Below are 115,343 nucleotides of genomic sequence, written 5' to 3'. Positions count from 1 at the left end.
CGAGTATCACTCTTTTGCGCATCGCTTTGTAGCCAAACGTCGCCGGTCGTCATAGGCAGCAGCCCTGCTAGTATGCGCAATAAGACAGACTTGCCACTGCCAGAAGCGCCAGTCAAAACCGTCACTTGCCCAGCCAGTAATATACCACTGGCACCACTTATCAATGCACGGTTATTAATGGATAAAGCATCGTCGGAAGCTGAACTCTTCTGTCTTTTTGTGAACCATCGGCGGTAAGTAGGGAGCGGAGTCGCGCGCTTGCTATGGACCCAAATATCTTCAAATGCTAGCATAAAAGCCTTATTATCCGTCTTATTGGCGCTCATAGCCTAGTCGTTCAATCGTTTTACTTGCCAGCGTGTTGTATGAGCGCTTGCTCAATGGTCTCGCGTAATTTTTGCGGTACGCGAATAGGACGCATAGGTGCACTATGGTTGGCAGTCGCATCAGAACCAGAATCAGATATAGAAGCTGGCGTGATTTGATTTTGCACGCAAGCGATAACGATTTTAGTGCTGCTTAACAAGGTATTGTTGGAATAATTGCTGTTTAAAAAAGCAGTGTTTGCTTGAGTATCATCATTTGCATCTACAGTTGGCATTAGGCGATGAATGCTTTGATAAAATACAATACTGGCAGGTTTTAATTCGACCTTATCGATACGTACATTAATGACTTCATCTAATAGAATGGCTTTTTTGTATTGCAGGTCTGCTTGGCTGACGACAAAATGCTGAATCTCACCATCATCGGTCTGCAAAAAATAGCCATTTAAACCAAGCTTGGTAAACCAGTCACGGCGACAGTTTTCAAAGAATACTAAATGATTGGCATGGTAAACTATGCCGCCCGCATCAGTATGGTTAATATATACATTATAATCAGTGGCAAATAGCGGTGTGCTTGCGCTAATAGGTGTTGTATGAGTGTTTTTATTCATAATTGTCATAATGTTGCTCAGTAAATTTACTTAATAATTTATTTTTAGGGTTTAAACATTCATAGATATGGTTATAAAAATAAGAAAAAATCGGTAACGCATCTGTGGCTGCTTTTAACAGCTACTCTATCGTAAGAGATAAGGGCGCGCAACAGATAGCCTTGCCGATGTCTGTTATCATAAACCTTTATATAGTCAGTTCAGAATAAAATCGATATATTAATCTTTAGGTGCGACTGGGATAAATTTTCCTTGCTTGCAGCTATCACAGAGGCTACGAAAAATTCATTCCAGTCGCACTGTCTCTGTTTTAAAGTGAATCCACTATATATTGCCGCTCTGCTTTATTTTATAGCCGCACTATTTAATGGTCGCACTTTTAAAGTGTGGATCGTTTAAATAGCAATACTCGTTTATAGCAGTATTTTGTTTTAATTCATTAGTATAGGACAGTTTATGACCCGTTTTGTCAGTTTTAATATCAATGGTATCCGCGCTCGTCAACATCAGTTAGAGGCGGTGCGAGAGGTAATCGACCCTGATGTGATGGGTCTACAAGAGACCAAGGTGCATGATGAGCAGTTTCCGCTCGAAAATGTCGAGAGCTTGGGTTATCACGTCGAGTACTTTGGTCAAAAAGCGCATTATGGCGTGGCGTTATTATCGAAAGTTGCGCCTATTTTTGTACAAAAAGGCTTCCCTGGTGAAGATGCAGAAGCGCAAAAACGCTTTATCCATGCGCGCTATGTGTTCGATGGCCGTGAAGTGGATGTGCTTAACGGTTATTTCCCGCAAGGTGAGAGTCAAGACCATCCGACCAAATTCCCTATGAAGCGTGCCTATTATGCAGATTTGATGACCTATATCGATACGCTAAAAGCAGAAGGGCGCTCGCTAATTATCATGGGTGATATGAATATTGCCCCAGAAGATGTCGATATTGGTATCGGCGAGGTCAATGCCAAGCGTTGGCTGAAAAATAGAAAAACCTCTTTTTTACCTGAAGAGCGTGAATGGTATAGTGACTTGATGTCACGCGAGCTGACCGATACTTATCGTCTGCATTATCCAGAGAGTACCGAATTATATAGCTGGTTTGATTATCGCAGTCGCGGTTTTAATGATGAGCCGAAACGTGGTCTGCGTATCGACCACATTTTATGTACAGCGGATTTAATAGAGCACTGCGTTGATGCGGGTATTAGCTATGAGCTACGCGGCATGGAAAAACCCTCTGATCATGCGCCAATTTGGGCAGCGTTTGACTTAAATAAAGTATAATAGCTTGATTAAAAACAGCAGGTTTTAATCACCAAGTTTTATATCTAAGACTGTAAAACTAAGAGCGTATAACTAAGATTTTATAAAGATAACTTATAACCAATAAATAATGCATCAGCATTGATGAATAAGGATTGAATGATGGCTGTCGGCAACGTTGCAATACCGAATACGATTTATCCTATTGATGGGATTAAACTAAGCGCCACCGCTGCAGGCGTACGCTACAAAGACCGCGATGATTTGGTGGTGATAGAGATTGCTGATAGCGCCAACACTGCGGTTGTGACCACAAAAAATACCTTTTGTGCCGCACCGGTACGTGTTTTACGTGAACACTTTGCTAAAGCCAGCCCGCGTTATTTAATCACCAATACCGGCAACGCCAATGCCGGTACGGGCGCTGATGGTAAACGCCGCGCGGTTGATATCTGTAGCGCTCTAGCTGCTAAAGCTGGCGTGGATGTCAGTACTGTTTTGCCATTTTCGACAGGCGTGATAGGCGAGCCACTAAATAGTGATGCTGTCATCGCAGGCTTAGACAATGCCTTAGCCAATCTGGCCGCCGATAATTGGCTGGCCGCGGCCAATGGTATTCGTACGACGGATACGATTCCAAAGCTTGCCAGTGAAAAGGTTGACGTCGATGCTATCAGCTATCATATTACAGGTATGTCAAAAGGCTCGGGAATGATACGCCCCAATATGGCGACTATGCTTGGCTATGTGGCCACTGATGCTAATATCGCCGCTGATTTATTGCAAGAAATGCTGAGCAAAATTAATGAGCAATCCTTTAACCGCATTACTGTCGATGGTGATACCTCAACCAATGATTGCTGCGTTTTGATTGCAACCGGAACAGCGAGCTCGGAGATTATTGATAGCCCAGAGCATCCGCATTATCAGCCGATATTTGACGCCTTAACGGCAGTGTTTGTGCGCTTGGCACAATTGATTGTACGAGATGGGGAAGGTGCCACCAAGTTTATGACGGTAAAAGTCACGGGTGGCAATACCACGCAAGAATGCTGCGATGTGGCGTATGCGGTCGCCCATTCACCACTGGTCAAAACGGCGTTTTTTGCCAGTGATGCCAACTGGGGTCGTATCTTAGCAGCGGTTGGTTATGCTGGTATCGACGACCTTGATACCGAGCAAGTCGATGTTTATCTAGATGAAGTGATGATTTGTCAAAATGGTGGTGTGGCTCCGACTTATACGGAAGCGGCTGGCAAAGAGGTTATGAGTCGTCCTGAGATTACCATTCATATTGATTTGGCACGTGGCGATGCTCACGATACCGTTTATACCTGCGATTTATCTTACGATTACGTCAAAATAAACGCGGATTATCGTAGCTAAAAATCATTTATATTTTTATACAAACGCTCAAAGCTGAAATGGTTTTGAGCGTTTTTTTATGTCTAATACTAAATAATTCAATACTAAATAATCCAATGCCGAATTATTCAATACTGTGATTTCTCTCATTAATAAATCACTGTTAATAAAAGACCGGTAATAAAAAACCATGAATAAAAACCGTTTATTAACATCAGTTGCAAAAGCTGACGTTACGTTACAAAGCAGTTATAGAGGCTAAGGGGTTCGACGACCTATACTAGCTGCAGTAAACAATAGACGGTACAGATGGAGGTTGGGTAATTTGACCTAAATTGACTCTATCTCGATTTTATAGCTTTGACTTTATAGTTATAGTAGATTCAAAACCGAACCTTTCATTCACAGTATCTTCATAAATGCCTACTACCTTTTGAATAATGACAATTGATTAAAATGGGTTCAAAAGGTAATGATTAATACTAATAAACTGAGGATTTAATAATGAAAAAATTAGCAATTGCTGCATTGATGACGACTTTTGTTTTATCAGGCTGTTCTACCATGGGTATGAATGATGAGCGTACTATGGTGGTTGAAGGCGAAGCGATGAATGTCAAAGTGGTTAACATTCCAAGCTTTAAAATAGAAATAGCACCTCTAAAAGCAGTTTGTGAGCTGCCAGATGCTAATGGCAATAAAATTGAGTCAGAATGCCTACAATATCGTCAGACTTATCAGAAAAACTACACCCCTTTAAACGGTAATATTCAAGGCTTCACTTATGAGCCAAATTATCGCTATATTTTAGATGTGCGCCAAGAAGCGGTTATGAATGAAGCGACTCAGGTGGTTAAGCCAGTTTGGATTCTAAACGAAGTGGTTTCAAAAACAGCTGAATAATTTTAGTTGTAGATTATTATAGAAAAAGCCTCTAATCATTAGAGGCTTTTTTTGGTTTTAATTTTAAAAAATGACAGTCATTATTTGCATTAACATTGACTGTAATTCACACTAACGCCGCGGGTAGCCGTGGGGATGCGGTTATCAGCATAAATGGCAAGACCGCCGCGTGCGGTTTCTTTATATTTATCAGACATATCCGCGCCTGTCTGCTTCATGGTTTCAATGGCTTTATCCAATGAGACAAAGTGCTGACCATTGCCGCGGCAGGCAAGACGAGCGGCGTTAATGGCTTTTACCGCGCCCATCGCATTACGCTCGATACAGGGAACTTGCACCAAGCCGCCAATCGGGTCACAAGTCAGACCTAAATTATGCTCGATACCAATCTCAGCAGCATTCAAACATTGCGCTGGCGAGCCGCCCATAATCTCTGCCAATGCCGAACCTGCCATGGCACAGGCTGAACCGACTTCGCCTTGACAGCCCACTTCAGCCCCAGAGATAGAAGCGTTTTGTTTAATTAAGCTGCCAATGGCGGTGGCATTTAATAAAAACTTACGGACGCCATCTTGGTTATAATTGGGTAAAAAATCACGATAATAGTGCAAGACCGCAGGAATAATACCCGCCGCACCATTGGTCGGTGCTGTGACAACTTTACCGCCATTGGCATTTTCTTCATTGACGGCAAGTGCATACAAATCAACCCAATCCATCGCTGCGAGCTTATCGGTTTTGGCAATAGGCAAGTCTTTTTCAGCGCATAGTTGATTATGTAAATCGTGAGCGCGGCGTTTAACATCAAGTCCGCCCGGTAAAATACCACTGTTTTTACAACCTTGGGTCACACAGTCCTGCATCACCTCCCAAATCGTATCTAAATAGCTAAAGATATCCGCTTGATTGCGATAGTGACACTCGTTAGCGAGTACCAGCTCACTGATACTTAACCCATGCTCACGGCATTGTTCAAGCAACTCTGCGGCAGTATTAAACGGGTAGGGAACGATATCAATCGTTGGACTGGCATGGTCCTCATCGGGATTGTTTGCATCATCTTCGTTGATAACGAAACCGCCACCAACCGAATAATAGGTTTGCTGGTACTTGCTACCATCGGCCAATAACGCGCGGATGGTTAAGGCATTAGGATGATAAGGCAATACCGTATCATCGTACCAATACATATCGCGCTCGCTATCGAAGTCGATAATATGTTTACCTGATAAATTAAGCTGTTTATCAGCAAAAATAGGCGCTAGATATTCGCCAGTCAAGCGGGTATCAATGGTACTCGGCGTATGTCCCAGTAAACCCAAATATATCGCCGTATCGGTTGCATGCCCTTTACCAGTAGCGGCCAACGAGCCATAAAGCTCGATTTCAATATTTTTAATCGTCGTTAATGGGCTTTGCTTAAGTAATGACGTCAAAAATAAGTTGGCCGCCACCATGGGCCCGACCGTATGAGAGCTCGACGGTCCAATACCAATTTTAAATAAGTCGAAAACACTAATCATATAAATACCAATAAATTGTCAGTGCATCAGCGTATGTGATAAATAGGCTTAAGTACTGGTGTGAAAAAAGATAATAGATAACGGCTCCAAAAGCCTTGATAAATACAGCACAATGACAAGGGCAGGCATTTATTTAAATGCACACTTTAATAAATGTGAGTATTTAAAAAACATGGGATATTATCTATAAATGTCTCTCAGTATAGGCGTACAGAGACCTGCTGAATAATAACTTTTATTTATCATAGAACTCCGTTATCATGCTCGCAGCCATTACCTGTGTAACATCCTGTAATCTTGCTAACACTATATAGTGAACAACGTCGCAGAAATCCTTAAACTACTTTTAATAGAACCTATTTGACGGTCTATATTTGGTCAAAGTAAATGACTTTCCTGCTGTTATCGTTTTTTAATTCCTCTATAGTTGTTGATGATTGGCATGACTTAGCTGTTATCGTTTTGACTGAATTCATATCTGTATTCTCATAGTTGTATTTTTCATAGTTGTATTTCCCACAGTTTTTTAGCTGACTCGTATTCTCTCAGCTCAAATAGGACAGCGCATGACAACTCCCGAACCTCATTCTCCAAACCCCGAAAATAGCACCCAAGAATCTGCTTCGCACAATGCATTAGAAGCGGCTGGTATTGATGCAGCTGCGATGAGTTATCCGCACAATCCAGACTTTGATAATGGTCGTTGGTTTCCAACGTGGCGTCCGTATGGCGGTGATTTGGATCGTGATCCGGTCGGTATCAATGAGTATTTGCCGCCCGCAAAGAGCGTTTTATTAGGTGTGCAGCATACTTTTGCGATGTTTGGGGCAACGGTGCTGGCGCCATTATTAATGGGCTTTGACCCCAATTTGGCCATTTTGATGTCTGGTATTTGTACGGTGATGTTTTTTATGATTACCGGTGGGCGCATGCCTAGTTATTTGGGCTCAAGCTTTGCCTTTATTGGCCCGGTTATTGCGGTGACGGCTTATGCAGGCGTGGGATTTAATGACAATTTGAATGTCGCCTTGGGCGGTATCATGGCATGCGGCATCATTTATGCGTTGATAGGTCTATTGGTCATGAAGACGGGTACAGGCTGGATTGAGCGTTTGATGCCGCCTATTGTTACCGGTGCAATTGTGATGATTATTGGTTTGAATTTAGCACCAGTGACCATTCAAGGGGTGTCTGCCAACCAGTTTGATGCATGGATGGCCACGCTGACGGTATTGCTTATCAGTGGGGTGGCGGTATTTACCCGCGGTATGCTGCGCCGTTTGCTGCTGTTGGTTGGCTTGATATTGTCTTATATCGCTTATTTCTTTATGACCAATGTGCTTGGCTATGGCGTTCCGATTGACTTTACTAGTGTATCAGCAGCGTCATGGTTTGGTCTGCCAAGTATTCATTCACCGCGTTTTGAGATGAGTGCGATTATATTAATTGCGCCTGTTGCCTTTATTTTAGTGGCCGAAAACTTAGGGCACTTTAAAGCAGTCGAAGGTATGACTAAAGCGCGAGTAACGCCTTATATGGGTCGGGCATTTTTTGCTGATGGCTTGGCGACAACGTTTTCGGCAGGTTTTGGTGGTACAGGTGTGACCACTTATGCAGAAAACATCGGTGTCATGGCTGTGACCAAAGTATATAGCACGACGATTTTTGTGGTAGCAGGTCTGGTGGCTATCTTGCTTGGATTATCACCAAAGTTTGGCGCAATTATTCAAACGATACCGGCGGCTTTATTGGGCGGCGCATCTATTGTGGTATTTGGTTTGATTGCGATTGCAGGGGCAAAAATTTGGATAGACAATCATATCGACTTTAGCAAAAACAGCAATTTAATCATTGCTGCGGTCACCGTTATTATGGGTACGGGTAATTTTAGCTTGCATCTAGGCGGCTTTGATTTGGGTGGTATTGGTACGGCTACCTTAGCCGCGATTGTGCTTAATGCCTTATTTAATAGACAAAAAGATTAATCGTCAAAAAGGCTCACTGTTAAAAAGAGTGATGTTTTACTCATAAAATTAAAGAGTTTAATATATTGATAAGCAAAAGCCACAATAATTATTGTGGCTTTTATTTATTATGACGCTTATTTATAAACATTGTTATTTGCTGCGTTCTTTATTTATAGTCACGTTTATAAAATCGTGAAAAAAACCGATAACGTCGTAGCGCGCGTGGTTTAGGTTTTAATGAACCTAAATAAATGGCAAACATGGTCAGCAATGCGCCGCTCCATTGTAAAGTATTAATCGGTTTATCAAGCCAGCTATAATCAATCACCAAGGCGGCAATGGGCTCGGTCAATAACAGCAGCCCTGTCAATGCCAAGGACAACTTAGGAATAGAGTAGGCGATAAGCCCCCAAGCCAAGCATTGCATCACGGTGCCATAAATCAATACCCAACCAATCTCAGACCACGTATTGGGCAAGATATTGCCCATATCGAACACAAACATCGGGACAATCATTGCCACTACGCCGCCGATGCTAATCAGTTGCATGAGCATAAATATCGGCGTTGGCTCAGTATCGTGGGTCTTACGGATAAAGGTCATCGACGCGGCAAGCATAGCGCCTGAAACGATACCCGTGACAAACCCCCAAGTCGCCGCGGTGTTTTGCGCAAATTCAGGACTACCTATCATTGCCACGCCTAGCATGGCTAAAAATAAACTGATAAGCTGCACGATAGATTGGCGCTCATTAAAATATAAAAAACCAATGGCCGCTAAAAAGAAAATCTGTAAGCTGTTTAATAAGGTTGAGATACCGGGACCGACCGCATAAATACTCTCATGCCATAGCGCTAAATCGAGTCCTAAAAACGCGCCTGATAATAGACCGTAAAAAACAGCCCGCTTTGAGCGTGGAAGTCGTTGTCCTGTCATTTTAGCCAATATAGCAAAGACCACGCCTGAAATAGCCAGTCGCCAAAATGACATTGCCCAGCCGCCGATATCGACATGAGCGACAATTAAGCTGCCCAAACCAAAAATGACGCAACCAATGACCAAGCCAGTAGCGGCGGAGCGTGAAGAGGCGATAGCCATGCAATATCCTTATCTCATTACTATGATACTTTTTTAAAATACTTTCTAAGTGTTGTTTGCTAAAGAGCTGGTTTATCAAGAGCTGGTTTATCAAGAGCTGGTTTATCAAGAGCTGGTTTATATAGACAGGCCATATTGTCAGTGTTTTACTCTTAAATTGGAATGCTTTGGCGCGATTTATTTTATAATGACGTATCATCCACCTTAGATAAATAAAGCGGTCACCTTCTCACAGCAATAATATTGGCGCACGTGCTGCCATTTGTTACTCTAACATTCATTTGTAGTTTAAAGTGCGTCATGTTTAAAATAGCGATACTCTTCAAATACTTAACTTAATATAGTCAATTCTATATAAAATAGAGACATGATATTTTTACGCGAAACTGTCGTAAGTTTTCCTCGCTTGCTGTGCGCTTTGCACTCCAGAGGCTTCAAAAAATCTATGACAGTCCCGCTATATGGTTTTTATAATGAACTCACTCTATATTTACAGAGCTTCTATTATTTTTAGTCTAGGTTTGCTTATGCTGCAACGTTCTATATCGAAACGAAAAATAGATTTCTTATTGACACTGCCGCGACAACTATCGCGTGCAATCTTTGTCGGGCGCCTGTCTGTCATAAGCATCATAGCTGCTACGTTTTTTTTGACGTTAAATGCGCAAGCCGCTAGCTGCAAAATACCCAAAAGCTATTATAAAAATGTCTCTTGTACCTCTAGTAGCGGCTATTTTTTAGCCATAAAAGATTACGGTGCACCAGTTGCCTTGATTGATAAGCAAGGCAAAAGCGTGCTTGATTTAACCCGCTATCAAAGAGTAGATGCTGACAAAATATCGGGCGGCTTGCTACCAGTGCTGCGTAATGGTCGGGTGGGCTACGTCAATATGCAAGGTCGCGAGGTTATTCCTGCGATGTACGATATGCTCAAAGAAGGACAAAGTTGGGCGCGTCCCGTCTCTGAAGGTCGCATTGTGGTCAAGCAAAACGGTCATTATGGGGTTGTAGATACTGCCAACAAGACAGTCATACCATTTTCCGCTGCAATTAATGATATTGACGATTATCGTAGCGGCATGACGCGCGTACGTAAAAATCAAGCTATCAGCTGGTTGGATAAAAACGGCAAACCTACCTCTGACCTAAATAGCAAGGCTGCTAGTCAAAATTCGAAAAGTACACTTGTTAGTAGCAATGAAGCTGCGCAAAAGTTGCCACCGTCCCGTAGTTTTACCACCTTGCAGCCACGGCAACAAGACGGCAAATGGGGCTTTGTTGACGATAATAATGTGTCTATGATTACCTATTCTTTCGATGACGTGCGACCATTTTCTGAAGGTTTGGCGGGCGTGCGTATCGATAATGAATGGGGCTTTGTCAATTTAGGCGGTGAGTTAGTGATTCCTTTTCGCTTTGATAATAACGGTGTGAATGCGAGCGATCATTATAAAGACCAACCTGCATTTGTATTTACGAATGGCAAAGCTTGGATTGGCAATTTAGAAAATGGCAATAAAATGTGTATTGATAAAGAGGGTGATAGTATTGGATGTGATTGATACTTAAGACTTATCATTTAATATCACGCTTAAATTTGCCGGCAAAAAAAGAGTGTCAGAGCGATAGGTTATTCATCGCTCTGACACTCTTTTTTTGCTTGAGGCGGACTAGCCTTAGACGTAAACGGTCATTTTTCTAGCAAGTGCTTGCTAATTAAATCGACCATATAGGGCTGATAGTATTCGGGAATATCGTGTGCCATACCTTCGATTAAATGAAAGCTTGCATTAGGAATGGTCTTTGCAACCACTCGACCTTGTGAGGCGGGTAACAGACCATCAGCGCTACCATGCAGCACAATCGTCGGTGCTTTAACTTGTTTGCTATATTTGCTAATCGAGCCAGAAGCTAAGATAGCATTGAGCTGTTGTACCGTACCAAGCGGATGAAAATTACGCTGATAACGTATCTTGGCGATGTCACGTACCATGCGCACATTGACGTGCCCTGGTGTGCCAACGGTTTTCATAAACCAGACGCTATGCCGCACGATATCGCGCTCAGAGTGGCTCTCAGGGCGGTTGATCAGGGTATATAACTGCTTGGGTTTGGGCGGCTTTAAAAAAGCACGATTGGTGGTGGTAAACATCAAGGCCATGCGCTGTACCAAACTTGGATAACGCGCGGCAACGATTTGAGCAATCATCCCGCCCATAGAAGCGCCAAGCAGATGCGTTTTACCAAGCTTTAAGGCTTTGATTAAACGCGCCGTATCTTCTGCCATGTCGGTTAAATTATAAGCAACCGGCGCGCCTTTATTCGACAGTCCCGTTTGCAGACGCATCATCATTTTTAATTGGCTGATACGCGGCAAACCATCAATCTGTACTTTGGACGACAAGCCGATATCACGATTGTCAAAACGAATTACAAAAAAACCGGCATCGATAAAGCGCTTGATGAAACTATTGGGCCAAAACACCATTTGTGAGCCAAGCCCCATAATCATAAGTAACGGCGGATTCTTGGGATCACCACCTGCCTCAACACACAGCTCAATGCCATCGCCGATATCGATCATCGATTGATAAAGATGCTCGCTTAAGTCGGATGCACGCCAATTATGGTCGCCAAATTGCTGCCATTCAGGGGTTGGATAATTGCCATTTTCCTCTGAAATCTCAGGCGCTTCTAAAATCCTAGGCGCACTATTGATGGGGTTTGATTGTGTCATGAAGTATCCTATTTAAACGGTCATTGGCTTAAAGTTCGAGCATCTCAAAATCAAGCTTGCCAACGCCGCATTCTGGGCAAATCCAATCATCAGGGATATCTTCCCATTTAGTGCCAGGCGCGATGCCTTCTTCAGGACAGCCGAGCTCTTCGTCATATATCCAGCCGCAGACAATACATTCATAACGTTTCATAAATAGTCCTATCGATTATTGTCACTGTTATTAAAACCAGTGTTACTAGGTGTTTTTTTAAGGCTTATATTCACTACTATAGTCAATATTTAGACCGTAAAAACGCACGTAGTTTATCATATAACCGTAATTTTCATAGTTAAGTTTACACTTGTATATTGAGATTAACCAGCTTTTATCAAGTCGTAGAGTACCCACTTAATGGTTTTAGTAGTGCTAACTTCGCCAGTTTTATCTCCGCCATAAAGTCGATTATGCTATAATTCTCACTACCAATTTTACCAATTGAGATATCGACCATCACTGTCATATCCTCTTCCAGTGCTATACGCAAAGGGTTATCATGAGCGCTACTGCCGACGTTTCATCAGCTAATACCACAACCAAATCCTCGCCGACACTCAATACCGATCATCCATTTTGGCAAATCATTCGCACAGTACCAGACTTCCCAAAAGTTGGCATTGATTTTTATGATATTACCCCGTTACTGCGCAGTCATATTAATGCTGTGATTGATGAGATGCTAGCTGTACTGCCTGTGGGTCTGCTTGATGACGTCGATTGCTTGGGTGCAGTGGAAGCGCGCGGATTTGTATTTGCCAGTTTGCTCGCAGGTCGCTTGGGTAAAGGTATGATTTTGCTGCGTAAACCTGGCAAATTGCCACCACCGGTTGCCAATAAAGCTTATGCCTTAGAATATGGTAAAGACATGCTTGAGATGCAAAATAATTTGCCACCTGAGCGCGTGCTGTTGGTCGATGATATTTTGGCTACTGGCGGCACGCTGATGACTGCTTATGAGCTGTGCAAGTCTGCTAAGCACACGGTAGTTGGTGCCTTGGTATTGTTAGACCTTGTTGATTTACACGGCGAATTCCCTGTGCCGGTTTATACGGTTTTAAAAGCTTAGAGAAGAGTTTTTTAGCATAATAAAAAGCGCGCTGAATAGTTCAGCGCGCTTTTTAATGGCATGTACTTTGTTGATTCGTCTTGACCTGCGTTACTTATCTTGCTGGTAACTTTTACAGGCCTGCTCTACTAGCATGCGACTAATTGTTTTTGGCTTGGTCACCTTAAAGTCTTTGGTCGTCAATATCGGCTTTTCTGATTGCCAAGATTTTAACACTTTATCGTCAGCAGCGTAGTTGACGTAAGCGCGCCGATAGTAGCTAGAATCCTTACAAGAGATGAGTAATTGCTGGTCGCTATGATGGATGTCGGTTTCTTTAGTCTGTTTGTCCTTACCTTCCTTGCTGTCTTTTTCTTTACTATCCTTTGTCACCACGGTTTTTGGCGCGGGATAGGTTCTACGAATCGAGACGGTAATATTTTCGACTGCTTTTTCGTCAATAATATGAATGTCTGAGCGTTCGATAGAATCCAAATCTAAGCTAAAAATAGAGCCAGTCTGACTTTTTGATACCTCTAACCAGTTTGCCGCATAGCCACTCATTGCAAGCGTACTACCTGCTAATATCACTGCTAGCCGTTTCATAATCGAGCCTTGCTTTTTGTTATATAAAGTCGCTCATCATAGCCAACTTAATAGGGGCAGGCAAATTTCTTTTATGACAAGCGGTTCACGCTGTGGCAATCTTAGCACTCGTGATTAGCAGGCAGAGATCTCGGACATATAGTAAGTTTGGTTGTTAATCACGCATGTCTGCTAGCATTTTCGCAAGCTCATCACGCGCACCGATAAAGCCATCGATACCCTTAGGTAATAAGTCTTGTGTGACCGTATCTTGCTGATAAGCGGCACTGAATTCGTCGTGCGTTAAGCTGACTTTGGTCATGTCGGCCAAATCCATTGACATGCTTGGTGATAGCTGGCGTATCACTTCAACATCCATCGCTGCCAGCTCATCGATAAGATTGGGCGCGATGGTTAACAGGTCACAACCCGCCAATGCCAATATTTGCTCAGTCGAGCGGAAACTGGCTCCCATCACTTGCGTTTTATAGCCATGCTGCTTGTAGTATTGATAAATAAGCTTGACCGATTGCACGCCCATATCGTCTGAAGCGGGGACGTTTTGGCGGTTTTGCTGGCGTTTTTGCCAATCTAAAATACGCCCTACAAATGGGGATATCAGCGTCACACCAGCATCGGCACAGGCAATCGCTTGATGCTGACCGAATAATAAGGTTAAGTTACAGTGAATACCCTGAGTTTCAAGATAACGTGCGGCCTCAATCCCTTGCCACGTTGCTGCCATCTTAATCAAGACGCGCTCTGAGTCGATACCTGCTTTTTGATAGGCTTCCATAAAGCTTAAGGCTTTATCAATGGTCGCTTGGGTATCATAAGACAAGCGTGCATCGACTTCGGTTGAAACGCGACCTTCAATCAATGCCAGAATATTACAGCCAATTTGAATGGTCAGCTCATCAATCACCGCATCGATATCACCGCGATGGCGACTCATGGTTTCTGACAGCATGGCTTCATTATCCGGATGAATGAGCACTTTGGTAATGAGGCTGGGATTGGTAGTGGCATCGATGGGTTTTAGGCGCGCAATGGCGGCAAGGTCGCCCGTATCAGCGACAATAGTGGTCATGGTGCGAAGCTGTTGTAATGCGCTCATCAGATATCCTTGGTATGGTCAATTAACGTTGTTATGTTCTTATTTAGCGGTGTTATTTAAATTTGTTGTCCATGATGTTTTTTTATTCATACAGCGGTTTATCATGGTGGTCTTGCTTGGGATTTTGCTTAGCAATAGCGTCTTAGCGGTTTTTTGAACTTAAACCTATTAAGCTTATACGCTGTTAAAACTATGCGCCTTTAATAAGAGCCTTTAAACTGTATCATAGATTTAAGCGTCTGTAGCCTGATAGTTTCACAGAGCTTAGTCGTTATAGGGTATAACTGTGCTAAGATTTATAGAAAATTGACCGTTTACGCGCATTTACGAATGGGCACTGTCGATAGTTTTTGCTATAGTAGAGCCGATCAGCTGTTTGGCGCGCGCGAAACATCAAAAGTAAGTAAGCATTTATTATTAAAACAAGCATATTGCACAGACAGTCATAGCTAACAGTTATAAACTTTAGTAACAACATTAGAAAAAGGATGGGCGGTAATGAGTGAGCAGTCACCAGAGCAAAATGTAGACAAGATAAACCAAACCCCTGCAAGCGTCAGCGAGGCTGCAACTGATAAAGAGTTTTTAAACACATTGCGCCAAAGTATTGATGCGGTAGACTGCGAAATTCAGACGCTGATTAACAATCGTGCCAAACTGGCTCAGCAAGTGGCAACCGTGAAGAAAAACCACGTTGCCAATAGTCCTGATGCTGAAAAGACCAATCCTATTTTTTATCGTCCTGAGCGTGAAGCGCAAGTCTTAAAAGCGGTAATGGAGCGTAATACTGGACCTATTGCCGATGAAAAAATGGCACGCTTATTCCGTGAAATCATGTCGGTCTGCCTCGACTTAGAAGCGCCGCAACGTATTGCTTTCTTAGGTCCTGTTGGTACTTTTACCCATGCTGCAGCGTTAAAGCACTTTGGTAAAGCTGCTGATACTGTGCCACTAAATACCATTACTGACGTCTTTCGCGAAGTCGAAGCGGGCACGGCGATGTATGGTGTGGTACCAGTTGAAAACTCATCAGAGGGCGTGGTTAACCATACCTTAGATGGTTTCTTATCTTCTACGTTAAAGATAATCGGTGAAGTTGAGTTGCCTATTCACCAGAATTTCTTGGTTGCTGAACATACCAAGATAGATGGCTTAAGCCGTATCTACTCGCATCAGCAATCATTGGCGCAGTGCCGTCATTGGCTTGATGTTAATTATCCAAATGTCGAGCGCGTGGCAGTATCAAGTAATGGCGAAGCAGCCCGTCGCCTCAAAAACGAGTGGCATTCAGCGGCGATTGCCGGTGATGTGGCTGCTGCAGAGTACGATTTACATAAGCTTTACTCAAACATCGAAGACAATCCAAGCAATACCACGCGTTTCCTAATTATCGGTCATGAAGCCATTGCGCCATCAGGACACGATAAAACCTCAATTATGGTTTCAGCGCATGATAAAGCGGGCGCCCTGATCGAAATCTTAAAGCCTTTGTCTTATCATGGCGTGTCGATGACCAGTATCGAGACCCGCCCTGAACGTCCGAATAAATGGGCTTACGTGTTCTTTATCGATATGGATGGACACATTGAAGACGCAAATGTGAGTGCAGCGATTGCTGATATCCGACCATTGGTCAAAGATTTGCGTATTCTAGGTTCTTATCCAAAAGCCGTGCTATAAAGCTGGCTTAGTTAAAGTATTTATCAAACCGCTAGCAATGCTTAATAAGCAGATATTAACAAGTAGATATTACTAAACAGGTATTAACCAGCAGTAAATGCGTTATCACCTTTAAGGATAAATCATGCAGTCATCTCATTCGACAGAGTCAAATTTATCACCGCTAATGCCTGCTTATGACAGTATTTTAGAGCTGGCGCCTTATCAAACGGGAAAGCCGGTTGAGGAGTTGACGCGTGAATATGGCGTCTCAGACGTGGTAAAGCTTGCCAGCAATGAGAATCCACTGGGCTGCTCACCGCACGTTACGCTCGCGATTACCGAGCAATTGGGTGAGTTGGCACGTTATCCTGATGGCGATGGTTATTATCTCAAGCAAGCGCTTGCTGATGTCAATGATGTCAGTGTCGAGCAAATTACCTTGGGTAATGGTTCTAGCGATTTATTATATATTCTAGCGAGTAGTTTTGCCGGTAGTGATGATGCCATCATTTATAGCCAATACGCCTTTATCATTTATCCGATGCTGGCCAAAATGCAAGGAGCGACAGGCATAGAAGTACCTGCCAGTCGCTTTGGTCATGATTTAAAGGCGATGAGTCAGGCGGTAGCGGACAATCCTAATACCAAGATGGTGTTTATCGCCAATCCTAATAATCCAACCGGCACCCAGCTTGCGCATGAAGAGCTACGTGCGTTTGTCGCTAGTGTGCCAAGCTCGGTATTGGTCGTGTTAGATGAAGCTTATATCGAATATAGCCCTGAGAGTAACAATAGGGCGCTGCTCGATGAATTTGATAACGTGATTATTGTACGTACTTTTTCAAAAGCCTACGGATTGGCGGGTTTACGTGTTGGTTATGCGCTTAGCTCAGTGCCGGTCGCAGATTTACTCAATCGCATTCGTCAGCCATTTAATGTCAGTAGGGTGGCACTCGCCGCTGCCGCCGCGGCGCTTGCTGACCAAGATTTTATTGAAAAATCGAGGCTCAATAACCAAGAGCAAATGCGCTGGTTAGAAAAACAGTTTGACGCACTAGGGTTAGGGTTTATCAAGTCGCATGCCAACTTTATTATGGTTGAAATAGAAGTTGAGATGGAGGACATAACCGCTGCTTCTATTCATCAAGCATTGCTAGAGCAGGGCGTGATAGTCCGTCCACTAGAGAGTTATGGCTTGCCTAACTGGCTACGTATCACGGTAGGGGTTGCAGAAGATAATATGCGCCTGATTGATACCCTACGTTCAATCTTGACTGATGACTGATAAAAACTCAGCTATCTTTCGTTTAATAAGCAACTGATTCAATTAATTATTCAATTTTATGACGCTAATATCAGCTTGCTTTACGCTTACTGATGTTGGTTTGTTGAAAGAGAAACGCCGTGAGTCGCCAGAAAAATAATATTAGCAATATCCATAGTCAGCCGCCGTTATTTAAGCAAGTTTGTGTCATTGGTCTCGGGCTTATTGGTGCAAGTCTTGCCCAAGCCATCAAAGACAATGGTTTAAGTGAGCGCTTGGTGGCGGTTGATAGACATGCACCGAGCATCGACGAAGCCATTCAGCAAGGTTTGCTAGATGCGGGTAGTGCCGTCTTAAGTGAAGTGGTATCAGGCAGTGACCTAATTGTCATCGCCGTGCCAGTGCAAGCGGTAGAGGCCGTGTTTGTTGATATCAAAACCGCGATGGATAACGGACAGCTTGCTACTGATTGCATGATAACCGACGTCTGTAGTACCAAGGTTAATATCATTGAGGCGGCAAAAGCGGTCTTTACCTCATTACCAACGGGCTTTGTACCCGCGCATCCGATTGCTGGTGCTGAAAATTCAGGGTATCATGCCAGGCGCGCCACTCTATTCGTCAATCATAGCGTTATTATCTGCGAGCTACCAACGACCAATGATAGCGCCATTGCTAAGCTACGGCAGTTATGGGAAGCGGTAGGTGCGACTGTCATGCCGATGGCGGCTGATCATCATGATGCGATATTGGCGCATACCAGTCATTTACCGCATTTGCTGGCGTTTAATTTGGTTGAGCAGCTGGCAAGTCACGATGATAATTTAGATATGTTTCGCTATGCCGCAGGTGGTTTTCGAGATTTCAGCCGTATTGCTGCCAGCGACCCTAAAATGTGGCATGATATATTTTTTGCCAATCAAAGCGCCATTGTGAGCGCCCTTGATGAGTATGGCGTTTATCTACAGACCATGCGCCAGCTTATTATTGATAAAGATTCAACCGCCCTGATGGGACTTTTGGGCCGCGCGCAAGCCGCACGGCGACATTTTGGCCATATGTTAGCCAGCACCCCTTATACGGATACTTCTGCCATGTCAGCTTCTTATAATATTACCCCTAGCAACACCGTTTCTGGCACCATTACCATTCCTGGTGATAAGTCGATCTCGCATCGCAGTATCATGCTTGGTAGCCTTGCGACAGGTGTCACCAACGTCACTGGATTTTTGGAAGGTGAAGATGCGCTTGCCACTTTGCAAGCGTTTCGTGATATGGGTGTGAGCATTGAAGGCCCTGATAAAGGAAAATTGACCATCCATGGCGTTGGTATGAATGGTTTAAAGCCAAGCAAGACACCGCTGTATATGGGTAACTCAGGCACCAGTATGCGTCTGCTAGCCGGTATCTTAGCGGCGCAGTCATTTGATAGTGTATTGACCGGTGATACCAGTCTAAACAAGCGCCCGATGGAACGTGTGGCCGCGCCGTTACGTGAGATGGGTGCAGTAATTCAAAGTACCGGTCATAATGGTACTGCGCCACTGAGTATTACGGGTCGTGCGAATGTTGGTGAGCCTCTCCAAGGTATGGAATATGATATGCCGGTCGCGTCTGCACAGGTCAAGTCTTGCTTATTGCTGGCTGGGCTTTGGGCAAAAGGCACCACGACTGTCATTCAACCGGAAGTTAGCCGTGACCATACCGAGCGTATGCTATCAGCCTTTGGTTATCCTGTGACGGTTGACGGCAATCGCGTCAGCGTCGAAGGTGGCGGCACGCTCACAGGTGGTGATATTGCTGTGCCTGCTGATATCTCTTCAGCGGCATTCTTTATGGTCGCTGCGGCTATCAGTCAGGGTAGCGAGTTGACGCTAACGCAAGTCGGTATCAATCCGACGCGTACCGGTATCATCGATATCTTAAAACTGATGCAAGCTGATATCAGCTTAAGTAATGAGACCCATGTCGGCGGCGAACCAGTCGCTGATATCACTATTCGTAGTTCAAACTTAGTCGGTATTGATATCCCAGAATATTTAGTACCTTTAGCGATTGATGAATTCCCAGTGTTATTTATTGCTGCTAGCTGTGCCCAAGGTCGCACGGTGTTAACCGGTGCGAAAGAATTGCGCGTGAAAGAGTCGGATCGTATTGCTGTCATGGCAGATGGTCTACAAACGCTAGGCATTGATTGTATGGTGACTGAAGACGGGCTGATTATTGAAGGTAAGGGCATCGAAGGTAATGGCAGTAATGCTGATGTTAATGAAGTGAATAACAGCCAGCCAGTCTTTGGCGGCGGACATATCATCTCGCATCATGATCATCGTATTGCCATGAGCTTTGCGGTTGCCAGCTTACGTGCTTCTAAGCAAATTACCATCGAAGGTGTTGAAACCGTCAATACCAGTTTCCCAGGATTTGCTGAGCTTGCCAATCAAATTGGTATGTCTATTAAAGTGGATAATGGTGCAGCTTAATGCCATGTTAATATGATAAGCCTTATTATTTGCTTTTAAAGTATAGGTTTTTGAATTTTGGTTTTTGAAGTATTGAATCTTAAAGTGCTGTCTTTCAGGATTCAATAAAATCTAAAAGGTTAGTTGTAAACCTTAATGTAAAAGTCGTTTTAAAGATATTTTTTAACGTTGTTGTCGTGAGCAATGTGTTGATACTTAAATAGTATTAACGCATTGCTTTTTACTTTCTACCCTATATGTAGTAACCCTGCGCTCTTACCGCTAAGTTTTCATTGTTGATAAACATTAGGTGAGGTCGCGCTTTGCTCTAATTTAAGTTGTCTTGCCTTATGACTACTCAAAATGTTGTCAAAAAACCAGTCGTTCCCATTAAAACCACACGAAGTGGTATCGTCACTGCGCTGATTGCTTTTTGTATATGGGGCGCATTTCCTTTATATTTTAAACAATTAGCCGCTTATAACGCGACAGAAATCATCGGTCATCGTATTGTTTGGACGTTTGCCTGTTTGCTCATCGTCGTGGTCGTGACCAAGCGCTGGCAGTGGATAGATACTTTAAAGCAAAATCCAAAGTGGATAGCGTTGACATTTTTGTCAGGTATTATTATCGCCACCAACTGGCTCACTTACGTATGGGCGGTCAACCACGATCAAATCCTTGAGGCGAGCTTAGGATATTTTATCGGGCCATTAGTTGGGGTGGCGCTATCGATGATTTTATTCAAAGAGCGTCTGCGTACCCTGCAATGGGTCGCGATTGGGTTTGCGCTATTGTCTGTGGTCATTCAAGTGGTCATGCTGGGTAGTCTGCCATGGTTATCGCTCATTCTTGCCTTTAGCTTCAGTACTTATGGCACCATTCAGCGCCAAACGCCATTGACTGCGGTCGATGCGATGTTTGTTGAAACTACCATGCTGGTACCCATCTTCATTTGGTGGTTTTGGCAAGCGGATGTGGTTAGTAGCCAGCTGAGCTTTTGGTTTACGCCAAACATCTGGTTATTGATGCTGGCAGGTCCGATTACGCTCATACCGTTACTGTTATTTAATAGATCGACTAAACTGGTTGCTTATAGTATTTTAAGCTTTATGAATTATCTGACGCCGACCTTTATTTTCTTCTTGGCGGTATTTTATTATAAAGAGCCTTTTGACTTAAACCGTTTAGCCGTCTTTGGTTTGATTTGGCTCGGGCTGTTATTATTCAGCATTGACTTGTGGCGTCATCGCCCTAGTAAAGCGTTAAAAGCCGAGCGCTTGCGCGAAGAAGCGTTGCAGCAAAGTAAGTAAAAAAACAAAGTAAATAAAATTTTGGGCTAAAGACTTAAATTAAAAAGCTCAGTTAAAAAATTAATAAATAAGGATGAGCGCATGTTTCATACCGAATCTGATGTGGTGTTTGTCAAAGGCTTAACAGTAGAAGCAGTCATTGGTGTTTACGCGTGGGAGCGCGCTATTACGCAGCCGCTCCTAATTGATATAGCGCTTGAAACAGATATTAGTAAAGCTGCTGTTTCAGACGATGTCCATGATGCGCTCAATTACAAAGCGGTCTGTGATGATGTGAGCGAATGGTGCCAAGCAATTAAGGCACAGTTGCTAGAGCATTTGGCTGGGCAAATTGCTGATAAGCTGCTCGAAAAATACACCTGCCATAAAATTACGTTAAGCGTTGCCAAGCCGACTGCTATTCAGCAGGCTGATGCGGTTGGGGTGCAAATCACCCGTTATGCCAAAGCTGGTGCTGACAAGCCAACTGCAAGTAAAGGCGATGATGCGTAAGATGCATAAAAATCTGGCCGATTTAAATCTTGAGGACTTAAAAAAGTGTGCGCCTGAACAGCTGCAAACGCATTCTGTGACGGCGGTGGTATTGGCTTTGGGTAGTAACTATCAAGCAGAAAAATACTTATCGCTCATTCGAGAGAAATTAGCCGATTTAGGCGAGATACAGCTATCAACAGCGTTTCAAAACCCTGATTTTACGGCGACACCTGAGCTGCCAAAACCTGATTATACCAATCAGTGTGTTTATCTAACCCTTACATCTGCCATGACCTTGCAGCAGTTGCAGCAGACCTTTAAGCAGTTTGAAAGTGATTGCGGTAGACAGCGTTCCTCTGAGTCAATAAAAAATCCTATAAAAATAGTCACCATGGATATCGATATTTTACTAATAAAATTAGATGATAAACAAAATAGCCTAAGCAAAGAATGGATAATAATGGCGGATAGATATCCATTTAAGGCCCATGAAAGAGCAGGGATTGAAGAGTTAGTTTTAAATAGTTATTCAAAAGGTTAAGAAGGGTTTATTAAAGGATAATGTCTTTCTTCAAGTGCCTCAAAATAAAAGCTGGGCATTTTGCCCAGCTTTTATCAAATTTACATGGTTCAGCGCAAAGAGTCTTATTGCGCCGTTAAACCACCATCAACGATAAACTCTGAACCGGTTGAGTAGCTTGAATCATCTGACGCTAAGAATAGCACCATGCCGCTGACTTCTTCGGGCTGCGCCACACGTCTCATTGGAATGGTTTTGGCAAAAGCTTCAACCGCATCTTTGGTATCGCCTTGCATAATCATTGGAGTAGCGATGACGCCTGGATGAATGGAGTTCACGCGAATGCCATGAGGGGCGCACTCCAATGCTGCGGCTTTGGTCATACCGCGTACCGCAAATTTAGAATCGGTATAACCGATAGCGCCGCCAACTAAGCCATTAATAGATGAGATATTGATGATAGAGCCTTGTTTGGCTGCTTTCATCGTTGGAATAACCGCTTTCATGCCTAAAAATACCGACACTTGGTTAATCTCTAGAATCTTGCGGTAGTCTGCTACCAAGGTGTCTAAGATAGATTTGTGCGTCGTGATACCTGCATTATTGACTAAGACATCGATTTGACCAAATTTTTCTTGGGTTGCTTTAACGACTTGTGCCCAATCGTCTTCATTGGTGACATCATGCTTGATAAAGAGGGCGTTATCACCAAGCTCTTTTGCCAATGCATCGCCTTTTTCACTATTGATGTCGGTGAATACCACTTTAGCACCTTCTTCCATACATAAACGCGCATGAGTTTCGCCCATCCCTTGAGCCGCGCCTGTGATAATGATAACTTTGTCTTGTAAACGAGCCATGATATTTCCTATTTTTATTTATGGATAATGAAAAGTATAAGTCATGATGGCTGAATATTCATTAGTGGATATGAAACCATAAGCGGATATGCGATATTTTTAGACAATAATTTTAAATTTAGCCTGTAAATAATACTTTCAGATAATGAGTTTGAGAAAATGATGTATAAAGTGATATTAGATTTTTGTTTTAAAGAGGTCGGTAGCCAACAGTTTTTTGAAAAAGACGCAGATTTTGATAAGTTATTAATCGAGCGATACAGTGAATTGCTCGAGCAAGCAGCGGCGTCAGAGTTATATGAATGGCGATGTAGTATTGAGGGTAGGTTGGCTGAAATTATTGTATTAGACCAGTTCTCGCGAAATATTTATCGTGATACGCCAGCGGCCTTTGCTCAAGATAGTATGGCATTGGCGCTCGCTCAAGAAGCGGTTACTGCTGGCACATTAGAAATACTTGAAACTGTAGAGGCGCGTAAGTTTGTACTTATGCCGTATATGCACAGTGAGTCAAAACTGATTCATCAACGAGCAGTCACCCTGTTTGAGCAATATACCAATGCCGATACCGTAGAGGCTGAGATGAAACATAAAGTCATTATCGATCGATTTGGTCGTTATCCGCATCGCAATGATATTTTAGGACGGGTTTCGAGTGGCGAAGAAATAGAGTTTTTGACGCAGCCTGACTCGTCATTCTTATAGATATTATCTATTTAATAGCTAATAGATAAAACACTATTTATCAATTGGTTAACATAAAAAAAGAGGCTGTTTGGCCTCTTTTTATTTAGTATCTAATTATTTAGTATCTAAGATAGCTAGCAGCTTACTTCTGCTCAGCGCCTGCTGCATCCATATCAACACGACCAATTACATCTAAATCCTCTAAGCACAGCTTGTCGTATTCCTTTCGGCAAAAGTCAGGATCGATTTTGCACATCGCGCTTTGCAACTGATCTAATCGATTTTCTGATTGCTGGATATGTTCAAGCATTTTAGCAAAGGCTTCTGCGACAGGGTCTTGAGAGAAAGGGTCAATACCGTAAGCCTGAAAGGTTGTGGTTCGTTTGGTATTCGATACTTTGTCTTTGTCAGTACTGCCAGCTTGCGCGACTTTTTCTTGCTGTTTGGCATCTTGGACTTTGGTCGCGATGGGATTGCCTTTTTCATCGTGATTGTCTGAGATCATACGTGCCGCGCTACCGACCATCGTCGCACCTGCTGGTACAGGTTTTACCACCACCGCATTTGAGCCGATTTTAGCGTTTTTACCGACGGTAAATGGTCCTAATACTTTGGCGCCCGCACCAACTGTCACGCCATCTTCTAGCGTTGGATGGCGTTTGCCATTATTCCACGAAACACCGCCAAGGGTAACGCCGTGATATAGAGTGACATCATTACCAATCTCTGCCGTTTCGCCAATCACAACCCCGACACCGTGGTCAATAAAGAAGCGCCTACCGATTTTGGCAGCAGGATGAATCTCGATACCAGTGACGATGCGTGAGCCATAGGAGATCGCGCGCGCCGCCAGTTTTTGTTCATGATTCCAAAGGTAATGGGCGCCACGATGTAAGACAAGCGCATGGATGCCAGGATAGGTCAGGATGACTTCCAGACTATTCCGTGCCGCTGGGTCACGGTTGAATACCGCATCGATATCTTCTTTTAGGTCTTTTTTGATGCTGGCAAGCGATTTGAACAATTTGGCTGGCAATGACATAAGGCGTCCTATCGTATTTTTGATAACAATCTTTTTAGTTATAGCAGTTTAACAGTACAAAATATAGGGATGAGTGATAAATTAAAACAGAATATGCATAGATAAAACGCCAGTCAGTGGTGATTTGTCTACAAACAATCCTATGTGACTATATATGCTAATTAATTATCACTCGTCACATATTTTAACAGCTCGACAACCTGTTCAGGCGTTTGCGCCCATGCCATGGCTGCCGCATCAACTTCTTTTAGCGGATGAATAATATCTTCAGCATGCAAGGTAATATAAGGCTTGCCCAAAGCGGCGCAGTAGCCGGCATCAAATGCGGCGTTCCATTGTTTGTATTTATCGCCAAAGCGAATGATAGCGATATCACATTTTTGCATCATATTTTTGGTACGAATTGCATTCACCTTTGATGACTGATGGTCACGCCAGAATCCATTGTCATTTTCACCCAACACATCACCAGCCGCGTCGCTGGCTTCATGGTCAGTAACAGCTGAGGTAAAGGTAATAGCAAGACCATGCTCTTTCGCGCCTTGCATAATTTTTTGTCGCCAGTCGCTGTGTATTTCTCCAGATAAATAAACCGTCCAATTCACTGTTCACTCCTTTTTATTATTAAATTCACTATTAAATCATAGCACTTACAAAACAGCAGTACTTACAAAACAGTAGAACTTGCAAAACAGTAGAACTTGCAAAACAGTAGAACTTGCAAAACAGTAAGCCTACTGTTGGCAATGCCAAAAGATCAACGCCCTAAAAACTGTGGATAAGACGCTTTAATCTTTTGCAAGCTTAGCAATTAAAGCGCTTAATAGCTGATATTCTTTTTGATCAAGCTGTAAGCGTGAGCCCAGTCGTGATAGGCGCGACGGTAAAGACTTTAGGTTTTCACTATCGGCCAGTCCGCGTTGAACCATCAATTCAGTCGTGCGCTGAGTCAGCTGCTGTAATTGCTGCTGGCTAATGGCGGGTTCATCCCATTGTTGCCGTAGATGAACATCTAATGTTGGCTGAACCGCTGCATTTTTATCATTATCTAGGCTGTTGGTAGTCGCTTGATTATGGGTCTGCGCATAAGCAAAGATAAAGCTGGCAATCACTTGCACGGCTGAAGCTACGTTAAGCACTGGATATGCAGGATTGGCATCAATTTGAATATGATAATCAGCGTAAGCCAATTCTTCATTGGTCAATCCGCGGTCTTCACGCCCAAATAAGATAGCAATATTTGGCTTATTTGTAGATTGAGCATTTTCACTCAATTTAGTATTTTTATTATTATCGGCTACATCGAGAGCGGTTTGCTTATCGATAAAGTCAAACATGATTTTGGCAGCTTGCGTTGGCGTCACCACAGGGCGCGGTAAATGACGGCTACGACTGCTGGCCGCAAATACCAACTGGCAATCCGCTATTGCTGATTCTAACGTCGGCGCTATAGTCGCTGATGATAACAAATCGCTACCACCCGCCGCATGAGAGACACTGGTCTCATCAATGGGCAGCTTAGGGTCAATGACAGTCAAACGCGATAAACCCATAGTGTGCATGGCGCGTGCTGCTGAGCCTATATTGGCAGGCAACGTGGTATTGACCATGACGATTTGCACACAAGACAAATAGTCGCTTACCGTATGATTGACGGTTGCGGCTGCTAAGATTGAGGAAGAATCGTGATTCATTACAACCCCAGTCTTTGGTTTATTTCTTGCTCAACACGTTGCAACGCTACTGCAACCGCTTCAATAAGTTCCGCTTTGTCGCTGATAAGACGCTCGCGGCAAGCCTCTTGTAACTGCCCACTAAGATGCATCAATTGGGTTGCGCCCAAATTGGCACTGGCGCCTTTTAGCGCATGAGCAATTTCATAGCCATTGGCGTTGTCATCTTTTTGCTGCGCGCTTCTTAAGTCGGCAATGCGCTGCTGACTGTCGGTAAAATACACTTGTATCAAGTCAACAAATTCTTCTTCCAACAAGTCACGCATGTCATCAAACTGCTCGTCATTGATAATTTCATTAAGTTGAGCATTCATATTATTATTAGGGTTTTCAGTCATGATCATGTGTCCAATAAAGTAAAAGTTACAGCAATTAAGTTAACTAACAATCAGGTTAACTATAATGAAAGTGCAAATTGTCTTCGCTAACCATGCTCTTTAATTGCTGTAAGTTATCATCGTTAGGATAGACGCGCCAATGCTCAGATAGTCCTACATTGGCAATGCCGTATTCTTCATAAATGCTCAACCCAAGCGGTAGGCAATTATCATTAATAGAGGCATCGGTATTGCTAAGGGCATTATTGGCATAGCCATTGCCATTTTGATGTAGTGCATCTTGATGCATGTCATTTTCTAGCGCTAATAAATCATTGCCATCTTCATCATATAGGCTGCCACCCATCGATGGGTCATAAGCACCGTTACCGCCACCATTATTACCTTGCTCGTCCTGCTCATCGTTATAAGACAAGCGCGGCGCTGGTATGATGTCTGCTTGGGCGGATTTGAGCAGCGGCTGCATACGTGTCAGCAGATTAATATCACTGCCATGGACTTTGATGCTGATTTTTTTCAGCCAACGCAAGCGTGCATCAACCATGCTCATGGCATTATCAAGACGAGCAAACAGGCGTCCGTCACGCTCACGAATACTGCCTTTAATGATGACCACTTCATCAATTTTTAATTGCTCTTTGACACGGTTAAAGCGCTCGGCATAACAGCTGACCTCTAAGCGTGACGTGCCATCGTCTAAGGTAATGACGTTACGCGTACCAAAATTGGCAATATCAATAATCAAACCGGCAAAGTAGCAGCTGCCGTTATAGCCGGTATCTGTCAGCTTATCAAGACGGGCGCCTGAGGTATAACGTTTCAGCTCCTCACGATATTCATCGATAGGATGTCCCGTTAAATAGAGACCTAAGGTGTTTTTTTCCGCTTTTAGGCGGTGCTTATCACCCCAAATCAGCTCCTGCGTCATAACGAGTGGCGGCGCAGCAACGACACCATCCATTTCACCAAATAAGTCCATCATACCGATTTCACGGTTTTGACGATCTTGTTCCGCCGCTTGTACGGCGCTTGGCAACTGACTCATTAGCGCGCCGCGAATCTCGTATGCTTCATCGGCTGGCAAGTCTGGACGTAAGGTTGCCGCAAAGTCATCAAAACAGCCAGCACTGACCAAGGCTTCAAGCGTGCGTTTGTTAACCTTTTTAATATCAACGCGGCGGCAAAAGTCGTATAAGTCTTTAAACGGGCCATCCGTGCGGCGTGCAGCGACGATAGACTCGACGGCACCTTCACCAACGCCTTTAATTGCACCCAAGCCATAAATAATATTGGTCGGCGTATCAGCAACGAAATGCCATTCACTACGATTTACCGATGGATTGACGACGGTTAACTCAAAGTTTTCACGGCAGTCATTGATAAAGAACACCACGTTATCGGTGTTGTTCATATCGGACGTTAGGACGGCTGCCATAAATTCGGCAGGGTAGTATTGCTTTAAATAAGCGGTCTGATAAGCAAGCACGCCATAAGCGGCAGAATGCGAGCGGTTAAAACCGTAACCGGCAAACTTTTCCATCAAGTCAAACACGCCGCCTGACGTCGCTTCATCAATACCTTGCGCCGTAGCACCTGTGACAAAAATATCGCGCTGCTTAGCCATTTCTTCAGGTTTCTTTTTACCCATGGCGCGGCGTAGCATATCAGCGCCGCCCAAGCTATAACCTGCCATAACCTGCGAGATTTGCATCACCTGTTCTTGATAGACAATAACGCCGTTGGTATTTTCTAAAATCGGCTCAAGGTTTGGATGGTCATAAATGACTTCCTCGCGACCATGTTTACGGTCGATATACATCTCTACCATGCCTGCATCGAGCGGACCCGGACGATATAGCGCGCACATGGCGATGACGTCTTCAATATTGGTCGGTTGTAATTTTGCCAGATACTTTTTCATACCCATACTTTCTAGCTGAAAGACGGCAGTGGTCTTAGCATCTTGCAAGAGCTTATAGGCTTTTTTATCATCTAACGGCAAATCTTCTAATACAAGCGGGTCTTTGCCTTCTTTGGCGCGGCGTAGGTTGATGTTTTCAACAGCAGCGTTAATGACCGTTAAGTTACGCAGACCCAAAAAGTCAAACTTTACCAGCCCAACGGCTTCGACATCATCTTTATCAAACTGGCTGACACGGTGGCCATCGTCATCACAATAGATGGCGCTAAAATCGGTGATTTTATGCGGGGCGATTAGTACGCCACCGGCATGTTTACCGACGTTTCGACACACACCTTCCAGCTTAATCGCCATCTCCCAAATCTCAATGGCATCTTCATAATCCATATTGTCAGGATTGGAGATTAAGTCTTTAAGCTGCGGCTCTTGCTCAAGCGCCTGACTGAGCGTGATACCAGGTGTTTTTGGAATCAATTTGGATAATTTGCTGGCAAGGAAGTACGATTTACTTTGTACCCGCGCCACATCTCGTACCACCGCTTTTGCTGCCATGGTACCAAAGGTAATAATCTGCGACACCGCTTCACGGCCATAAGTTTGCGCCACATAATCAATGACGCGGTCGCGACCTTCAATACAAAAGTCAATATCGAAATCGGGCATTGAGACACGCTCAGGGTTTAAGAAGCGCTCAAAGAGTAAGTCGTAATGAATGGGGTCGAGGTCGGTAATATTTAGCGCATAAGCGACGAGCGAGCCAGCACCAGAACCACGACCCGGGCCAACCGGCACGCCATTGGCTTTTGCCCAGCGGATAAAGTCCATCACGATTAAGAAGTAACCGGGGAAGCCCATGGATAAGATAACTTCGAGCTCGTATTCTAAGCGCTCATCGTATTTTTGGCGAAAGTCGCTCCAGTTGTCAGTACGCGATTCAATCGGAAATAGCTTGTCCAGTCGATGATTAAGACCGCGTATTGATTCGGCGCGGAAAAATGATTCAATCGTCTCGCCTTCAGGTACGGGGAATTCAGGTAGGACGTTAATGCCGAGTGTCAAAGTCACGTTACAGCGGGTTGCTAAGCGCAAAGTATTGTCAATTACCTGCGGAATATCGGCAAATAGTTGTGCCATTTGTGCTTGGGTTTTAAGATATTGCTCATCTGAATACAGTCGTGGACGATTGGGGTCAGCAAGTACATACGAGCCTGCAATACAGACGCGCGCCTCATGAGCATCAAAATCATCTTGTTCTAAAAAGCGCACATCATTATGGGCAATAATAGGAATACGATGCTTGGCACCTGAGTGAATAGCCGCTTTAATAAAAGCGTCTTCACCTGAGCGGTTGGTGCGCTTGATAGCAAAATATAAGCGATCATCGAACTGCGCTTGCCATTCGGTCAGCAGCTCGTCAGCTTTTTCTGGCATGGAGCTGACCAGTGCTTGCCCGACATCAGATTTTTCAGTAAATAAAACAATGACACCAGCCGCGTGCTCTAAAACATGGCGACGCTCAACGACGGGCACCCCATGATTGGCAGCATCGGCGCGCCCTTCGGTAAAGCCAAGCGATACGATGCGGGTGATGTTTTGATAGCCCTCATTGTCCATCGCCAGCAAAACCAAGCGCGTGTCTTCATTATCCATAATGATTTCACTGCCGATGATTGGCTTAATACCTGCACCTAAGCAGGCACGATAAAACTTCACCGTGGCATAAAGGTTGGATAAATCGGTCAATGCCAGCGCACGTTGGTCGTCTGCCGCCGCTGCTTTGATAAGCGGCTTTATGCGCACGATAGAATCGGTGATTGAATATTCGCTGTGGATGCCAAGGTGTACAAATGCCATAGAGGACTCTTACGGATGCGATCAAAAAGGGTGTGGTGCTAAGAGAAAAGGTTAGAAGACATGGCACATTGCAAGCTCATTTACAAAGCTTTAGCAGTATTGATGCGGCGACAAGCGATTAATCGCTTGGTTTAAGTCTTCTAATCTTAACGGATAATAATAGCATTCTTTACCCATAACAGCCACTGATTCAACGCCTAACAGCCAGGTGACCGACATTGAGAATAGGTCTGCTTAGCAATAAACTATTGTGCTCAAAACTATTATGCTTAAAGATATGTCGGTAGGTTTTTCTTAATCGATAAGCCTTTCATAAGCTGTCTATGTAAAGCGGGCAAGTTGATAGGGTTTTGGGTCGATAGCGTGCGCTTCATCAAAATAGTATGCTGCGATTATTTGTGCGCTAACGACCGCTTGCGTCAAGCCTAAATGCTGATGACCAAAGTTTAAAAACACCCGCTCAATATTATCGATAACTGGTAAGGAATCTGATGTCGATGGTCGAAAGCCCATCCATGGCACACTATCAGCCGAATTTAATGGCGTTTTTAACATGGGCTGTGCGTGTTGTAAGAGTATGTGCGCCCGCTGCATATTAGCAGGGGCATCAAGTCCCGCATATTCCACTGTACCCGCCAAGCGCAAGCCTTCTTGCATCGGTGTCATCACAAAGCGCCGATCTAGACTGGTTACGGGCATCTGTAAGCGTGCGCTTTCATGAGGTAACATTAAGTGATAACCGCGCTCAGTATCTAGCGGAACCGTGACGCCTGTTAACTGTTTGGCCAAGGTTTTAGAATGCGCGCCTGCTGCTAACATCACTTTGGAAGCTACGATATCACCTTGATTGGTCGTTAAATGAATACCATCGATATTGGTCTTCGTTTCAAGGACGCGGCAATGCTCGATAATGTGACCGCCTAATTTTCTAAAGGTGCTACTAAGCTGGTCGATGACCGCTGTTAAGTTGGTGATATGGCCTGTATTGGGGAAAAATAACGCCGCTAATTGGTTATCTTGTAAAGCGGGTTCATATTCTAAAAGGCGCTCTTTTGTCAATAACTCATTAGCTACGCCGACATCATTAAGGCGTTTACCATGGGTCTTTAGAGAGTCTAAGCTACTGACTTTTTCGACTGTTAATAACGCGCCTTTCACTTGTATCCAATCATCTAACTGCCACTGATGGGCAAAGTCTAACCATGCTGGTAGGCAATTATTATTTAAGCTTAATAGCGCTTGATGAATACGGGCAAATGGCTCAGGGCGCATATTCATCAGCAGCTGAATGGCCCAAGGCGTCAAGCGTGGCAGATAGCGCCAATCTATGCGCAGTGGACCTGTTGGATTCAATAACATGGCTGGAATATGACGCAGCATACTGGCATCGGCAATCGGAAACACATGCTCTGGGGCGATATGTCCTGCGTTACCAAATGACGCGCCTTGTCCAACTTCATTGGCCTCTAGTAGGGCGACCTTTGCCCCTCGTGCTTGCAAGGTCACAGCCGTTACCAGTCCAATAATACCGCCGCCAATAATATGTAAGTCGAAATTTGGGGTGCTCATAAAGGTTCTCGATGAATCTCTCGACTGAGATGACTGTTATTGAAACAGCGCCGAACGGCGGCTATGGCTAGCATAGTGCCGTCAGCTAACAGTTCAAGTAATTTATAAAGATGGTACTCATTTTATAAAGATGATACTTATTCAGTTTCGCCAAACGCATTTAGCCTTTTTGCCAAATAGCATTTAGTATTGCAAAGCTAAATCAATACCCCACCACTGCAGCATCGACGATACGTGGGTCGGATGAGCCGTAAACACCGTTTGGCGTAATCATAATCGACTGGGTTGAGCCCATGGCTGCTTGTGGATTGACCTTATGTCCCATTGACTCGAGCTTTTTAATCGTATCGATATTTAGCGCTTTTTCGATACGAATCTCATCGGGTAGCCATTGGTCATGAATGCGCGGCGCGTGTGTGGCTTCAGCGATATTCATATCGTGGTCAATGACGTTTGAGATGACTTGCGTGACGGTAGTGATAATGCGGCTACCACCCGGGCTGCCGGTAACGATATAAGGTTTGCTGTCTTTAAATACCAGCGTTGGGCTCATCGAAGACAACGGACGTTTATTGGCCTCGACCGCATTGGCATCGCCGCCGATTAAACCATAACCATTGGGCACGCCGGGTTTGGCAGAAAAATCATCCATCTCATTATTTAACAAAATCCCTGTCCCTTCAGCGACAAGCCCTGTGCCATAAGAAAAATTCAGCGTATAAGTATTGGCTACAGCATTGCCGTCTTTATCAACGATAGAAAAATGCGTGGTTTGATCGCTCTCGTATGGTAAGGGATTATTCGCTTTAATCGTTGCTGCGGGTGTGGCTTTATTAGGATTAATTAAGCTACGTAGTTTGTCGGCATAAGCTTGTGAGGTTAAACCGCTGGCAGGCACGTCAATAAAGTCAGTATCTCCTAAATATTCTGCGCGATCGGCGTAAGCTAATTGCATCGCCTCGCTCATTAAATGAATGGTTTGTGCGCTGTTTTGACCGTAGTCTTTTAATGGATAGCCTTCTAAGATATTTAAAATCTGCACGATATGGATACCACCAGAGGACGGCGGCGGCATGGATACAATCTCATAGCCACGATAATCGCCTTTAACGGGCACGCGAGCAATCGCCCTGTAATTGGCTAAGTCTTGCAAGCTCATGTTGCCGCCTGCTTCATTGACGGCTTTGACCAATTTACGCGCGGTTTCGCCTTTATAAAAACCATCAGACCCTTTTGCGGCAATCAGTTTAAGTGACTTTGCCAGCTCAGGTTGACGTAGTAGCTCACCCGGCTGATAGGCGCTGCCATCTGGTTTAAAAAATATTTTTTTGGTACTTGGCCATTTTTGTAGACGCTCACTCAACGCTTCTAATGATTCGGATAAGCCAGCGGTGACTTCAATACCGTTTTCTGCTAATGCAATCGCTGAAGCCATGACTTGTCCGCGACTCATGGTGCCGTGATCTTCCAATGCTTTAAGTAAGCCTGCTACGGTGCCCGGCACGCCAACGGCTAAACCATGATAGCGGGATAAATCACTGACCGCATTGCCGTCTTTATCGAGATACATATCACGCGAGGCGCTACTCGGCGCTTTTTCGCGATAGTCGAGTGCAACCGTTTTGCCTTGCTTAGCGTCATAAATCATCATAAATCCACCACCGCCGATGTTGCCCGCACGCGGCAACGTAACCGCTAACGCAAAGCCAACGGCGACAGCGGCATCAACAGCATTACCGCCATCTTTTAAAATCTTTAAGCCGATATCAGAGGCAAGCGCTTCTTGGGTGGCGACCATGCCGTTTTTTGCCCAAACAGGGTGATGAATGGCGTCAGCTGAGTAGATAGCTTGGTCGGTTTTGGCTGTCTTGCCACTAACGACGGCTGTGCCTGTGGCGGTAGTGGGCGCTAGAGTAGAGGATTTCGATTTTGTAATGCGCTGAGTCTCGGACAATACAGTCGGATTATCAGACATAATCGCTAAATTAATCGCACTGGTATTAATCGAGGTTGGATTAATAGTGGTTTTTGCGGTCGTAGGTTTGGTTTCTGCGGCATAAGCAGAGACAGAAATTAATAGAGTGCTGCTTATCAATAAGATAGCAGTTTTGATTTTTGTTTTATAACGAGAAGTATCACCGTGAACGTTTTGATGGATTTTTGAGAGTGATTGGCGCATCGTAAATTCCTTTTTACGTAGATAAGAAGATAAGGTCTTATTGTGCTTGCTATTCATGAAATACACAAATTGCTTCAACTAAAAATAATGCAAATATTCATCATTGTATGACAACGAAAATTTGTTATGAGCTTTACTTTAGCAAAATCTCTAGAGGTTATTATGAGTAAACCAATCGTCAAATTTTAGATTGTACCAAAGGCTTAGACATTATTAATGAAAACTATAAAGCGCATATTTGCTTGTGGTAAAGACCCTTTTATACAGAAAGAGCATATTTGATGGCGATTTTTTAATTTTTACAATAACAACAATGCATTAGCTTTTAGAGAATTGAGAGCGCTTCAATATTTATCTAAGCAGCTTATCATTTTTGCTGAAAATAATTCCTTTGCGTTACTAATCTGTAATATATTGTGTTATAAATAGCAGCCTTAATACTGCCTTCACAATTGTTTATCAGCTTGGATAAAGGGATTTTTATGTCACCGCTTAGCTCTTCTAAACGCACCTTGCCGCCTCATTTTCAAAGCTTGGTAGCTCAATCATTCACAAATTATAAAAGGTCTTCTACTAAGTTTGCTGTCTGTGTGCTTTATACGCTTACTGCTGCAAGTGCCACCGTGACGTTAATGGGTTGTCAAACGACGACAGGCTTATCATCACAGTCCAATTTATCCATGACAGGCATAGATTTTAGTATTGCTGATACTCAGCAAAACCAAACTCAGGGCAAAATGTTTAATAACAAATTGGATAAGAATGCTGAACGTTATCAGCGTTTATTTGACCAAACTAAAAGCCCAAACCCAGAAGTGCAAGCTAAGGCACGTCTACTGAGCGCTATTCGTCAGCATTTAGCGACGGAGCACGTGTCAGTATCACAGGCTAATTATCATTCAACTCCCTATATTAAAGCCGATAGTATTGACGCTGGCTCAAGCAGTTTTTTTAGAACATTGCTCGAGCTGTATCTTTATAACAGTGCTACTGATGAAGATATTAATGAGTATGAAAATCTAGCAGAAGCAGATGAGGCGGCGGTCGAAGAAGACATTGACGGCTATAATGATATTGAGGATAACGATCAGGTTTATAGTGGCGATTCTGCCTTTGAAGCGGTGGCTGCCGCCGTCGCTGCGCGCACTGCCGAAGAAGAGCGTCATTACGATGAGTATGGCTATGATCAAAATGGCTATGATGAGGAAGGTTATGATCAAAACGGCTACGACGAATATGGCTATGATAGTGAAGGTTATGATGAATATGGTCACGATAAGTATGGTTACGATACAGAGGGCTATGACGAGAATGGCTACAATGAATACGGCAATCAGAGAGATGATAGTCCATACGAAAGCGACGCTGGTGGTTTGTTATCTAATTTAAGTCGCGTCAAATCAAAAGATTGGTTACGTAACTATGAAGACATGCAAGCCAGTAAAACGGCAAAGGGTATTCAAGATGAAAACGCTGTTCGTGCTTATCCGAGTTTGATGACCAATCTTATCAATATGTTTATCCGTACCCCTGAACAAGTTCAGGCAATGAATGCCTACCATTATCAATACCTGACTCTCAATAGCGTGAGTCATTATAAGCCCAAACAAAAGCAGCTACAGAGTGTCTACAGCTACGACTATGTTGCGCCGACCATCCATTCATCGATTCAACTACCGCTTGCTCTTGATTTTAACAAAGCGGCAGCGACGATCGATCCATCGGCATTGATGCCTATCTTGGCGCTAGCCAATCCTGAGCATACGCCGTTACCCGAGCAAATGACTACCCATACGGTGAATTTTGGTTTACCTGAAGCGGTTACTTCTATTGCTCAAATACCGCCAAGCGTTATTTATGATGCGGTCATTAACGCCGTACAAAACAGTATGGCGGAATTAGAGCCAGAATATTTCAGTGCTGTAGATATACGGGATGATGAGTTTGCTAAAGAGGTAGGCGCTGATAGGGCGGTTAAAGTCTATTTTGGCAGTCGTCAAAGCGGCGAGATGATAGGCAAAATATTTAAAAACATCTCACGCTCGCTGCAAAAGCATATTGACCAAAACCCACAAAACTATCCTGATGATCATGTGTTGAAAGCTGCGATTGCTAAGATGGAATTATATAACAAAGGCTATCAAAGTGCAGATGTTGGCGGATTGCTACAGCTGATAGAAGCGGTGAGTCCTATTTCTTTTAATCATATTAATTACTATTATTTAGATGGCTCAGACCATTTATTGGCAAAACAGCAACGAACCAATATCGGCAGTGACTTTTTTGGTTCACAAAACACGGTCTTGAATCAGACGCGCTATGATAATGCCAGCTTTAATAAACACCCATTAGCGACATTGTTGGCACAGTCTTTTGGCGCAGAGGCACCGGTCGCTATCGATGGCAATGCTTGGCTTGCAGCACAGCGTCAGCAAAAAGAGAGGTTAGAGAAAGCACGTTATGCGCGTTATGATTATGTGGAAGCAACTGAGGCAGGAGTAACTGAGGAAAGTGTGGATTATGCTGATGATGATGCCACAGACACAGCAGAAGACACCTTGTTTTAAGCCCCTCGTTTGATGATAGGCGCTGATACGCTGATATATTTTCAGTATCCATCATCGTCGCCCAACGCTTAGCAACATATAACGGTTAGCAAAATATAACGCCTTTCAAGGATAGAGAAAATGAAAAAATTAAATGTGGCCTTATCCATTAATACAGCAAAGCAGATAAATCCCTTGTGCTCTAAATCAATGATGACGATAAGCTCTTTATTTTCTAGTGCATTGGTTTCTAGTACATTAGTTGCCAGTACATTATTGATAACGGCTTGCCAGTCTACCAATGTATCTAACAATCTTGGTCAATCAAAAAATTTACAGGCAGATAATGCGCCAAGCGTTGCAAAAAACGCATTGGCCAGCGCATTACAACAGCAGCGCCGCCAGTCTTTTGCTTATCATAGTAATATTGAGATTAGTAATGAGCATCAATTTACAGCTATCGATAGCACAAAACTGGTGGCATCAGACGATGTTGATAGCTATTGCGAAGATAATCACGATCAAGCTTATGCAGCCTTATTAACAAAGGCAGAAGCACAGAAAAAAGAGGTTGCGTCGATCGATTACGCGCCCCAGCGTGAGGCACTTAAGCAATCGTACCTAGCCTGCTCAGCAGCCTATGAAGCATGGGCTGAGGTCCACTATGATAGTACGGCTTATAGCGTTGAGGAAGCAGCGGAGGACGTGGTAGACGCGGCGGCCGAGGTCGCGGTGTCAGCATCATCTGCTATAGATTCTGCTAGCGCCGCTACCATCTCACCTTATTACCAAAAGCTATTTAATGAATATGACAGCAAAAAATCTACACTAGATATCAAAAAATCGCAATTACTGGATGCTTATCTGCTAAAGCCATTATCTATGAATGCGCAGGGTGTTTATCAGCCGCTGGCAGGCAAGTTTACCATGCTGGGTAGTGCGCAGTATTCGGCGCGTAACCATCATAGTAGTATCAATCAACCTATTTATATCGATTTTAAAACTGGTAGCCTCTATCTGTGGGCGGACAATTTTGCTTTGCTGACATCAAAGCTGGCCGATGATAAGTTGGGCACCAAATGGCAAAATAAATGGCTAAAAATAGCCCTTGATGATGGTACGTTACCGAAAGATTTTGGTCGTGCCGTAATAAAAAGCCACATTCAAGCAGAAGACAGCATCTATGCCAAAGCTGATGTGAGCCAGTTTGATTTTATTGCCCCAAATATTTTGACGTCGCTATCACCCAAATTACCTGAAAAGCAGCTAGCACCCATGCTCAATAGTGCCAAAATCATTCGCCGTGTCCAAAGTAGTGCGAGCGATGAACAGGCATATGATGAACAGGCATATAAAGACTATATGGGCACCTTCTATAAACTCGTCACTCAGCAATATCCTGAGCTGATAACCCAAAATGTTTCTGATACGCAAGATGACCTTTATCCTACGGACAGTAAAATCACCAGTAAATCGATGGTCAAACAAGTTTTAGTAAAAATGAAAGATTTTGCTGATGATAAAATGCTGAGAACACAAGAAGCAGGTTTACTCGAAACACACTCACCGACTTTATCTGCAGCTGCAAATCTGCCTGTGCAAAAATTATACGGTTTTAGTAAAGGCGGTCAATTGCAATGGCAGCACAGTCGCCATTACCTATCAACCGATGCCAGTGATGAAACAAGTGGTGAGTCAAATGGTGAGTTGAGTATGGAAACCACAAAAAAGAGCAGTCTCATTGTCGATGCCCTTACGCAATATATGCCTATCCGTGCTCAAGATAAGGCGTTTCCCAACTTACCGAGTAACAGTCAGATACCAACCGCCAATAACAGCATTGATTTAAAAGAATATAGCGCTGAGCTTGGCGAGTATTATCGTCAAGGTAATGGTACCGCAATGGGCAAAATGCTCTTTAACATGCTACCAATGTATCAACAGCGTTTTGGTTCGGTAGAATAAGTGTCGGGCGCTAAATTTTAGGTTTATAGTCCATTTAAATGAGTGAAGTACTTATAGAAACAATAAAAAAAGAAACAATAAAAAAGCGCACCGGCTAACCGATGCGCTTTTTTATAATCTACTTTTTTAAATACTCATATTCTCATTAAAGAGTAGTGGTCAATTACATGCCTTGTTGATGCTGCTTACCATGCATCTGACGGTTTTTTGAACCATGATGACCTTTTGCTTTTCTTTCTGATTTTAATTGCGCCATTTTTTGACGTTGTTCAGACGTTAGTACTTGCGAGATAGCATGCTCGGTTTGCACGCGCTCAATAAAGCGCTGCTTGGTCTTTGCTGCTTGTTGATCGGCTAGGCGGTTGACAGCTGCCGTGTCTAAGGTTTTGGCATTGGTCAACGCTTGCATTTGTTGTTGCATTTGTGCGCGTTCTGCTTGATATTTGCTACGGTCGTTTTTGTTGCCACTATATTTTTCTTGCATAATAGCTTTGATTTGCGCCTGCTGCGTCGCTGTCAAATCCAACTGCGACATAGGGCCTCTCATGCCACCTTTATGCATGCCGTCTTTCATGCCAGCTCTATGCTGCTTTTGCATGCTAGTCGTTGTTGGTGTTGCTGACGTCGTATCGGTGGTTGCGTTGACACTGGTACAGCCCGTAACCGTTAAGACGCTAGATATCGCGAGTACTGAGCCTATCAATAATTTTTTCATTATCATTACCTTAAATTATGGTGCAAACGTTAATTATTACGAAAAGAGTTTTTTTATCTGATAAGTAATGAGTATCAAGTGTCCCGGATAGCCACTATGAATCATTATTTGCCATCAGTGTTTGTTGCTGATAGCGACTATCATACGACAGCTAGAAGTTGCGAACATTTATGAAATATTAAGAAAGGTAACGTTTGTGGCGCATTGATGGGCGCTTGCCTGATAATATCAGCCATACTATGGCATGCTTAGAATCATTTGACTGAGCGGCGAGAAGGTAGATAAGAGTGGAGGATAACGATGCCAAACATTTTATTGGGTGACGATGATGAAGAGTTGACCCAACTGCTGCAAGAGTATTTGCATAATCATGGTATTCGCTGTGACTGTGTTCATGATGGCGAGGCGGTCATCGAACGCTTAAAATCAGCCATGCATGATAGTGCGCCTTATGATTTATTGGTGCTCGATATTATGATGCCAAAGATAGATGGGCTCAGTGTCCTGCGTCAGCTGCCAGCGATTAGCGATATTCCCGTCATTATGTTGACGGCAAAAGGTGAGGAGATTGATCGTATTATTGGGCTGGAGCTTGGCGCGGATGACTATATTACTAAGCCTTGTAACCCACGTGAGCTGCTGGCACGTATTAATGCGGTGATTAAACGTAGCCGTATTACCGCATCGGGTGCAGCCACCTCAGAACATACCCCTTTGCCAGAGAGTCGTTTACATTTGGACCAAAATCAGCGTATCTGTCAAATAGATGGCATTGAGCTACAAGTCACTGGTACAGAGTTTGATTTATTATTGGCGCTCCTTAAACAAAAAGGCGAAGTGGTGAGCAAAGCATGGTTATCACAAAATGTCTTACAGCGTGAACTGCAGCCGTTTGATCGCAGCCTTGATGTGCATGTATCACGCCTGCGTAAAAAACTTCAACCTTTTCACGATGAGTCTATCAAGGCAATTCGTGGTAAAGGTTATCAGCTGGTGCTGTAATGACGGACTCATCGATGCCTACCTCTACTTTTAAGCCGCGAATTACGCTATTTTGGCGACTATTTCTCAGCCTGTTATTGACAGTGCTTATCACCTCTATCATCTCTGTCATGGTAGAACGCTGGCTCAATGGTAAAGAGCTCAGCGCTCGGATGGATGTGCAAATTGACAGTCTTTTACTCAAGCGGCAAGAAGTGGTTGCGGCGCTACAAGCGGGTGATTTATTGGCCGTCAGGCAGCTGTACCGGCAAGACCGACGGCTGATGAGTCAAATCAGAATCTATGATGAGCAGGGCGCTATTATTTTTCCGCGTTATCGTTATAGAGAAGAGCGTCAAACAAACGGGCAGGAAGTAGAGCGTGACTTGCCATCGCATGCTATGGCTGACAATCGTAGAGCGCATAATGATAAAAATGACAGCACCTATGAAAAGCCTTCTTTCATTAATGAAATCCTGCATCCAGCGATGCCCAATAGAGAAGTGATTTTTGACCCTAATAATCGCCCAGAACTGGCAGATTTAACCGTAGATTTGCCGGACGGGCAAACGGCCATTATACAATTGCGCCCGCATTTGCGTTTTGCTGATGTCTTGGCGCTGCAACGCGGTAATTTTACCGTGCGTTTACTGCTGATTATCCTCTTTAGTACTTTGGTCTGCTTTTGGCTCAGTCGTACGCTGACTCGGCGCATCGGTCAGGTGCAACATACCGTGCACCGTATGATTGATGGTGATTATCAAGTCAATCCCCATTTATCAGAATTAGGCTCTGATGAGCTAGGACTATTGGCAAAAGATGTGGCCCAATTATCAACCCGATTGGCGGAGAGTGAGCTTGCGCGCAAGCAGATGTTAAGTGATATCTCGCATGAGCTGCGTTCGCCACTGGCGCGCCTTGATGTGGCTACTGAGCTGACGCGTGACTTTGCGCCCGCTGCCAGCCGTTACCTTGACCGTATAGATAAGGAATCGGCACGCATGAATGAGCTGATTGAGCAAATCATTCATATTCAATCCCTGCAAATGCAGCAATATACCATCGATAATTTGGAAAATGATGCCGTAGATATAGTTGAAATCATCACTGAAATTGGCAAAGACGTTTGTTTTGAGTTTCAGCATAAAAACGTGCGCTGGCAATGGACGCCGCCCGATGTTTTATTATCGTCATCATCTGATGCGTTTTTGACCGTGCTTGGCAATCAAGAACAGTTGCATAGCGCCCTTGAAAACATCATTCGTAATGCTTTTATGCACACTCCTGCAGGTTCAACTGTCACGGCTGAAGTCGCAAAAACACCGTTAGATAATAAAAGAGATGCTATTCAAATTAGCATCACAGATGAGGGTGGCGGGGTAGCGGAAAAAGATGTAGAACGTATTTTTCAGCCTTTTGTACGCCTTGATAGTGCGCGCCACAGGGAAACGGGCGGCTACGGATTGGGCTTGGCCATCGTTCATGCGGTCGTCATCGCCCATAAAGGTCAAATCACGGCTTATAATCGTCAAGACGGCAAAATGGGGTTAGTAATAAAAATAACGCTGCCTGCGAAATAAAAAAACTAAATAATAACGTATTTACTTAACATATATTCACTTTTACGAATATAAAGGATAAGCGGTATTAAATCCCCGATGAGCGGCATTGTTACTCTCTGTATATTCGTTAATAATAATATACAGAGAGTAATAATGATTTTACAAAACAAGACGTACTGTTTGTTAAGTGTTGACACGAGTAACAATCCCCCAAATATAGCTTTCATCCTATGAATATATAACCCGTTTTATTTTGTCATATCAACTCTCTAAAAATGGATTTTAACTTTGATTTCTCAAATCTAATAAGTCTGTAAGGGAGTACATACCATGAATCGGAATTATAAAGTGATATGGAATGCGTCTTTAAACTGCTTTATGGCAGTTTCTGAGTACGCCAAAGCGCGTGGTAAGTCGTCAAAATCTAGCGTGAGCGCAAACGCTACTATCAATACCACATCCAATCTTTCATCTACAAATGCTTTTCGACTCACCGCTATAGGGCTGGGGTTAATGGCGGCTGGATTTAGTATGCAGGCGATTGCTGTACCTTGCGACGCTAGTACAGAGATAAAATGCGGAATTAATGCTACAACAGGAGGTCTTCATGGCATCGCTATAGGTAAGAATGCCACAGTTTTAGGTAGTCAGGCCATAGCCATTGGTGGCGGTTCAAGTGGTCAAAACACCACTGCTAGTGGAGAGCAGTCTATTGCCATTGGTGCAAACGTTGTCTCATCAGGAGCATCTTCTATCGCCATTGGCGGTGATGACTTAGATGCCGCCTCTAAAACCAACTACGATGGCAGCATATCTACAGGTGCTTTAAATAGTGGTCAAATCAATACGACTTTTCATGAATATGCTGGTCGTGACTTGTTAGAGTCATGGGATGCATATGGCGGACATACTGAAGCGAGTGGAGCTGCCTCTATTGCTATGGGTGCCAAAGCCCGGTCTGCTGGTAATCTAGCAACAGCGATTGGCATACATTCGAGCGCATCCGGTATAGCTTCATCAGCGTTTGGTGTGGGTTCATCCGCAGCAGCAAAAGGCGCACTCGCATTGGGTGCTGGTGCTCAGTCCATCATAGATGATGGCGTGGCTCTAGGTTCAAGGTCAGTGGCTAACGTTGGAGGGGGTGCACTAGGCTTTGCGCCGACAAGTGCCAGTGCCACAGACAAAGATGCTATCACAGCGACTAACAGCACAAGCCTTGGTGCTGTCTCTCTTGGCAATGCTAAAGACGGCACCCGTCAGATCGTCAATCTAGCAGCTGGTACCAATGACAGTGATGCGGTGAACGTGGCGCAACTGAAAAGTGTATCAAATACAGTTACCGCTAACAAAACCAAATACTACAGTGTGAATTCAGGTGCGGTTGGTAATGCTGATAACTTGGGTGCAACCAAACCAAACGCCATGGCTATGGGTGGCAATGCATCAGCGACTGGTGGACAAGCCATCGCCATTGGTAGCGGAGAGAGTGGTCAGAACACCACAGCAAGTGGTGAGCAATCTATCGCCATTGGTGCAAACGTTCAATCAAGTGGTCACTCATCTATCGCCATTGGCGGTGATGATTTAGATGACGCCTCAAAAGTTGGTGGAGTGAATGCATTATTCGACACTTATACAGGCGGCACAGGTGGTCTTGTGACAGTCGGTGATTATAGTGGACACACCAAATCAGATGGTGCTGCCTCTGTTGCCATTGGTGTCAAAGCGCATTCTGAAGGCAATCTCTCTACCGCTGTCGGCGTCCGTTCAAGCTCATTAGGTGATGCTTCTTCTGCCTTTGGTATGGGTTCTTCAGCAAGTAAGAAGGGCTCAGTGGCACTAGGTGCAGGGTCAACTACACTCACTGATGCGACTTACCAAGACAAGCTTACTATTGGCAATAAGGACTATTTCTACGCTGGTGCAACGAATGATAAAGGGGCACAGGTCTCTGTTGGTTCATCGGGACGTGAGCGTCAAATTAAGCATGTCGCTAGTGGTGAGGTGAGTGCCGCCAGTACCGATGCGATTAATGGTAGCCAGTTGCATGCAACCAATGAGTCTGTTAAGGATTTAAGCACTACGGTTGTGGCTAACAAGACACATTACTACAGCGTCAATGATGGCAGCGTGCAACAAGATAACTACAATAACGATGGTGCTACGGGCAATAGCTCACTAGCAGCTGGTGTTAAAGCGACTGCTACGAATAATCGTGCAGTTGCCATGGGTGCCGAAGCTTCAGCCACAGGTTCTGAGTCAACTGCTTTAGGCTCAGCTGCACAAGCGTTTGCTGGTTCAGCTACCGCAGTTGGTTTTGGTGCACGAGCAGATCAGTACGGTGCAACTGCAATGGGTACAAACTCTCGTGCTCAAGGCATGTACAGCACGGCTGTTGGCCAAACGGCTAAAGCTACGGGTGAGAACTCCATTGCTATGGGTAAGGGTACAGAAGCAGATGGTGTAAACAGTATCGCCATCGGTACAGGTAACCAAGTAACTGGCGATAACTCAGGCGCATTTGGTGACCCTAACATTATTAGCGGTACGGATAGCTATGCAATTGGTAATAACAACACCATCGCAGCTAACAAGGCTTTTGTGCTTGGTAATAATGTTACGATTAATGCTGGTGATAATCATTCCATCGCTCTTGGCGAAAGTGCGAAGATCAACGGTGAAGACAGTATTGCAATTGGTCGAGATGCTTCAGCTGCAGCCGGTACCAGAAACGGATTATCAATTGGATTGAAATCGAAGTCTGGCAACCATGCCGTATCCTTGGGTGACCGAGCCTCGTCAGGCAACTACGCGGTAGCGCTTGGCTCTAATTCTACAGCGTCTATTGGCGGTACTGCTATTGGTCAGGCTTCCCATGCCGTCAGTAACGCTACGGCTTTAGGTCGCGGTGCTATTGCAGGGCAGTCAGGTAATGTGGCTCTAGGGAATAGTTCCATTACTGGAGCTCAGCACACTGGAAGTTTTTCTATCAACAATCTACCAGTTGCGGGTTTGAACAGTGGTGCCAAGACAGTATCGGTAGGCGCTGTCGGTGCTGAACGACAAATTCAAAACGTCGCACCTGGTGTCGTGGATGCAACCAGTACGGATGCGATTAATGGTAGCCAGTTGCATGCCACGAACACTCAGGTTAACAAAGGCTTTGGCTTAAAAGCTGCCGATGGTCAAATTGTAATGAAACAACTAGGAGAACAGGTTGAGGTAGTTGGTTCTAATAGTAATATCGATACACGAGTTAACACCGTTAACGGCAAAGTCGAAATTGAGCTCAACAACAATCTAGATTTAGGGAATAACGGTAGTGTTACCACAGGTAACTTATTAAGTGGCACTAATGTTAATCGCCTTGGCATGGTAACAGGTGGATTGCTAACGGGTGGCGTCACTACGGTCAGTGGTGCAGGTGTCACAGTAACAGGTTTAAATCCATTAAACCCCTCTAGTGTAGCTTTGACTAGTAATGGTTTGACCATCCTCAACGGTCCAAGCATCACTAAGAGTGGTGGTGTAGATGCTGGTAGCCGGCAAATCACTAACGTGGCTAGTGGTGGCACAACGCTCACTAACGCGGCCAACATCGGTGATATTCAAAGTACCGTCGCCGCTAACAAGACCAAGTACTACAGTGTCAACTCGACAGGTGGCACCAACGATGACAATCTAGGCGCAACGGGTCAAAACGCCATGGCCATGGGTCGAAACTCAGTCGCCTCAGGCAGTCAAGCCATCTCAATTGGTAGTGGCGCAAGTGGTCAGAAAACCACTGCTAGTGGTGAGCAGTCTATTGCCATTGGTGCAAACGTTGTCTCATCAGGTGCATCCTCTATCGCCATTGGTGGCGATGATCTAGATGCAGCCTCTCAAGCCAATCTCACAGGAGCTGCTAGTGGTACCATCAACGGTGGTAGCGTTAACACCACCTTCAAAGCTTATACTGGTCGTGATTTGGTTGAAACACCGCCGTATCAAGTAAATACTGAATCGGGTGGCGCCGCCTCCATCGCCATGGGTGCAAAAGCACTGTCTCAAGGGGCATTGTCTACCGCCATTGGCGTACAATCTTCCTCAGCCGGTGTTGCATCCTCCGCCTTTGGCATGGGCTCTTCAGCGAGTGCAAAAGGTTCAGTGGCGCTAGGTGCAGGATCGGTGGCTAATGTTGCTGGTGGCGCAGTTGCCTATGTTCCAACAGGCGCAAGTGCAGCAGATGCTACTGCCATCACAAACACTCAAAGCGGTGCAGATTACGGTGCTGTTTCAGTAGGAACCGGCGCTAAAGGTGGCAATCGTCAGATCGTCAATCTAGCCGCTGGTACCAATGACAGTGATGCGGTGAACGTGGCACAACTAAAAGGTGGCGTCTCAAGTGTCGTTGATCTAGGTCTTAACTTTACCGGTGACAACGCAGCGACAACGGTTAATCGCAAACTTGGTGAAAAGCTTACCGTGAAAGGGGGGGCAACCACCCCATTATCGGACAACAACATCGGTGTGGAAGCGACCAGTTCTGGTACCTTAACTGTCAAACTGGCGAAAAATATAGATCTAGGCAAGACTGGTAGTGTGAAAATGGGTACAAGTAGTCCATATGGTCTCGGCCCTGTAACTACGGTTGACCGTTTAGGTATTAGTACCGGTAATTCATTAGCTAGCACTGACGTAAATGGTTTAGGAGTGTTCGTAAATGGTCCATTAGGTATTCCTAGTACTGCTTTGACTATGGATGGTCTTAATATTATTGGTGGTCCAAGTGTTACTAGAAGTGGTGGTGTAGATGCTGGTAGCCGGCAAATCACTAACGTGGCTAGTGGTGGTACAACGCTCACCAATGCGGCCAATATCGGTGATGTTAAGAGTGCAGCTGCCGGGTCTAGAACTGAGGTTGTTAAAGGCACCAACGTAACTAGTGTTGATAAAACAACCGGTTCTAATGGACAAGATATCTACACTGTTAATGCCAATGGCACGACCGCATCAGCAGGTTCAGCTGCGGTAACGGTTACCACTGGTATTAAAGATGCCAACAACGTCACTGACTACAAAGTTGACCTAAGTGACTCTACTAAAACAAGCTTGAGTAGTGCAGATAGCGCCTTACAATCTGTTGTTACTCAGATTGATGGCACTGCTGTTAAAACTATTATTAAGAGCAACAATACTGCCAACTTCCTCAAAGGCGATAACATCATTCTAACGGCACAAGACGGAGGTATCAAAGTTGCGACTGCTCAAGATATGGTACTAAATAGTGTGAAAATGGGTAATACCACAGTTAGTCAGGATGGTATGACCATAGTGGCCCCAACTCTAGCTCGGACAGTCGTACTTAATAGTGCTGGACTTAACAACGGCGGTAATAAGATCACGAATGTTAAAGCGGGTGAGGCAGATACTGATGCTGTTAACGTTGGACAGCTGAATTTGGCCAATACTACCATTGATAAAGGCTTAAACTTTGGTGGTGACAGTGGGACAGATGTCAATCGTAAGCTTGGTCAAAAGCTCACGGTTAAAGGCGGCGATACTATCAATGCTGACCCAGCAACGAAAAATATCAGTGTCACTGCTAATGGTGCTGATACCTTAACTGTCAGATTGGCTAAAGATATTAATCTTGGTAATACAGGCAGCGTTACCACTGGAAATACTCAGGTTAATAATGCAGGTATTACTTTATATAATGGTGATAATGGTCAAGTAGTACTTACTAATAATGGGCTTAACAATGGCAACAACAAAATCACTAATGTTGCTGATGGATTGTTGAGCACTACTAGTAAGGATGCAGTTAACGGTAGTCAGTTGTTTAAGACTAACGAAGACGTTGCCAAAGGTATTAAAATTGGCGATGGCAATAGCGCCAATGATCAACAGTTTGCCTTAGGAGATACCATCAACGTGACGGGTGATAATAATATCACTACCACTGCTTCGGCAACTGGTGTCCAAGTTAAACTGAATAACCAGTTGAACTTAGGCGACGAGGGTCGTATGCAAATGGGTAATAGCATCATGAATAACACCGGCTTCACCTTTGTAGGTAACGAGCCAGGTAGAACCGTTATTCTAGGTGCTGGTGGTCTAAACAACGGTTTCAACAGAATCACAAACGTCGCGGCAGGTATTGAGTTTACTGACGCTGCTACTGTTGGACAGTTAGAGGCTACCACCTTTGCGTTAAGTAAAGGCTGGAATGTCAGCGCTCAAGCTACTAACGCTAGCAAAGTGCTAGCTGGTGATAGCGTTGATCTAAACAACACTGACGGCAATATTACAGTGTCCAAAACAGCAGACAATAATGATGTCAGCTTTAATTTAAACAAAAACCTTGTGGTAGATAGTGTGCAAACAGGTGATAGCACCCTAAACAACGAGGGTTTAACTATCGCAGGAGGACCTAGTATCACTAAAGCTGGCATTGATGCTGCTGATACTAAGATTACAAACGTTGTGAGTGGTGACGTTGCTGCAGATAGTAAAGATGCTATCAATGGTGGTCAGCTCTACGCCCAAGGTATGGGTATCAGCAGTATTATAGGGGGTAACACGACTTATGATCCTGCAACTGGCACCTTTACCAATAACAACATCGGTGGTACTGGCGAAGGTAGTATTGATGGTGCGATTGCTTCTATCAAGCGTGGCGAGGTTGTCATGACTGAAAACATTCAAACCAACACTACAAACATTGCGACGAATACGACAAACATCGCAACCAATACCACCAACATCACCAAAAACACAGCTGATATCGTAACGAATACGACAAACATCGCAACCAATACCACCAACATCAAAGCCAACAAGGATAAAATCGATGCTGGTCTCAACTTTGGAGCCGATAGCGGTGCCGTCATCAATAAACCAATCGGTGATGGTAGTGTACTCAGCTTCAAAGGCGGTAATAACATTAAGACCACCGCTGAAGGCAGTAGCATCAAGTTTGACTTGAACGGTAATATCAATGTTGAAAGCGTGACGACTGGTAATACGACGGTTAATAATAGTGGTGTTACTATTAAAAACGGCCCAAGTATGACAGCCGCTGGCATCTATGCAGGTAATGCCGAAACGGCCCCTAGTATGACGGCTGCCGGTATCAATGCCGCTGGTACTAAGGTGACAAATGTTGCAGATGGCATGGCACCTAGAGACGCTGTGAACTTCGGGCAATTAGACGCTGTTAGCAGAGGTTTGGGTAACATCATCAATGAGCTTGGCTACAAAATTGGCGAAGTCGAAGATGACGCCAATGCGGGTATCTCAGCAGCCATGGCCATGTCTTCATTGCCACAAGCGTTCATCAGCGGTAAACCCATGATAGGTGGTGGTATCGCAACCTATAATGGTGAAAGTGCCGTTGCGATTGGCTTCTCGAAAATGTCTAATGATGGACGTTGGGTGATGAAGCTAAATGGTACAGCGGACACCCAAGGGAACGTAGGTGCTGCAATCGGCGCAGGCTTCCACTTTGACTAATTGGTTAGCCCGATAGTTTAGCTAAATTAAGTTGCCAAGCTAAATAGTCATTGAATCACTAGGTAAAGTAAAATAAGTAAAACAAAAAAAGCAAGGCATCAGATGCCTTGCTTTTTTATGGATGGAAATTATCCTATAAAGTATAGGACACTAATAAAATATAGGATGTTGACTTAAATCAATAAAAACTAACGTTGTGAACTATAGTCAAAATACCCTAAAAACGCTACGGTATTGCTGATATCAATTTTTTGTAGCCTCTGTCTGCGCAGGCACAGCAAGCAAGAAAAATTGATATCAGCAGCGCGAGATGTATCGATATTACTTTTCACTGACTATAAAGGTTGATGACATTAAAGTCTGTATTATCAAATGTCTAACGCACTAAAATAACAGGCGATAGGGTACTAGCGATAATCTCTGTTGTAGTACTACCCAAAAATAAATGCTGGAGCTTAGAGCGTCCATAAGCCCCAACCACAATGATATCAATATTATTTTCAAGCTGAAAACTAAGTAAACCGTTGACCGCGTCAAGCTGTGGCAAATGATGGGATTCTACGCTAAAGCCTGCGGTTCTTAGTTGGATTACAGCCTCTTCAAGGCTTTTTTTAGATGCCTCATTATCATGTCCGATCATCACGATATGACCTTGTAAGCCTTGTAAAAGGTTGCTCTCTGCAAGCATTCGTATGGCTTTAATCGCGGTTTTACTGCCGTCAAACGCCACCATATATGATTGAGGCTCTTGAAATTTCTCTGAACAAATCAACACCGGTACGTTTGAGGCACGGGCAACCGTTTCGATTTGGCTACCGATATTGATGCGGCTGTTTTTATGGTCCTCACCGCGGCGACCCATGACGATAGCACGGTTTTTTTCTTGAAAATGCTCAATCGCTGGCAGCAGCTTACCGCGGCGTTGATAGATACAGACGGTCACGCCTGCAAAGTTACTTTGGATATGGCTTTTTGCATCTTGTACCAACGCATTACTATAGCTGTTTACGACCTTTGCCCTTTGTTTATCGAGCTTTGATAACTCATCGAGCAAAGACTGGCGGCTGTTAATGCCGATGGCTCCTGATAAGTCGCGTCTGACCGATGCTGCCACATCGCTGACGTGCAATAATCCCACCGCTAAATTCAGCTTTTTTGCATACCACGCCGCATAATCGCATACTGACCCAGTCACTGCTGAGCCATCAATACAAGCCAAAACGTGCTCTTCCGTTATCATAATCTGTCCTTAGATTTGCATTTATACTTTGAGAAACAGGTTTATTGATAGAATGCTTTTTTAAGACAGGGTAAGCATCTACTTTTCAATTAAATCGCCAATCATTCATCTTTGACTACCATCTTACCTCAAATCGTATCATTGCAAAATCACAGAGCAATATCTTAAATGGTGCTTTGCTGACATAGATTTGCAGTTTACCGTGCATTTTGTACTTTAAGCGTTTTGAAAAGCTGATCTCAGTGGCAACGTGCATGCTTAGAGCACAGTGTCTATATCGTCGCAACTTCTTATCAACGTTCTGGCAAAGGTATGGCTTGTAAACGATAAAAAATTTAAAGTTAAATAAAATCATTTTAAAGATAGAACAATATTCCATTATGTATCAATTTTTAAACTGCTATAAATGTTAGTGTCTAATCAATAAAATGCTGTCTTAGTATTATTAAACCTTCACTTAATATGAATAATAAACACAATATTTATAATTCTTTCAATCACTTTTTATTTGAAAGTAGCATGTTATTGTCTTGTGTTTTTTATTCATTGATAATGAATAGTTATATGGTTATGTAGAAATCAATCGATTTTTACGCTTACTGTCATTGTTTTTTAAAGATATTATTATGTGAAAAAGCTTTTTTATTCGCTAACTGTTTCAGTTTACTAGCAAAATTAGGTTTATGCGTCAGGTTGAGATTGTATAGCTTGCCGTACTGAGTTGTTAATAGAGACAAACGTCACACTGAATTTTGTATGACTAAACTTGTTTGTATGGCAATTTTAACGATAAATTAATAGGGCGATTTAATCTACAACAGTTATATGAATTCATTATAAATAATAAAAAACGAAAAATAAGCAGCTTCTATTATATAAACAATAAACACTTTATTCAAAAGTCGTTAGAAAAACGAACTTAAATATTTATTTTAATAGTGAACGATTGTCAATAATTAAGTATGAATTTTTAAGTGCTAATATTAAAACATGAGACAATCAACTTGTTTTTTATCGTAAAGTTGTTAATATGCTCTATTGTATTTTATCGTTGGTTCGGTATCAAACGTCTCATTATTTTATTAATCTGAGGGTTTGGTGTTAATAGGGAAGTTACTAGGAAAAAAGGTATGAGTGCAATTAATCACGAAGAGCGCGTCCGTCATGAAGGTTTACGTGAAAAAATCATGTCTGCGGAGCAAGCAGCGACATTTATCTTACATGATATGAATGTTGGAATGAGTGGTTTTACTGGAGCAGGCTATCCAAAAGCCGTCCCATCCGCATTAGCAGAGCGTATCAAAGCTGCCCAAGCGCGTGGCGAAGAGTTCAAAATCGGTTTGTTAACCGGCGCCTCAACTGCCGCAGAATGTGATGGCGTATTGGCTGACGCCAACGGTATCAAGATGCGCACGCCTTATCAGTCAGAACCTGCCCTTCGTAAACAAATCAATACTGGCGAAACGCATTATTTCGATATGCACTTATCGCATGTCGCGCAGCAAAGCACCTTTGGTTTTTATGGTGACATGCATATAGCGGTGGTTGAAGTCGCTGGAATTTTACCAGACGGTCGCCTGATTCCTTCTACCTCTATCGGTAACAATAATGCTTGGTTAGATAATGCTGACCAGATTATCCTTGAAGTAAACAGCCGCCAAAATATTCTGTTAGAAGGCATGCACGATGTTTTTGATGACATCGGTGTACCGCCGTATCGCAAACCGATTCCAATCACCACGCCAGGTGAGCGTGTTGGCTCGCCTTACCTGACCTGTGATTTAGATAAAGTAGTTGCCGTGGTCTTAACAGATTCACCAGACCGCAATAGCAAATTTGCTGATCCTGATGAATGCTCAACCAAAATTGCCGGTTATATCATTGACTTCTTTCATGAAGAAGTAAAAAAAGGTCGCATGCCAGCCAGTTTATTGCCTATCCAGTCGGGTGTCGGTAACGTTGCCAATGCGGTATTGTCAGGATTGCAAGCCAGTCCATTTGAAAATCTAACCGGCTATACCGAAGTATTACAAGACGGTATGTTAGATTTGATTCTGTCAGGCAAAATGACCCAAGCTTCTGCGACTGCCATGTCGTTAAGCCCAGATGCATTAGACCGTTTTAACGCCAATATTGAAGAATTGCGCAAACGCATTATCCTGCGTCCACAAGAAATCACCAACCATCCTGAAGTCTCACGTCGCTTAGGCGTTTTAGCTATCAACGCGATGATTGAGTGTGACCTTTATGGCAACGTCAACTCAACCCACGTCATGGGTACCAACATGATGAATGGTTTGGGCGGCTCTGGTGACTTTGCTCGTAACGCCTTTACCTCAATGTTTGTAAGCCCATCGGTTGCCAAAGGTGGCGCTATCTCGTGCATCACGCCTATGGTGTCACACGTTGACCATACTGAGCATGACGTGATGATTATTGTCACTGAGCAAGGTTTGGCTGACTTGCGTGGTTTATCACCGCGTCAACGCGCACAAAAAATCATTGATAACTGCGCCCATCCTGATTATCGTCCTATGCTGCAAGATTACTATGATCGCGCGGCACAGACTGCTGGTATGCAAACGCCTCATATCTTGAGTGAAGCATTGTCTTGGCATCAACGTTATGTTGAAACCGGTGATATGCGCGTCAAAAAAGGTTTGGCTTTGGCAGTTTAAATGCTTAATTAAATACCTAATTAAAGGTTTAACGCCAGAATCAGCGACATAGCTGATTGCACCATTAAAAACACCGCTTATCTGCTAGCAGACAAGCGGTGTTTTTAATGGTGCTTTTATGATATTTAAAGAGAGATTTAAAAGTAAGGTTTTGTCTTAACGCTCATTACTATTACTACTACTGTTTTTATCATTCGTACTTTCTTGACTGGATAAACGGCGTTTAATAAGTAAACCAATCACAGCGACCACTATCAGTATGCCGATTGCTTTGGAGTAAGGTGCTAACATGCCGGCGACGGCGTCATAGTTTTGACCTAAGTAATAGCCTGCTAAAGCCAATATCGCTGTCCAAATACTAGCCCCTAAAGCCGTCAATGCCAAAAAGGGCAATAGCGCCATTCTATTCATGCCAGCTGGGATAGAAATCAGCGAGCGTACCCCCGGCACCATACGCCCAAAAAACACCGCCATTTTGCCATGTTTATCAAACCATGCATTTGCCGCGGTGATATCAGCAGGCTTTACAAACAGATATTTACCATACTTTTCGGTGAATGCGACCAAACGCCGCTCATCAAATACGCGACCCACATAGTATAAAGGCAGCGCACCCAGCACCGCCCCAAGCGTACCGGCTAATATCACCAGAATAATGCTTAAATCGCCTTTGGCAGCGGCAAAGCCAGCGGCTGGCATAATGACCTCAGAAGGGATCGGCGGAAAGATATTTTCAGCAAACATGGCAAAGATAATGCCAAAGTAACCGAATTTTGCCATGATACCGAGTACCCATGCACTCATTTGATCCATTGTAAAGACTCGCTCAAGGTTGGAATAAAGAAACAATAAATCATACGGGCATTTATCAAAATTATTTGTACTAAATTACGGGCTTAGTATGTATTAAATATTGCTAAAAGTCCGTCATTTAATGCGTTTATCTGAGAGCGGTCTGAGGATAGAGAGTAATCTGTACAGGCTTAGTGTTTTATTTATCTTAATAAATAGTTAATAAAAACACACAAGAAGCTTCTATTTACTACCAAGTTTATGGCATAAGGTCATCTTAATCGTGCTTATTTTAGACTATTCATATTTCATAAAGGTTTTTTAGTACAAAAACCTCATTAGGCGTTTAGTATTTAGAGAGCTATCAAGGAGATTAAGATGAATAAAATAACAGCAAATGTAGGCTTAACCAAAGCGCGGCAGGCGTTATGGATCGTATTGTTTGCCAGTATTGTCGGCGTTACGGCTTGTAGTAATGAGAGAGAGGATGTGGCGGCAGATTCGACCGAAGTGACAGATGAAGTGGCCGTCGACGAGGCGAGTGAAGAAGGCACTGAAGTTGTCGAAACCGGTATGACCGCAGATGGAATGTCGGGTAATGATGGTGAGCAGAAAGCCGATGACACTGTAACCGTCAACGAGAGTAATGCAAATTTAGATCAAACCCCAGCAGATGGCGTGCAGTAAATACTTAAATTACTCAAGCTTTAGACGAACAAGTTTTTAATGTTCAGGTTTTTGATGAGAGTAAATTGTCCAAAAAAAAGAGCTGCAAATTGTTTGCAGCTCTTTTTATTTCAGTTTTAGTAAAATTATAGCCCTTTACAGATAGTATGGTAACTACCGGCTACTAAAGGTAATCGTTTTAGCGCCATTAGTAGATGGCTGGCTGATGGTTACTTTACTGTCTAAGATATCGCCGCGCGCATTGATTTTATAGCATTCTGACGAGCTGCCATTAGGATCGTTATTGAGCAGCAGATTGCCGGAGGTGTCTATACAAAACCATGCGGTATTATTGCTGTCTCTGGTCAAAGACCAATCTTGATTATAAGTGCCTATTTTTTTACGCATACTTCTATCAGCGTAAACGTCTTCAGTAATCAATTTGCTTGATGAGCCAACCGTTGCCATTTTGGGAATGGTTGTGGTCTGATTCGACAGCGAATACTTACCTGAGCTGTCAGTGAAACCATGGAATACCAATGGATTGAGGGTAAAGTAATTAATGGCGACCGATTGATCAGTGACTTGATTATTTACTTTGTTGATGGTATTTACTTCAGCGCCTTGTACTTGTTTATTATTAAATACCATGCTGCCTTTGGGCGTAACTTTGATATCCGCAGAGGCCGTTTGATTGCCGACGGTCGCCACTAGGCTTTGACTGCGAGCTTTAGTATAAATATTGAGCATGGCCGCTTCAACGGGATATTGTGTGACAATGTTGTTTGAATTGCCCGGTGTGGTGCCACCGTTCATACCGCCTGCACAGGCGCTTAATCCTACCGATACCGCGACAAGTAATCCTAATTTTTTCATGATTTATTCCCTCGATTTATTTAACTTCAATTTATGTAATAAGTGATAGACCTATCTACTATAATCGAATTTTTAAGCGATGACATCTGCTGTGTATCCCTGCGCCTGCTATCCTTACATCATTATAACAACCGATGATTTTGCAGAAATTTATTGAATAAATGGGCGATAAAAACCGCTGGGCAATTAAAACAGGATTAATAGGTGTTTTTGCTGTTCATACCTACTTAGTCTGTTATCATTTCGTCCTGCAAAAAATCACAGTTATTTTCTATAAGTACCATTCGTTAGGACGTTAAAATGATCGTCAAGCAAAAGCCCAGCGCCATCAAACTGCTTTTTACCTTGCGTGGCTCCATCCTGCCAAAGGTCTATCCGCAGATTTTGCTCATTAGCCTGATTAGTGCCTTTATCACCAATATTCAGCATGGGTTTCCCAGCTCGTTTTCTTCTTATAGTGTCGCGCCGTTTACCTTACTTGGGATTGCCTTATCGCTATTTTTAGGTTTTCGTAACAATGCCAGTTATCAGCGCTGGTGGGAAGCTCGTGGGCTATGGGGGCAATTGGTTTATGATACGCGCAGCTTTACCCGTCAAGTGCTGTCTTATATAGATGATGAAAGTAAGAATGGGCAAGAAAATGAAGAAGGAAGAGAAAGTGAGAAAGGGTGCGATAGCCAGCGCCGATTGGTGTATTTAAGCATCGCTTTTACTCATGCCTTACGTCATCGACTGCGTGACAGCGCGCCTTGGCAAGATGTTGAGCGTTTTGTAGAACCTATTCATCATACCAGTATGAAGCAAGCGCAAAATTTGCCAGATTATCTACTGCGTCTGCTAGGTAAGGAGCTTGGCTATTGTCGGCGGCAGCGCTTGACCTCAGAGCATATGCTACAAAATATGGATGAGCGCCTAAATTCGATGACGGTGGTTTTGTCCGCTTGTGAGCGTATTCATAGCACGCCATTGCCGTTTGCTTATACGCTACTGGTGCATCGCACAACATATCTGTACTGCTTTATGCTGCCTTTTGGTCTGGTTTCTTCTTTAGGCTGGGTAACGCCCTTGATTTGCGGGGTCATTGCTTATACTTTTTTTGGTTTGGATGCGCTAAGTGAAGAGTTGGAAGAGCCCTTTGGATTGGCTGCCAATCAATTACCGCTGACGGCTTTATCTCGTACTATCGAGATTAATTTGCTAGAAGCTTTGGGAGAAACCGAGTTGCCGCCGAATATCACCGCTAAAAATGGCTATTTACAATAAGTGATTTATAATAGGCAATTTGCAAAAATCTCTCTGTTATAAATAGCGTCTGCGGCAGTAGAATATCGGTTGCCAAAAAATATACTGCATAAAAAAGACCACTCAATTGAGCGGTCTTTTTTATTTTAATTGACAGTCATCTAAGCGACAGTCATCTAAATGGCGCAAATAAGCTATTTACTCTGATTGCTCATGCCAGCATCAGTCGTTTGCTGGACGATTTGTTCGACTTGCATAAAATCCGTATGCCGCACATCTTTGCCGCTGGTGCAAAAAATAACCAGCTCAGCAATGTTGCGAGCATGATCGCCCACCCGTTCTAGGGCGCGCAATACCCACAGTATATTAATCACCTTAGACACATGGCGGCTGTCCTCCATAATATAGGTCATCAAGGCACGCGTGGCCGATTGGTACTCTTCATTGACCGCGGTATCACTTTGCAATACCGAAAATGCCTGCTGCGGATTCATATTTGAGAAGGCGTCAATCGCATCAAGCAGCATCAAGCGTACCTGATTGGATAAATGCTGAACCTCTGAATAACCTCTGGGTGACGCGCCATCTTCAATCAACTGGCAGGCCATACGGGCGATTTTTTCTGCTTCGTCACCGACACGTTCAAAGTCGACAATGCCTTTGCTCAGCGCCATTACTAAACGCAAATCATTGGCGGCTGGCTGGCGCTTGGCGACTAATAAAATGATTTGCTCATCGATTTTAATCTCTAGCTGATTGATCAGATGGTCATCTTCAATCACTTTTTTTGCGGTCGCCTCATCTGCGGCTATCAAGGCGCGTGTCGCAACCATGACTTGCTCTGCTGCCATATGACCCATTTGCATAAACAGCTCAATCACGTCATGTAAGTCATTATCAAAACTCTTTGATAAATGCTTTGCCGTTATCGCCATGCTTGCTTCCTTAATCGTATTGGTATTGCTCATAAAAATATTGCCAAAATGAGTAGCGTGATAAATGACCACTAAAAATGATTGCTTTAAGCGAACAGCGACTTAGCCATAACGACCGGTAATATAATCTTCAGTCGCTTTTTGTGCTGGGTTGGTGAATATCTGATCTGTTTCACCCATTTCTACCATGTCTCCCAAATACATATAAGCGGTGTAGTCAGAGACGCGCGCGGCCTGCTGCATATTGTGGGTGACGATAGCAATGGTATAGTCGTTTTTTAAATCGGTAATCAAATCTTCAATCGCGCCAGTAGAGATGGGGTCGAGCGCTGACGTTGGCTCATCTAATAGCAAGACTTCAGGTTTCGTTGCTACTCCGCGGGCAATACAAAGTCGCTGCTGTTGACCGCCAGATAATGACAATCCTGACGCTTTAAGTTTATCTTTGACTTCCAGCCATAACGCTGCTTTTTTGAGTGCCCACTCGACACGTTCATCCATCTCTGCTTTGCTCAGCTTTTCATAGAGACGGACGCCAAATGCGACGTTGTCATAAATGGACATCGGGAAGGGTGTGGGTTTTTGAAAGACCATACCGACACGCGCACGCAGCAAATTGACATCCATGTCTTTGGCCAAAATATTTTGGCCATCAAGGGTAATTTGACCTTCAGCATGCATACTCGGATACAAGTCATACATACGGTTAAAGGTACGTAGCAGCGTTGATTTACCGCAGCCTGAGGGACCAATAAAAGCGGTGACCTTTTTTTCTGGAATATCGATATTGATGTTTTTTAACGCTTGAAAATCACCATAATAAAAGTCCAAATCACGAATGGTAATCTTGGCAGGTGGCATGTTGTCGGGCATGTCTGCCATGGTTTGCTTGATAAGATGGTCGATATCTGGCTGTTTATGCTGACCATGATTAAACATAGCGTCATCCAGTAAACGGCGTTTGCTGCTGGTATCTGTCATCGGCTTAGTCGCTTTTCTCTCTAATACATCAGTCATAATGGTATCCATCTGTTTTAAAGTTTTGTTAAATGGGGGTGTTTTTTTTGCTATTAGCTGTGCGTTTGTTAGCCTTAAATTATCTGCTATGGTCTTTGCCACCGATAAAGCGTGCGGCGATATTTAAGAATAATACTGTCGCAGTAATGAGCAGCGCCGCCGCCCAAGCTAGTGCATGCCAGTTGTCATAAGGGCTCATGGCAAACTGATAAATCGTATTGGGTAAGTTGGCCATCGGTTGGCTCATATCGGTACTAAAGTATTGGTTGTTTAGCGCGGTAAATAGCAAGGGCGCGGTCTCACCGGTAATACGTGCAAAAGCGAGCAGCACACCGGTAGTCAGACCGGCTTTGGCAGCTTTCAGTGTCACGGTACTGACTAGCTTCCATTTTGGTGTGCCGAGTGCGTAAGCAGCTTCGCGCAGGGTATTAGGCACTAGGTTTAGCATATTTTCCGTCGTACGCACGACAATAGGAATCACAATCAGCGCCAATGCCAAAGCACCAGCCCAACCCGAAAAGCTCTGTCCTTTGACCATCAAGGCATAAATAAACAGACCAATCACGATGGAGGGGGCCGACAATAAAATATCATTTAAAAATCGGGTGACTTTACCCAGCATACTGCCATGTGAAAACTCTGCTAAATAAATGCCAGCCATCATGCCGATTGGCGCACCAATCGCCAAGCCCGAAAAAGCCAACATCACTGAGCCAACAATGGCATTGCGTAGACCGCCTTCGCCCATCGGTGGCGGGGTATCTGCCATAAAGACAGGCATCTCGATTAGACCTTGAAAGCCTTCAACAAACAGCGTAATCAAAATCCAAATCAGCCAAAACAAACCAAATACAATCGCTGATAAGGCAAACCCAAGTCCCAATCTATTGATAAAACGGCGCTTGTTATAAAGACGCTTGTTGTAGCGGTCTTCAAAGCGTACAGAAGGCTGGCTTGGCTGCGTAGTTTGAGTAGTGACTGGTGCTAAAGTCATGAAGTGTTTGTCCTTCTTGAGTCAAATAATGGCTGCAAATAGCATGTTTTAGTTTGTTTAGGCTTGTTTTTATTTGCTTTGTTGGCTATTTAAAATAGGGTGTTTAATTACCTGCTTTTTGGTCAATACGCATGAGCATCAGCTTAGATATTGATAGAACGATAAAGGTAATCACAAACAATATTAACCCTAAATGTAGTAATGACGCTAAGTGCAGCTCACTTGACGCTTCGGCAAACTCGTTGGCCAGCGCTGAGGTAATAGTCACCCCAGAGGTAAATAGGCTTGGGCTGATATTGAAAGCATTACCAATTAAAAAGGTAACAGCCATCGTCTCGCCAAGCGCTCGACCAAGTCCCAAAATCACGCCACCAACCACACCTGCTTTGGTATAAGGTAAGATGATTTTAAACATCACCTCCCACGTAGTGGCGCCCATACCGTATGCGGATTCTTTTAGCAGGTCTGGCACCACAGAGAAAACATCGCGCATGGTAGCGGCGATAAAGGGAATAATCATAATTGCCAGTATTAATGAGGCGGTAAACATCCCCAATCCCATCGGCGCACCGGTAAAAACCTTGCCAATGATAGGTAGGGGACCAATATTTTCAATAAACCAAGGCTGAATGTGATCACCAAAAAACGGCGCAAAGACAAACAAGCCCCACATGCCGTAGATGATAGAAGGGATACCTGCCAGCAGCTCGATAGCAATACCCAATGGCTTTTTCAAAAAATTGGGACAAAGTTCCGTTAAAAAGATAGCAATCCCAAAGCTGACTGGTACGGCGATACAGATAGCGATGAGCGAGGTGACCACCGTCCCGTAAATGGGGGCAAGTGCACCGTATTGATCGTTTACCGTATCCCAGTTATTGCTGGTATAAAACCCCAAGCCAAACTCAGTGATACTTGGCCACGCACCGACAATCAATGACAGCATGATGCCGCCAAGCGACAAGAGCACCAAGATTGCAAATGCTTTAGTGGCATTAACAAAAACCGCGTCAAAGCGTTTTTGTTTTGCCAGTTGGGATTTTAGGTCTGCCATAAAAGCCTCTGTTGTTTATCGCTCTAACTTTTCATTATGTTAATGATTAACTGTGTTAACGCTTGCTAGTGTGAAAGCTTGATTGTAAAAAACCTTAGGGGTTTTAGCTTTAGCGTCTTACCGTAATAAACTGTATCATCTAACGACCGAATCTTAAGTTCACTACGGCTAAGACGTCACCAAGCAAACACGCTTTTCAGTATTTGCTTGATGGCATTAGTTAGCTTATTCTCGACTGGCTTCTTCTCGAATTAATAAGCTTCGAATTAAAAAGCTTCGAGCTACTGTGCTGAGGTATAGACAGGCTTACCTTCGCTGTCTACCACCTCGTTCCATTTCGCCTTAAATAAAGCCACGGCCGTATCTGAAAAAGGCACATAATCAAGACTCATCGCGTCATCATCGCCTTGAGCATAAGCCCAGTCAAAGAAGTTAAGGACACCTGCCACTTGTTTGGCATCTTGCGGTTGTTTATGGACTAAGATAAAGGTCGCAGCAGCGATAGGCCATGCTTGATCGGTCTCAGAGTTGGTGATGACTTTATAAAAGCCTTCTTGCTTTGACCAATCGATGTCACCAGCGGCGGCGAATGTCTGCGCAGATGGTTGCACGACGTTGCCAGCGGCATTTTTTAGAGCAACGTGTGCCATGCTGTTTTGCTTAGCATAAGCGTATTCAACGTAGCCGATAGAGTTTTTCATACGCGTCACATAGCTTGACACGCCTTCGTTACCTTTACCGCCAGCACCGGTTGCCGAGGTTGGCCATTTCACGGTTTTATCGACGCCAACGCTGTCTTTCCAATCGTTTGACACTTTGGCTAAATAATCGGTAAAGTTAAAGGTTGTGCCCGAACCGTCTGAGCGGAACACTGTGGTAATGGCGGCGTCAGGAAGGCTTAAGTCAGGATTCATAGCTTTGATGGCAGGGTCATCCCATTTGCTGATTTTACCAAGATAGATGTCAGCGAGCATTTTTCCATCGAGCTTCAATTGACCAGGCGCAACGCCATCGATATTGACGATAGGTACCACGCCGCCGATAACGGTCGGGAATTGAATCAGACCGGCTTCCTCTAATTCCGCTGGCGTCATCGGCGCATCGGACGCGCCAAAATCCACCGTTTTTGCGACGATTTGTTTGATACCGCCCGATGAACCAATCGACTGATAGTTCACTTGACCGCCAGTTGCTTTATGATAGGCATCTGACCATTTAGCATAGATAGGCTGCGGGAAAGAAGCGCCTGCGCCGGTGATATTCATTGATACATTGTCAGCTGATTTAGCGGTTGACGACGTAACGTTTGCGGTGTCGGTAGTAGCGGTAGTTGATTGCGCCGAAGTAGCGGGCTCGTTGCTTTCATTGCTATTGGAGTTTTTATTACAAGCAGCTAAGGTTAAGGTACTCGCGACGGCTAAAGCTATTAATGAATAACGCATTATTTCTCCTAAAAAGTAATGATATTAAGTAAACATAGTTGAGTATTGGATATTTATAAATAACAGAGCTGATTTCGATGTTTTATAAATGGTGCTTTATTCATACTGCTTTGTTCATAACGCTTTATTAAAAATGATTTATTGCAAAGACGCTTGGTGGTCGATGAGCCCATTGTGCCGCGCAAATATGACAGTTTGATGAAATAAGACATTTTTATGAAAAAAGTCATTTAATTAGAATAGACGTGTGATAAAGGGCAAAGTTAGTGCTAATGGCGGCTGATATCTTGTGCAAAAATCGTTATGATGTGGGCAGGCGTTTTCGTAAAAGCGGATTTCAAACTCAATGTCATTAAACTGTCATAATTAAGCCGTTTAATGGGCAGGCATTGGCAGCTAATGCTGGCGCCTAATATTGTTTTATTTATTTCTAGGTTTTTGTCTTTTAACTTTGACTTTCAACTTTGTCATTTAATAATAAGGCTATGGTATGCGCAGTGAGCAGATTTTGATTGTAGAAGATGAACCTGCAATTCGTGAGATGGTGGTAATGACGCTAGAGATGGCGGGCTTTGAGAGTTTAGAAGCGGCTGACGTGGCAGAGGCGCATCAGCAAGTGGTCGATCACAGACCCGCGCTGATTTTGCTCGATTGGATGTTACCGGGTGATAAAAGCGGTATTGATTTTTGCCGCATGCTCAAAAGCGATGAGATGTTGGGCGAGATACCAGTAATTATGCTGACGGCCAAAAGTGAAGAGGATAGCAAGGTTCATGGGCTTGACGCGGGCGCTGATGACTATATGACCAAGCCATTTTCAACGCGTGAATTGATTTCAAGAATCAAAGCGGTATTACGCCGTGGTCGTGCGCTTAGTAGTGATAAGCCGATCGAAATAGGCAAGCTTAGTCTCGATCCCAAAAGCCAACGCATTACCGCTGACAATCAAGTCATCGATATCGGGCCGACAGAATATCGATTACTGGCGTTTTTTATGAGTCATCCAGAGCGTGCTTATACGCGCACTCAGCTGCTCGATCAGGTCTGGGGCGGTAATGTCTATATCGAAGATCGCACGATTGATGTGCATATCAGGCGTTTACGTAAACTGCTCCAGCCTTACGATTGTAGTACCTTGATTCAAACGGTTCGTGGAACAGGTTATCGATTTTCGAGTCTGGTTGAATAACGCTATCGATTTTAAAAAATAGCCCATTATTTACAAGGCAGCTTACAAGGTATTTTATAAGGCAAGGAAACAGTGATAAGAACATTCAGTGCTAAGAGGCATAAATATTTAGAATAATAAGAACTAAGAAGCATAAGTACTGAGAATATTTGGTGCTAAGAATAGTCAGTGCTAAGAATAAGTGCTAAGCACCATACTGGTAATAAAGAAGAGAGAAAAACATGATAACGCCAAGGGATATTGAGCAACAGGACATCGAGCAATACTCCACCGATCAGCTTAAAAAAATCAGAAGTGCCTTACGCGCATTGCGAGATGCGGTTATCTTGCTAAACGACGATGATGGTTTGGAGTGGTGGAATCAGGCCGCCGAAGATTTATTATTGTTGCAGACAGCGGATCATGGCAAAAGTATTTTTGACTTTATTAACGTCCCTGAGTTTCGGCAATACTATCAGAGCATGGTGACACCCAATGATGGTGTACATATGAAGTCATGGCAAGACCCTAACCGTTATCTTAAATGTGAGCTCACGCCTTTTGGCGATGAAAAGCTGCTGATTATTTATGATGTGACCCGCTTACAACACTTAGAGCAAATGCGCCGCGACTTTGTGGCAAATGTCTCGCATGAGCTACGAACGCCATTGACTGTACTGATGGGCTATCTGGAGAATTTTTCAGATCAGGAAGATATGCCGCGGCAATGGCGACGCGGGTTTGAATTAATGACGCAGCAGACCGCGCGCATGAATAGAGTGGTCAATGACTTGCTGCTGCTGTCTCGGATTGAAATCGAAGAGACGCATGAGCTGCATTATATTGATATGACCAAGCTGCTTACCCATGTCTATGACGACGCGCAGGCTTACAACCAAGAATATGGCCATACGCTGCATTTACAGATAGATACCTATGATGGTCTTTACGGCTCGGAGATGTATTTGAACAGTGCGTTATCCAATTTGGTGATTAATGCGATTAAATACACGCCAAAAGCAGGTAATATTGTCATCAGCTGGGCGAGGACCGCAGAAGGTTGTCGGTTTGCCGTCACCGATGATGGTATTGGGATTGCGCCGGAGCATGTTGCAAGATTGACCGAGCGTTTTTACCGAGTGGATAGCGGGCGCAGTCGTGCGACAGGTGGTACGGGGTTAGGGCTGGCCATTGTAAAGCATGTGTTATATCAATATGATACGACTTTGCAAATTGAATCGTCAGAAGGTAAAGGCTCGACATTTAGCGCCGTTTTCCCCGCCACTCATATTCGCTCTGCTCTATAGGCTAACTGCTAAACTCGTAGCCGTTAGCAGGATTTTTAAACATTACTGTCAATTATTAGTTTCTAAATTGGCTAAAAACGCGGCAAAACCTTCTGTTGCTCGAGCTTGTAAGCGGCTGCTAGTAATAACTCGAACGCGATTGCTCCAAGTGATGGCATAGCCTTTACTCTCAAACCTTTTTACCAAATCGACATCTTCGTGGCAGCGTAATGGCGCAAAACCACCAACTGCAAGATAAGACTCAGCGCTAAAATTTAAATTTGCCCCATGAATATGACGATGTCCCATCTTATCTTGATAATGAGCCATATAATCCTCGCGCGTCTGCGGCGTTAAATGTGCCCAGCTATCAACGCTTACTACGCCGCAAATCATATCAGTAGGCTGAGCTTTGATATGGGCGATTTGCTGTATCAGCCAATCTGGGGTGACGACTGAATCAGCGTCTGTACAGGCAAGCCATGTCGCGCCAGAGGCGATAGCATGACGAATGCCTAAATCCCGTACTTGTCCCACGCATTGGTAATCACAGCATAGATAGCCACAGTATAGATAATCCACGCCAGCGCTCTTGACCCGCATACTTTCAACCAATGTAAGCGTATCATCGCGACAGCTATCAAGCACGACAATCACAGTCGCGGTAATGGTAGAGGGCAGCTGCTCAATGGCTGCTTGTACCGACGCTAAGCATTTAGTAATAGTCATTGCTTCGTTATGAGCAGGAATGACAATGCCAATTTTTATATCATCCATATATCCGCTCCTCTTATACCAAGTTCTCTTGCATGGCGACTGATTCGGACGAATATTGCCAAACGTCTAATAAAAAATCACTATCGATAATTTTGCTTTGATGGGTAAAGGCTGAATTTTTAGTATCGATGTGCTGTCCCTGCTTAGGTTCTACCTCATTATTTACTTTATTAAACGCTTGGTTGAGACGCTGATGTACGGTTTCACCCGTCATCACAAAGCCTTCAATGGCATAACGCCAATGACAGCATAGCAAGGTGCCACCCACAGTAAGGTTTTGTGTAATCCAAGTAATAACGGTCTCAATATCATTAGATGATAAATAATATAAAATTTCACTAATAATAATTAAATCAAAATGAGATTTCGCAGTCGGTAATGCGTCAGGAATGACTCCTTGTATCACGCTGACATGAGATGAGTCTGCCAAATTTTGCTTAGCAAGCTGCACCGCCTGTTTGTTACCATCAATACTTAACAAAGCATGGCAGCGAGGTGCAAGTAACGCACTAAACACGCCGTTTCCGCAGCCTAATTCAATGGCATTGTGATATTGTGCTTTTGGTAATACAGCAAGACACATATCGCGTTTACGCTTTTCGTACCAGCGGGTCTGATACTGCCAAGGGTCACTATTATCGCTATATAAAGCATCAAAATAGGTTTCTGCATAGTTGGCAGCTTGCATTTGCGTATCAGTATGGGAGCAGTCAGCCGTCTCATTTTTAGAAACCTTTGATAAGTTTACAAAATCTATTTCCGGCGTAGATTTATGGTATTGGCTCATATAAATAAACCTCCCAAGGTTGGCTAATTCTGGCAATGGTTTGAGCCGATAAAATGGGCGGATTGCCCGTGCTTTCATCAACGCTAATTTGGCTGGTAAAGCAATGAATGGCTTGTATTTTGCGCTGCAATTGCTCGGGCGTTAAATCTACTTTGAAAGCACAGCTCCAAGAAATACGGCTGTCAGCAGGTGTTGCCCAATGCCACGCCCAAATTAATACTTGATAACAGGCTAAACGGTGCTGCTTAGCAAATGCAGCGACCACTTGCCCTGTCGCCTCATGATCAGGATGCCCATCATGTACAAACGGCGTTACCAAAATATCATCAGGTTGGATAGTTGCTGCTAATTTTTGGTGAAACTGTGCCTGCTCAGCAAACACGTCGCCATCGGTTAAATGCATAGAAATAACTTTTACTTGATGAGATATACCTAATGCCTCTAACGCTGCAACACTTTCTTGCGGACGGATAATATCAAGCGCTTTTGGAGGATAAATCTGCGAGTCAGGATGGCTTTGCGTGCCATTGGTTACATGGACCAGTAGGATTGGATTACCATTATTGGCTAAATGTTGTAGCAACCCACCGCAGCCCAAAACCTCATCATCAGGATGCGGCGCGAAAATACAAACCCGCTGATGCGCCGGAAAGCTTGTCGCTACATTTAAGCGCGGCATATTTTGCAGCCCTGACCAATTTTGCCAAGCGTCGCAACTGGTGCCATCACCCTCAATAACGCGGTCGCCAACTATCGGATGGTTATTTTTTATAGGTGCTGGCTTACTAGGAATTACAGTTGCCATATATTTCTCTGCCTATTTATAAAGTCACTGGTGTCGTCGTTAGTCAGTGTGCTAGCGGATTCACTCGCTAACATACTAGACAGCTCGCCGATTTTCTGTAAATCAAAAGCGCCATGACTTTGGCGAATAAATACGGTTAAATCGGCAGATAATCTGGCGAAATGAGGGTTATTGCAAAAGGGCGCGGCTCCTAATGCCTGCCCGACAACCTCTATAACCTCGCGAGCTAATTGTTCAACTTTTGACCTTAATTGGCGGATGGCAAGCTCATGACTTTGTGTTGGCTCAGTATCTATTAACTCAGCAAGATGATGAAAATATTGCTGAGTGACAGCCAGTGCCGTGCCAATTCGTCCCAAATACATGGCTTTATAATCGTTTGGCTTTTGCTGATAAGCGCTGATTAAATAACTGGCGAGACAAGTCGCCGCGCCATACCAGCAAGCAGCGACGCCAGCCGCACCATGCCAAAATCCCACGCGTTCTAGATACGCATTTGCCGCGCCAACGTTACTGGCTACTACCTGATCGAAATGTATGGTTGCCGTATCAGTAGCCTGCATGCCGACTGCTTGCCAGGCACTATTATCAATCTTAATACCATTTTGCTGCATATCCACCATAAGCAATTGCGCCTGACCATCCTTATCGCGATAGGTCATTAGCCCATGGTCAACAATATTTGCGCCTGAACACCATGCTTTTGTACCGCTGACTTTGCCTTGCTGATAGCTCAGAGGATGACCTTCTGCTGCCCAAGCTGCCCATAAACCTTGTGTTGCTTGCTCATAGCTCAGTTCATGTAAAATACTTAAAGCATCTAAATGCGATTCGAACCATTTTGCAATCGTTAAATCTATACTTGCCACATAAGCTAAAATTTGCCAACGAATCAAAGTACGTGAATTGGTTCGGGATTTATCTCCTTTGATACTTTCAGTGCCGCTGGCAGGATGAGGAATTTTATCGCTATAGCTCACTAAGATTTTTAATATCTCATGGCGCAGCTTATCGGTTATAGAAATAATGTTTGTGCTAATAACAATGCCATTGGCTTGATTACCAGTAAATATGATATTTCCTATGGCAGATTTTATGTCTGATAATAAAGGGTTTTTTGCCTCGAGCGCGAGCATAAGGGTCTCCTAGTTATTTTTATGAGCCAGACATTTGGACGGCTGCTGGGGAATCGCTGTCTGTTTGATGTCCTTTATTATCATATAAGTTATCTAAATATAGGTCGTCTAAAAAGCTTTGCTGCCAAGCATGTAAATTATCTTGCTGCAATCCTTGTAATAATGCCTGATAGCGGGATTTTCGCTCTCCTAATGTCATCGTTAAGGCAGTATTCAAACCCTCTATGATACTTTTTGGCTGGTGCGGATCGATAATGAGGGCGGCTTGCATTTGCTCGGCTGCTCCTGCATAACGTGATAGCATCAGCACCCCAGGATTATCAGGATTTTGGGCAGCAATATATTCTTTGGCGACCAGATTCATACCGTCTTGCAGCGAATTTACCCAACCGATATCACTTTGGCAAAATGCCGTCATCACGGTCTCATGGCTTAACACTTCTTCGCTATAATCAATTGCTTGCCAAGTATTTGCATTGGGCGAAAATTGCTGATTAACGTTATAAACTGCTTGTTTAACTTCCTTATAAAGTCGTTGATAAGTCGGTAAATCTAAACGGCTAGGGCAGGCGATTTGTAATAATTGCAGCTGATTTTGATAGGCTGGATATTGCTGTAAAAAGTCGCGATAGCCCGAAAAACGCTCTAATAAACCTTTGGAATAATCAATTCTATCGACTGCAATAATGCGCTGTGAGATGGGCTTTACGGTATCGTTATTCTGAATATGCTTGATAGATGATAAGGATAAAGGTGAGAATACATGGCTAACCTGCTGCTGAATCTTTGCGACATTGACGCCGATAGGATAGGCATTAGTTATTAAAGTATGCTGGGGTTTTAACTCTAAATGAAGTTTCAATTGCGTACCAGATGCAGTATGCGCTCTAGTAACAGACTGTTTGGAATATAAAACGTTGATGGGTAAAAAATCTAAAAGACTGTTTTTTGCCAGACTATCTTCTAAAACGTTGTCTTCTAAAACGCTATCTTTTAAATAATGTTGCAAAACCGCAAGACAATGGGCTTTATCTTGCTGAGTTTGGGTGCCAAGCACATCATAATGCGCAAGCTGTTTAATCAGCTCACAGCTTTGAGCAAGCTGTCGCCAAAAGGCTAATGGCGCAAACGGAATATGTAAAAAAAAGCCAATACGATTTTTTATTCCAAGTTTCTTACAATGATAAGCCACACTTAAAAAATGATAATCATGCACCCAAATCACATCGTCAGGCTGAATAATGCTCTTTAATTGTTGAGCAAACAGGCGATTTACATCTTGATAGCCGGCATAGTCCTCTGGTGCTTGGCTAATTAACTTAGGTTGCTCATGCAGCATTGGCCACAGCACGTTATTGGCAAATCCGCAGTAAAAATGCTGATATTGTCGGGTGGTGAGGGCGGTGGTCATATAAGTAGTTTCGGTATGCGTTCCTTGCATACAAGAACTTGCTAAAGCAGCTTGTTTATAATTGCTAAAGCTATTGATTTCACCGGCATCAGAGCTATCAATAATGTCACCATTCCAACCCATCCAAATGACTGAATTGCCCGTTAATATATCTTGCAACGCTACTGCCAGCCCGCCTGCCATAGGATTATTATCGGGCATCTTTACTCGGTTAGATAAGACGATTAAACGGCTCATATCAGTTGCCTCGAATGTTTGCTGACTATCTGAACATTGGAATTAGTTAGGTCAGACAATAGCGTGCTGCGTTTTTGACAAAAAGTTAAAAAGCGCTCAAGTAAAACTGTTACGTCATGAATGTTATTGACATAATAATGGGCGCACGTTGGCTGCTGGTACTCGTTACCTACCCTGATACCCATGCCTTTGATTAAATGGCTTTTTTCTATGAATCGCTTGCTGCCTTGTACGGCAATAAACCCTGCTTCATCGGTTATATCATCCCCGATAAAAATAGGGCAAAGAGTATCATTGGTCTGCATTGTTTTTAACAAGGTTAAAATCGCAGTACCTTTATCGGCCTCTTTGGGCGCTATCTCCCACACGTATTTGCCCTGTTTTAATAGCCAATCAGCATGATTTTTTGACGCCGTTGACATAATGCTATAAGCCACATCAGCTAACGCAGGATTTTGCCGATAATGTAGGGCAACAGAATAAGGTTTATCTTCTATCGACAAATCATCGTAAGGCGTACAAGATTGACGAATAGCCTGCTTAATGGCATTCAGTTCAGTGAGGTCAATTTGCGAAAGGCTGGCGCTGATACCATCAAATGCCATTTCTAATCCATGGGTTGCGGCAATCGGCAGCTTTATAGGAGATAGCATTTGCTTTGCTTCATCCAAACTGCGTCCGGTGACAATTGCGATGTTGACGCCATGACTTTGTATTTTTTCTAAAAGTGTTAGGGTGGTAGTAGGAATGAAGCTGTCTTTTGGATTCAAGGTAAAATCTGCAAGCGTGCCATCTATATCTAAAAACAGGCAATAGCCTTGCTGAGGCGATAAGTAATCGGCAAAGTGCTTGGCTGGGATGTATATAGGTGCTTTATGCACGCTGGCGCTTCTTCCTGAAGTCACATATATTCCTTTATTTATCTTTGGTAATAGAGCAGCAGATATTGCTCTAAGACGCACGAATTATTGAAATAAACTGTCTACTAAAAGCTAATATGTGTTTGATGTTCGAGAATGTACGAATTTACGGTGTTCTCTTAGTTTCTAGTTATACGCAATCCAAGAATCAAACCAAGAATCAAGCTAATAATAAAGAAACAAGCGCTATAATAAGCAACCAAACTTGATCACGAGTGTGCCATAAACTCCGTTACACTATGATGGACAACCTATTGAGTTTAGTATAAGTTTTTTTAACATAAGTCTTTAAATTTACAAAAAACCATTAAGGAAAGATTATGCATATCACTGCAAATTTTGACGCAGGTAATATTGACGTTATTAGTCTAGAAGATAAAAAAGATATCCAATTAGCGATTCGTCCAGACGTTGGTGAAGAGTTTTTCCAGTGGTTTAACTTTCGTCTATCAGGTGAGATTGGCGAACAATATGTGCTCAATATTGTCAATGCAGGGGAGGCGTCATACCTTGAGGGCTGGGAGAATTACCAAGCGGTTGCTTCCTATGATCGGGAGTACTGGTTCCGTCTGCCAACCTCTTATAAAGACGGCAAATTAACCATAGTGGCAGAGCTTGAGTGCGAGACCATTCAAATTGCGTATTTTGCTCCTTACAGTTATGAGCGTCATCAAGACTTATTGGCAGCCGTACAAACGCACCCATCAGTGAGTGTAGAGCATTTAGGCGAAACGCTTGATAAGCGCGACTTAACCTTGGTGAAAATTGCTGATGGCGATAGCAGTAGTGATAAGAGCAAACGCAATATTTGGATTACCGCGCGTCAGCATCCGGGTGAGACGATGGCTGAGTGGTTGGTCGAGGGGTTGTTATATAGCTTACTAGATAGTGATAACGCCACTGCTAAGCTGTTATTAGAAAAGGCGAACGTCTATATTGTGCCAAATATGAACCCTGATGGCAGTGTGCGCGGACATCTACGTACTAATGCTGTCGGAACGAATTTAAACCGTGAATGGTTGAATCCAAGCTTAGAGAAAAGCCCTGAGGTATTCCATGTCATTAATAAAATGGAAGCAACGGGTGTGGACTTATTTTATGATGTGCACGGTGACGAAGCGCTGCCTTATGTGTTCTTAGCCGGCTCGCAAGGGACGCCAAGTTATAACGACCGTCTTGCGCGTTTACGTGATAAGTTTTCAGACGTATTAAAGCTTGCCAGTGCTGATTTTCAGTCTGAGTTTGGCTATGACATCGATGCGCCGGGCACCGCGAACATGACCATCGCCACCCACTGGGTAGCGGAACGTTTTGATTGCCTAGCTAATACTTTAGAGATGCCGTTTAAAGATAATGATAATGTACCTGATGCAGACACAGGCTGGTCACCAGAGCGTTCAATTAAGCTAGGTGAAGCCTCGTTGGTTGCAATGCTGGCGGTCGTGGATGAGTTGCGTTAATTATTGATGTGTCATATTTAAATCATATATTTTATTAGACTTCTTGCATAAGTCGTCGCCAGTCTTTGAAACTCTGTTATTAGAAATCAATAGAATGGGGCTTTTGCAAGAGGTCTATTATCTATGAATTTTAATAAAAAAAGGTGCTATTAAAGATGATTGTGACTACTTTAACTTATAAAAAACCTCTATCCGAAGTCCAAAAGTATTTAAATGAGCACATTGTATTCTTAGAAAAATTTTACGCTAAGAATATTTTTTTAGCATCTGGTCGTAGAGACAATCGTATCGGTGGCGTTATTATCGTATTCTCTAACGATCTGCAAGAAGTTAAAGAAATCATGGCACTAGACCCGTTTTATAAGCATGAAATAGCGGATTATAGTTTTATGAGATTTGAGCCTACAAAATATTTGGATGAAATTAAAAAATTCGTTTAACAGAGTTTATATTAAATGATTTTTACGCCAAAAATCACCGGCATAGGTGCTCGAAAATAGACTTTTCGTACACGTCAGAACTTGACAAAACATGACATAAAATCAGAGGATAAAAACGACAGCTCGATGCCTTTACAGCGTACCAATCACGATTTAATACTCACAAAGGAATAATATGAAAAACATAATCACCTTGTCACTAGCACTATGGCTCACAGCTTGTAGCTCAGACAAAGTTGAACAAGTAGCAGCTGATAGCGAGCAAGCGGTTGCTAATGAGTTTACAGACATTCAAAGACAAGAAATAACTGATTACTTTTTGAGTGGTGAAGAGCCGACCGTGCTAGATGCCACATGGACAGATGACAGGATACTCAAGATTGGTGTGAAAGATGATGGTAGCCGTCGTGATGGGTTTGCAGAATATGCTTGTGGTGAGATAAATAATCAATTTGACGCTAAAGAACAAGGCATCTGGGTTCAGATAATCGACTACAACAAACTTATGAAGACTAAAGAGTGGGTTAAACTTGGCGAGGCTCATTGCTAAATAAAGAGCGATTGTTGGAAATAAATTCAAGAAATCCCGTAAACACTGGGTATACAGCCCACAGTCTGTGTTCTAGTATAGGAGTCGAACTGCAATTTCAGGACAAGTCACCTTGTCATTTTGCGGTATATTTCAAAGACAGAAATTGAGCAGCCTTATCCATCAAAGGTTACGGCTGCCAGTTTGGTTCACTGCGTAGGAGTCACACTGCAAAATCGGTCAGCATCCAGATCACTACAGCATCCTGAAAAATCTAATCGCAAGCACCGCCGTTAATATAAGAATCAGACCGCATACCGATAATGACTGCAAGATAAATTTCTTATCATCCATGATTAATCACCATATATTCTTTTGTATGAATATACAGGTTAATTATCTTTTTGTGTGAAAAAACACTCGTGCTAAGTACCTCATCAAGTACGCTGGTAGCGAGCATCAATAAATAAGCATTTTAATATCAATAGCTTACTTTTCAGGTTCAAGTCCTCACTAGAGAACCTCTCTTTGCTTCTATAAGAGAGGTTATAGTAAAGAAGACAGAAGTTAAACCGCGACACCAAACAACCCGCCGATAAACGAAGTTGCCAGCATAGCTAGTACACCCCATATTACTACCCGAGCAGTAGCAGGAATGATAGGGGCACCGCCCAAGCGTGCAGATACCACACCAAGTAAAATTAAACCTACGACAGTCAACGAGGCCAACGACCATACCAATGTCTCTGCTGGCAATAGCAGAATACCCATAACAGGGACGATAGCGCCTACTATGAATGATAGGGCAGAGGCAATGGAGGCTTGAAGTGGCTTGGCGGTACTTATGTCAGTTAAGCCAATCTCATCACGCGCATGGGCTTCTAGGGCATCGTGCTCAGTCAAAGCCACGGCAACTTGATGGGCTAAGTCTTGCTCAAGTCCACGCTGCTCATAAATTCTTGTCAGCTCAAGAAGCTCGCGCTCAGAGTTATGCGTTAACTCATGATGCTCTTTTGCCAAGTCCGCTTTTTCAGTATCTGCCTGTGATGACACGGAAATATACTCACCCGCCGCCATTGATAAAGCACCCGCAGTCAATGACGCAAGCCCCGTCAGTAGTAAAGTCTGGCTATTGGCGTTTGCCGCAGCAATACCAACCAATAAACTGGCGGTAGAAATCAATCCATCATTTGCACCGAGAACGGCTGCTCTGAGCCACTGGCTACGGTTGCTTAAATGCACTTCATCATGAATAGAAAGGGACATAAATAACCTCAAAAATAACTAAGCAAGAATAATAAACCAAAAATAATGAACCAAAAATAATAAACCAAAAATAATAAACCAAGGATATAGTATTACAGTTTACCCTGTAAATTGCTCAGAGATTAGCTAACTTGCCTTAACGCATATAAACGGTAGGCAATCAGTACAAAGACCACTGTCTGACTACCGGCATAAAACAATAATAGCGCTAGCAGTCGGCTATCAGAGCCCACCATAAACACATGGATACTAATGCCCATATAAGCTAAAAAGGTTAAAAAATGCAACCATCGCCATGCTGATTGACCCATGTATTTTTTAAGGTAGAAGCTAAACGCGCTGATGAATAAAAACCAAAATCCCAATTGTCCTAATGCGACACCGATACGGTCAGTCTGAAACCCAAGCGGTAATAATACCTGCCAAATATTCAGATTCATATAGTTATCAGCCAATAGAATAACCGCATGAAAAGTAGCAAAGCCTACGGCGAGCAAGCTTAAATATTGATGTAATGCAAATACTTTTGCCGCATTAAAATACCGACATAGGCGCGTACTGAGCAACAAACCAAAAACAATTGCCAACCAAAATAAAGCATACGCAATCACACCACTTGCGCGCGACAAATACCAAAAGTGCTTGTCTGTGGTCATAAGGATTTGCGATAGGCTTTCTCCCCACAACGAAAAGACATAAACGCCACCGACTATGCCAGCACTTAAAATAAATACTGTCCATAGCGCCTGAAAGACTGTCTTAGTTAGTTTAATTATCAAGTGATTGCTAGAATCAGGGTGAGAGTCAGTATGCATGGCTATTCTCCAATCAAGGTAACAACTTAAGATAGTAAAACCTTAAATATGTTTTATGGATTAAATGGCAATTAAGTTTGGATGAATGGCAGGTGAAGCCATGACCTTATAATCAGTATCGACTAATACGGCGGCAATATGCTGTTCGGACAGCCATTGCAGCGCTTTTTTCGCGCCTAGGATGACACAATATTTGGCATATACCTCTGCGGTCAGCGTATCATCAGCAAGTATGGTGGCACTTAAAACGTCACTTTTTGCAGGGCAAGCATAATAAGGGTGTATCAAGTGATGTTGCCAATGGCCTTTATGCCACCAACGGCGATAGTCTTGACCTGAGGTTGCAACAGCGCCCGCACTGATATGAATAATGGCAATATCTTCTTCATCTTGAACCTGCTGGCTATCAGCAATATAGGGTTTGGCGATAGCAATGGCCCATGTAATAGGTTTGGCAAATTTTTGCTCATTTGGCACACCAATCGCTATGTCGCCTCCCATATCAATTAAACAAGGCAATTGCCAGTCAGAGCGTTGACTGATGTATTCGGCCAATTGCATCGCGCACCAACCTTTGACATAACCATTTAAATCGAGAGCTGTGCCAGTCGGGAGAAATACTTTGTGTTGTCCATGAGCTGACGTGCGAAGCTTGATATTTTTTATGGATTGATTGGCAGCGTCGTTTTTAGAAGCATCAGAAGTATCTTGCAAAGTCGGCTGAGCAGTTTGCACAGACGGCGTCGGTTGTTTTGCTAAGGTCTCAAATGAGTGTTTATAGCCAATATCCCACAGGGTGTTTAGTAATGTTGGGGTGACTAAGCCTTGGGTTTTTGGCACAAAAGCAATGGCGCTTTCTAAAACTGCAAACAATTCTGGGCTGATATCTGTCCATTGATTGGTATGACTATTGAGTCTCATCAGCTCGCTGGTGTTATCAAAACGACTGAATATATGCTCCCACTGCAGCAGTTTTTCTTCCACATAGGCTTTAACCAAAGCGATTTTTTGGTCTATCTCTTGGTCTGTGTTACCTTGCGTTTGCTGCAAGCTTAATTGCGTAATATTTAGACTGATTTGGACGTGACAACCCATCGCCGGCAACATAAAGGTCGATAGTTGTGGCGTGCTGCTGTTGGTGTTTGCTTGCATAAGAAGTCCTTAGTTGCACGATTGGTCATCATTTTAAGCCCATCATTTTTTATTTATCGAGAAGAGCGGGTACGAGCGACAACCACTATCGCTTCAACCGCTGGGCGTTCTACTTCATTCACTTGTCTTAATTGCGTGATATCAACGCCATTTGGGGTTTGAGCCACTATGACGTTAGGGTTTGAGATGCTAGTGCTGACAGGAATAGCGGTGCTGGCAGGTAAACTATCGGCTTCTTGATCAAGTAATATGAGCCAACCTGCCATGGTTCCAACGACCGAGGCGATGAGAATGCTATTTTTAAACGTCGCAATAGGATCGGCTTTTTTCAGGTTTTTATGAGTGGCTTTAGTAGCAGGTACTTTAGAATTAATCATCATAGTCATCCTCATCGTTATCATGCTTATAGCTCGTAGCAATCAGACGCTCGCTTTCTTTATCGTATTTATCCTTATGCTTTTTCTTATGGGGTTTCGCCTCATCATTGTCGTGGTCTTCGTATTTATCTTCGTCATCGTCATAATCAGAATAGTCGCTATCAATAAGAGCGCCACTGGTGTTAACAGGGTTCAAGATAGAGCCGAGATTGGCATCAATATAAGTGGTGTTGGTATCTAAGCGCACCTCATAGGCGACGGCACCGTTGTAGTTAACCAGCTCTGGAGTCGCTTGTAGGGTTGCATTAGGAAGGTTCTGCTTGGCTAAGGCGATTGCTTGGTCGCTTGTGAGCATCGCAGCCGATAGCGGCTCAATAGCAGTGTTCTGTTTAACAGCAGCAGTCAGCTGATTGGTAATATTTGCTGCTGATAAGACATCAGTAGAATCTGATGATGCTGTCGTTAATGCGATAACACCGCCAAAGAAGACCAGTGAAGAGGCACCGATAGTCAATAGCAAGGGTTTTAATAATGGCAGGCTCATAAGTTGTACTCCGTATGAAATCATGAGGGAATACAAGTAGCATACGCGGTGAAGATTAACTCAAACTTAAGACAAGGCGGCTTTATTTACTGATAGTGACCATAAAGCCGGTTTCTGGAGAAGGGCGGTTGGCAAATGCTAAGTTCAGGTTATGTAGCTCGACAATCCGATTGGCAATAGATAGACCTAAGCCGCTGCCCATTTGGCTCTGACCGGCTGGTCGATAAAAGCGTTCGCTGAGCCGTGCTAACTGCTCAGGTGCGACGCCATTGCCATTATCGAGCACTCGGATAGCATTTATATCTAGCTGTAATTCCACCAAAGCGCCTTCTGGGCAATAATGAATGGCATTCTCTAAGAGGTTGCGAATTAATAATTTGAATAAGGTGGGGTTTACTAGAATAGGTAAAATATCGGCAGGATGGTCACACAGCACCGTGCGTTTGAGTTGGATATGCTTTTCCCGTGCCAGCCGATTAACCTCACTAAGTACTTCGTCGGTTAAAGCCAGCCAATCAGGTTTTTCTAATTGTTCAGCAGGCAGGTGCTGCTGCGGCTCTATTTTTGCTAACGTCAAAAGTTGCTCAACCAAGTGATTGGCGCGCTCAATACCCTCACTGATTTTTTGAGTATGATAGAACAGTTGGCTATCGTCCTCTATCTCTGACAGTTGCAGTAATTGCTGTTGTAATAAATCCGCTTGTAACTTTAAGGCGGCAAGCGGACTTCGTAGCTCATGTGATGCATCAGCCGTAAAGCGTTGCTCACGCGCTAAAGTGTCAGCTACTTTTACAAATAACACGTTTAAGGCGCTGACCAAAGGCTGAATCTCTTTAGGGACATCTGCGGTGATAGGGCTGTCATCTTGTGGCTGACGTTGTTCAAGCTCGGCGCTGACCTCTGTTAAAGGTTTAAAGCCACGGCGAATGAGTAGAACGACAAGACCCATGAACGCCAGCAACCCAATCAGCATAGGCAGTAGCTGCACCGACATAGTCTCGACAATCATTTTCTGGCGAGAATCAAGGTTTTGACCAACCGCAATCACGCGGCTTTCGTGCTTATCAGAATGTTCACCGTGAATATAAAACAAGCGCCATTGATGGTTAAAAGGGTTCAAGCGCTGATAGGCATGATGATGGTCTTCTAAAAAGCCATGTTGATCGGGGAGAAATTTAAATGACTGCCCATTTTCGTCCGCCATGAGCAGCCGACCGTCTTTATTCCAGATGGCGAACCCCATGTAATCATCTTCAGCCTCGCCAAGATCACCGGATAGCTGCTTACTTTTTAAGTGATATATTTTGGCAGCGCGTGACTGTTTCTTATGGTCATCGTTACCATTGTCATCGTCGTCATCATGTTCCTCGTCAGCAGATACCCCGATTAAGTAACGGGCGACTTGCGTGATTTGGGTGTCATTCATCTCATTGATTTCATGCCACAGCCGCCAAGCGATAAAGCTGGAGGTGAGTAACCAAAGCAAAGGCAGTCCAATCAATAAGGACGTCAGTAGTCGTTGTTGGATACTTTTCATAGGCTCACAGGGCAAAAGGTGATGAAGGATTTTATGATTTTAAGTTTAAGTTTAAGCTTTTAAATCACTATAGATGATTGTAAGTGGGATTTAAATAATAACCCACCCCACGTTTGGTTAAAATAAAATCATTGCCAAGCTTTTTGCGTAAATGATGAATATGTACTTCAATGGCATTACTTTCGATATCTTGTTGCCATCCATAGAGCTTGTCCTCTAAGCTTGCCCGACTGTGAATCTGCTTAGGATGCGTCAGCATTTGCTCTAGTATTGCCACCTCTTTAATCGTAAGCTCAATAAGATTGCCTTGATGGTAGAGTTGTTGGCTATGCGGCTGATAAGTCACGTTACCGTAGCGAATTTCAGGTTGGCTACGTCCTTGGCTGCGCCGCATCAGTGCTTGCAGACGAGCGATAACTTCATCCAAGGCAAAGGGTTTAATCAAATAGTCATCAGCCCCTGCATTGAGTCCGGCCACGCGATTGGCGATGGCATCGCGAGCAGTGATGATTAATACAGGGGTGTCTATCTGTTTGCCGCGCCAGTTTTTTAATACCGTCATACCGTCGCCTTGCGGCAAGCTTAAATCTAACAAAACCGCATCAAACATATTATCTTGTAATGCCAGCTCACCTTGCTTTGCATTATCGAACCAATCGACCATCATGCCATGACTTTTTAAACCCAGAATAATACCGTCGGCGATAGTGCTATCGTCTTCTATGAGTAATATACGTGCCATATGCCATGCTCCATCATTTTTCTTATTCTGATTTAGAGGGTTCATCTACTATGGTTTTATTACCAGTAATCATGGCTTTAATCAGATTCTGTCGTTGCCAGTAACTCATGACAAGCGCCGCGATAACGTGTAGAGGAACCAATAGATACAAGCTATTTGCTAATAATTCATGCACCTCTTCAAGAAAATCTTCGTTACCCATCATTCCTGATTCCATCAGATAGCCTGTAATTCCAAGCCCTATAATCGCCGCCCATAATGATAGCATCATAATAGCGGCTAATGGATTATGACCAAGATGCTGTTTATCGGTACGACGGACGCTGAGTGCTGATAAATGGCGCTTGATACGTAAAGGAGTAGGAAAGAAACTGCTAAATCGAGCGTAGCGTGTCCCTACAAAGCCCCATAATAAACGTATGACAACTAACCCACGACAGTATAGCCAACGTATGCGTGCAGATCGCTACCGTCCTCTGTAAACAATAGGTTTGCAATAACACCAATAGCGACTGCCCAATGGGTGATTCTGACAAGGATATCCCAAACTCTTACTTGCTTCGTTTTAGACGGTTGTGAAAAGGGTTTACTTGCGTCGTTGGTTATACCGCTATGATTGTTCTGGCCCATCATTATACCCCGCTTAGTAGTCAGTTTATTTACTGGCGATAACACGCTATTAAAATAAACGTGTCTATCACGATGAGGCTAGATTTATTGCAAATAGCCTGTGTTAGCACTATTAAAACAAACCAACCTTAAGCTGAGCTTAGAGGGCAATAAAAGTTTGAGTAATAAAAGGGAGTATTTGATGGAGGGTATAAAGAGTAAGGGTTTGCGTTGCCAGAATTTATTGATTTTAACATCTTAGCGCAGAATTCTCCCACCTCTAAGGTGGTGAGATGAATGCGTTGTTGGTGATAACAACCTCTACCTGTAGTATAATTAATAATAAATACAACCCCAACTAACAATAAGTATTTCATGCCAAAGCAAATCCTAAAAGCCCATAAAGTTAGACTATATCCGAACGAGGATCAGCAAATATTCTTCGCTAAATCATTCGGCTGCACACGCTTTATTTGGAATAGGATGCTTAGTGACAAGATTGATCATTACAACGAACATAAGACCGAGCTTAAAAACACCCCTGCTCAGTATAAGAAAGAATTTGAATGGCTAAAAGAAGTGGATAGCTTAGCATTAGCGAATGTGCAGCAAAACCTAAGAGCTGCCTATAGTAAATTTTTCAAGCAAGGCGCCCGATTCCCTAAGTTCAAGAAAAAAGGGTTTAAAGACAGTTACACCACCAACAATCAAAAAGGAACGGTAGCCGTCACTAAAAATACCGTTAAACTACCTAAAATAGGTCACATCAAGGCTAGATTCCCAAGTGAAATAAACGGCTTAATAAAGAGCGCCACCATCAGCCATACTCCATCAGGTAAATATTTTGTCAGCTTACTGGTTGAAACCATCGTTAATGAATTACCAAAAACCCACTCTAACATCGGCATTGACTTAGGATTGACAGACTTTATCGTCTTATCGGACAGCACGAAAGTTGCTAATCCTAAGTTTCTATCGAAGCTGCAAGACAAGCTTGCGCGTGAACAGAAAATACTAGCCAAACGCAGAGCCGTTGCTAAAGCGGATCAACGCAAGTTGTCAGAGAGCCGCAACTATCAAAAGCAAAAAACAAAAGTCGCCAAGGTCTATGAGAAAATAACCAATACTCGCAAAGACTTTCTACATAAACTCTCATTCAATCTCATTAAAAACCACGATGTTATTGCTATTGAGGACTTGAACGTCAAGGGTATGGTTAAGAATCACAAACTTGCAAAAGCAATCAGTGACAGCTCATGGTCGTCATTTACCACCATGCTTGCCTATAAAGCAGACTGGTATGGCAAAGCGCTTGTCAAAATAGACCGATGGTTTCCATCGTCTAAGACTTGCTCAAACTGCAATCATCTACTGACTAAAGCTGAATTACCTCTGTCGGTTAGAATGTGGAATTGTCCAAGTTGCTTGCAGAAAAATGATCGCGATATCAATGCCAGTATCAATATCTTACATCAAGGGTTGTTACTGGCTAAACAATCAAAAACTGTCGGTGCGACAGGGTTAGCTTAGTTGATTCGCTTAACCGCTGATACAGAATATCGTGTCAAGTAAGAGCGTTACCTAAGAAACCCCTACCTCTAAGGTAGCGGGTAGTTCATTTGAATGCGTTTTAAGAAACTATCTTAGTCTGGGAATTAATGCATAGTAGACCTTTTAAAAAATACACTTGCAAGCGCGCAGGCTATCGTCAATGACAATAGCATCGACACTAAGGTATGACTGAAAAAATGGTCGCCGAAGAGCATTTTGTAAAGTCCCATTGTCCAGCCTAAAACAGTGACCGCTGCAAATATTTTATAGCGATACTTATGCAGAGTAGGTAAAAATGCTAATCCATATAAAGAAAACCCTGCACTTGCATGGGCGGCTGGAAAGCACTTGGCTGGCGTGTTCGCAACCATATTTTGCCAAAGGTTAAGATAGGGCAGCTCACCACCAAACAGCGTCAAATGATTGGGGCAGCTAACATGGGTAACACCTTTTAATAAGGCAATGCTAGTGGGTACTAAGATAATAATAGTTAGTAGATAACAGATTTCCCGAGCTGGTAGGGGAATCATCAATCTATGAGGTTTTACGGTATTTAGTGACAGGTTTACATCGACAGGTTGTTTATATCTAATGATTAACACAATCAGTAAATAAATCGCCAATATAATTAACAAAGCTTTGGGTCCATCATAAAAAATAAAGGCATAAGGCTGAGCGCCTTTTTCTAAAAGCCAATGTCCATTTACGTAAAAGAGCTCATTAATACGCACATCTAACGCGCTATGCTCAAATGTTAGCGTTGCAATAATGGTTAAACACAGTAGCTTTAACCAGACCCAATTAGCTGAATAGGCTTTCAAAGTACCACACTCATTAACGCCATTGACCATAAGACAAATAACAGCAGTAATGCCAAAAATTGTGCCGCCGAACCGACATCTTTGGCTATTTTAGCCAATGGATGCTTTGCCGTTGACGTATGGTCAACACTGGCTTCAAGACCGGTATTAATAAGCTCGACAATCAAAGATAAAAACGAGGCGATGACTAGCATCATCTTGATACTGGTGCCAAAAGGCATAAATATAATGACCATGAATAAGATTAGATTGAGCCATAGCACTTGTCTAAACGCTGCTTCAAATTTATAAGCCGCTTTAAATCCATCTAAAGAATACCCTGCGGCGTTAACGATACGAGAAAGTCCTTTTTTACCTTTTGCATGACTGGCAAAGCTATCAGCTACAATGAAAGTATCAGGCATTTCTGAGTTTTTAGAATGGGAGTTTGTTTGATTGTTACTGATATGAATGGGGTTGACTTGGTTCATATTGGATTCTTAATAGTCTATTAAAATCAGTGCATACGGTAGATTTCGAACCATTTAAAAAGAGTAAATGGAACCAGTAAGCACTGAGTATAAAATAGGGCGTATTAAGAAAACGTTAAGTTTCTCCTAAAACTATTGATAATAAATACTAAAGGTACTGCCGCCTGTAGTATTGGCTTGGTGGGTTAGCTTCCAGCCCATATGCGTCATAATGCGTTGCACGATGCTAAGACCTAAACCTGTACCTTCAATCTTATCCGACTGCTTATCATTATGTGGTAACTCTAAACGCTCAAATCTCTCATATAGCAATGGCATCATGGCTTCAGGAATGCCAAGACCTGTATCGGTGACGGTGATTTTCTCAGCGTCAATACTGATAATAACTTCACCATCATCAGTGTATTGAAAGGCATTTTTTATTAGATTCCCTAATGCCATTTTTAGCAGTTCAGGTCGTACATAGGCGAAATATTCTTGTTCAGCGACGACGGTGCACGTGACTGACTTGTAGCGTAATAAATACTTTAAACGCTCAGCTTCATTAACCGCAATGTTATTGATAGATGTGTGCGGCGTGTCCAGTTTTTCAGGTGCACGAGAGAGTAAGAGTAAAGCGGTGATAATCTCAGAGGTCTCTTTGGCGGTATTGCTAATGCGATTGGTAAATTCGCTCAAGTGACTGTCGTCGGCCAATTGTGATGCCAGTACTTCTGATGCGCCCATAATAATGGTCAAGGGCGTGCGCAATTCGTGGCTGACATCACCGGTAAATAATTGCTCACGCTTTAAGTACTGCTCAAGCTTTTGGTTTTTCTCATCAATGGCGCGAGCCAAAACGCCAACCTCGGATGGCAAATGAGTCAATTCGGTTAAATTTTGATGGTCAGTCTCTACGGCTTTTTTTAAGTCTAATAAAGGCTTGGTGATTTGCCTTGAGGACAGCTGAGAGAATATCGCAGCAATGAGTAAGCTTAAAATGACGGCAACTATTAATGCATTGACAAATATATCTTCTAATTGCTCAAATATCGCTAAAACAGGATAGCTTTTCATCACCATTGCACTGTCTTCTAAGTAGGTTAGAATATAGCTTTGGTTATTTTGTTGATAGAGAAAAAAATGCAAGTTAGTGTTGATACTGCCTGATTCGGTATCTACAGTGACCGGCGTTTCTTGCACCGTATCGGTTGCCATGGCTTTTAGATTAGCAGGTGCACTATCATAGTCATAGATTTTGATACCGGGATTGGCAATATAAACTTGCTGCTCACCTTCTTTTTCTTGACTGAGTGCCAATTGTTGAATCAAGCGCGCTTTGACCAACTCTTGCTCGAGCTTCATTTCAGCATACATAAAAATACTGACGAAAGTGGCGCAAAGCAACAAGGCAAACAGAAAGTAGGAGATGCGAAATTTATTGGCGATGGAGTCGATGCTAAACATTGTCTTTACTAACATGGTATGTACTTCTTAATGACAAGCAGTAGGTAAAACGAGATGAAAGAGTAGCAAGAGCACTCAGAATAGCGTTGAGTCGCTTAATCTTATCAATATTACGATCGTCTTTTATTCTTTGTCCGGATCAATTATTTGATAACCAATCCCAGGCACAGTCACTATCATCGTTTTATTAAACGGTTTATCGACTTGTGCGCGTACGCTATGCACATGGGTTCGCAGCGCATCGCTACTTGGAATATCCTCACCCCATACTTTTTCTTCTAACTCGTTTTTGCTGACCACTCGCGGCGCCGCGCTCATCAGTATCTGTAATATCTTAAACCCAGTTGGCGTCAGTTTTATAGGTTTGCCCTCACGAACAATCGTGTGTACCTCCGTATTTAAAGACAGTTTGCCGACTGTGATACTGTGCTCAAAGTGACTGTCTTGATGGCGGCGTATCAGGGCTTTTATGCGCGATTCCAATTCAACCAATGAGAAGGGTTTGACCAGATAATCATCCGCGCCACTATCGAAACCTGCTACTTTGTCCGAAATAGTATCGCGAGCAGTCAGCATCAATACGGGGGTTTTATCATGTAGCTCCTCTCTGAGCTTTTTACACAGTTTGGTGCCATCCATACCCGGTAGCATGACGTCCAATAAGATAACGTCATAACGGTTATTCGAGGCGAGCGTCAAACCACTAATCCCGTTATGAGCATTGTCCAGCTCAAAGCCCTTGGGCTCAAAAAAAGCGTAAATATTGGCGACAATATCAGGATTGTCTTCAATAACGAGTATCTTGTACATACATGTCTCGTGCATAAATGCCAACAGGGCGCTAATAAAATAGGTTTAAAAGTCTTAAAAAACCCTAAAAAGGTCTAATTGGCAGCCTTAAAAAAAGTCGGTGCGGCAGCTACCTCATCGGTCGTGATACCAAAAAAGCCAAGTAGGGTGGGGGTAATAAAATCATGAGATACGGGCTGCTTAATCATGTTAGCAAGGCTGGTTTTATTGCTGCTAATGCTATCGATGCCATTACTCGCAGGTGACCAGACAATCACAGGCACTTGCTTTTGAGCATTTGGCGCCATACTGTACGGCAAGCCATGCAAGTAGATATTGTTTTCACCCAAACTTTCTCCATGATCGCTGATGTATACCATCACCACGTCATAATCCTGCTCATAAGCTTTTAGCGTATTGATAACGTTATTCAAAAAATAATCAGTATAACGAATCGCATTATCATAGCTATTAATAATCGACTGACCATCACATTTAGACAGCTCATTGGTCATACAAACGGGTTTAAAAACTTCAAAGGTTTTAGGATAGCGTTTGTAATACTCAGGACCGTGATTACCCATTTGATGCAACACGATAAGCGTATCTTTTGGCAGTGCATTCGAATTTACTATATTTGATTTTACCAGTTTATCAAAGCCATTAAGCATGCCAATATCACGGCATTCGCCATCACAGTCAGGATTAAGTTTAGGCGTTTTATAATCCTCAAAAGTCACTCTATCAGCAACCCCTTTAGAGCTAGAATTATTATCGCGCCAAGTTACGTTGATACCTTGTTTATGCAAGGTATCAAGCACATTTTCATTATAGTCTGCACTACTGGCATCATAATCCTTTCTATCAGCATAGCTAAACATGCAAGGGACCGAATAAGCGGTAGATGTGCCACAAGAGGTCGCATTTTGAAAGCTGTAAATATCTGGATTGCTGGCAAGTAGTGGCATAGTCTCGCGCTCATAATCGTTTAAGCTAACATGATCAGCACGAACCGTTTCACCCACGACAAATACCATCAATTTAGGTTTTACCTTAGCTGTACTATTGCTAGCGACGGGCATGGTGCGTTTGGCATCTGTTGCATGTGGGATTAAGGTGTCAGGACGACGCAGTTCATCGACGTAATCGGTGCCTAGTTTGATGACAGAATAAATAGGGGTAATAGGATTGGTATAACTACGCACCACTTTATGTTGGCGAAAAAAAGTGGCGTATTGGTCGCCAAATGGCAGTAGGCAGACTGCTATTAATACGATAGAAAGTATCAAAGTAAGCGCTCGTTGCCATAATGCGCGGCGTAATGGCGTACGCTTGATACGAATGTTAGCAATGATAACAGCAGGCAATATACCCAATAAAAAGAGGCGAATAAAAAAACTCGGAGCTATCAAGCCCATCGCTTCTGCTTGGTCAGTTTGCATGCTATTGACCAGCATATTATGGTCAAATATCGTCCCATAGCTATCGGTAAAATAACCACATACTGCCGCTATTAATACCATCACAATCAGCACTAACTTTGCGATTGGTCGATAACACAATAGCTGTAGCACTAGCCATATCAATCCAAACAGTAAGCAGGTGATAGAAATTATAAATCCAATATTACTGCTAAAAGGATAAATACTTAATACTTGCTGAAAAAAGCTCATATTGGCAGTAGCCACCAAATATAGCGCAACGATAATAATCAGATAATTAAGATGAATCTCACGATTAAAGTATCTGCTTATGATGCTTTTTTTGGCATCAGCTTTAGTGGTATTGGTGCTAAGTGCTTGAAGTGTCAACATACATAGACTTCTCAACAGAGTTATAGGGAATATATATTCCTTACATTAACAACTAGCTTGTTAAGAAGACGTTAAGGTGACGGGGTCAAATAATGGGTTGTTGATATTAAGAAAACAAAAAATGCAAAAACCTTTTACGCGATTTTTTATCATTTTTTTCATCGAAGTGTCATATCTGCTAGATACACTGCTGACCTATCCAAGATGAATAGTTAAATTTTAATCATAAGCGATTAGGTGAGTGGATATGTTAGAGCTAAGACACGTTACAAAGAGATATGATGATAAGGTGATATTCGAGGATCTTTCACTCAAAATTAACACGGGTGAGATAGTTTCAATCTTAGGGCCATCCGGCTGTGGCAAGACCACTTTACTGCATATGATTTTGGGTTTAACTGACATTAGCGGCGGCCGCATTGCCTATAACGGCGAAGATATTACCCGCGTCTCTATGAGACAAAGAGGGTTTAATATTGTCTTTCAGGATTATGCGTTATTTCCCAATCTTAATGTCAAACAAAATATCGAATACGGTCTGCGTAATAATCCTAGTGTCAGTACACAACAAGAAGTCGATGAGTTGATCGATTTACTCGATATTAAGGCACACCTAAATAAGCGCATTCATCAGCTATCAGGTGGTCAAAAGCAACGTGTCGCGCTGGCGCGTACGCTGGTCATGAAACCCAAAATACTACTGTTAGATGAGCCTTTGTCGGCATTAGATGGGGTAATTAAGGAAACCGTCAAAGAGCGCATTCGTGAAATTGCCGTGCGCTATCAGCTGACTACTTTAATTGTCACCCATGACCCAGAAGAGGCGATGACGTTATCTGATCGCATCCTACTGCTATCAGATGGCAAAGTGGCGCAATTCACTGAGCCCGCTGAAATCATACACAATCCCGCCAATGATTTCGTCACCAACTTCATTCTAAATCAGCTCAATATCAAACGTCGCAATATCTTAAGCTTATTTGCCAACGGTATATCTCAAGCTGATCCATTGAATTGACTATAGATAAAAGCCATTATGCTTGTTGATCTAAGGCGATGACTGCCTTTTTTAACCAAGTCCCAGCCTTACCTAAAGGCTTTTCTTTATGCCAAATGAGCTCAACCGCAACGGGCCAACTGTGCTTATCAAAATCCAGTTTTGGTGATACCAAAGAGCCATCTTTTAACGCATCAACAAGAATATGCTCAGGCACCAATGCCCAGCCGAAGTTACGTTGAACAAGCTCAATAATCACCCACTGACTCTCAACCCACCACACATCAGCGGCAACCCGACGCTAGCCATTTTATTTGGCAGCTATAAATTGTCTGTCGGTATCAATTTATTGTATTAATAATGAATACTGAGAGGTTATATATTGAACAAAAGATAAGTATTAAAAATGTCATAACTGGTTACGATTCTTTTAAAGAATTTTTAGGGGATGGTAAAAAAAAGGCGTATAAGTATTATCGTTACTCCTTTCATGGAATTAGGCTATGCATCCAGCCCTACCGTATCGGCTGTTGAATAAGTTCACGATTGTTATTGGCGCCATTGGCGTTGGAATTGCCTTAGTCGATAGTGGTTTTACTTTACGCTCACGACATGGCTACAGCATATTTTTCATATTTTTTATTTAACGATTATTTTATTGGGTTTTGTGGCTACGGTAGGGCGCTATATGCGCTCAAAGTCGCGCTTGTCGGTCAATAAAGTTGCAGTTTTCGATTTACTAACCAGTATCGCTATTGTTGTGCTATTGGCGGTGCATTTCTTTGAGCTGGCGCGCTCCGGATTATCGATGCCGGTAGATGGTTTTATTGCGATTAAGATTGCTGTTTTTGTCACCTTTATCCGTGAGATATCGGACAATAATTTCAGCCTTAATCGGGCTTTTTTAAACCCGGGTCAGTTTTTTATCTTAAGTTTTTTGTCCGTGGTATTGGTCGGAGCTTTATTGCTGATGATGCCTAATGCCACCACTGAGCCGATATCCTTTGTCGATGCGCTATTTACGGCTACCAGTGCAGTCTGTGTGACAGGGCTGATTGTGGTGGATACGGCGACCCGTTTTACGACGTTTGGGCAACTGATTATCATCGGGCTGATTCAAATTGGCGGTTTGGGTATTCTGACCTTTGTGACCTACTTTAGTTACTTTTTTAAGGGCGGCGTCAGTTATGAGACGCAGCTTAGTATCAGTGAAATGAACGTCTCACGGCGGATGGGCGATATGGTCACCACCCTAAAGTCCATTTTATATGTGACTTTTGGGGTTGAGGCACTGGCTGCGATTTTGATTTATATTAGTATCTATGATTTACCAGGGATGAGCTTTGCAGAAAGGCTGTTTTTTGCGATATTTCATGCCATCTCTGCCTTTTGTAATGCAGGATTCTCAACCTTTAGCGCCGGCTTATACGATGAGTCACTGCGCTTTAACTATCCTTTACAGCTTATCATTAGTACCACTTTCTTATTTGGCGGCATGGGTTTTATCATTGTCGTCAATCTATTGCGCTATCTGCGTCACCGTGCCCAAAGGGCGATTTTCCAAAATGACCCACGTTACGGCTATCAGCCGTGGCTACTGAGTATCAATAGCCGTATTACGTTAATTACCTCTGGCGCTTTATTATTAATTGGTGTGGTCGGGGTCATGCTGTTTGAATACAACGGCATCCTTGCTGAGCATCAGAGTTTTTACGCTAAGCTAATCACAGGGCTGTTTACGGCGGCAACTCCACGTACCGCAGGTTTTAATATTGCCGATATGGATGCGCTTGCGTTTCCGACTATTATGCTGACGATTTTTTTGATGTGGATTGGTGCTTCACCAAATTCTACTGGCGGTGGTATAAAAACCAGCACCTTTGCCATTGCGGTGCTAAATACCTTGAGCTTAGCCCGTGGTCAGACCAAGGTTGAAGTGTTTCAGCGCGAGATTGCTGACATCTCTATCCGCCGGGCGTTTTCCATTATGTGGCTGTCTTTATTTGTGATTGGCATGGGGGTCACCCTTATCAGTTACGATCAGCCCGAGCTTGATTTGATTAAAGTCATTTTCGAATGCTTTTCTGCCTATAGCACGGTTGGTTTGAGCTTGAATTTGACCACCGAGCTATCGACCTTTAATAAGCTGGTTGTCTCGGTGATTATGTTTGTCGGGCGGGTGGGAATGTTGACGATATTTATTGCGCTACTGAAGAATAGATATCAGCGTAACTATCGTTATCCGACTGAAGAGATTACTATCAATTAACTTAATGTTAATTAAAAAATGTTACTTAAAAAAATAATTTATAACTTATTAGGCATTAACTAAACACGTCGCAATTGCTGCTTTTACGGTGGCATGAGTGACAAGGAATATTATGAAATATATCATTGCAGGTTTGGGCAGTTTTGGGTCTTCGTTAGGCATGGCGTTGACGAGCCAAGGTCATGAAGTCGTCGCCATTGATAACAGCATGCAAAAGGTTGAAGGGTATAAAGAAGTCATCACTCATACTATCTGCATGGATGCCACCGACGAATATACGGTCAATGGCTTGCCTATTATGGATACCGATATAGTGGTGGTGGCGATTGGGGAAAACGAAGGGGCCAACATTATGGCAACGGCGTTGTTTAAAACTTTAAAAGCAAAGCGCTTAATCAGTCGTAGTATCAACCCCTTACATGAAAAAGTACTGCAAGCGATTGGGGTTGACGATATTTTTCATCCTGAAAAAGAATCGGCGATGCGCTGGGCAAAACGGCTGTCATTGCGCTATTTCGTTGATTCTTTTGAATTGACTGACAACTTTAGTATTGTCGAGATTGCTATTCCTACTCCTTTGATTGGCAAACAAATAGCGACATTACAGCTAGAAAATAAGTTTAATATCAAGCTATTGAGTACCATGCGCTATGAGCATTATGAAGACAGCTTTGGCCGTCAGCAGAGCAAACCTAGCATTCAGGGATTGGCCACACCAGAGCAAGTGCTACAAGAAAATGATGTGCTAGTGGTATATGGCGCTAACAAACATATCAATACTTTTTTACGTAGTGTAGGGGTTAAAGTACACTAATCGCTAGGGATAACGTTATGAATAAGTGCTGCATATCCGTGCTGTGTCTTGCCAGTCTCATGCTGTTCAGCGGCTGTGATGAGTCGAAACAAAACCCAAATGTCATGTTTTCAGAGAAGCACCAAGACCCGATTCAAGAACTTGAGAAGCACTCTAAAAAAGTCGATCACAGCCAGTTTGGCTATAAACAAACCTTTTATGTACCAATTTACTCAGATATTTATACCGATAGGGATAATCGTAAGGTTTTACTATCAGCGACCTTAAGCGTGCGCAATACCACCTTAAAAAAATCACTCTATATTAATAAGATAGATTATTACAGTACCGATGGCGACCTTGTAAAGTCGTATTTAACAGAGCCTATCGAGCTGCCCGCCATGGCGACGTTAAATTATATCGTCGAAAAAGAAGAGGATAAAGGGGGCTCTGGGGCAAAGTTTATCATTGAAATTGAAGGCATGGATGAAACCGTCAAGCCCGTCATCGAGGCGGTAATGATTGGTAATTTTAGCAATAAAGGCTTTGCTTTTAGTACGCAGGGTACGCCGGTTTTGTAGTGAAGGTTGTTTATGCTTTATTAATATGGATAATCCAAATTTAGGAGAGTTGCCATGTTAGATTTTACCCACGGCTCATCTTTAGCAACGATTAAAACAGTACTGTTTACCACTGTATTGCTCGGTACGGCGCAACTGCTGGCAGGCTGTGACTCGCAGCCTGCAAATTCAAATGAAAATGATAATGCCACGGCGCAAGCGGATAATATAGATAAAAATACGGCTGAGAAAGATAATGCGTCTATCAATTCTAGTTCTATAAATCCTGCGCCTATAAGTCCTGCTAATGCGGATAAAGCACAGAATAACGAAGCAGAAAAGTTATCCAATGATAAAACCGTCAATCCATCAGGCTACCAAAAGCTAAGCTTTGGGCAGATTGTTACCTCTGCATTACTAAATGAGCTAGGACTGACCAAAGAAAAAACTGACAACGAGCAATGCTATTACGTCAGTAATCCAGCACTGAACTATGTGGATAAAGAGTACGGTAAACGTGCCTCTGTGCTCTATCAAATCATCGATAACAAAGTTGCTCTTATTACTATTCAGGATCCAAACATACCCTTTTATACAGACATCCATGTTGGTGATTCAGTGACAGAGGCGATAAAAGCGCATAATAACGAGCTGGCTTATGAAGTCGATAAGTATGCGGTTGATGGTGACTACTATAGCCTGATTGCTAACGTTAACTTCGAGGTGCTAAAAGAGCCCCAACTCGGAGAGTTGTTAAAAGCCGAAAACATCAAGCTGAATAATGAAGAAGACAAGTTGCCCATACAGATTGAATATCATATCAAGGGCGGTCAAAAGCTTAATGATTATAGAATTAACTCAACAGAGTGGACGGCAGGCAAGCAAAGTTTGTTAAAGGGAGAGGTCGAAAGTATTGATATTGGGTTACCAGATGCTATCTATTTGGTCGAAGGTTGCTCTTAAGGCGTAAATATAAGCAACGTAGCACTTTATATGCTTAGATTAACATATCAAAAACAGCATGGTTTGTTAAAGATTATTATCTAAAAATTTGTCATCAAGTTGTCATGGAGTTTCAGTAGACTCAAACATAAATCATATATTGGTCGTTACAACGATAACGCCGCGATATTTTTTATGCCAACTCAGCCTACTAAATCCAGCCTAACAAGGTGACTGAACATGACCACATTGAATAACAAGCAAACGCTTGCGCACGAAGTTGTTGAAGACTCTAACCCGACTGATAATATTGACTTTCAAACCATTATCAATCGCCGTATGAATCGCCGCAGTATCCTCAAAGGTGGCACGGGGTTGACGGCGGCGGCGTTTTTTGGGGCACTTCCTTTGGTCGGCTGTAGCGACGATGATGATAGCAATTTACCTGTTAAACCCAGCGACGATAACAGTGCCGCTATTCCTGCGCAAGGTGACTTAAAACGTCCTGAAACTTTGAAGTTTACAGCCGTACCGCATTCAAAAGCTGACACCATGAGCGTGGCAGCAGGTTATAAAGCCGAGATGATATTACCACTAGGCATGCCGCTGATATCTGGTATCGATGATTGGAAAGACAATCGTGAGCAGTCCGCTGAGTCGTTTGAGTGGCGTATGGGTGACAACCATGATGGCATGTGGTTTTTTGGCAAAAACGGCAATGCGTACGATGCCAAAGCGTCAGAGAATGGTCTACTGGTGATGAATCATGAGTATGTAAACAGTAGTGAGCTGAGTCCGTTTGGCTATCATGTCATCCAAGATAATAATGCTGCGGCAATTTTTCAAAACCGTCGCCTTGCAAGTGATGTGCGCCGTGAGGTCAACTGTCATGGGGTCGCGGTGGTTGAGATGCGCCGCCGCACTGATGGTATGGGTTATGAGATGGTGCCTAATTCGAAATACAATCGCCGCATTACCAGCAGTACGACTGCCCAATTAACAGGTCCTGTTGCAGGATCTGATTTGGTTAAGACCAAGTTTGATCCGACAGGGTTTCAAACTCGCGGCATTAATAATAACTGCGGTGCTGGATTATCACCTTGGGGCACTTATCTGACCACAGAAGAGAACTTTTTAGGGGTTTTTGCCCGTGGACAAGATGCCAATCAATTGAGCACTGGACACAACTACGGTCGTGAACGCTACGGGGCGACAGAGGATTTCCCCGGTTGGGAATATCTGTGGCATACGCCTGATGCCAAAGATGCTGCAATCCCTGACGAGTTTTCACGTTGGGATATGACCGCCGTCGGTGCCAGCGCTGCTGATGACTACCGTCATGCATTCAATACCTTTGGTTATATCACCGAGATTGACCCTTTTGACCAACATTCTATACCGCAAAAACGCACGGCATTGGGTCGTTTTGCTCATGAAAACTGTGCCTATGCGCCTGTTGAGCAAGGTAAACCCGTGGTCTTATATATGGGTGACGATGCCCGCGGCGAATATATTTATAAGTTCGTCTCCAAGTCAATGTGGTCAAATGCTGATATCGGTGGCGGCTTAAAAGCGGGCAATAAATATTTGGACGATGGCACGCTATATGTTGCTATTTTTAATGAAGATGGCAGCGGGGCGTGGAAAGCACTTGTCCATGGTCAAAATGGACTGGATGCCTCTAATACTGTCTTGCCGTTTCATGGACAAGATGAGGTGTTGGTCTTTGCCCGTGCCGCTGCTGATGTAGTCGGGGCAACCAAGATGGATCGACCTGAATGGGTATCGGTCAGCCCCATAACTGGTGATGTATATGTGACCTTGACCAATAATAAATATCGCGGCATAAGTGATGATCAACCGCTCTCAGCGTCGAATCCACGCAGCTATCAAGTTGGCGGCAAAGCGCGTGGTAACGACAATGGTCATATCATTCGCTGGGCAGAAACAGGTGGCGATCATGCAGCTACAAGTTTTGAGTGGGATATCTACCTGTTTGCCTCGCCAAGTGATTTGTCAGCGGAGAACTTATCACAGCTAAATGACAACAACGATTTATCATCGCCAGACGGACTGTATTTTGATCCACGCGGGGTGTTATGGATTCAGACAGATGATGGCGCTTATACGGATACCAGCAGTTGTATGTTGCTCGCGGCACTACCGGGCAAAGTCAGCGATGGTTCGCTTAAGACCACTTCAGCAGGGCAGCAAACCCGAGTCGGCATGCCTGCCAGCAATGACAATATCAAACGCTTTTTCGTCGGTCCTGAGGGCTGCGAGGTGACTGGTATCACCATGACGCCAGACTTTAAAACCCTCTTTATTAATATTCAACATCCAGGCAATAGCTGGGGCGCCGTCGCGGGTGGCAGTACCCCGCGCTCAGCGACGGTCATGATTACGCGTGAAGATGGCGATGTGATATTGGCTGAGTCATTTGATACCGCAACTACTAGCACTTAAAAATAGTAGCACTTAACAGTAGTAGCACTTAAGAACCCTCTTAATCTTCAACAAAAAAACCAATATGCTTGATGTCCTTTTCTCTGTTTATGGAGGATAAAGAGGCAAGTATATTGGTTGTTGTGTTTTTAAACGACGGTTTTAAGAATATGTTATGCGTTCAGTTATTACTTCGCTTAGGTATGCCACTGACCTTGAATCATAATACCTGCAATAGGATTTAGCCCCATTTGATAAGCTAGGTCAGCAGGGCGCGAGATGTCCCATAATGCCAAATCAGCATCGTAACCCACTTCTATTTTACCTTTGTTAGCGAGACCTAACGCTTGTGCCGCATGAACGGTTGTCCCTGCCAACACTTCTTCAGGGGTTAAGTAAAATAGGGTACAGCCCATATTCATCGCTAATAACAGCGATGTGAGTGGCGAAGTGCCGGGGTTGCAATCGGTTGAAACGGCAATCGGAACTTGGTGTTTACGCAATGCTTCTATCGGTGGCAACTTAGTATCACGCAGCGTATAAAAAGCGCCCGGTAATAGCACCGCTACCGTGTTGCTTGCGGCCATTTTTTTAATATCGTTTTCTACTAAGTGCTCAAGATGGTCGCTTGATAGCCCTTCGTATGCTGCTACCAAAGCACTGGCGCCTATATTTGATAACTGCTCAGAATGCAACTTCACTGGCAAGTCTAATGAACGAGCGACTTCAAAGACGCGCTTAATTTGCTCAGCAGTAAAGGCGATGTTTTCGCAGAAGCCATCGACCGCATCGACCAAACCCTCGCTATGCAAGATTGGCAACCACTGGCAAACTTGCTCGATATATGCATCGGCATTGTCTTTATATTCAGGCGGTAGGGCATGGGCGGCTAAATACGTGGTGCTAACATGAATGTTGTGTTTGTCGCCGAGCGCTCGGGCGACTTTTAGCATTTTGCGTTCAGTTTCTAAGTCCAGTCCATAGCCAGATTTGATTTCGATACTGGTTACGCCTTCTTTAATGAGCGCGAGCAGACGTTTTTCACTTTGCGCAAACAATTCTTCCTCATTCGCTGCGCGGGTGGCGCTAACGGTTGAGACAATGCCGCCACCTTGTGCCGCGATATCTTGATAGCTGGCACCTTGCAATCGCGCTTCGAACTCATTGCTACGGTTACCACCATAAACGATATGGGTGTGGCAGTCGATAAGCCCGGGCGTTATCCAGTTGCCATCAACGTCTTTGATTTGATCGCTTTTATAGTGGGTTAGGTGCGGCTTTATTTGCTCATGCGTACCAACCCATGCAATTTTGCCATCTTTGATACCGATAGCGGCGTTCATTAATTGACCATAAGGGGTGCTTTTTTCTTGGTTGTCACTATAAATATCAAACCCGTATAGCGCTGAAAAGGTGGCGAGATTGGCATTGATGATGATGTAGTCAAACGATGTCAGGGTAGAATTGTTTATAGGCGTTTGGTCTGTAGGATTTGTAGTATTAGTCATGATGTGCTCCTGCTTATTTTGAAGCTAGTGCGTTTCTGTGATGAGTAAATGCTGCTCGATAATAGTCGCCAAGAGGCGAGCCGCGACTTTACAGCTGCGTCCATCAACATCAAAGGTCGGGTTAATCTCGGCAATATCAGCCATCTTTACTTTGCCTGACGCCATGATACGTTTGACCGCGCGCTCAACAAATGCCAAGTTAATACCATAGGCCGCTGGCGCGCTGACACCGGGTACGATACTTGATGGCAAGCAATCCATATCAATGGTTAAATAGACCACATCAACGTTGTTGATAAATTCTTCTATTTGAGCAGCAATTTTTTTCCATTTCTTATTGGTGCAATCTTCGTCACTGATAATGTGTACGCCTAACTGCTCAGCACGGTCAAAGAGTGCGGCAGTGTTAGAAAACCGACTGACGCCGATACAGCAATAGTTAAATGGCTGACCTTGTTTATCAAGGTGTTCGGCAATCTGACGAAATGGCGTACCAGACGTGGCGACATCAGATTGACGAATATCTAGATGCGCATCAAAGTTAATCATCCCGATGGTAGGCATTGCGCTTGCCTTATTTTCAACATTGCTTTCGACATCATTTTCAAAATAGTTTTTGACATTGCTAACGTCATTAGTAGGCTGATCGGTTTTTGATGACAGCGCCTGCCATAATCCTAAAAAGCTGCCATAAGCGATGGCATGACCACCACCAAGCCCGATAGGTAGACCGCCTTGCTGGATAATATGGTTAATCTTATCGGCATACTTTACTTGGGCTTGCTCCAGAGTACGCTCGGCAAAATCATCATTATCATGACAATGGATATCACCAGCATCACCCAGCAGGGTTGGCAGTTGACCCTCATAGCGTTGTTGTAACTCAGCGATGACCGGCAGCGCCGCAAATGCCTGACGAATCAAGGGCGGCGCAGCTCGTGCACCCACGCGTCCTTGATTACGTCTAACGCCTTGGTCACAAGCGAACCCAACCAACCCAATACGCTGGCCGTTTTGCTGACTGGTGCTATCAAAGGCATAAGGCTTCACTATTTGATACCAGTAGCGGGCGCGCACAGACTCAAACGGCTCTGCACGTCCTGTCCACCGACTCATATCAGCTGCAGTGTGGCTAACGGCTATTGTCATTGTTGACCTCCTTTCATAATATAAAACCTGACTCTCAATTTAGTATGGTCTACACCAATAAAATTAGATAATTGAGAGTGGGTTTTAAATATATAAAACTTTCCTATTTAGACTCGTACCAATCGCTGCGCAATGACTGCCAATATTCGGTGAGCGAACCATCTAATACCAGTTGCTTTGCTGCTTCAATATCAGGCGCTAGGTAGCGATCTTTATCATAAAAAGTCACTTGCTCGCGTAGTTTCTGATGCGCTGTCTGTAACGGCTCTGAGGTATTTAGTCCGCGATGGAAGTCGATACCTTGACCAGCAGCCAAGAGCTCAATGCCGATAATGGTGGCGGTATTTTGCGCCATCTCATATAGGCGTCGTGCACAATAAGTGGCCATCGATACATGATCTTCTTGGTTGGCAGAGGTTGGAATGCTATCGACACTGCCAGGATGGGCGATAGACTTGTTCTCTGAAGCCAGAGCCGCTGCCGTCACATGAGCAATCATAAAGCCTGAGTTTACCCCCGCATTATCAACTAAGAATGGCGGTAGGCCTCCTGACAAGGTTGCATCAATCAATAAAGCCACACGGCGCTCAGACATAGAGCCAATCTCAGCAATCGCCAAGGCTAAGATATCTGCGGCAAAGGCAACTGGCTCAGCATGGAAGTTACCACCTGAGATAGCAACAGGGCCATCATCGTTGTTAAAAATAAGTGGGTTATCAGTTACTGCATTAGATTCAATTAATAAAGTCTTGCCTGCTTGGTTGATGATATCAAGGCAAGCGCCCATGACTTGTGGCTGGCAACGTAAGCAATAAGGGTCTTGTACTCTATCGTCTTGCTCGCCATCATGGGAGGCGCGGATAGCACTGCCTTTAATCAGCTGACGATGCGCTTTGGCAATTTCTATTTGACCATGATGACCACGCACTTCATGAATACGTGCGTCAAATGGGGCATCCGAGCCTTTGGCGGCATCAATAGACATGGAGCCGACGATGGTGGCTGTTTCGAGTAAATCTCGTGCTAAGAAATAACCACGCAATGCCAGTGCCGTTGAGACCTGCGTACCGTTAATAAGAGCAAGACCTTCTTTGGCCGCTAGGGTAATGGGCTCAAGACCATGCTGCGCTAACGCATCGGCAGCGGGTACTTTTTTGCCGTCAACATAGACATCGCCTTCGCCCATCATCGCCAGCGTCATATGCGATAAAGGTGCTAAGTCACCAGAGGCCCCAACGGAGCCTTTGGCAGGAATGTTTGGGGTAATTTGATTATTAATTAAGCCAAGTAAGCTATCGACCACGACGCGGCGGACGCCAGAGACGCCCTGCGCTAAACTGGCAACCTTCATCACCATAATCAGTCGAACTACATTGTCTGGCAGCGCCTCACCCGTACCCACCGAGTGAGAAACGATAAGGTTACGCTGGAGTAGCTCAAGCTGATCATCACTGATACGGGTTTTTGCTAATAGGCCAAAACCGGTATTGATACCATAAGCGCTCTTATCACGCGCAATGATGGTGCGTACATCTTCGTGTGAGGCATCTATCGCTTCATAAGCGCTGTCAGGTAGCGTCAATACAACAGGTCGCTCGTAAATATCGCGCAGCATTTCAAAGCTTAATTGACGTGGCTGTAGTATTATTTTTTTGATATCAGTCATAAGGGTAATCCTAACTTTAGGTGCTATATTAATTATATTATTGGTTGTCTATACACTATATATAGTGATGTTATTTGAGTTTTCTTAACTTATCCAGCCAAGAGACATCGCCAAATGTCCAAAAGCTGCTGCTAACAAGATACTAAGTGCCACACGCTGAAACCAAACGATGACCATTTTGCCAACAGAGATGGGAATTTCGGTCGCCAGTACACAAGGAATCATGGCAGAAAAGAACAGCACGCTACTAATAGAGATGACGCCGGCGACATAACGGGTCAACATATCCGCTTCACTGAGCAATAAGGCGGGCAAGAACATCTCAGCCAGTCCTGCTGACATACCTTTGGCAGCGACGAGTGGCTCTGGCAAACCGCCTAACCATGTAAATGGGTATAGTAGCAACCCTAGAGCGTCAAATACCGGCGTGTACTTGGCTAATAATAGTCCAGTGAGTCCAACGGCTATGATAGAAGGCACAATAGCCGCTGCCATGGTCAAACCATCACGAAAATTAGACCATAGAATTTGTTTAAAATCCGATGCACGGCGTGAGGTGGATAAACCCAGCTCATACGCCGCTTTTAGACGCGTGCCTCTTTTGTAGTCTAAATTTGGACGGTCCAGCTCATTATCAAAACGGCTAATCGGTGGAATACGGGCAGTAATAGCGGTGACAATAAAAGTAATCACCAACGTTGACCAAAAAAACAGATTCCAAAATTCCATCAGCCCCAGTGTTTTAGCAACAATCACCATAAATGCTGCCGATACTGTAGAGAAGCCAGTAGCGATAATGATAGCTTCACGCGCAGAATACTGCTTTTGTAGATAAACGCGATTGGTAATTAACAGTCCAATCGAATAACTACCAACGAAAGAAGCAACCGCATCAATGGCTGATGCGCCAGGTGTTCTCCAGATAGGCTTCATAATCGGTTGCATCAGCACACCAACCATCTCAAGCAAGCCAAAGCCTACTAAAAATGCCAGAATCAACGCCCCAAGCGGGACAATCATGCCAACCGGTAGCGCCAGTTTTTCAAACAGAAACGGCAGCATATCCTTTTCCATCATAAAGGCGGGCGCGTTACCGCTGATATACATCACGGCTAATACCAGTCCCAGCACTTTAAAAACGGTTAGGATTTTATGGGTGATATTTTTGCGCCATGAGCCATCGATAAATGGCTTACTTACACCAAATATCATCAGCATAAACAGTAAGATAACAGATAAAGTATGTTGCTGATTGACCAGATAAGTTGCGCCGTGATCGAACAAAATTGTGCTCTTCTCACCAATGGTAAAAGGAACAAAAAACATCACCAGACCAATGGCACTAAATACAATAAGCTGTATCAGCGCCATAGGCTTTGATAGCAACTTCTCAGGCGGCGTCATATCAGGTGTTGGAATACCTAGTAGTAGGTCAGGTACTGGACTAGCTGGTGGCATAAGATCTTGGTTAGACATATTATCATCCTTGATAAAGTATTGATGATGTCCTTATGTCGATTGATATCGTGTAAGGACAAGGGCAAGTTATTTAATCATCGGTAGCTTTAAGCCATAATCTTTGGCAGTTTTAATCGCTAGCTCGTAGCCTGCATCTGCATGACGCATAACGCCAGAACCACAATCATTGACTAATACTCGTGCCAAGCGTTTGGCTGCCGCATCAGTACCATCAGCGACGATGACCATGCCTGAGTGCTGTGAGTACCCCATACCTACGCCACCGCCATGATGCAATGATACCCAAGTGGCACCGCCTGCGACATTGAGCATGCCGTTCAATAGTGCCCAATCTGACACCGCATCTGAGCCATCTTTCATACTTTCTGTTTCGCGGTTTGGGCTGGCAACAGAGCCAGTATCCAAATGGTCACGACCGATAACGATAGGACCTTTTAATTCACCGCTTTTGACCATCTCGTTAAAAGCAAGACCTGCTTTATCACGTTCACCAAGACCTAACCAGCAGATACGCGCTGGCAAGCCTTGAAACTGAATGCGCTCTTTTGCCATATCAAGCCAGCGATGAATGTGCTGGTTTTCAGGGAACAGCTCTTTAATCTTTTGATCGGTTTTGTAGATATCTTCTGGATCGCCTGATAATGCTACCCAGCGGAATGGCCCTTTACCCTGACAAAACAGCGGACGAATATAGGCAGGGACAAAACCTGGGAAATTAAAGGCATTTTTTATGCCTTCATCAAAGGCAACTTGACGAATGTTGTTACCATAATCAGTCGTTGGAATCCCCATTGCTTGCAAGTCTAGCATCGCCTGTACGTGTACGGCACAAGACGCAGCGGCATCTTTGGTTAAAGTGGCGTGTTGGTCTGGATTTTCTTGTGCCGCTTTCCACTCTTCAACTGTCCAGCCACTTGGCAGATAGCCATTGATTAAATCATGAGCTGAGGTTTGGTCAGTGACCAAGTCAGGTTTTATCTCGCCTGCATTGGCACGCTTGACCATCTCAGGCAAGATGTCTGCCGCATTACCAAGTAGGGCGATTGAGACCGCTTCACCCGCGTCCGTATGTTGTTTAATAAGCTCATAAGCATGGTCAAGATTGTCGGCTTGCTTATCGACGTAACCCGTACGCAAACGGAAATCAATACTAGACTGCTGGCACTCGATGTTTAGAGAAGTCGCGCCAGCAAAGGTCGCGGCTAATGGCTGAGCACCACCCATACCGCCAAGACCAGCGGTCAAAATCCAACGTCCTGCCCAGCTGCCATCATAATGCTGACGACCAGCTTCGACAAAAGTCTCATACGTACCTTGGACGATGCCTTGAGTGCCGATATAAATCCAGCTACCTGCTGTCATCTGACCGTACATAAATAAGTCTTTACGATCTAGCTCATTGAAGTGCTCCCACGTTGCCCAGCGCGGGACAAGGTTGGAGTTGGCAATTAATACGCGCGGCGCATTTTCATGAGTTTGAAAGACGCCAACAGGCTTACCAGATTGCACCAATAAGGTCTCATCGTCTTCTAATTCTTTGAGTGACGCGAGGATTTGATCATAGCTTTCCCAGTTACGGGCTGCGCGTCCGATACCGCCATACACGACTAAGCTTTTTGGGTTTTCAGCCACATCAGGGTGTAGGTTATTTTGCAGCATGCGATAAGGCGCTTCGGTCAGCCAACTTTTGCAGTTTAATGTGCTACCAGTGGGCGCAGCGATATTGCGACTCTCGTCACGGCGGGTAAATTTATTATTGTTGCTTGTGGCGTTTTTGCTCAATCCATTATCGGTAGTCATACTCAAATCCTTGTGATTGTTTATACAGTTTGCTAGTTGCCGTTTGTTGGCAGCATTATTTGGTGGTATTATTAATTTGTATATACAAATTATCAAAGATAATTTTTTCATGCAAGCGTTTTTTCATCAGTAGCCAAATTATTTATAACACTGCTTTATTCGATTGGCTGCTCTCATGGTGATGATGATAATTGTCATGATATTATGTCAGCACTTTTATAGCGGCATACCTGTATAGTTGAAGTCGACGGTTGAAGATAAGCATGACAAAGGGGAAGCGTGATATGACAAAAACAGTTCCAGCCTATCAGCGGATTAAAAACGCAATCTTAGATAATATTCATTCTGGAAAATGGCAGGCGGGCGCAGCTATCTCCACCGAAATGGCGCTGGCAGAAGAGTTTGGCGTATCGCGAATGACAGTAAACCGCGCCCTAAAAGAACTAAGCGAGGAGCGAGTATTAGAGCGTCGGCAAGGGTCGGGGACATTTGTCGCGCAGCAGCATTTTAATCATACCTTTGTAGAAGTACGTAATATTGCTCAAGATTTAAAATCAGCCAATCGCGATTATCAGGCACAAGTGCTGAGCAAACGCGCTATTACCGCGAGCATGTTAGATGATGAGATGCGTGGTAAGTTTGATATTGATGAAGCAGTCTTTTCTTCTAATGCAAATGAAACTGATAGTGATACTAATAGCGCTGTAGCAGCGATTTTATATGAAGTAAAAATCATCCATTTTGCGGATGGTCAGCCGATACAGTTTGAAGAGCGCTGGGTCGATGCGGCAAAAGTGCCAGAATTTATTGAGCAAGATTTTAGTGTGGTAAATACCAGCGATTATCTGATTGCTAAAAGTCCGCTTGAGCGTGGTAGCTATACTATCCGAGCTTTAGCAGCGCCTGATGAGATTGCTGATGCACTACAGATTGCCCCGCAGTCACCGACGTTAGTATTGTGTCGTCAGACTTATTCGGCTGGTCAAGTATTGACCTTTGTGAAGATGTGGCATGCAGGCGATCGTTATCAATTCTCGGGAGAGTTATAGCTTTTATTGAGGTTGTCCTATTGCTTTTTGCTCATTTCAGATAATAAGTCGAGTTGTATTTCTTGTATCTCAGCGAGTCTATCCCATTGATGCATTAAAAGATGATCCAATTTTTCATGCAAGTGTTGGATTTCAAGCTCAGCTTTTAAGTTAATTTGATAGTCATTTTCTGAACGTAACCGGTCTTTGGTTTCTTGCCTGTTTTGGCTCATCATAATCACAGGTGCTTGAATGGCAGCGATACAGGATAATATTAAATTCAACAGAATAAACGGGTAGGGATCAGCAGGACGGGCGACCATCACCACAGTATTGACGATGATCCAAATGGCTAGAAAAATAGCAAAACAGATGAGAAATGACCAACTACCACCAAATGTTGCAATTTTATCTGCCAATCGTTCACCGAAAGTCCATTTTTGCTCTAGAGTCTTATCAATATTTTTGGTGATGAGTTCATGCTGTTGCATGCTTTTAATCAATTCAGATTCAAGAACGGTCACCTCACCTTTTTCAGACGTTAGCGATGAGTGCACATACTGCATTCGATACTTACTTAAATCTGTTTGGCAAATATAATCTGTAGGTAAGCATTCAGGGAAATCATGTAAAATCTCTTCTGTAATTGCTTGTCGTATGGTGCCTATAGGGGTAAGGGCTTTTATAGGATAATTTTGTCCGCAGACAATACAGTGATAAACGCCACTTTTTTTATTCATCGCCATATTCCCTTTCATCGCTATATTCCTTTAATGAAGCTGTTTTTACAATAAAACCATTTTTTATAATAAAATTATTCACTAGGGTCTGCACCCGGCGGGAAGTCATGACGCAGCTGCGCGACATTGGCAGCAGTCACTTTATCTGTAAAACCATTTAAATCACTGTGTACATATTGAGTGACCGCTGCGATTTGCTCATCATTCATCATGCTATGAAATGAGGGCATACCGCGCAAGCCATTGATGACGACGCTAATAATGTAATATTTAGACTGCATTTTGCTGTTGTTCGCGAGTGGCGGATAGTAACCCGCTCCTTGTGCGCCTTCGCCTTTAGACATATGGCAGCCTGCGCAAGAGTCGTCGTAAAGTTTTTTGCCATCATTACTAAAACACCCTGTTTTACCTTGGGCGCTGCCTTCAAATTTGGTCAGCCACTTTTTGAAATTCGCAGCATCACTCATCTTTGCTATCGAGCTGACATCGACAATATTCATGGATGGGCGAGTAAGTTCTTCTTTGGACATATAAACCGCGCCCCAAGCACCATTATTACGGCTGGCCTGATTGTCAAAACTGTCATCCAAGACCATTGCCGTTGCTTGCAGGCTAGCAATGGTGGGAGCGCTGCTTTTAGTATGTTGACTACAGCCTGATATAAAAGCCGTGCCACTCATCATTAAGATAACCAGCAAGTGAGATGACTTATATAAGTTTAAATGCTTTGATTTTACTTTTATCATGCCTGCTTACCTTAATTTTATACCGATTAAATACTGTCTGCTAACCAATGATTTTAAAAGTTGTTTATTAAACTAGCCTAGTTTTTTGGCTTTTTGATGTAAGCGTTTGGCGGCATCTAGACCCGAGAGTATGGCGCCTTCTTGCCAAGCAGGAATGTGCGAGCAGTGTTCGCCTGCTAATACAGTTCGGTGGTCGATGGCACATAACGTATCGTAATATTGCTCGCGGCTTGACTCACTCCAAAGCCCATAGCAGCCAAGTGACCAAGGGATACGATGCCAAGCGACTGAGGTACCCGAGCGAAACTCTTTGGTATATTGCGGATGGATGCGTTTGCCATACTCTAACGCGGCATGAATGCGCTCTTTTGGCGTTAAGGAGTTAAACTTATAAGACGCTTCGCCAAAGCCATAAGCGCCAAGTAACACGCCCGACCCTGAGGTAAATAAATCTTGTGAAGGATAAGAGATTTGGGTAATCGGTAGATCAGTATAAGTGATGCCGCCATAAATCCATTCGTCCTCCTCCCAAAAGCGCCGTTTAAACTCAAGCCCGACTTTAAAGGAGCTATCGTAAGGGACAGCCGCCATCGCTTGCTTCATCGGCTCTGAGACATTGATATCAATTTGCGTCAATACTGACAGCGGAATCGTGCAAATACACCAATCAGCGCGAATGCTTTTAGTGCTACCTTCAGAATTACTGCTCTTAGAATTAACGATAATTATTATCCAGCACACCCCAACCTTTAAGACCTTCTAATAGTTTTTCTTTATCCTCTTGAATAACGGTATCATCTAGGCGGCCTTTATTGACGGCTTTGGATAATAGCTCAGACACATAGCCGCGAATATTGCTTTGCACTTCACCCAAGCGCTGCGGCGCACCATTAAAATGATTGGTACGGTGCAAATAGGCGCGGTCACTGGTTTGGATAAATGGTTGCAGGGCGACATTAAACTTTTTGCAATAATGAAACACCGCATAGTGATGCACGGGCAATCGCCAAGGTCCACCGTTGAAGTAATTGCCTTTTTTAAAGTCGCAAGTGACTTCCTCACCGCCAAGCTCGGTATATTTATCGCCGCTATTTAATGTCCAACTGCGTCCGCCACCACGATTTTGGTATTCAAGTACCGTCACTTTATAACCTGCTTTACGTAACTCGTAAGCTGCTGTAAGCCCGCCCAATCCTGCACCAAGGATAACGATGCTAGCGCCAGCAGGTGCGCCTTTCAGCTCTATCTCTTGTTTAAAGCTCGACTCGGAGGCGAAACCTAATGCAGTCATCGCTTGATACATAGCGGTTGCGCCAGCGGTTTTACCTATCATGGCGAGCAGTTGTCGCCGTGTCGGGGAGGGCAGCAAGTCTTTCATTTAATCATCCTTATCGGGCTTATCATAAGTAGTAACGCAATGAGAAATTCAGGAGGTTTAGGTTTCTATAGGTTTAGGTTTCTATAGGTTTAGCTTTTCTCTTTGATTATGCGTTTAACCTCTGCAGCAGTGACTTCGCTACTAGGTAAACCGCCGAAATTGACGCGTACATAATTGGCAATACTGGCTATCTGTGCATGGCTTAAGTCTTTCTTAAAACCGGGCATTTTGGGTGCCGTGTTAAAAGCGCCTTTTGCGCCAAAAGCAATCACGCCAATAAGCGCGTCAGGCTTAGCACGGCGAATGCTACTTAAGCCAACGATGGATGCATAACGGGCATCAGGCTGCGCATAACCGTCAACGCCATGACAACTAGCGCAGTGAGTGAGATATAAAGATTTTGGCGAATCGCTACTATTAATAGAGCTGGTGCTTACGCTACTAGTAGCAAGGGTCGCATTGGCTTTTGCCTCGGCCAGATGGTCTTTTTGCTCAAGTAAGTTATAAGTAATAGAAGGGCTGATAGGATTTGGCAGCTTTGCAACGTTGACGGGTATCAAATAATCATCCGTCTTAATGGCGGGTACGACTTTTAGATAATTGGCCATTGCGCTCAAATCTGCATCAGTAAGATAACGCGTACTATGAGCAACCGCTTCTGCCATAGGACCACCTGCATAAGCCCGTTTATCGAGCTTGCCCGTCCGCAAATAGATGACGATGTCGCGCTCACTCCAACGCCCTATGCCAGTCTCATTATCAGGAGTGATGTTAGGCGCGAACCATTTACCGAGTGGCGCACCAGAGAGATAGCGAGCGTTATCAAGACCTTGGGTGAGATTGCGCGGCGTATGGCAGGTACCGCAGTGCTCTAGGTTATTAACCAGGTACTCGCCGCGCTGCTGTATTGGCGTCAGATCATCACGATTCTCAGTAGCGGGCACATTGATAAGATTCCAAGCCAGCATTAAGCTGCGAATGTTTAAAGGGAAAGGTAGATGAGTTGTTTTTTTAGGTGGTTTGTCGACGATAGGAACAGTCTGAAAATAAGCAAATAAGGCACTGATATCAGCATCGCTCATACCGTGATAAGACGGATAGGGCATAGCGGGATACAGCTGATGACCTAGAGCACGACCTTTGCGTAGTGCTTTCTTAAGGTCAGCTTCAGTATAATTGCCAATGCCATAGCGCTTGGACGGCGTGATATTGGTCGAATAAATATTGCCGATAGGCGTTTCGATGGCCACGCCGCCGCTGTAATCCTCGCGGTGGCAAGCCATACAGTCGGCAGTTCGCGCCACATAAGCGCCGCGATTGGCTAAATCGCTGTTAGATGGGCTGACATTAGGCAAGCTAATTCTAGGAGGCAAGTCAGTTATAGAAGGGTCGATATCTTTAGCCATAGCAGCGCTCGAATCAGGGCTGTAGGTCGCGCTAAACATCAAGCTAAATGCCAATGCTGACATCGTGATAGAAAGTGGCTTCATAATATCCTTATAACCCTAAGCAAATAATGCCTGTCAATTGTATGATTCACTACAAAAAATACTGGCGCTGGGGGATCAGGCGATTATATATCCCGCTCATGGTGCTGGATCTGTGTGCGGCTCTGGCATGGCAGAACGCGAGTTTTCTACTGTCGGCCATGAGAGAGTGAATAACCCACGTTTACAGATGACGGATCGCGAGGCATTCATTCAATTTAAAGTCAGTGAGAACCATTATCAGCCGCCGTATTTTAGGCTGATGGAGCGGCTCAATATGGAAGGTGGTGATGCGCCACCGCCAGTGATGCGCCCGTGTCATCTGTCGCTAAAGCAACTTCAAAGCTGCACGGCTGACCATCTGATCGATATTCGCGAGCCGATGGCGTATGCTGCTGGTCATTTTCCGCGGTCAATGAGTTTGCCTGTCGGCATGATATCTGCTTTTGCGGGCTGGTTCATTCGTGAAGGGGAAAGTATGGTGCTGATTGCTTCAGATGAAGAGCAGCTTGCCACAGCGATTGAAGGGTCACGGCATATTTATGTCGGTCAACTGAACGAGCGCTGGCACGAACTTGATAAAAATCATCACTATACTTTGATGTGTGCCAGTGGCGCGCGGGCGACGGTAGCCGCTGGTTGGCTAGTAAGCCGAGGGTTCGATAATATTGATATTTATCTCGGCTCTATGGGTGCATGGAAAGCAGGGCATGATTGATATAAATTGTAGTTTATATATTTATTGCAAATTGAATAGGGATATTAAATATACGCGACCATAATCACTGAATCCATAGCCAATTAACAACCAATTGTGCCGTCTTAGCTGATATAAAGGTTGTCTTCAATACTGTTTCTCATATGCAACAGACGCGGGGCGATATCTTCCTCGAGTTTGTCACGGCTAAGGACAAAGTTTGGTGCGCCGCAATTAAAGGTCAGTAGACCTTCAGTCGGATGCATCAATGCCGTGGCAACTGCATTGACGTCTTTTTGCCATTCACTAATCGAGAAACAGTACCCATAATCATCATAATCTTTAAAGGCTTTGTCCAGTCCTCGCCTAATTTTTAGCCAATCATCTTTATGCTTAGTACGAATAGCATCAAGAATAAACTCTTGCTCCGCTTGCGGCATACTGGCCAAACAGGCTCTTCCCATTGAGCTTAAATGAATAGGTAAGTACGAGCCGACATTGCGCCGCATCGTAGTGGTGCTTGAGCCTTGCACGACATTGAGATATACCATCGTAAGGCGATCACGAGTTGCCATAGCAACGGCACTGTTAGCATAATCTGCCAGCTCTTCCATGTACGGCGTGACCAAATTATTGATAGAGATATTCGCCATCATTGTATAGCCAAATCCCAACACACCTACAGAGAGTTGATATTTACTACTGTTCGTCGATTGCTTTAAATATCCTAACTTGACTAAGGTATAAGTGAGACGCGTGATTGTGCCTTTCGGAAGCCCTGTTAATTGGCTTAAGTCTTGGTTACCAAGATAAGGACGCTGCGGGGTAAAACAACGCAGCAGCTCCAGTCCTCGAGCCAAAGCGGTAACAAATTGCCTGTCATTTTGATCTCTCATCTCTGCAATGGGCTCTAGCAATTCAATATGCGGTGTATTGTTAGTGCCTTCATCCATAAGGTTTTTAGTTGTCATATATTATTTTTAATCTCAATCAAGTTAATATAAATATGATAGTAGTCGGCATCTTTATTCATACTATATTAAAGATGCCATTAAATTCTTAACACAGTTATTATAAGCTATTTCGCTATGCGGTATATATATTGAGTAATATTACGCCTTTTGTGGGTCGTACTGTTGTTCTTTAATAAACAAGGTTGGGATAAGACCACATAAGAAGTACGCGCCTGCCATCAGCAACAAACCTGCGCCGATAGAGTTTTGCATGGCCATATAACCAATGGCGACGGGCGCAATAACCGAACCCAAGCGTCCGATATTGAATGCCCCGCCAATAGCAGTACCTCGAATAGCAGTAGGAAAACTTTCTGTTAAATAGGTGGCATTGATAGCATAAGGGATGCCGTATAAGAAACCAAAGGTTAACATGAGCCAACCGATGTTTTCAGGGGTATGGAAATATACCAATACTGGAATAAAGAGCGCCGTACCCATAGTACCGAATGCAAAGACTATTTTACGCCCAATTTTATCAGCTACTAGACCTGCCACAACTTTTGCAAACATCATGGTCAGATAAGTGCCCGCCATATATAGCGCCATCTCTTTAAATTTGATACCCAATTCAGTTTCTAGGTAAGAAGGTAGCCAGTTGCTGACTCCGAAATAGCCAAATAGTAAAAGACCTGAACTCATTGACCATAAGATGAACATGATGCGATGTTTGGGATTTTCAAATATGGCTTTATAAGGATTTTCAGGTTTTTGTAGCGAATCTTTTGCACCACTGAGTTTAAGAGCACGTGCCGCTTTCCAAGAATTTGGTTCAGGTATAAGAAAATACATGGCTATCGATAGAATAATAGGTACAAACGTTAACAGGTATAGTGTGCGCCAACCATAACTTGGAATAATCCAAGCTGAGATGCTGGTGATAACCAAAGACCCTAAGGTAAAGCCTGTCATCAATGCGGCAAGTACCGTCGTTCGATGTTTGGTAGGTACCATCTCAGACATCAAGGTATTGGTGGCAATGTATAAGCTGCCAAGACCCAAACAAGCGGTGAATCTTAATGCTACAAACTGCTCATAGCTTTGCACAAATCCACTAAAGCCAGATAGAAGGGAGAAGAGCGCTGTCGCAAGCACGATCACACGCACTCGTCCAAAACGGTCACAGGCCCAACCACCGAAAAACCCACCGATGGCCATGCCAAATAAGGACCAACTGCCTAAAGCACCCGCTTGTACATTGGTCAACCCAAATTCTAGCTTTATACTTGAAAGTGTAAAGGCGAGAATACCAATATCGGCTCCATCACATAATAAAACGAGAAAACAAAAAAAGAAGGCCAATTTCCAAGGCTGTTTTTGCACAGGAATTAAGCTCGGATTTGAAATTATAGCGGCACTTTTCACAATTTATATCCTTATTGTTGTGAGAGTAAAAGACTATGAGCATATGGGTATAGTGACGTTACTCAGGTATCTGCATCCCAGCAAATACCTCAATACGCTTTAATAATGTAAATACCTGTTACTAATCAAATAACTGGCATTTAAATAAGTGAAAACTACTCGCTCACCTCTTTAATCATATTGCGAGCAATGATGATTTGCTGAATCTGAGTAGTCCCTTCATATAAACGATATAAGCGCACATCACGATAAAAACGCTCAATACCATAGTCGGCGATATAACCAGCACCGCCATGAATTTGTACCGCTCTATCAGCGACGCGGCCACACATTTCAGTGGCAAACATCTTGGCACATGACGACTCGGTAACGACGTCTTTACCTTCATCGCGCAGGCGTGAAGCATCTAATACCATAGATTTGGCCGCATAAATCTCTGCTTTTGAATCAGCAAGCATCGCTTGAATAAGCTGGAAGTTGGCAATCGGTTGCCCAAATTGCTTACGCTCCACCGCATAACGTAGCGCATCATCTAGCATTCGAGTAGCGGCTCCGGTACTTGCGGCGGCGATATGTAAGCGCCCTTTATCAAGGACTTTCATGGCAGTTTTGAAACCTACACCTTCGACACCACCTATCAAAGCGCTAGCAGGAACGACGCAGTTATCAAAAATCACATCACAGGTATGAGCGCCTTTTTGCCCCATTTTTTTGTCAATTTTGCCAAGCGTAATACCAGGGGTATCGCTCTCAACGATAAATGCTGAAATACCACCCGACCTTTTATTGTCAGGGTCAGTGCGTGCCATGACGGTAAATATACCGGCTTGAGGGGCATTGGTGATATAACGCTTGGTGCCATTAAGTACATAGTTGTCACCATCTTTAATAGCTGTGGTTCGGAGTGAAGCAGCATCTGAGCCTGACTCTGGTTCGGTCAAGCAAAAAGAGCCGATGATTTCACCACTGGCAAGTCTTGGTAGATATTTTCGTTTTTGTTCTTCGGTGCCATCAATCACAAGACCAGATGAGCCAATACCGTTATTTGTCCCTATTAATGAGCGAAAAGCGGGTGAGGTGCGTCCCAATTCAAATGCCAGTGTGACTTCTTCTTCCATAGTAACGCCAAGCCCGCCGTACTCTTCGGGAATGGTCAGTCCAAACAGCCCTAATTCACGCATCTGGCTGATGATCTCTTCTGGCAGACGGTCGTTTTCTGCTACCCAATCTTCTTTCGGTATCAATTGATTGTTTACAAACTGACGAACAGTTTGGACGATATGGTCGAGTACTTCCTTATCTCTAATCATGTAGTTCTTCCTTGTTGAAATAATATCTAATATTGCTAATAGGGACTTTATGGTTAATTCGAACAAACAGCATAATGGATACTTTATTAAAATACAATACTTTTGGTTTAAAAAACCGCAATGCGGTATTTATTAAGAGTAAGTATCTTTGACTTAGGGTTTATTTCTAAATTTAACTGGGTTTTTCTCTTCACAAATAGAAATAAACAGTATATATTGGCACTAGATATCGCTATGCGGTATTAATTATCATAATTTTAAGGTGTTTTAAGAATTGCCGTATTTTTCTTAAGGGCACTGTTTAAATTAAAGGACACTATTTAAAGGATGGCATCATGGAAGAGCAAATAATTTTAATTGAGCAGCAAGTAAATGGCGTTTGCGTGATAAGGCTTAATCGTCCTAAGGCTCGAAATGCTTTAAATACCGAATTACGTCAGAAACTGGCAGATATTTTTATCCAATTAAACGATGACCCTCAGATTAAAGCTATTGTGCTGACGGGCGGTGACAAAGTGTTCGCCGCGGGCGCTGATATCAATGATTTCTTAACCGCAAAAACGGTTGATGTGTATCTCCGTCATAGCGAACGTTATTGGGATGCCATCACCAATTGCCGTAAGCCGATTATTGCAGCGGTCAATGGTTATGCCCTTGGCGGCGGCTGTGAGCTTGCTATGCATGCCGACATCATCGTCGCTGGTAAGTCGGCTAAGTTTGGACAACCAGAAATCAAAATTGGGCTGATGCCAGGAGCAGGGGGCACGCAGCGGCTGTTTCGCGTGATTGGCAAACATAAAGCCATGAAGCTGATATTAACGGGCGACATGATAAGTGCTGATGCAGCGGATCAAATGGGATTGGTTTCTGAAGTGGTCGAAGATGAAGCGACTATCAAACGTGCTATTGAAATCGCTGAACAACTCGCAGGGTATTCACCGATTGCGTTAACTCAAATCAAAGAAGTTGCCAATCTCGGGGTGGACATGCCGCTACAAGGCGCATTGGCTCTAGAGCGTAAAGCCTTTCAGATTTTATTTGATACAGAAGATCAAAAAGAAGGCACGAAAGCTTTTTTAGAAAAACGTAGTGCTGAATACAAAGGACAGTAGCTTGTTGAGACAAACATAGGCATAGCTAAATCAATTTTCAAAACGAGAGCATATAAAGGATTATTATGACCGTGAACACATTGGCCATTATTGGTACAGGCATTATGGGTATGGGTATCGCCCAAATCGCAGCGCAAGCGGGCATTCAAGTACTTTTATTTGATGCCAAGGCAGGAGCTGCTGAGCAAGGACGCCAATCCCTTCAAGCGACCCTAGAAAAACTGGCCGCTAAAGGTAAATTTACCGACGAGCAACTACAGTCTACTTTAGCCAATCTGACCGTGATTGAAAATATAGCCAAAATTGCTGAGGTAGATGTCGTAATCGAAGCGATTATCGAAAATTTAGAAATAAAACAACAGCTTTTTAAACAACTAGAAAGCATTGTTCCTGCTGAGACGATTTTGGCAACCAATACTTCATCACTAGCAGTGACGGCGATTGCCTCCGATTGTGAGCACCCAGAGCGCGTAGCAGGATTTCACTTCTTTAACCCTGTGCCGCTAATGAAAATCGTTGAAGTGATTCCGGGTATCTCAACCAAGCCTTCAGTGGTAGAGACACTTACAAGTTTAGCCAAACGCATGGGGCATTTAGGGGTAGTGGCAAAAGACACCCCAGGGTTTATCGTCAATCATGGCGGCAGAGCTTATGGTACGGAGGCCTTAAAAATACTAGGCGAGGGAGTCGCTAGTTTTGAAGATATAGATCTTATTTTACGTGAAGGGGCTGGCTTTCGAATGGGACCGTTTGAGCTGCTTGATCTCACCGGTATCGACGTATCGCATCCAGTTATGGAGTCTGTTTATAACCAGTATTATTCTGAGCCTCGCTATCGTCCGCATCCCTTAACCCGTCAAATGCTAATAGGGAAAAAGCTTGGTCGTAAAGTTGGTGAAGGTTTTTATCACTACACAGAGAATAAAAAACAAGATGGTCAAAAAGTAACAGTAGATCCTTCCAAACAATTACCTTTTAAGACAGATTCCGATATCTCAAACCTCTCAGTTTGGATTGGGGCGGATTTAGCAGAAGATAAACAACAACTGGTTGATTATCTAAACGCTAATGGTATTACTATCGACGATAACGATAAGCCAAACTCTGACAGTTTGATATTGCTGGCTATCTATGGTGACGATACCACCAATGCGGCTATTCGCTATCAAGTTAATCCTAAACAAGCGGTTGCCATTGATATGCTGACTGACTTATCCAAGCATCGTACGTTGATGCCAAGTATCGTCACCCAAGATAACTTTGTGGCGCAAGCTTATGCCCTATTTGGTAGAAGTAATAAATTCGATAA

General features: G+C 43.6%; 94 protein-coding genes and 1 pseudogene (2 of these 95 running past the window's edge). 37 read left to right on the top strand and 58 right to left on the bottom strand.

All coding sequences use genetic code 11. The annotated features are described in order from the left end of the window. Positions 1-326, bottom strand: partial view of an ABC transporter ATP-binding protein gene (locus ACP7AA_RS05335; protein WP_426222845.1) — the 5' portion only. The gene continues 472 nt to the left of window position 1, outside the view; 326 of the gene's 798 nt are visible here — the first part of the coding sequence; its start codon is at positions 324-326; its stop codon lies beyond the left edge, outside the window. 20 nt (positions 327-346) lie between these two features. Next, entirely contained in the window at positions 347-949 is a 603-nt protein-coding gene (locus ACP7AA_RS05330) for a thioesterase (RefSeq protein ID WP_426222844.1), read from the bottom strand. Positions 950-1,396: 447 nt separating this feature from the next. On the opposite strand from ACP7AA_RS05330, the gene xthA reads away from it, so the two are divergent. The 3 genes from xthA to ACP7AA_RS05315 all read left to right on the top strand — a co-directional run bounded on the left by xthA (position 1,397) and on the right by ACP7AA_RS05315 (position 4,468). Then, positions 1,397-2,221, top strand: a complete 825-nt coding sequence (gene xthA / locus ACP7AA_RS05325; protein WP_201563420.1) for an exodeoxyribonuclease III — start codon at positions 1,397-1,399, stop codon at positions 2,219-2,221. Between the two features lie 141 nt (positions 2,222-2,362). Next, positions 2,363-3,586 (top strand): bifunctional glutamate N-acetyltransferase/amino-acid acetyltransferase ArgJ, encoded by a 1,224-nt coding sequence (gene argJ / locus ACP7AA_RS05320; protein ID WP_426222843.1) that lies wholly within the window; start codon positions 2,363-2,365, stop codon positions 3,584-3,586. Between the two features lie 483 nt (positions 3,587-4,069). After that, positions 4,070-4,468, top strand: coding sequence for a DUF4377 domain-containing protein (locus tag ACP7AA_RS05315; protein ID WP_183617989.1), 399 nt, complete (start codon positions 4,070-4,072; stop codon positions 4,466-4,468). An 89-nt stretch (positions 4,469-4,557) separates the two neighbouring features. Here ACP7AA_RS05315 and ACP7AA_RS05310 read toward each other — a convergent pair whose 3' ends face one another. Then, on the bottom strand, positions 4,558-5,991 hold the full coding sequence (locus ACP7AA_RS05310; protein ID WP_426222842.1) for an L-serine ammonia-lyase: 1,434 nt from the start codon (positions 5,989-5,991) through the stop codon (positions 4,558-4,560). Between the two features lie 665 nt (positions 5,992-6,656). On the opposite strand from ACP7AA_RS05310, the gene ACP7AA_RS05305 reads away from it, so the two are divergent. Further along, positions 6,657-7,976 (top strand): solute carrier family 23 protein, encoded by a 1,320-nt coding sequence (locus ACP7AA_RS05305; RefSeq protein ID WP_406947517.1) that lies wholly within the window; start codon positions 6,657-6,659, stop codon positions 7,974-7,976. 148 nt (positions 7,977-8,124) lie between these two features. On the opposite strand, the gene ACP7AA_RS05300 is transcribed toward ACP7AA_RS05305, so the two are convergent. Next, a complete protein-coding gene (locus ACP7AA_RS05300) occupies positions 8,125-9,057 on the bottom strand; it encodes a DMT family transporter (RefSeq protein ID WP_426222841.1) in 933 nt (310 codons plus the stop codon). A 527-nt stretch (positions 9,058-9,584) separates the two neighbouring features. On the opposite strand from ACP7AA_RS05300, the gene ACP7AA_RS05295 reads away from it, so the two are divergent. Continuing rightward, positions 9,585-10,619, top strand: coding sequence for a WG repeat-containing protein (locus ACP7AA_RS05295; RefSeq protein ID WP_426222840.1), 1,035 nt, complete (start codon positions 9,585-9,587; stop codon positions 10,617-10,619). 128 nt (positions 10,620-10,747) lie between these two features. On the opposite strand, the gene ACP7AA_RS05290 is transcribed toward ACP7AA_RS05295, so the two are convergent. Continuing rightward, positions 10,748-11,794: an alpha/beta fold hydrolase gene (locus tag ACP7AA_RS05290; protein WP_426222839.1), complete on the bottom strand. Its 1,047-nt coding sequence runs from the start codon at positions 11,792-11,794 to the stop codon at positions 10,748-10,750. A gap of 28 nt (positions 11,795-11,822) precedes the next feature. After that, positions 11,823-11,987 (bottom strand): rubredoxin, encoded by a 165-nt coding sequence (locus ACP7AA_RS05285; protein WP_183618001.1) that lies wholly within the window; start codon positions 11,985-11,987, stop codon positions 11,823-11,825. A 343-nt stretch (positions 11,988-12,330) separates the two neighbouring features. On the opposite strand from ACP7AA_RS05285, the gene ACP7AA_RS05280 reads away from it, so the two are divergent. Next, the gene (locus ACP7AA_RS05280; protein WP_201618588.1) at positions 12,331-12,900 is read left to right on the top strand and encodes an adenine phosphoribosyltransferase; all 570 of its coding nucleotides are present in this window, start codon (positions 12,331-12,333) and stop codon (positions 12,898-12,900) included. A gap of 90 nt (positions 12,901-12,990) precedes the next feature. Here ACP7AA_RS05280 and ACP7AA_RS05275 read toward each other — a convergent pair whose 3' ends face one another. Next, the gene (locus ACP7AA_RS05275; protein WP_201563407.1) at positions 12,991-13,485 is read right to left on the bottom strand and encodes a hypothetical protein; all 495 of its coding nucleotides are present in this window, start codon (positions 13,483-13,485) and stop codon (positions 12,991-12,993) included. A 154-nt stretch (positions 13,486-13,639) separates the two neighbouring features. Next, positions 13,640-14,581 carry a transaldolase gene (locus ACP7AA_RS05270; RefSeq protein ID WP_426222838.1) on the bottom strand — a complete coding sequence of 314 codons (942 nt, stop codon included), beginning with the start codon at positions 14,579-14,581 and terminating at the stop codon, positions 13,640-13,642. 498 nt (positions 14,582-15,079) lie between these two features. On the opposite strand from ACP7AA_RS05270, the gene pheA reads away from it, so the two are divergent. The 6 genes from pheA to ACP7AA_RS05240 all read left to right on the top strand — a co-directional run bounded on the left by pheA (position 15,080) and on the right by ACP7AA_RS05240 (position 22,297). Beyond that, a complete protein-coding gene (gene pheA / locus ACP7AA_RS05265; RefSeq protein ID WP_201618585.1) occupies positions 15,080-16,261 on the top strand; it encodes a prephenate dehydratase in 1,182 nt (393 codons plus the stop codon). Between the two features lie 124 nt (positions 16,262-16,385). Beyond that, positions 16,386-17,528 carry a histidinol-phosphate transaminase gene (hisC, locus tag ACP7AA_RS05260; RefSeq protein ID WP_426222837.1) on the top strand — a complete coding sequence of 381 codons (1,143 nt, stop codon included), beginning with the start codon at positions 16,386-16,388 and terminating at the stop codon, positions 17,526-17,528. Positions 17,529-17,647: 119 nt separating this feature from the next. Continuing rightward, a complete protein-coding gene (locus tag ACP7AA_RS05255) occupies positions 17,648-19,990 on the top strand; it encodes a bifunctional prephenate dehydrogenase/3-phosphoshikimate 1-carboxyvinyltransferase (RefSeq protein ID WP_426222836.1) in 2,343 nt (780 codons plus the stop codon). Between the two features lie 329 nt (positions 19,991-20,319). Continuing rightward, positions 20,320-21,282 carry an EamA family transporter RarD gene (gene rarD, locus ACP7AA_RS05250; RefSeq protein WP_413500442.1) on the top strand — a complete coding sequence of 321 codons (963 nt, stop codon included), beginning with the start codon at positions 20,320-20,322 and terminating at the stop codon, positions 21,280-21,282. Between the two features lie 81 nt (positions 21,283-21,363). After that, positions 21,364-21,774 (top strand): dihydroneopterin aldolase, encoded by a 411-nt coding sequence (gene folB / locus ACP7AA_RS05245; RefSeq protein ID WP_201628514.1) that lies wholly within the window; start codon positions 21,364-21,366, stop codon positions 21,772-21,774. Position 21,775: 1 nt separating this feature from the next. Beyond that, the gene (locus ACP7AA_RS05240; protein WP_426222835.1) at positions 21,776-22,297 is read left to right on the top strand and encodes a 2-amino-4-hydroxy-6-hydroxymethyldihydropteridine diphosphokinase; all 522 of its coding nucleotides are present in this window, start codon (positions 21,776-21,778) and stop codon (positions 22,295-22,297) included. Positions 22,298-22,401: 104 nt separating this feature from the next. On the opposite strand, the gene ACP7AA_RS05235 is transcribed toward ACP7AA_RS05240, so the two are convergent. Further along, on the bottom strand, positions 22,402-23,136 hold the full coding sequence (locus ACP7AA_RS05235) for a glucose 1-dehydrogenase (protein ID WP_426222834.1): 735 nt from the start codon (positions 23,134-23,136) through the stop codon (positions 22,402-22,404). Positions 23,137-23,295: 159 nt separating this feature from the next. On the opposite strand from ACP7AA_RS05235, the gene ACP7AA_RS05230 reads away from it, so the two are divergent. Continuing rightward, positions 23,296-23,841, top strand: a complete 546-nt coding sequence (locus ACP7AA_RS05230) for a DUF924 family protein (protein ID WP_426222833.1) — start codon at positions 23,296-23,298, stop codon at positions 23,839-23,841. Between the two features lie 124 nt (positions 23,842-23,965). On the opposite strand, the gene cysE is transcribed toward ACP7AA_RS05230, so the two are convergent. The 8 genes from cysE to ggt all read right to left on the bottom strand — a co-directional run bounded on the left by cysE (position 23,966) and on the right by ggt (position 34,459). Continuing rightward, complete coding sequence (cysE, locus tag ACP7AA_RS05225) at positions 23,966-24,826, bottom strand: serine O-acetyltransferase (protein WP_426222980.1); 861 nt, start codon at positions 24,824-24,826, stop codon at positions 23,966-23,968. Between the two features lie 200 nt (positions 24,827-25,026). Next, a complete protein-coding gene (locus ACP7AA_RS05220) occupies positions 25,027-25,470 on the bottom strand; it encodes a YtoQ family protein (RefSeq protein WP_201618578.1) in 444 nt (147 codons plus the stop codon). A gap of 183 nt (positions 25,471-25,653) precedes the next feature. Next, positions 25,654-26,559 (bottom strand): RNA methyltransferase, encoded by a 906-nt coding sequence (locus ACP7AA_RS05215; RefSeq protein WP_426222832.1) that lies wholly within the window; start codon positions 26,557-26,559, stop codon positions 25,654-25,656. Next, a complete protein-coding gene (locus ACP7AA_RS05210; protein ID WP_426222831.1) occupies positions 26,559-26,936 on the bottom strand; it encodes an Hpt domain-containing protein in 378 nt (125 codons plus the stop codon). The genes ACP7AA_RS05215 and ACP7AA_RS05210 overlap by 1 nt, the downstream gene beginning before the upstream one ends. A gap of 55 nt (positions 26,937-26,991) precedes the next feature. Further along, positions 26,992-30,711 carry a DNA polymerase III subunit alpha gene (gene dnaE / locus ACP7AA_RS05205; RefSeq protein ID WP_426222830.1) on the bottom strand — a complete coding sequence of 1,240 codons (3,720 nt, stop codon included), beginning with the start codon at positions 30,709-30,711 and terminating at the stop codon, positions 26,992-26,994. 90 nt (positions 30,712-30,801) lie between these two features. Further along, complete coding sequence (locus ACP7AA_RS05200; RefSeq protein ID WP_426222829.1) at positions 30,802-30,930, bottom strand: hypothetical protein; 129 nt, start codon at positions 30,928-30,930, stop codon at positions 30,802-30,804. Between the two features lie 102 nt (positions 30,931-31,032). Then, positions 31,033-32,280, bottom strand: a complete 1,248-nt coding sequence (locus ACP7AA_RS05195; protein ID WP_426222828.1) for an NAD(P)/FAD-dependent oxidoreductase — start codon at positions 32,278-32,280, stop codon at positions 31,033-31,035. Positions 32,281-32,482: 202 nt separating this feature from the next. Further along, positions 32,483-34,459 carry a gamma-glutamyltransferase gene (gene ggt, locus ACP7AA_RS05190; RefSeq protein ID WP_426222827.1) on the bottom strand — a complete coding sequence of 659 codons (1,977 nt, stop codon included), beginning with the start codon at positions 34,457-34,459 and terminating at the stop codon, positions 32,483-32,485. Between the two features lie 482 nt (positions 34,460-34,941). Here ggt and ACP7AA_RS05185 point away from each other — a divergent pair, with 482 nt between their 5' ends. Both ACP7AA_RS05185 and ACP7AA_RS05180 read left to right on the top strand, forming a co-directional pair. Beyond that, positions 34,942-37,026 carry a hypothetical protein gene (locus tag ACP7AA_RS05185; protein WP_426222826.1) on the top strand — a complete coding sequence of 695 codons (2,085 nt, stop codon included), beginning with the start codon at positions 34,942-34,944 and terminating at the stop codon, positions 37,024-37,026. 120 nt (positions 37,027-37,146) lie between these two features. After that, positions 37,147-38,970 (top strand): hypothetical protein, encoded by a 1,824-nt coding sequence (locus tag ACP7AA_RS05180; protein ID WP_426222825.1) that lies wholly within the window; start codon positions 37,147-37,149, stop codon positions 38,968-38,970. Between the two features lie 163 nt (positions 38,971-39,133). Here the strand turns inward: ACP7AA_RS05180 and ACP7AA_RS05175 are convergent, their stop codons facing one another. Then, positions 39,134-39,685 carry a Spy/CpxP family protein refolding chaperone gene (locus ACP7AA_RS05175; protein ID WP_426222824.1) on the bottom strand — a complete coding sequence of 184 codons (552 nt, stop codon included), beginning with the start codon at positions 39,683-39,685 and terminating at the stop codon, positions 39,134-39,136. Between the two features lie 300 nt (positions 39,686-39,985). On the opposite strand from ACP7AA_RS05175, the gene ACP7AA_RS05170 reads away from it, so the two are divergent. The 3 genes from ACP7AA_RS05170 (at position 39,986) to ACP7AA_RS05160 (ending at position 49,725) form a co-directional block, all read left to right on the top strand. Beyond that, entirely contained in the window at positions 39,986-40,687 is a 702-nt protein-coding gene (locus tag ACP7AA_RS05170; RefSeq protein ID WP_426222823.1) for a response regulator, read from the top strand. Positions 40,688-40,701: 14 nt separating this feature from the next. Further along, the gene (locus tag ACP7AA_RS05165; protein ID WP_426222822.1) at positions 40,702-42,246 is read left to right on the top strand and encodes a sensor histidine kinase; all 1,545 of its coding nucleotides are present in this window, start codon (positions 40,702-40,704) and stop codon (positions 42,244-42,246) included. A 312-nt stretch (positions 42,247-42,558) separates the two neighbouring features. Further along, positions 42,559-49,725 (top strand): YadA-like family protein, encoded by a 7,167-nt coding sequence (locus tag ACP7AA_RS05160; protein ID WP_426222821.1) that lies wholly within the window; start codon positions 42,559-42,561, stop codon positions 49,723-49,725. Between the two features lie 376 nt (positions 49,726-50,101). On the opposite strand, the gene ACP7AA_RS05155 is transcribed toward ACP7AA_RS05160, so the two are convergent. Further along, the gene (locus tag ACP7AA_RS05155) at positions 50,102-50,965 is read right to left on the bottom strand and encodes a universal stress protein (protein WP_426222820.1); all 864 of its coding nucleotides are present in this window, start codon (positions 50,963-50,965) and stop codon (positions 50,102-50,104) included. Between the two features lie 1,130 nt (positions 50,966-52,095). Here ACP7AA_RS05155 and ACP7AA_RS05150 point away from each other — a divergent pair. After that, on the top strand, positions 52,096-53,643 hold the full coding sequence (locus tag ACP7AA_RS05150; protein WP_426222819.1) for an acetyl-CoA hydrolase/transferase family protein: 1,548 nt from the start codon (positions 52,096-52,098) through the stop codon (positions 53,641-53,643). Between the two features lie 156 nt (positions 53,644-53,799). Here the strand turns inward: ACP7AA_RS05150 and ACP7AA_RS05145 are convergent, their stop codons facing one another. Then, complete coding sequence (locus ACP7AA_RS05145; RefSeq protein WP_426222818.1) at positions 53,800-54,456, bottom strand: DedA family protein; 657 nt, start codon at positions 54,454-54,456, stop codon at positions 53,800-53,802. A 357-nt stretch (positions 54,457-54,813) separates the two neighbouring features. Between ACP7AA_RS05145 and ACP7AA_RS05140 the strand changes: the two genes are divergently transcribed. Beyond that, positions 54,814-55,122, top strand: a complete 309-nt coding sequence (locus ACP7AA_RS05140; protein ID WP_426222817.1) for a hypothetical protein — start codon at positions 54,814-54,816, stop codon at positions 55,120-55,122. A gap of 153 nt (positions 55,123-55,275) precedes the next feature. On the opposite strand, the gene ACP7AA_RS05135 is transcribed toward ACP7AA_RS05140, so the two are convergent. Then, a complete protein-coding gene (locus ACP7AA_RS05135) occupies positions 55,276-55,977 on the bottom strand; it encodes a hypothetical protein (RefSeq protein ID WP_426222816.1) in 702 nt (233 codons plus the stop codon). Between the two features lie 300 nt (positions 55,978-56,277). Between ACP7AA_RS05135 and ACP7AA_RS05130 the strand changes: the two genes are divergently transcribed. Then, entirely contained in the window at positions 56,278-57,240 is a 963-nt protein-coding gene (locus ACP7AA_RS05130; RefSeq protein ID WP_426222815.1) for a bestrophin family protein, read from the top strand. Positions 57,241-57,413: 173 nt separating this feature from the next. Here ACP7AA_RS05130 and phoU read toward each other — a convergent pair whose 3' ends face one another. From phoU to pstS, 5 genes are all read right to left on the bottom strand, one after another. Continuing rightward, positions 57,414-58,154, bottom strand: coding sequence for a phosphate signaling complex protein PhoU (gene phoU / locus ACP7AA_RS05125; RefSeq protein ID WP_271133374.1), 741 nt, complete (start codon positions 58,152-58,154; stop codon positions 57,414-57,416). 102 nt (positions 58,155-58,256) lie between these two features. Next, positions 58,257-59,036, bottom strand: a complete 780-nt coding sequence (gene pstB, locus ACP7AA_RS05120) for a phosphate ABC transporter ATP-binding protein PstB (RefSeq protein ID WP_082894397.1) — start codon at positions 59,034-59,036, stop codon at positions 58,257-58,259. A gap of 214 nt (positions 59,037-59,250) precedes the next feature. Further along, entirely contained in the window at positions 59,251-60,165 is a 915-nt protein-coding gene (gene pstA, locus ACP7AA_RS05115; protein ID WP_102076463.1) for a phosphate ABC transporter permease PstA, read from the bottom strand. A 103-nt stretch (positions 60,166-60,268) separates the two neighbouring features. Continuing rightward, on the bottom strand, positions 60,269-61,219 hold the full coding sequence (gene pstC, locus ACP7AA_RS05110) for a phosphate ABC transporter permease subunit PstC (RefSeq protein WP_281491399.1): 951 nt from the start codon (positions 61,217-61,219) through the stop codon (positions 60,269-60,271). 281 nt (positions 61,220-61,500) lie between these two features. Further along, positions 61,501-62,661 (bottom strand): phosphate ABC transporter substrate-binding protein PstS, encoded by a 1,161-nt coding sequence (gene pstS / locus ACP7AA_RS05105; protein ID WP_068408340.1) that lies wholly within the window; start codon positions 62,659-62,661, stop codon positions 61,501-61,503. Positions 62,662-63,151: 490 nt separating this feature from the next. Here pstS and phoB point away from each other — a divergent pair, with 490 nt between their 5' ends. Together phoB and phoR are read left to right on the top strand one after the other, a co-directional pair. Further along, positions 63,152-63,850, top strand: coding sequence for a phosphate regulon transcriptional regulator PhoB (gene phoB, locus ACP7AA_RS05100; RefSeq protein ID WP_426222814.1), 699 nt, complete (start codon positions 63,152-63,154; stop codon positions 63,848-63,850). Between the two features lie 221 nt (positions 63,851-64,071). Continuing rightward, positions 64,072-65,136 (top strand): phosphate regulon sensor histidine kinase PhoR, encoded by a 1,065-nt coding sequence (gene phoR, locus ACP7AA_RS05095; protein WP_426222813.1) that lies wholly within the window; start codon positions 64,072-64,074, stop codon positions 65,134-65,136. Between the two features lie 48 nt (positions 65,137-65,184). On the opposite strand, the gene ACP7AA_RS05090 is transcribed toward phoR, so the two are convergent. The 6 genes from ACP7AA_RS05090 to otsB all read right to left on the bottom strand — a co-directional run bounded on the left by ACP7AA_RS05090 (position 65,185) and on the right by otsB (position 71,173). Continuing rightward, complete coding sequence (locus ACP7AA_RS05090; protein WP_426222979.1) at positions 65,185-65,883, bottom strand: glycosyltransferase; 699 nt, start codon at positions 65,881-65,883, stop codon at positions 65,185-65,187. Positions 65,884-65,905: 22 nt separating this feature from the next. Continuing rightward, a complete protein-coding gene (locus tag ACP7AA_RS05085) occupies positions 65,906-66,580 on the bottom strand; it encodes a class I SAM-dependent DNA methyltransferase (RefSeq protein WP_426222978.1) in 675 nt (224 codons plus the stop codon). A gap of 82 nt (positions 66,581-66,662) precedes the next feature. Beyond that, positions 66,663-67,484, bottom strand: coding sequence for a PIG-L deacetylase family protein (locus tag ACP7AA_RS05080; RefSeq protein WP_426222812.1), 822 nt, complete (start codon positions 67,482-67,484; stop codon positions 66,663-66,665). Beyond that, the gene (locus tag ACP7AA_RS05075; RefSeq protein ID WP_426222811.1) at positions 67,472-68,620 is read right to left on the bottom strand and encodes an acyl-CoA dehydrogenase family protein; all 1,149 of its coding nucleotides are present in this window, start codon (positions 68,618-68,620) and stop codon (positions 67,472-67,474) included. Before ACP7AA_RS05075 ends, ACP7AA_RS05080 begins: the two co-directional genes overlap by 13 nt. Before the next feature lie 19 nt (positions 68,621-68,639). Further along, a complete protein-coding gene (locus ACP7AA_RS05070; protein WP_426222810.1) occupies positions 68,640-70,268 on the bottom strand; it encodes an alpha,alpha-trehalose-phosphate synthase (UDP-forming) in 1,629 nt (542 codons plus the stop codon). Beyond that, on the bottom strand, positions 70,265-71,173 hold the full coding sequence (gene otsB / locus ACP7AA_RS05065) for a trehalose-phosphatase (protein ID WP_426222809.1): 909 nt from the start codon (positions 71,171-71,173) through the stop codon (positions 70,265-70,267). The genes ACP7AA_RS05070 and otsB overlap by 4 nt, the downstream gene beginning before the upstream one ends. 335 nt (positions 71,174-71,508) lie before the next feature. Here otsB and ACP7AA_RS05060 point away from each other — a divergent pair, with 335 nt between their 5' ends. The 3 genes from ACP7AA_RS05060 to ACP7AA_RS05050 all read left to right on the top strand — a co-directional run bounded on the left by ACP7AA_RS05060 (position 71,509) and on the right by ACP7AA_RS05050 (position 73,638). Further along, positions 71,509-72,648, top strand: coding sequence for a M14 family metallopeptidase (locus ACP7AA_RS05060; RefSeq protein WP_426222808.1), 1,140 nt, complete (start codon positions 71,509-71,511; stop codon positions 72,646-72,648). A 155-nt stretch (positions 72,649-72,803) separates the two neighbouring features. Then, complete coding sequence (locus tag ACP7AA_RS05055; RefSeq protein ID WP_201628480.1) at positions 72,804-73,088, top strand: YciI family protein; 285 nt, start codon at positions 72,804-72,806, stop codon at positions 73,086-73,088. Between the two features lie 175 nt (positions 73,089-73,263). Further along, entirely contained in the window at positions 73,264-73,638 is a 375-nt protein-coding gene (locus ACP7AA_RS05050; RefSeq protein WP_426222807.1) for a hypothetical protein, read from the top strand. 546 nt (positions 73,639-74,184) lie between these two features. Here ACP7AA_RS05050 and ACP7AA_RS05045 read toward each other — a convergent pair. From ACP7AA_RS05045 to ACP7AA_RS05010, 8 genes are all read right to left on the bottom strand, one after another. After that, positions 74,185-74,883, bottom strand: coding sequence for a VIT1/CCC1 transporter family protein (locus ACP7AA_RS05045; RefSeq protein WP_201565597.1), 699 nt, complete (start codon positions 74,881-74,883; stop codon positions 74,185-74,187). Positions 74,884-75,005: 122 nt separating this feature from the next. After that, entirely contained in the window at positions 75,006-75,698 is a 693-nt protein-coding gene (locus tag ACP7AA_RS05040) for a ferric reductase-like protein (protein WP_426222806.1), read from the bottom strand. 60 nt (positions 75,699-75,758) lie between these two features. Further along, the gene (locus tag ACP7AA_RS05035) at positions 75,759-76,850 is read right to left on the bottom strand and encodes an FAD:protein FMN transferase (RefSeq protein ID WP_426222805.1); all 1,092 of its coding nucleotides are present in this window, start codon (positions 76,848-76,850) and stop codon (positions 75,759-75,761) included. Positions 76,851-76,903: 53 nt separating this feature from the next. Next, positions 76,904-77,230: a hypothetical protein gene (locus tag ACP7AA_RS05030; protein WP_426222804.1), complete on the bottom strand. Its 327-nt coding sequence runs from the start codon at positions 77,228-77,230 to the stop codon at positions 76,904-76,906. Continuing rightward, on the bottom strand, positions 77,220-77,771 hold the full coding sequence (locus ACP7AA_RS05025; RefSeq protein WP_426222803.1) for a PepSY domain-containing protein: 552 nt from the start codon (positions 77,769-77,771) through the stop codon (positions 77,220-77,222). The genes ACP7AA_RS05030 and ACP7AA_RS05025 overlap by 11 nt, the downstream gene beginning before the upstream one ends. Before the next feature lie 82 nt (positions 77,772-77,853). Then, on the bottom strand, positions 77,854-79,308 hold the full coding sequence (locus ACP7AA_RS05020) for an ATP-binding protein (RefSeq protein ID WP_426222802.1): 1,455 nt from the start codon (positions 79,306-79,308) through the stop codon (positions 77,854-77,856). Between the two features lie 67 nt (positions 79,309-79,375). After that, positions 79,376-80,050 carry a response regulator gene (locus ACP7AA_RS05015; protein WP_201565587.1) on the bottom strand — a complete coding sequence of 225 codons (675 nt, stop codon included), beginning with the start codon at positions 80,048-80,050 and terminating at the stop codon, positions 79,376-79,378. Positions 80,051-80,072: 22 nt separating this feature from the next. Next, on the bottom strand, positions 80,073-80,471 hold the full coding sequence (locus tag ACP7AA_RS05010) for a cytochrome b/b6 domain-containing protein (protein WP_426222977.1): 399 nt from the start codon (positions 80,469-80,471) through the stop codon (positions 80,073-80,075). Between the two features lie 563 nt (positions 80,472-81,034). Between ACP7AA_RS05010 and tnpB the strand changes: the two genes are divergently transcribed. Continuing rightward, on the top strand, positions 81,035-82,189 hold the full coding sequence (tnpB, locus tag ACP7AA_RS05005; protein ID WP_426222801.1) for an IS200/IS605 family element RNA-guided endonuclease TnpB: 1,155 nt from the start codon (positions 81,035-81,037) through the stop codon (positions 82,187-82,189). A gap of 125 nt (positions 82,190-82,314) precedes the next feature. Here the strand turns inward: tnpB and ACP7AA_RS05000 are convergent, their stop codons facing one another. The 5 genes from ACP7AA_RS05000 to ACP7AA_RS04980 all read right to left on the bottom strand — a co-directional run bounded on the left by ACP7AA_RS05000 (position 82,315) and on the right by ACP7AA_RS04980 (position 87,550). Continuing rightward, a complete protein-coding gene (locus tag ACP7AA_RS05000) occupies positions 82,315-83,031 on the bottom strand; it encodes a PAP2 family lipid A phosphatase (protein ID WP_426222800.1) in 717 nt (238 codons plus the stop codon). Then, positions 83,028-83,435 (bottom strand): diacylglycerol kinase, encoded by a 408-nt coding sequence (locus tag ACP7AA_RS04995; RefSeq protein ID WP_426222976.1) that lies wholly within the window; start codon positions 83,433-83,435, stop codon positions 83,028-83,030. The genes ACP7AA_RS05000 and ACP7AA_RS04995 overlap by 4 nt, the downstream gene beginning before the upstream one ends. A gap of 198 nt (positions 83,436-83,633) precedes the next feature. After that, positions 83,634-84,947: a sensor histidine kinase gene (locus ACP7AA_RS04990; RefSeq protein ID WP_426222975.1), complete on the bottom strand. Its 1,314-nt coding sequence runs from the start codon at positions 84,945-84,947 to the stop codon at positions 83,634-83,636. A gap of 123 nt (positions 84,948-85,070) precedes the next feature. Then, a complete protein-coding gene (locus ACP7AA_RS04985) occupies positions 85,071-85,757 on the bottom strand; it encodes a response regulator transcription factor (protein WP_426222799.1) in 687 nt (228 codons plus the stop codon). Positions 85,758-85,831: 74 nt separating this feature from the next. Then, entirely contained in the window at positions 85,832-87,550 is a 1,719-nt protein-coding gene (locus ACP7AA_RS04980) for a phosphoethanolamine transferase (RefSeq protein WP_426222798.1), read from the bottom strand. 247 nt (positions 87,551-87,797) lie between these two features. On the opposite strand from ACP7AA_RS04980, the gene ACP7AA_RS04975 reads away from it, so the two are divergent. Further along, positions 87,798-88,568, top strand: coding sequence for an ABC transporter ATP-binding protein (locus ACP7AA_RS04975; protein WP_281491418.1), 771 nt, complete (start codon positions 87,798-87,800; stop codon positions 88,566-88,568). Between the two features lie 16 nt (positions 88,569-88,584). Here ACP7AA_RS04975 and ACP7AA_RS04970 read toward each other — a convergent pair whose 3' ends face one another. Next, positions 88,585-88,830 (bottom strand): LysR substrate-binding domain-containing protein, encoded by a 246-nt coding sequence (locus ACP7AA_RS04970; RefSeq protein WP_201626044.1) that lies wholly within the window; start codon positions 88,828-88,830, stop codon positions 88,585-88,587. A 405-nt stretch (positions 88,831-89,235) separates the two neighbouring features. Here ACP7AA_RS04970 and ACP7AA_RS04965 point away from each other — a divergent pair, with 405 nt between their 5' ends. From ACP7AA_RS04965 to ACP7AA_RS04945, 5 genes are all read left to right on the top strand, one after another. Continuing rightward, complete coding sequence (locus tag ACP7AA_RS04965) at positions 89,236-90,816, top strand: TrkH family potassium uptake protein (protein WP_426222797.1); 1,581 nt, start codon at positions 89,236-89,238, stop codon at positions 90,814-90,816. A 112-nt stretch (positions 90,817-90,928) separates the two neighbouring features. Then, positions 90,929-91,630, top strand: coding sequence for a potassium channel family protein (locus tag ACP7AA_RS04960; RefSeq protein WP_281491420.1), 702 nt, complete (start codon positions 90,929-90,931; stop codon positions 91,628-91,630). 17 nt (positions 91,631-91,647) lie between these two features. After that, positions 91,648-92,190: a DUF3124 domain-containing protein gene (locus ACP7AA_RS04955; protein WP_426222796.1), complete on the top strand. Its 543-nt coding sequence runs from the start codon at positions 91,648-91,650 to the stop codon at positions 92,188-92,190. A gap of 54 nt (positions 92,191-92,244) precedes the next feature. After that, positions 92,245-93,132, top strand: a complete 888-nt coding sequence (locus tag ACP7AA_RS04950; protein ID WP_426222795.1) for a hypothetical protein — start codon at positions 92,245-92,247, stop codon at positions 93,130-93,132. Positions 93,133-93,351: 219 nt separating this feature from the next. Then, complete coding sequence (locus ACP7AA_RS04945; protein WP_426222794.1) at positions 93,352-95,577, top strand: PhoX family protein; 2,226 nt, start codon at positions 93,352-93,354, stop codon at positions 95,575-95,577. Positions 95,578-95,753: 176 nt separating this feature from the next. Here the strand turns inward: ACP7AA_RS04945 and hutI are convergent, their stop codons facing one another. The 5 genes from hutI to hutU form a co-directional block, all read right to left on the bottom strand. Then, positions 95,754-97,064 (bottom strand): imidazolonepropionase, encoded by a 1,311-nt coding sequence (gene hutI / locus ACP7AA_RS04940; protein WP_201618533.1) that lies wholly within the window; start codon positions 97,062-97,064, stop codon positions 95,754-95,756. Positions 97,065-97,088: 24 nt separating this feature from the next. Next, on the bottom strand, positions 97,089-98,213 hold the full coding sequence (locus tag ACP7AA_RS04935; protein WP_201618532.1) for a formimidoylglutamase: 1,125 nt from the start codon (positions 98,211-98,213) through the stop codon (positions 97,089-97,091). Between the two features lie 103 nt (positions 98,214-98,316). Then, the gene (gene hutH / locus ACP7AA_RS04930) at positions 98,317-99,879 is read right to left on the bottom strand and encodes a histidine ammonia-lyase (protein WP_201618531.1); all 1,563 of its coding nucleotides are present in this window, start codon (positions 99,877-99,879) and stop codon (positions 98,317-98,319) included. A gap of 84 nt (positions 99,880-99,963) precedes the next feature. Further along, on the bottom strand, positions 99,964-101,355 hold the full coding sequence (locus ACP7AA_RS04925; protein WP_265089001.1) for a YjiH family protein: 1,392 nt from the start codon (positions 101,353-101,355) through the stop codon (positions 99,964-99,966). Between the two features lie 69 nt (positions 101,356-101,424). Further along, complete coding sequence (hutU, locus tag ACP7AA_RS04920) at positions 101,425-103,158, bottom strand: urocanate hydratase (RefSeq protein ID WP_201618530.1); 1,734 nt, start codon at positions 103,156-103,158, stop codon at positions 101,425-101,427. A gap of 284 nt (positions 103,159-103,442) precedes the next feature. Between hutU and ACP7AA_RS04915 the strand changes: the two genes are divergently transcribed. Beyond that, positions 103,443-104,207, top strand: a complete 765-nt coding sequence (locus ACP7AA_RS04915; protein ID WP_227670333.1) for a UTRA domain-containing protein — start codon at positions 103,443-103,445, stop codon at positions 104,205-104,207. Positions 104,208-104,224: 17 nt separating this feature from the next. Here ACP7AA_RS04915 and ACP7AA_RS04910 read toward each other — a convergent pair whose 3' ends face one another. The 4 genes and pseudogenes from ACP7AA_RS04910 to ACP7AA_RS04895 form a co-directional block, all read right to left on the bottom strand. Further along, a complete protein-coding gene (locus tag ACP7AA_RS04910; RefSeq protein WP_201618684.1) occupies positions 104,225-104,926 on the bottom strand; it encodes a DUF1003 domain-containing protein in 702 nt (233 codons plus the stop codon). 74 nt (positions 104,927-105,000) lie between these two features. Next, positions 105,001-105,672, bottom strand: coding sequence for a c-type cytochrome (locus ACP7AA_RS04905; protein WP_201618528.1), 672 nt, complete (start codon positions 105,670-105,672; stop codon positions 105,001-105,003). A 72-nt stretch (positions 105,673-105,744) separates the two neighbouring features. Further along, a pseudogene (locus tag ACP7AA_RS04900) lies at positions 105,745-107,050 on the bottom strand (flavin monoamine oxidase family protein). A gap of 89 nt (positions 107,051-107,139) precedes the next feature. Next, complete coding sequence (locus ACP7AA_RS04895; protein ID WP_201618527.1) at positions 107,140-108,540, bottom strand: cytochrome c; 1,401 nt, start codon at positions 108,538-108,540, stop codon at positions 107,140-107,142. Positions 108,541-108,667: 127 nt separating this feature from the next. On the opposite strand from ACP7AA_RS04895, the gene ACP7AA_RS04890 reads away from it, so the two are divergent. Next, on the top strand, positions 108,668-109,255 hold the full coding sequence (locus ACP7AA_RS04890) for a rhodanese-like domain-containing protein (protein ID WP_426222793.1): 588 nt from the start codon (positions 108,668-108,670) through the stop codon (positions 109,253-109,255). A gap of 104 nt (positions 109,256-109,359) precedes the next feature. On the opposite strand, the gene ACP7AA_RS04885 is transcribed toward ACP7AA_RS04890, so the two are convergent. The 3 genes from ACP7AA_RS04885 to ACP7AA_RS04875 form a co-directional block, all read right to left on the bottom strand. Further along, on the bottom strand, positions 109,360-110,205 hold the full coding sequence (locus ACP7AA_RS04885) for an IclR family transcriptional regulator (RefSeq protein ID WP_201618525.1): 846 nt from the start codon (positions 110,203-110,205) through the stop codon (positions 109,360-109,362). A gap of 141 nt (positions 110,206-110,346) precedes the next feature. Beyond that, positions 110,347-111,612, bottom strand: coding sequence for an MFS transporter (locus ACP7AA_RS04880; protein WP_201618523.1), 1,266 nt, complete (start codon positions 111,610-111,612; stop codon positions 110,347-110,349). 155 nt (positions 111,613-111,767) lie between these two features. Beyond that, positions 111,768-112,922, bottom strand: a complete 1,155-nt coding sequence (locus ACP7AA_RS04875) for an acyl-CoA dehydrogenase family protein (RefSeq protein WP_068407388.1) — start codon at positions 112,920-112,922, stop codon at positions 111,768-111,770. A 335-nt stretch (positions 112,923-113,257) separates the two neighbouring features. Between ACP7AA_RS04875 and ACP7AA_RS04870 the strand changes: the two genes are divergently transcribed. Both ACP7AA_RS04870 and ACP7AA_RS04865 read left to right on the top strand, forming a co-directional pair. Beyond that, positions 113,258-114,034 (top strand): enoyl-CoA hydratase, encoded by a 777-nt coding sequence (locus ACP7AA_RS04870; RefSeq protein ID WP_201618522.1) that lies wholly within the window; start codon positions 113,258-113,260, stop codon positions 114,032-114,034. Between the two features lie 65 nt (positions 114,035-114,099). Further along, positions 114,100-115,343, top strand: partial view of a 3-hydroxyacyl-CoA dehydrogenase gene (locus tag ACP7AA_RS04865; RefSeq protein WP_201618521.1) — the 5' portion only. 349 nt of this gene lie beyond the right edge of the window; only the first 1,244 of its 1,593 coding nucleotides appear in the window; the start codon lies at positions 114,100-114,102; the stop codon falls past the right edge of the window.

Origin of the sequence: Psychrobacter sp. DWR1-2-3, assembly GCF_049896465.1 — a bacterium.
Taxonomy (GTDB): domain Bacteria; phylum Pseudomonadota; class Gammaproteobacteria; order Pseudomonadales; family Moraxellaceae; genus Psychrobacter; species Psychrobacter maritimus.
This window is presented reverse-complemented; position numbering and strand designations above follow the sequence as displayed.

What these genes read in the sequence shown, in the direction of transcription:
- ACP7AA_RS05330 (WP_426222844.1), bottom strand. Translation starts at nt 949, where the DNA reads ATGACAATTATGAATAAAAACACTCATACAACACCTATTAGCGCAAGC.
- xthA (WP_201563420.1), top strand. Translation starts at nt 1,397, where the DNA reads ATGACCCGTTTTGTCAGTTTTAATATCAATGGTATCCGCGCTCGTCAA.
- argJ (WP_426222843.1), top strand. Translation starts at nt 2,363, where the DNA reads ATGGCTGTCGGCAACGTTGCAATACCGAATACGATTTATCCTATTGAT.
- ACP7AA_RS05315 (WP_183617989.1), top strand. Translation starts at nt 4,070, where the DNA reads ATGAAAAAATTAGCAATTGCTGCATTGATGACGACTTTTGTTTTATCA.
- ACP7AA_RS05310 (WP_426222842.1), bottom strand. Translation starts at nt 5,991, where the DNA reads ATGATTAGTGTTTTCGACTTATTTAAAATTGGTATTGGACCGTCGAGC.
- ACP7AA_RS05305 (WP_406947517.1), top strand. Translation starts at nt 6,657, where the DNA reads ATGAGTTATCCGCACAATCCAGACTTTGATAATGGTCGTTGGTTTCCA.
- ACP7AA_RS05300 (WP_426222841.1), bottom strand. Translation starts at nt 9,057, where the DNA reads ATGGCTATCGCCTCTTCACGCTCCGCCGCTACTGGCTTGGTCATTGGT.
- ACP7AA_RS05295 (WP_426222840.1), top strand. Translation starts at nt 9,585, where the DNA reads ATGCTGCAACGTTCTATATCGAAACGAAAAATAGATTTCTTATTGACA.
- ACP7AA_RS05290 (WP_426222839.1), bottom strand. Translation starts at nt 11,794, where the DNA reads ATGACACAATCAAACCCCATCAATAGTGCGCCTAGGATTTTAGAAGCG.
- ACP7AA_RS05285 (WP_183618001.1), bottom strand. Translation starts at nt 11,987, where the DNA reads ATGAAACGTTATGAATGTATTGTCTGCGGCTGGATATATGACGAAGAG.
- ACP7AA_RS05280 (WP_201618588.1), top strand. Translation starts at nt 12,331, where the DNA reads ATGAGCGCTACTGCCGACGTTTCATCAGCTAATACCACAACCAAATCC.
- ACP7AA_RS05275 (WP_201563407.1), bottom strand. Translation starts at nt 13,485, where the DNA reads ATGAAACGGCTAGCAGTGATATTAGCAGGTAGTACGCTTGCAATGAGT.
- ACP7AA_RS05270 (WP_426222838.1), bottom strand. Translation starts at nt 14,581, where the DNA reads ATGAGCGCATTACAACAGCTTCGCACCATGACCACTATTGTCGCTGAT.
- pheA (WP_201618585.1), top strand. Translation starts at nt 15,080, where the DNA reads ATGAGTGAGCAGTCACCAGAGCAAAATGTAGACAAGATAAACCAAACC.
- hisC (WP_426222837.1), top strand. Translation starts at nt 16,386, where the DNA reads ATGCAGTCATCTCATTCGACAGAGTCAAATTTATCACCGCTAATGCCT.
- rarD (WP_413500442.1), top strand. Translation starts at nt 20,320, where the DNA reads ATGACTACTCAAAATGTTGTCAAAAAACCAGTCGTTCCCATTAAAACC.
- folB (WP_201628514.1), top strand. Translation starts at nt 21,364, where the DNA reads ATGTTTCATACCGAATCTGATGTGGTGTTTGTCAAAGGCTTAACAGTA.
- ACP7AA_RS05240 (WP_426222835.1), top strand. Translation starts at nt 21,776, where the DNA reads ATGCATAAAAATCTGGCCGATTTAAATCTTGAGGACTTAAAAAAGTGT.
- ACP7AA_RS05235 (WP_426222834.1), bottom strand. Translation starts at nt 23,136, where the DNA reads ATGGCTCGTTTACAAGACAAAGTTATCATTATCACAGGCGCGGCTCAA.
- ACP7AA_RS05230 (WP_426222833.1), top strand. Translation starts at nt 23,296, where the DNA reads ATGATGTATAAAGTGATATTAGATTTTTGTTTTAAAGAGGTCGGTAGC.
- ACP7AA_RS05215 (WP_426222832.1), bottom strand. Translation starts at nt 26,559, where the DNA reads ATGAATCACGATTCTTCCTCAATCTTAGCAGCCGCAACCGTCAATCAT.
- ACP7AA_RS05210 (WP_426222831.1), bottom strand. Translation starts at nt 26,936, where the DNA reads ATGACTGAAAACCCTAATAATAATATGAATGCTCAACTTAATGAAATT.
- dnaE (WP_426222830.1), bottom strand. Translation starts at nt 30,711, where the DNA reads ATGGCATTTGTACACCTTGGCATCCACAGCGAATATTCAATCACCGAT.
- ACP7AA_RS05200 (WP_426222829.1), bottom strand. Translation starts at nt 30,930, where the DNA reads ATGTCGGTCACCTGGCTGTTAGGCGTTGAATCAGTGGCTGTTATGGGT.
- ACP7AA_RS05195 (WP_426222828.1), bottom strand. Translation starts at nt 32,280, where the DNA reads ATGAGCACCCCAAATTTCGACTTACATATTATTGGCGGCGGTATTATT.
- ggt (WP_426222827.1), bottom strand. Translation starts at nt 34,459, where the DNA reads ATGCGCCAATCACTCTCAAAAATCCATCAAAACGTTCACGGTGATACT.
- ACP7AA_RS05185 (WP_426222826.1), top strand. Translation starts at nt 34,942, where the DNA reads ATGTCACCGCTTAGCTCTTCTAAACGCACCTTGCCGCCTCATTTTCAA.
- ACP7AA_RS05180 (WP_426222825.1), top strand. Translation starts at nt 37,147, where the DNA reads ATGAAAAAATTAAATGTGGCCTTATCCATTAATACAGCAAAGCAGATA.
- ACP7AA_RS05175 (WP_426222824.1), bottom strand. Translation starts at nt 39,685, where the DNA reads ATGAAAAAATTATTGATAGGCTCAGTACTCGCGATATCTAGCGTCTTA.
- ACP7AA_RS05170 (WP_426222823.1), top strand. Translation starts at nt 39,986, where the DNA reads ATGCCAAACATTTTATTGGGTGACGATGATGAAGAGTTGACCCAACTG.
- ACP7AA_RS05165 (WP_426222822.1), top strand. Translation starts at nt 40,702, where the DNA reads ATGCCTACCTCTACTTTTAAGCCGCGAATTACGCTATTTTGGCGACTA.
- ACP7AA_RS05160 (WP_426222821.1), top strand. Translation starts at nt 42,559, where the DNA reads ATGAATCGGAATTATAAAGTGATATGGAATGCGTCTTTAAACTGCTTT.
- ACP7AA_RS05155 (WP_426222820.1), bottom strand. Translation starts at nt 50,965, where the DNA reads ATGATAACGGAAGAGCACGTTTTGGCTTGTATTGATGGCTCAGCAGTG.
- ACP7AA_RS05150 (WP_426222819.1), top strand. Translation starts at nt 52,096, where the DNA reads ATGAGTGCAATTAATCACGAAGAGCGCGTCCGTCATGAAGGTTTACGT.
- ACP7AA_RS05145 (WP_426222818.1), bottom strand. Translation starts at nt 54,456, where the DNA reads ATGGATCAAATGAGTGCATGGGTACTCGGTATCATGGCAAAATTCGGT.
- ACP7AA_RS05140 (WP_426222817.1), top strand. Translation starts at nt 54,814, where the DNA reads ATGAATAAAATAACAGCAAATGTAGGCTTAACCAAAGCGCGGCAGGCG.
- ACP7AA_RS05135 (WP_426222816.1), bottom strand. Translation starts at nt 55,977, where the DNA reads ATGAAAAAATTAGGATTACTTGTCGCGGTATCGGTAGGATTAAGCGCC.
- ACP7AA_RS05130 (WP_426222815.1), top strand. Translation starts at nt 56,278, where the DNA reads ATGATCGTCAAGCAAAAGCCCAGCGCCATCAAACTGCTTTTTACCTTG.
- phoU (WP_271133374.1), bottom strand. Translation starts at nt 58,154, where the DNA reads ATGGCGATAACGGCAAAGCATTTATCAAAGAGTTTTGATAATGACTTA.
- pstB (WP_082894397.1), bottom strand. Translation starts at nt 59,036, where the DNA reads ATGGCAGACATGCCCGACAACATGCCACCTGCCAAGATTACCATTCGT.
- pstA (WP_102076463.1), bottom strand. Translation starts at nt 60,165, where the DNA reads ATGACTTTAGCACCAGTCACTACTCAAACTACGCAGCCAAGCCAGCCT.
- pstC (WP_281491399.1), bottom strand. Translation starts at nt 61,219, where the DNA reads ATGGCAGACCTAAAATCCCAACTGGCAAAACAAAAACGCTTTGACGCG.
- pstS (WP_068408340.1), bottom strand. Translation starts at nt 62,661, where the DNA reads ATGCGTTATTCATTAATAGCTTTAGCCGTCGCGAGTACCTTAACCTTA.
- phoB (WP_426222814.1), top strand. Translation starts at nt 63,152, where the DNA reads ATGCGCAGTGAGCAGATTTTGATTGTAGAAGATGAACCTGCAATTCGT.
- phoR (WP_426222813.1), top strand. Translation starts at nt 64,072, where the DNA reads ATGATAACGCCAAGGGATATTGAGCAACAGGACATCGAGCAATACTCC.
- ACP7AA_RS05085 (WP_426222978.1), bottom strand. Translation starts at nt 66,580, where the DNA reads ATGCAAGCTGCCAACTATGCAGAAACCTATTTTGATGCTTTATATAGC.
- ACP7AA_RS05080 (WP_426222812.1), bottom strand. Translation starts at nt 67,484, where the DNA reads ATGGCAACTGTAATTCCTAGTAAGCCAGCACCTATAAAAAATAACCAT.
- ACP7AA_RS05075 (WP_426222811.1), bottom strand. Translation starts at nt 68,620, where the DNA reads ATGCTCGCGCTCGAGGCAAAAAACCCTTTATTATCAGACATAAAATCT.
- ACP7AA_RS05070 (WP_426222810.1), bottom strand. Translation starts at nt 70,268, where the DNA reads ATGAGCCGTTTAATCGTCTTATCTAACCGAGTAAAGATGCCCGATAAT.
- ACP7AA_RS05060 (WP_426222808.1), top strand. Translation starts at nt 71,509, where the DNA reads ATGCATATCACTGCAAATTTTGACGCAGGTAATATTGACGTTATTAGT.
- ACP7AA_RS05055 (WP_201628480.1), top strand. Translation starts at nt 72,804, where the DNA reads ATGATTGTGACTACTTTAACTTATAAAAAACCTCTATCCGAAGTCCAA.
- ACP7AA_RS05050 (WP_426222807.1), top strand. Translation starts at nt 73,264, where the DNA reads ATGAAAAACATAATCACCTTGTCACTAGCACTATGGCTCACAGCTTGT.
- ACP7AA_RS05045 (WP_201565597.1), bottom strand. Translation starts at nt 74,883, where the DNA reads ATGTCCCTTTCTATTCATGATGAAGTGCATTTAAGCAACCGTAGCCAG.
- ACP7AA_RS05040 (WP_426222806.1), bottom strand. Translation starts at nt 75,698, where the DNA reads ATGCATACTGACTCTCACCCTGATTCTAGCAATCACTTGATAATTAAA.
- ACP7AA_RS05035 (WP_426222805.1), bottom strand. Translation starts at nt 76,850, where the DNA reads ATGCAAGCAAACACCAACAGCAGCACGCCACAACTATCGACCTTTATG.
- ACP7AA_RS05030 (WP_426222804.1), bottom strand. Translation starts at nt 77,230, where the DNA reads ATGATGATTAATTCTAAAGTACCTGCTACTAAAGCCACTCATAAAAAC.
- ACP7AA_RS05025 (WP_426222803.1), bottom strand. Translation starts at nt 77,771, where the DNA reads ATGAGCCTGCCATTATTAAAACCCTTGCTATTGACTATCGGTGCCTCT.
- ACP7AA_RS05020 (WP_426222802.1), bottom strand. Translation starts at nt 79,308, where the DNA reads ATGAAAAGTATCCAACAACGACTACTGACGTCCTTATTGATTGGACTG.
- ACP7AA_RS05015 (WP_201565587.1), bottom strand. Translation starts at nt 80,050, where the DNA reads ATGGCACGTATATTACTCATAGAAGACGATAGCACTATCGCCGACGGT.
- tnpB (WP_426222801.1), top strand. Translation starts at nt 81,035, where the DNA reads ATGCCAAAGCAAATCCTAAAAGCCCATAAAGTTAGACTATATCCGAAC.
- ACP7AA_RS04995 (WP_426222976.1), bottom strand. Translation starts at nt 83,435, where the DNA reads ATGCCTGATACTTTCATTGTAGCTGATAGCTTTGCCAGTCATGCAAAA.
- ACP7AA_RS04990 (WP_426222975.1), bottom strand. Translation starts at nt 84,947, where the DNA reads ATGTTTAGCATCGACTCCATCGCCAATAAATTTCGCATCTCCTACTTT.
- ACP7AA_RS04985 (WP_426222799.1), bottom strand. Translation starts at nt 85,757, where the DNA reads ATGTACAAGATACTCGTTATTGAAGACAATCCTGATATTGTCGCCAAT.
- ACP7AA_RS04980 (WP_426222798.1), bottom strand. Translation starts at nt 87,550, where the DNA reads ATGTTGACACTTCAAGCACTTAGCACCAATACCACTAAAGCTGATGCC.
- ACP7AA_RS04975 (WP_281491418.1), top strand. Translation starts at nt 87,798, where the DNA reads ATGTTAGAGCTAAGACACGTTACAAAGAGATATGATGATAAGGTGATA.
- ACP7AA_RS04965 (WP_426222797.1), top strand. Translation starts at nt 89,236, where the DNA reads ATGCGCTCAAAGTCGCGCTTGTCGGTCAATAAAGTTGCAGTTTTCGAT.
- ACP7AA_RS04960 (WP_281491420.1), top strand. Translation starts at nt 90,929, where the DNA reads ATGAAATATATCATTGCAGGTTTGGGCAGTTTTGGGTCTTCGTTAGGC.
- ACP7AA_RS04955 (WP_426222796.1), top strand. Translation starts at nt 91,648, where the DNA reads ATGAATAAGTGCTGCATATCCGTGCTGTGTCTTGCCAGTCTCATGCTG.
- ACP7AA_RS04950 (WP_426222795.1), top strand. Translation starts at nt 92,245, where the DNA reads ATGTTAGATTTTACCCACGGCTCATCTTTAGCAACGATTAAAACAGTA.
- ACP7AA_RS04945 (WP_426222794.1), top strand. Translation starts at nt 93,352, where the DNA reads ATGACCACATTGAATAACAAGCAAACGCTTGCGCACGAAGTTGTTGAA.
- hutI (WP_201618533.1), bottom strand. Translation starts at nt 97,064, where the DNA reads ATGACTAATACTACAAATCCTACAGACCAAACGCCTATAAACAATTCT.
- ACP7AA_RS04935 (WP_201618532.1), bottom strand. Translation starts at nt 98,213, where the DNA reads ATGACAATAGCCGTTAGCCACACTGCAGCTGATATGAGTCGGTGGACA.
- hutH (WP_201618531.1), bottom strand. Translation starts at nt 99,879, where the DNA reads ATGACTGATATCAAAAAAATAATACTACAGCCACGTCAATTAAGCTTT.
- ACP7AA_RS04925 (WP_265089001.1), bottom strand. Translation starts at nt 101,355, where the DNA reads ATGTCTAACCAAGATCTTATGCCACCAGCTAGTCCAGTACCTGACCTA.
- hutU (WP_201618530.1), bottom strand. Translation starts at nt 103,158, where the DNA reads ATGACTACCGATAATGGATTGAGCAAAAACGCCACAAGCAACAATAAT.
- ACP7AA_RS04915 (WP_227670333.1), top strand. Translation starts at nt 103,443, where the DNA reads ATGACAAAAACAGTTCCAGCCTATCAGCGGATTAAAAACGCAATCTTA.
- ACP7AA_RS04910 (WP_201618684.1), bottom strand. Translation starts at nt 104,926, where the DNA reads ATGAATAAAAAAAGTGGCGTTTATCACTGTATTGTCTGCGGACAAAAT.
- ACP7AA_RS04905 (WP_201618528.1), bottom strand. Translation starts at nt 105,672, where the DNA reads ATGATAAAAGTAAAATCAAAGCATTTAAACTTATATAAGTCATCTCAC.
- ACP7AA_RS04895 (WP_201618527.1), bottom strand. Translation starts at nt 108,540, where the DNA reads ATGAAGCCACTTTCTATCACGATGTCAGCATTGGCATTTAGCTTGATG.
- ACP7AA_RS04890 (WP_426222793.1), top strand. Translation starts at nt 108,668, where the DNA reads ATGGCAGAACGCGAGTTTTCTACTGTCGGCCATGAGAGAGTGAATAAC.
- ACP7AA_RS04885 (WP_201618525.1), bottom strand. Translation starts at nt 110,205, where the DNA reads ATGACAACTAAAAACCTTATGGATGAAGGCACTAACAATACACCGCAT.
- ACP7AA_RS04875 (WP_068407388.1), bottom strand. Translation starts at nt 112,922, where the DNA reads ATGATTAGAGATAAGGAAGTACTCGACCATATCGTCCAAACTGTTCGT.
- ACP7AA_RS04870 (WP_201618522.1), top strand. Translation starts at nt 113,258, where the DNA reads ATGGAAGAGCAAATAATTTTAATTGAGCAGCAAGTAAATGGCGTTTGC.